Annotated in this window: 89 protein-coding genes, 1 tRNA gene and 1 pseudogene (1 of these 91 only partly in view); 53 read left to right on the forward strand and 38 right to left on the reverse strand. The window is 65.7% G+C overall.

Going from position 1 to position 115,343, the window contains the following annotated elements; translation table 11 throughout:
- The first annotated feature begins 190 nt into the window (after positions 1 to 190).
- Positions 191 to 949 (forward strand): nucleotide-binding protein, encoded by a 759-nt coding sequence (locus tag IFT63_RS01995; protein WP_192083101.1) that lies wholly within the window; start codon positions 191 to 193, stop codon positions 947 to 949.
- Positions 950 to 1,015: 66 nt separating this feature from the next.
- Positions 1,016 to 1,576: a hypothetical protein gene (locus IFT63_RS02000; RefSeq protein ID WP_192083102.1), complete on the forward strand. Its 561-nt coding sequence runs from the start codon at positions 1,016 to 1,018 to the stop codon at positions 1,574 to 1,576.
- Between the two features lie 553 nt (positions 1,577 to 2,129).
- Here the strand turns inward: IFT63_RS02000 and IFT63_RS02005 are convergent.
- Positions 2,130 to 3,293 (reverse strand): annotated as a pseudogene (locus IFT63_RS02005) (IS3 family transposase).
- 192 nt (positions 3,294 to 3,485) lie between these two features.
- Here IFT63_RS02005 and IFT63_RS02010 point away from each other — a divergent pair.
- The 5 genes from IFT63_RS02010 (at position 3,486) to IFT63_RS02030 (ending at position 11,939) form a co-directional block, all read left to right on the forward strand.
- Positions 3,486 to 7,310, forward strand: a complete 3,825-nt coding sequence (locus IFT63_RS02010; protein WP_192083103.1) for an RNA-directed DNA polymerase — start codon at positions 3,486 to 3,488, stop codon at positions 7,308 to 7,310.
- A 740-nt stretch (positions 7,311 to 8,050) separates the two neighbouring features.
- Positions 8,051 to 8,890 (forward strand): TIM barrel protein, encoded by an 840-nt coding sequence (locus IFT63_RS02015; protein WP_249404380.1) that lies wholly within the window; start codon positions 8,051 to 8,053, stop codon positions 8,888 to 8,890.
- Positions 8,891 to 8,920: 30 nt separating this feature from the next.
- Positions 8,921 to 10,609 carry a GMC family oxidoreductase gene (locus IFT63_RS02020; RefSeq protein WP_192083105.1) on the forward strand — a complete coding sequence of 563 codons (1,689 nt, stop codon included), beginning with the start codon at positions 8,921 to 8,923 and terminating at the stop codon, positions 10,607 to 10,609.
- Positions 10,609 to 11,184: a gluconate 2-dehydrogenase subunit 3 family protein gene (locus IFT63_RS02025; protein WP_192083106.1), complete on the forward strand. Its 576-nt coding sequence runs from the start codon at positions 10,609 to 10,611 to the stop codon at positions 11,182 to 11,184. The genes IFT63_RS02020 and IFT63_RS02025 overlap by 1 nt, the downstream gene beginning before the upstream one ends.
- Before the next feature lie 11 nt (positions 11,185 to 11,195).
- Positions 11,196 to 11,939 (forward strand): DUF1080 domain-containing protein, encoded by a 744-nt coding sequence (locus tag IFT63_RS02030; protein WP_192083107.1) that lies wholly within the window; start codon positions 11,196 to 11,198, stop codon positions 11,937 to 11,939.
- Positions 11,940 to 11,968: 29 nt separating this feature from the next.
- On the opposite strand, the gene IFT63_RS02035 is transcribed toward IFT63_RS02030, so the two are convergent.
- From IFT63_RS02035 to IFT63_RS02055, 5 genes are read right to left on the reverse strand one after another with little or no spacing between them, the layout of a single operon-like run.
- A complete protein-coding gene (locus IFT63_RS02035) occupies positions 11,969 to 12,265 on the reverse strand; it encodes a cytochrome c (RefSeq protein WP_042612413.1) in 297 nt (98 codons plus the stop codon).
- Between the two features lie 18 nt (positions 12,266 to 12,283).
- Positions 12,284 to 13,147: a sugar phosphate isomerase/epimerase gene (locus tag IFT63_RS02040; protein ID WP_042612414.1), complete on the reverse strand. Its 864-nt coding sequence runs from the start codon at positions 13,145 to 13,147 to the stop codon at positions 12,284 to 12,286.
- 19 nt (positions 13,148 to 13,166) lie between these two features.
- Positions 13,167 to 14,291: a Gfo/Idh/MocA family oxidoreductase gene (locus tag IFT63_RS02045; protein WP_042612415.1), complete on the reverse strand. Its 1,125-nt coding sequence runs from the start codon at positions 14,289 to 14,291 to the stop codon at positions 13,167 to 13,169.
- A 9-nt stretch (positions 14,292 to 14,300) separates the two neighbouring features.
- Entirely contained in the window at positions 14,301 to 15,518 is a 1,218-nt protein-coding gene (locus IFT63_RS02050) for a nucleoside permease (RefSeq protein WP_042612416.1), read from the reverse strand.
- A 27-nt stretch (positions 15,519 to 15,545) separates the two neighbouring features.
- Complete coding sequence (locus tag IFT63_RS02055; RefSeq protein WP_192083108.1) at positions 15,546 to 16,598, reverse strand: sugar phosphate isomerase/epimerase family protein; 1,053 nt, start codon at positions 16,596 to 16,598, stop codon at positions 15,546 to 15,548.
- Positions 16,599 to 16,694: 96 nt separating this feature from the next.
- Between IFT63_RS02055 and IFT63_RS02060 the strand changes: the two genes are divergently transcribed.
- Entirely contained in the window at positions 16,695 to 17,699 is a 1,005-nt protein-coding gene (locus IFT63_RS02060; RefSeq protein ID WP_192083109.1) for a LacI family DNA-binding transcriptional regulator, read from the forward strand.
- Positions 17,700 to 17,771: 72 nt separating this feature from the next.
- On the opposite strand, the gene IFT63_RS02065 is transcribed toward IFT63_RS02060, so the two are convergent.
- Complete coding sequence (locus tag IFT63_RS02065) at positions 17,772 to 19,310, reverse strand: M4 family metallopeptidase (protein WP_192083110.1); 1,539 nt, start codon at positions 19,308 to 19,310, stop codon at positions 17,772 to 17,774.
- 432 nt (positions 19,311 to 19,742) lie between these two features.
- On the opposite strand from IFT63_RS02065, the gene IFT63_RS02070 reads away from it, so the two are divergent.
- The 10 genes from IFT63_RS02070 to IFT63_RS02115 all read left to right on the forward strand — a co-directional run bounded on the left by IFT63_RS02070 (position 19,743) and on the right by IFT63_RS02115 (position 30,113).
- The gene (locus IFT63_RS02070; RefSeq protein ID WP_192083111.1) at positions 19,743 to 20,792 is read left to right on the forward strand and encodes an aldose epimerase family protein; all 1,050 of its coding nucleotides are present in this window, start codon (positions 19,743 to 19,745) and stop codon (positions 20,790 to 20,792) included.
- A complete protein-coding gene (locus tag IFT63_RS02075) occupies positions 20,789 to 21,556 on the forward strand; it encodes an SDR family oxidoreductase (RefSeq protein ID WP_192083112.1) in 768 nt (255 codons plus the stop codon). The genes IFT63_RS02070 and IFT63_RS02075 overlap by 4 nt, the downstream gene beginning before the upstream one ends.
- Before the next feature lie 7 nt (positions 21,557 to 21,563).
- Positions 21,564 to 22,178 (forward strand): 2-dehydro-3-deoxy-6-phosphogalactonate aldolase, encoded by a 615-nt coding sequence (locus IFT63_RS02080; protein ID WP_042612422.1) that lies wholly within the window; start codon positions 21,564 to 21,566, stop codon positions 22,176 to 22,178.
- A complete protein-coding gene (dgoD, locus tag IFT63_RS02085; RefSeq protein WP_042612423.1) occupies positions 22,175 to 23,323 on the forward strand; it encodes a galactonate dehydratase in 1,149 nt (382 codons plus the stop codon). Before IFT63_RS02080 ends, dgoD begins: the two co-directional genes overlap by 4 nt.
- Positions 23,324 to 23,325: 2 nt before the next feature.
- A complete protein-coding gene (locus tag IFT63_RS02090; RefSeq protein WP_052811783.1) occupies positions 23,326 to 24,243 on the forward strand; it encodes an SMP-30/gluconolactonase/LRE family protein in 918 nt (305 codons plus the stop codon).
- Positions 24,240 to 25,118 (forward strand): 2-dehydro-3-deoxygalactonokinase, encoded by an 879-nt coding sequence (locus tag IFT63_RS02095; protein ID WP_042612425.1) that lies wholly within the window; start codon positions 24,240 to 24,242, stop codon positions 25,116 to 25,118. Before IFT63_RS02090 ends, IFT63_RS02095 begins: the two co-directional genes overlap by 4 nt.
- 82 nt (positions 25,119 to 25,200) lie before the next feature.
- A complete protein-coding gene (locus IFT63_RS02100) occupies positions 25,201 to 26,763 on the forward strand; it encodes a sodium/sugar symporter (protein WP_042612426.1) in 1,563 nt (520 codons plus the stop codon).
- A gap of 11 nt (positions 26,764 to 26,774) precedes the next feature.
- Entirely contained in the window at positions 26,775 to 28,622 is a 1,848-nt protein-coding gene (locus IFT63_RS02105) for an NPCBM/NEW2 domain-containing protein (protein ID WP_042612427.1), read from the forward strand.
- An 82-nt stretch (positions 28,623 to 28,704) separates the two neighbouring features.
- Positions 28,705 to 29,412, forward strand: coding sequence for a FadR/GntR family transcriptional regulator (locus IFT63_RS02110; RefSeq protein WP_042612428.1), 708 nt, complete (start codon positions 28,705 to 28,707; stop codon positions 29,410 to 29,412).
- Complete coding sequence (locus IFT63_RS02115; RefSeq protein ID WP_192083113.1) at positions 29,409 to 30,113, forward strand: MOSC domain-containing protein; 705 nt, start codon at positions 29,409 to 29,411, stop codon at positions 30,111 to 30,113. Before IFT63_RS02110 ends, IFT63_RS02115 begins: the two co-directional genes overlap by 4 nt.
- Before the next feature lie 26 nt (positions 30,114 to 30,139).
- Here the strand turns inward: IFT63_RS02115 and IFT63_RS02120 are convergent, their stop codons facing one another.
- Both IFT63_RS02120 and IFT63_RS02125 read right to left on the reverse strand, forming a co-directional pair.
- A complete protein-coding gene (locus IFT63_RS02120) occupies positions 30,140 to 30,982 on the reverse strand; it encodes an isocitrate lyase/phosphoenolpyruvate mutase family protein (protein ID WP_042612430.1) in 843 nt (280 codons plus the stop codon).
- A 33-nt stretch (positions 30,983 to 31,015) separates the two neighbouring features.
- The gene (locus IFT63_RS02125) at positions 31,016 to 31,678 is read right to left on the reverse strand and encodes an SDR family oxidoreductase (protein ID WP_192083114.1); all 663 of its coding nucleotides are present in this window, start codon (positions 31,676 to 31,678) and stop codon (positions 31,016 to 31,018) included.
- 374 nt (positions 31,679 to 32,052) lie between these two features.
- Here IFT63_RS02125 and IFT63_RS02130 point away from each other — a divergent pair, with 374 nt between their 5' ends.
- A complete protein-coding gene (locus tag IFT63_RS02130; protein ID WP_042614674.1) occupies positions 32,053 to 33,192 on the forward strand; it encodes a metallophosphoesterase in 1,140 nt (379 codons plus the stop codon).
- Here IFT63_RS02130 and IFT63_RS02135 read toward each other — a convergent pair.
- Positions 33,158 to 34,060 carry a TIGR03571 family LLM class oxidoreductase gene (locus tag IFT63_RS02135; protein ID WP_080335221.1) on the reverse strand — a complete coding sequence of 301 codons (903 nt, stop codon included), beginning with the start codon at positions 34,058 to 34,060 and terminating at the stop codon, positions 33,158 to 33,160. The two genes, IFT63_RS02130 and IFT63_RS02135, sit on opposite strands and share 35 nt — an antisense overlap.
- A gap of 247 nt (positions 34,061 to 34,307) precedes the next feature.
- Here IFT63_RS02135 and IFT63_RS02140 point away from each other — a divergent pair, with 247 nt between their 5' ends.
- Positions 34,308 to 35,549 (forward strand): MFS transporter, encoded by a 1,242-nt coding sequence (locus IFT63_RS02140; RefSeq protein ID WP_192083116.1) that lies wholly within the window; start codon positions 34,308 to 34,310, stop codon positions 35,547 to 35,549.
- 124 nt (positions 35,550 to 35,673) lie between these two features.
- On the opposite strand, the gene IFT63_RS02145 is transcribed toward IFT63_RS02140, so the two are convergent.
- The 4 genes from IFT63_RS02145 to IFT63_RS02160 all read right to left on the reverse strand — a co-directional run bounded on the left by IFT63_RS02145 (position 35,674) and on the right by IFT63_RS02160 (position 42,030).
- Positions 35,674 to 36,621 carry a nucleoside hydrolase gene (locus IFT63_RS02145; RefSeq protein ID WP_042614676.1) on the reverse strand — a complete coding sequence of 316 codons (948 nt, stop codon included), beginning with the start codon at positions 36,619 to 36,621 and terminating at the stop codon, positions 35,674 to 35,676.
- Between the two features lie 238 nt (positions 36,622 to 36,859).
- Positions 36,860 to 39,016: a TonB-dependent siderophore receptor gene (locus tag IFT63_RS02150; protein ID WP_192083117.1), complete on the reverse strand. Its 2,157-nt coding sequence runs from the start codon at positions 39,014 to 39,016 to the stop codon at positions 36,860 to 36,862.
- A gap of 219 nt (positions 39,017 to 39,235) precedes the next feature.
- A complete protein-coding gene (mqo, locus tag IFT63_RS02155) occupies positions 39,236 to 40,942 on the reverse strand; it encodes a malate dehydrogenase (quinone) (RefSeq protein ID WP_192083118.1) in 1,707 nt (568 codons plus the stop codon).
- A 182-nt stretch (positions 40,943 to 41,124) separates the two neighbouring features.
- Entirely contained in the window at positions 41,125 to 42,030 is a 906-nt protein-coding gene (locus tag IFT63_RS02160) for a LysR family transcriptional regulator ArgP (RefSeq protein ID WP_042614669.1), read from the reverse strand.
- A gap of 132 nt (positions 42,031 to 42,162) precedes the next feature.
- Here IFT63_RS02160 and IFT63_RS02165 point away from each other — a divergent pair, with 132 nt between their 5' ends.
- Both IFT63_RS02165 and IFT63_RS02170 read left to right on the forward strand, forming a co-directional pair.
- Positions 42,163 to 42,798, forward strand: a complete 636-nt coding sequence (locus tag IFT63_RS02165; RefSeq protein ID WP_042614668.1) for a LysE family transporter — start codon at positions 42,163 to 42,165, stop codon at positions 42,796 to 42,798.
- A gap of 144 nt (positions 42,799 to 42,942) precedes the next feature.
- Positions 42,943 to 44,922, forward strand: a complete 1,980-nt coding sequence (locus tag IFT63_RS02170; RefSeq protein WP_192083119.1) for a S9 family peptidase — start codon at positions 42,943 to 42,945, stop codon at positions 44,920 to 44,922.
- A 53-nt stretch (positions 44,923 to 44,975) separates the two neighbouring features.
- On the opposite strand, the gene IFT63_RS02175 is transcribed toward IFT63_RS02170, so the two are convergent.
- Positions 44,976 to 46,727 carry an oligopeptide:H+ symporter gene (locus IFT63_RS02175; RefSeq protein WP_192083120.1) on the reverse strand — a complete coding sequence of 584 codons (1,752 nt, stop codon included), beginning with the start codon at positions 46,725 to 46,727 and terminating at the stop codon, positions 44,976 to 44,978.
- 76 nt (positions 46,728 to 46,803) lie between these two features.
- Positions 46,804 to 47,955 carry a heparan-alpha-glucosaminide N-acetyltransferase domain-containing protein gene (locus IFT63_RS02180; protein WP_192083121.1) on the reverse strand — a complete coding sequence of 384 codons (1,152 nt, stop codon included), beginning with the start codon at positions 47,953 to 47,955 and terminating at the stop codon, positions 46,804 to 46,806.
- A 141-nt stretch (positions 47,956 to 48,096) separates the two neighbouring features.
- Here IFT63_RS02180 and IFT63_RS02185 point away from each other — a divergent pair, with 141 nt between their 5' ends.
- The 3 genes from IFT63_RS02185 (at position 48,097) to IFT63_RS02195 (ending at position 53,639) form a co-directional block, all read left to right on the forward strand.
- The gene (locus IFT63_RS02185; RefSeq protein ID WP_192083122.1) at positions 48,097 to 50,064 is read left to right on the forward strand and encodes an oligopeptide transporter, OPT family; all 1,968 of its coding nucleotides are present in this window, start codon (positions 48,097 to 48,099) and stop codon (positions 50,062 to 50,064) included.
- Between the two features lie 132 nt (positions 50,065 to 50,196).
- Complete coding sequence (locus IFT63_RS02190; protein ID WP_192083123.1) at positions 50,197 to 52,275, forward strand: S9 family peptidase; 2,079 nt, start codon at positions 50,197 to 50,199, stop codon at positions 52,273 to 52,275.
- 122 nt (positions 52,276 to 52,397) lie between these two features.
- Positions 52,398 to 53,639 (forward strand): DUF819 family protein, encoded by a 1,242-nt coding sequence (locus tag IFT63_RS02195; protein WP_192083124.1) that lies wholly within the window; start codon positions 52,398 to 52,400, stop codon positions 53,637 to 53,639.
- 428 nt (positions 53,640 to 54,067) lie between these two features.
- On the opposite strand, the gene IFT63_RS02200 is transcribed toward IFT63_RS02195, so the two are convergent.
- From IFT63_RS02200 to IFT63_RS02220, 5 genes are read right to left on the reverse strand one after another with little or no spacing between them, the layout of a single operon-like run.
- The gene (locus IFT63_RS02200) at positions 54,068 to 54,547 is read right to left on the reverse strand and encodes a hypothetical protein (RefSeq protein WP_192083125.1); all 480 of its coding nucleotides are present in this window, start codon (positions 54,545 to 54,547) and stop codon (positions 54,068 to 54,070) included.
- Positions 54,548 to 54,596: 49 nt separating this feature from the next.
- Positions 54,597 to 54,857 (reverse strand): cell division topological specificity factor MinE, encoded by a 261-nt coding sequence (minE, locus tag IFT63_RS02205; protein ID WP_042615170.1) that lies wholly within the window; start codon positions 54,855 to 54,857, stop codon positions 54,597 to 54,599.
- A gap of 2 nt (positions 54,858 to 54,859) precedes the next feature.
- A complete protein-coding gene (gene minD / locus IFT63_RS02210; RefSeq protein ID WP_042615169.1) occupies positions 54,860 to 55,669 on the reverse strand; it encodes a septum site-determining protein MinD in 810 nt (269 codons plus the stop codon).
- 42 nt (positions 55,670 to 55,711) lie between these two features.
- A complete protein-coding gene (gene minC, locus IFT63_RS02215) occupies positions 55,712 to 56,491 on the reverse strand; it encodes a septum site-determining protein MinC (RefSeq protein ID WP_042615174.1) in 780 nt (259 codons plus the stop codon).
- A gap of 13 nt (positions 56,492 to 56,504) precedes the next feature.
- Positions 56,505 to 57,101: a GNAT family N-acetyltransferase gene (locus IFT63_RS02220; RefSeq protein WP_042615168.1), complete on the reverse strand. Its 597-nt coding sequence runs from the start codon at positions 57,099 to 57,101 to the stop codon at positions 56,505 to 56,507.
- A 140-nt stretch (positions 57,102 to 57,241) separates the two neighbouring features.
- Here IFT63_RS02220 and IFT63_RS02225 point away from each other — a divergent pair, with 140 nt between their 5' ends.
- From IFT63_RS02225 to IFT63_RS02245, 5 genes are all read left to right on the forward strand, one after another.
- Entirely contained in the window at positions 57,242 to 58,432 is a 1,191-nt protein-coding gene (locus tag IFT63_RS02225; RefSeq protein WP_042615167.1) for a sensor histidine kinase, read from the forward strand.
- Positions 58,432 to 59,073: a response regulator transcription factor gene (locus IFT63_RS02230; RefSeq protein WP_042615166.1), complete on the forward strand. Its 642-nt coding sequence runs from the start codon at positions 58,432 to 58,434 to the stop codon at positions 59,071 to 59,073. The genes IFT63_RS02225 and IFT63_RS02230 overlap by 1 nt, the downstream gene beginning before the upstream one ends.
- Before the next feature lie 228 nt (positions 59,074 to 59,301).
- Complete coding sequence (locus IFT63_RS02235; protein ID WP_192083126.1) at positions 59,302 to 60,375, forward strand: SRPBCC family protein; 1,074 nt, start codon at positions 59,302 to 59,304, stop codon at positions 60,373 to 60,375.
- Between the two features lie 88 nt (positions 60,376 to 60,463).
- Positions 60,464 to 60,835 (forward strand): DUF423 domain-containing protein, encoded by a 372-nt coding sequence (locus IFT63_RS02240; protein ID WP_192083127.1) that lies wholly within the window; start codon positions 60,464 to 60,466, stop codon positions 60,833 to 60,835.
- A gap of 3 nt (positions 60,836 to 60,838) precedes the next feature.
- Complete coding sequence (locus IFT63_RS02245; RefSeq protein WP_192083128.1) at positions 60,839 to 61,513, forward strand: DNA-3-methyladenine glycosylase 2 family protein; 675 nt, start codon at positions 60,839 to 60,841, stop codon at positions 61,511 to 61,513.
- 123 nt (positions 61,514 to 61,636) lie between these two features.
- Here IFT63_RS02245 and IFT63_RS02250 read toward each other — a convergent pair whose 3' ends face one another.
- The 5 genes from IFT63_RS02250 to IFT63_RS02270 form a co-directional block, all read right to left on the reverse strand.
- Positions 61,637 to 62,440, reverse strand: a complete 804-nt coding sequence (locus IFT63_RS02250) for a M15 family metallopeptidase (protein ID WP_192083129.1) — start codon at positions 62,438 to 62,440, stop codon at positions 61,637 to 61,639.
- A gap of 9 nt (positions 62,441 to 62,449) precedes the next feature.
- Positions 62,450 to 63,049, reverse strand: coding sequence for a hypothetical protein (locus IFT63_RS02255; protein WP_192083130.1), 600 nt, complete (start codon positions 63,047 to 63,049; stop codon positions 62,450 to 62,452).
- Positions 63,046 to 64,350, reverse strand: coding sequence for an alpha/beta fold hydrolase (locus IFT63_RS02260; RefSeq protein WP_249404316.1), 1,305 nt, complete (start codon positions 64,348 to 64,350; stop codon positions 63,046 to 63,048). The genes IFT63_RS02255 and IFT63_RS02260 overlap by 4 nt, the downstream gene beginning before the upstream one ends.
- Positions 64,347 to 64,526 carry a hypothetical protein gene (locus IFT63_RS02265; protein ID WP_042615160.1) on the reverse strand — a complete coding sequence of 60 codons (180 nt, stop codon included), beginning with the start codon at positions 64,524 to 64,526 and terminating at the stop codon, positions 64,347 to 64,349. Before IFT63_RS02265 ends, IFT63_RS02260 begins: the two co-directional genes overlap by 4 nt.
- 61 nt (positions 64,527 to 64,587) lie before the next feature.
- Positions 64,588 to 65,466 carry an SPFH domain-containing protein gene (locus IFT63_RS02270; RefSeq protein ID WP_042615159.1) on the reverse strand — a complete coding sequence of 293 codons (879 nt, stop codon included), beginning with the start codon at positions 65,464 to 65,466 and terminating at the stop codon, positions 64,588 to 64,590.
- 132 nt (positions 65,467 to 65,598) lie between these two features.
- Between IFT63_RS02270 and purT the strand changes: the two genes are divergently transcribed.
- Positions 65,599 to 66,786, forward strand: coding sequence for a formate-dependent phosphoribosylglycinamide formyltransferase (gene purT / locus IFT63_RS02275; protein WP_192083131.1), 1,188 nt, complete (start codon positions 65,599 to 65,601; stop codon positions 66,784 to 66,786).
- A gap of 1 nt (position 66,787) precedes the next feature.
- On the opposite strand, the gene IFT63_RS02280 is transcribed toward purT, so the two are convergent.
- Both IFT63_RS02280 and IFT63_RS02285 read right to left on the reverse strand, forming a co-directional pair.
- Positions 66,788 to 68,005, reverse strand: coding sequence for an endonuclease/exonuclease/phosphatase family protein (locus tag IFT63_RS02280; protein WP_192083132.1), 1,218 nt, complete (start codon positions 68,003 to 68,005; stop codon positions 66,788 to 66,790).
- A gap of 38 nt (positions 68,006 to 68,043) precedes the next feature.
- The gene (locus IFT63_RS02285; protein ID WP_192083133.1) at positions 68,044 to 68,799 is read right to left on the reverse strand and encodes an arginyltransferase; all 756 of its coding nucleotides are present in this window, start codon (positions 68,797 to 68,799) and stop codon (positions 68,044 to 68,046) included.
- 152 nt (positions 68,800 to 68,951) lie between these two features.
- Here IFT63_RS02285 and IFT63_RS02290 point away from each other — a divergent pair, with 152 nt between their 5' ends.
- Complete coding sequence (locus IFT63_RS02290) at positions 68,952 to 69,515, forward strand: EF-hand domain-containing protein (RefSeq protein WP_042615155.1); 564 nt, start codon at positions 68,952 to 68,954, stop codon at positions 69,513 to 69,515.
- Between the two features lie 71 nt (positions 69,516 to 69,586).
- Here IFT63_RS02290 and IFT63_RS02295 read toward each other — a convergent pair whose 3' ends face one another.
- The 4 genes from IFT63_RS02295 to IFT63_RS02310 all read right to left on the reverse strand — a co-directional run bounded on the left by IFT63_RS02295 (position 69,587) and on the right by IFT63_RS02310 (position 73,238).
- Positions 69,587 to 70,813 carry a sigma-70 family RNA polymerase sigma factor gene (locus IFT63_RS02295; protein WP_192083134.1) on the reverse strand — a complete coding sequence of 409 codons (1,227 nt, stop codon included), beginning with the start codon at positions 70,811 to 70,813 and terminating at the stop codon, positions 69,587 to 69,589.
- A 119-nt stretch (positions 70,814 to 70,932) separates the two neighbouring features.
- Complete coding sequence (locus IFT63_RS02300) at positions 70,933 to 71,448, reverse strand: pathogenicity-like protein (protein ID WP_192083135.1); 516 nt, start codon at positions 71,446 to 71,448, stop codon at positions 70,933 to 70,935.
- 10 nt (positions 71,449 to 71,458) lie between these two features.
- Positions 71,459 to 72,367, reverse strand: coding sequence for an acyl-CoA thioesterase II (gene tesB, locus IFT63_RS02305; RefSeq protein ID WP_192083136.1), 909 nt, complete (start codon positions 72,365 to 72,367; stop codon positions 71,459 to 71,461).
- Positions 72,368 to 72,458: 91 nt separating this feature from the next.
- Positions 72,459 to 73,238 (reverse strand): enoyl-CoA hydratase/isomerase family protein, encoded by a 780-nt coding sequence (locus IFT63_RS02310; RefSeq protein ID WP_192083137.1) that lies wholly within the window; start codon positions 73,236 to 73,238, stop codon positions 72,459 to 72,461.
- Positions 73,239 to 73,272: 34 nt separating this feature from the next.
- On the opposite strand from IFT63_RS02310, the gene IFT63_RS02315 reads away from it, so the two are divergent.
- Complete coding sequence (locus IFT63_RS02315) at positions 73,273 to 73,725, forward strand: copper chaperone PCu(A)C (RefSeq protein ID WP_042615150.1); 453 nt, start codon at positions 73,273 to 73,275, stop codon at positions 73,723 to 73,725.
- A gap of 105 nt (positions 73,726 to 73,830) precedes the next feature.
- Here the strand turns inward: IFT63_RS02315 and IFT63_RS02320 are convergent, their stop codons facing one another.
- Together IFT63_RS02320 and uvrA are read right to left on the reverse strand one after the other, a co-directional pair.
- Entirely contained in the window at positions 73,831 to 74,238 is a 408-nt protein-coding gene (locus tag IFT63_RS02320; RefSeq protein WP_042615149.1) for a thioesterase family protein, read from the reverse strand.
- Entirely contained in the window at positions 74,238 to 77,240 is a 3,003-nt protein-coding gene (uvrA, locus tag IFT63_RS02325) for an excinuclease ABC subunit UvrA (RefSeq protein ID WP_192083138.1), read from the reverse strand. Before uvrA ends, IFT63_RS02320 begins: the two co-directional genes overlap by 1 nt.
- 292 nt (positions 77,241 to 77,532) lie before the next feature.
- Here uvrA and rplU point away from each other — a divergent pair, with 292 nt between their 5' ends.
- The 3 genes from rplU (at position 77,533) to cgtA (ending at position 79,379) form a co-directional block, all read left to right on the forward strand.
- Complete coding sequence (rplU, locus tag IFT63_RS02330; protein WP_042615146.1) at positions 77,533 to 77,850, forward strand: 50S ribosomal protein L21; 318 nt, start codon at positions 77,533 to 77,535, stop codon at positions 77,848 to 77,850.
- Between the two features lie 11 nt (positions 77,851 to 77,861).
- Entirely contained in the window at positions 77,862 to 78,125 is a 264-nt protein-coding gene (gene rpmA, locus IFT63_RS02335) for a 50S ribosomal protein L27 (protein WP_042615145.1), read from the forward strand.
- A gap of 198 nt (positions 78,126 to 78,323) precedes the next feature.
- Positions 78,324 to 79,379, forward strand: a complete 1,056-nt coding sequence (gene cgtA / locus IFT63_RS02340) for an Obg family GTPase CgtA (RefSeq protein ID WP_101100211.1) — start codon at positions 78,324 to 78,326, stop codon at positions 79,377 to 79,379.
- A 661-nt stretch (positions 79,380 to 80,040) separates the two neighbouring features.
- On the opposite strand, the gene rpsT is transcribed toward cgtA, so the two are convergent.
- Entirely contained in the window at positions 80,041 to 80,310 is a 270-nt protein-coding gene (gene rpsT / locus IFT63_RS02345) for a 30S ribosomal protein S20 (RefSeq protein WP_042614258.1), read from the reverse strand.
- A gap of 116 nt (positions 80,311 to 80,426) precedes the next feature.
- Between rpsT and murJ the strand changes: the two genes are divergently transcribed.
- From murJ to IFT63_RS02375, 6 genes are all read left to right on the forward strand, one after another.
- The gene (gene murJ / locus IFT63_RS02350; RefSeq protein ID WP_192084107.1) at positions 80,427 to 82,019 is read left to right on the forward strand and encodes a murein biosynthesis integral membrane protein MurJ; all 1,593 of its coding nucleotides are present in this window, start codon (positions 80,427 to 80,429) and stop codon (positions 82,017 to 82,019) included.
- Between the two features lie 75 nt (positions 82,020 to 82,094).
- Positions 82,095 to 83,042: a bifunctional riboflavin kinase/FAD synthetase gene (locus IFT63_RS02355; RefSeq protein ID WP_192083139.1), complete on the forward strand. Its 948-nt coding sequence runs from the start codon at positions 82,095 to 82,097 to the stop codon at positions 83,040 to 83,042.
- Positions 83,039 to 85,870, forward strand: coding sequence for an isoleucine--tRNA ligase (gene ileS, locus IFT63_RS02360; RefSeq protein ID WP_192083140.1), 2,832 nt, complete (start codon positions 83,039 to 83,041; stop codon positions 85,868 to 85,870). Before IFT63_RS02355 ends, ileS begins: the two co-directional genes overlap by 4 nt.
- Positions 85,870 to 86,388, forward strand: coding sequence for a signal peptidase II (lspA, locus tag IFT63_RS02365; protein WP_057509280.1), 519 nt, complete (start codon positions 85,870 to 85,872; stop codon positions 86,386 to 86,388). The genes ileS and lspA overlap by 1 nt, the downstream gene beginning before the upstream one ends.
- A gap of 36 nt (positions 86,389 to 86,424) precedes the next feature.
- The gene (ispH, locus tag IFT63_RS02370; RefSeq protein ID WP_042615501.1) at positions 86,425 to 87,375 is read left to right on the forward strand and encodes a 4-hydroxy-3-methylbut-2-enyl diphosphate reductase; all 951 of its coding nucleotides are present in this window, start codon (positions 86,425 to 86,427) and stop codon (positions 87,373 to 87,375) included.
- Positions 87,376 to 87,629: 254 nt separating this feature from the next.
- Positions 87,630 to 89,513: a tetratricopeptide repeat protein gene (locus tag IFT63_RS02375; RefSeq protein ID WP_192083141.1), complete on the forward strand. Its 1,884-nt coding sequence runs from the start codon at positions 87,630 to 87,632 to the stop codon at positions 89,511 to 89,513.
- A gap of 111 nt (positions 89,514 to 89,624) precedes the next feature.
- Here the strand turns inward: IFT63_RS02375 and IFT63_RS02380 are convergent, their stop codons facing one another.
- On the reverse strand, positions 89,625 to 90,557 hold the full coding sequence (locus tag IFT63_RS02380; RefSeq protein WP_249404317.1) for a hypothetical protein: 933 nt from the start codon (positions 90,555 to 90,557) through the stop codon (positions 89,625 to 89,627).
- A gap of 402 nt (positions 90,558 to 90,959) precedes the next feature.
- Between IFT63_RS02380 and IFT63_RS02385 the strand changes: the two genes are divergently transcribed.
- The 4 genes from IFT63_RS02385 (at position 90,960) to IFT63_RS02400 (ending at position 93,356) form a co-directional block, all read left to right on the forward strand.
- Entirely contained in the window at positions 90,960 to 91,682 is a 723-nt protein-coding gene (locus IFT63_RS02385) for a hypothetical protein (RefSeq protein WP_042613080.1), read from the forward strand.
- A 35-nt stretch (positions 91,683 to 91,717) separates the two neighbouring features.
- Positions 91,718 to 91,793, forward strand: a tRNA-Thr gene (locus IFT63_RS02390).
- A gap of 389 nt (positions 91,794 to 92,182) precedes the next feature.
- Complete coding sequence (locus IFT63_RS17640) at positions 92,183 to 92,974, forward strand: RHS repeat-associated core domain-containing protein (protein WP_342450416.1); 792 nt, start codon at positions 92,183 to 92,185, stop codon at positions 92,972 to 92,974.
- 19 nt (positions 92,975 to 92,993) lie between these two features.
- Entirely contained in the window at positions 92,994 to 93,356 is a 363-nt protein-coding gene (locus IFT63_RS02400) for a hypothetical protein (RefSeq protein WP_042613149.1), read from the forward strand.
- 193 nt (positions 93,357 to 93,549) lie between these two features.
- Here the strand turns inward: IFT63_RS02400 and IFT63_RS02405 are convergent, their stop codons facing one another.
- Positions 93,550 to 94,686: a sensor domain-containing diguanylate cyclase gene (locus IFT63_RS02405; RefSeq protein ID WP_192083142.1), complete on the reverse strand. Its 1,137-nt coding sequence runs from the start codon at positions 94,684 to 94,686 to the stop codon at positions 93,550 to 93,552.
- 195 nt (positions 94,687 to 94,881) lie between these two features.
- On the opposite strand from IFT63_RS02405, the gene IFT63_RS02410 reads away from it, so the two are divergent.
- The 7 genes from IFT63_RS02410 (at position 94,882) to IFT63_RS02440 (ending at position 114,918) form a co-directional block, all read left to right on the forward strand.
- Entirely contained in the window at positions 94,882 to 95,598 is a 717-nt protein-coding gene (locus IFT63_RS02410) for a response regulator transcription factor (RefSeq protein WP_192083143.1), read from the forward strand.
- 231 nt (positions 95,599 to 95,829) lie between these two features.
- Complete coding sequence (locus tag IFT63_RS02415; RefSeq protein WP_192083144.1) at positions 95,830 to 104,457, forward strand: Ig-like domain-containing protein; 8,628 nt, start codon at positions 95,830 to 95,832, stop codon at positions 104,455 to 104,457.
- Positions 104,458 to 104,476: 19 nt separating this feature from the next.
- A complete protein-coding gene (locus tag IFT63_RS02420) occupies positions 104,477 to 108,133 on the forward strand; it encodes a hypothetical protein (protein ID WP_197974206.1) in 3,657 nt (1,218 codons plus the stop codon).
- 5 nt (positions 108,134 to 108,138) lie between these two features.
- Complete coding sequence (locus tag IFT63_RS02425; RefSeq protein WP_192083145.1) at positions 108,139 to 109,557, forward strand: ATP-binding protein; 1,419 nt, start codon at positions 108,139 to 108,141, stop codon at positions 109,555 to 109,557.
- Positions 109,558 to 109,672: 115 nt separating this feature from the next.
- Positions 109,673 to 110,875 (forward strand): OsmC family protein, encoded by a 1,203-nt coding sequence (locus IFT63_RS02430; protein ID WP_192083146.1) that lies wholly within the window; start codon positions 109,673 to 109,675, stop codon positions 110,873 to 110,875.
- Positions 110,876 to 110,929: 54 nt separating this feature from the next.
- The gene (locus IFT63_RS02435) at positions 110,930 to 113,944 is read left to right on the forward strand and encodes a TonB-dependent receptor (protein ID WP_192083147.1); all 3,015 of its coding nucleotides are present in this window, start codon (positions 110,930 to 110,932) and stop codon (positions 113,942 to 113,944) included.
- A 5-nt stretch (positions 113,945 to 113,949) separates the two neighbouring features.
- Positions 113,950 to 114,918 carry a DUF1684 domain-containing protein gene (locus IFT63_RS02440; protein ID WP_192083148.1) on the forward strand — a complete coding sequence of 323 codons (969 nt, stop codon included), beginning with the start codon at positions 113,950 to 113,952 and terminating at the stop codon, positions 114,916 to 114,918.
- A gap of 39 nt (positions 114,919 to 114,957) precedes the next feature.
- Here IFT63_RS02440 and IFT63_RS02445 read toward each other — a convergent pair whose 3' ends face one another.
- Positions 114,958 to 115,343, reverse strand: the 3' portion of a protein-coding gene (locus IFT63_RS02445; RefSeq protein ID WP_249404318.1) for a sensor domain-containing diguanylate cyclase. 919 nt of this gene lie beyond the right edge of the window; the window shows 386 of its 1,305 coding nt (coding positions 920-1,305); its start codon lies off the right edge, out of view; it ends in the stop codon at positions 114,958 to 114,960.

The raw sequence follows: 115,343 nt of genomic DNA on the forward strand, positions 1-115,343 counted from the left end.
TGAAAGCGATAAGGCCGAGTCAGTTCTAGCCCAAGATCCCGAGCACCGGGCTTTCCAAGAAGCACTGATGCTTGCTCAGACAGCAGAAAACTTGTTGCATGAAGCTGCGGCCTAACAACTTCTCCAAGCCGACGCCGCTTCGCGGAGCGGGTTAAGTTAGGTGTTGCATTCCTCTGGAGAAATTCTCGGTATGAAGCACACGGGCTCGCTAGAAGACTTGCTCACAACAATCAAAGGATGCGGATTCTCGGTTGATCAGGTCCTAGATCAAGAGCACGGGCATCAAGTTCGCACCTCCGAGGGCGCCATCGTCAACTGGTACCCATCAAAGGGCACACTTGTTTTCCAGGGGATTCGTGAACAGCGGGAGAAGATACAGAGTGCGTGGGCGTCCTATACCGGAGCACCAGCAAGTCCAACGGTTCCTGAGCATGTTGGTGAACCAGAGGCGCCTGCCAATCCCGCAACTGCTAACAAGAAAGTGTTCCTGGTTCACGGCCATGACGTTGCGGCGCGTGAGCAATTGGAGCTGGTCTTGCACAAGCTCGGACTTGATCCATTTGTCCTAGCCAACACCGGCGGCGGTGGCCTCACAATTATTGAAGCACTGGAAGCCGAGATCGGTCCAAGAAACAATCAAGCGCGCTTTGGCATTGTCCTGATGACGCCAGACGACATGGGGTATTCAAAAGCAGATGGCTCGGAGGCTGTGCAACCTAGGGCGCGACAAAATGTCGTTCTTGAGACAGGCATGCTCATCTCAGCGGTTGGTCGCCCCAACGTGGCCATTCTCAAGCGCGGCCATCTTGAGGTCCCATCGGATGCGCAGGGAATCCTCTACATTCCCTTCAATGATCACGTAAAAGAGGTCGTTCCCAAACTTGCTGATCGTCTACGTGCGGCAGGGTTCGTGCTCAGTCCTGATGCAATAACCCGCGCCTCAAGCTGAGGGGTATAACAATTTTTTCAAGCCGATGCCGCTCTGCGGCAGGGCTAACTCAGGTGTTAGGCACTCATGACACATAGCTTCGACTTCGCAGGCGCAAGCGAGAAACTATTTGTCCTCCAGCAACTACAGGCAGCTAGCCGCGAATACTGCCGTAACGTTGGTCTTTGTCAGGGCTCGTATCCATATGGACACGACGACTGGAAAGACTATGCGCACCAGATAAAGCCAATCGTGAGCGGCTACATGATCGAGATTGCGGCCAAAGTAAGAATCCTCCAAGACTCTATGTCGGGTCATATTCGTCCGTCAGTCTTCGAAAGAGCGGACAAGTATGCGCTAGAGGATATCCCGCTGGGCAAAGTGCACTTGGGAGAATTCAAACTAAGTGTGAGAGAGTCTTGCAACAAGATAATTCACGCGACGCGGGTGGAGCTTGGCTGGGTGACCCGTAATCGTAAAACCAACAGCGCCTATACACATTGGTCGGGAGCGGTAAATCTCTTCGGCGAGAAGGCGAGCAAACCTTGGCATCTTGAGCTTGATGCTACCGCATGGTGCGTCTCAATTGACATCTATCTGGATCATGTTCTAAGTACTGCCTCAACTGACGGCATTCACGTCGCGTGAGTGCCTAGCAATTAAAACAAGCCGAACCCGCTTCGCGGATCGGCTTAATTCAAGCGTTAGGCCGCAGAAGGAAGTTCATGGGCTACATTCCAAAACATGCTGAGTTGCAGTCGCTATCGGAAGACGAGTTGATCGCTCGTTACGACGCCGCTGCGCACAACACTGTCGTAGGAACAGGCTTCTACCGTGACGAGATCGTCCGGAGGCAAATGACTAGGGAAAGCGCTCGCATGCTAGAGCTAACCCGCACAATGCGTGCCCTCACTTGGGTCATCCTCGCAGTCACCGCGGTTAACGCTGTTCTAGTGGGGTGGCAGATATGGGGCCCAAGGTGATTAGCTTGCGGTCTAACAATTAATTCGAGTCATTTCCGCTTCGCATCACGGCTTAATTCAAGCGTTTAATGTCCGCTTTTGGCGGAAGCGGACGTCCACTTGAGAACCTGCTACACGCCTCTGAGGCGATCCGTCGATAGGTTTGCTATCTGCCAAAAGATCAACGCATTTCCAGTTGCCCGGGCCGAGATCTGGACCGGCCAGACTTCCGTAGACATTCATGAGCCACTTTGCGCGTAGCGCCGCTCAAACTCTACAGGGGCTAGATTGCCAGCGAAACCATGCCGGCGAACTGGGTTGTAGAACATCTCGATGTAATTGAATACATCCGAGCGTGCCTCGTCCCGGGTCGGGTAGATCCGCCGCTTGATCCGCTCCTTCTTCAGTGCGCTGAAAAAGCTCTCAGCCACCGCATTGTCATGGCAGTTTCCGCGTCGGCTCATGCTTGGAAGCATGCCATGCTGCTTCAGCAACGATAGCCAGTCGCTGCTCGTGAACTGGCTGCCTTGGTCAGAGTGGATGATCTAGCCAGCAGCAGGCTTTCGCTTCCACACCGCCGATACCAGTGCCTGTAGCACAAGGTCGGTGGTCATCTGGGACTGCATCGCCCAGCCAACCACTTGCCGTGAGTAAAGGTCGACGATCACTGCCAGGAAAATCCAGCCTTCGTAGGTTCGGATGTACGTGATGTCGGTGACCCATACCTTGTTTGGTGCAGCGGGCGAGAAGTCGCGATTGACGACGTTCTCAACCATCCCACGCGGACCGCCTCGGTGGCGTGGCTTGGTGCCGTAGCCAATTTCTGCCCTTATGCCCTCTGCCTTCATCAGACGTCCAACACGATGGCGGCTGCAACGTTCACCGGCCTCACGAAGTTCCCGGGTGATCTTGCGGTAGCCGTATACCGTTCCGCTTGCCAGCCAGGCGTGCTTGATAAGGCCGCGCAAACGATCATCCTCACGACGACGCGGCCTGCCCGAATTGCCCGCCCATGCGTAGTAGCCACTGCGGTTAACCCCAAGCACTCGACACATGGCCGTCAGCCTGAACTCGCCCAAGTGCTCACGCATGAAAGCGTACTTCGCCGTCACCCCTTGGCGAAGTACGCCGCGGCTTTTTTTAGGATGTCGCGCTCTTCAGTCAGACGTTTCACCTCGGCCTTCAACCGACGCACCTCGGCTGAGTCCTTGGGCGTGGGCAACATTGAACCTGCCCCCTGAAATCGGACGCCAAGGCCTCGCTCTGGCCTTGCGGAGCCATTGGTAAAGGCTGTGGGATGGGACCCCCAGCCACTTGGCAACCTCGGCTACAGCAAAGCCCCTTTGGGTAACCTGCTTGACCGCTTCGGCCTTGGACTCATCCGTGTACTGCTTGCTCGCCATAGACACCTCTCTCGCTTCCATTGATTATGGCTCTGAGATGTCTACGAAATCCTGGCCGGTCCAGATAGTGCTTCATGCTCATGGCGGCGGCGGGCCCGGTGAGGGCAGCAGAATGATATGCAGGTTCGCTAGGATGGTAATCTGGTGGCGAGGTGTACAGATCCGTACGTCAGCCATTTACAAGGGTTACATATGAGCATTGTTGATTCGCGGTACGAAAAGCTGTGTCCGCGAGCAACGATTGTTCAAGATGAGGTCGTTCTTGCCCAGGCATGGAAAAAGACTCATACATTCGTTCGGCGGTACAACTGGTACGCCGATGTACTAGAGCTTGACGTCTCCGGAGTCTGCCTGCCAGAGAATCTAGCTGTTTGGTCCGCAGACATCCGAAGCGGAGATTACGCGACAGCTCCGGCATGGCTAGTTCCGGCGCCAAAGAATGGCCTGTGGTGTTTCTCTTCTGAATCGGAGGGTGGTTGGCAGCCGCGGCGCTTTGAAGCGGAGCAGGCTCCGGTACTGCGCCCCCTTGCTCACGTTGGGGTGCGAGAACAAACGATTGCGACTGCCGTCATGCTTTGTTTGGCTGATTGTATTGAATCAGCACAGGGCGACACTTCGCTCTCTGCGGATAGAGCAGCGGAAATGGGTGTTTTTAGCTACGGGAACAGGCTCTTCTGCAATTGGTCGAAGGATCGGGCTGTTGCATCGTTCGCATGGGGAAATTCGAACACGTACAGTAGGTACTTTCAGGACTACCAGAAGTACGTTGAGCGGCCCTTGGCAATCGCAAAGAACATTGAAGTTGGCGCAGATGCCAAGGTGTTCATTGTCAGCTTGGACCTGAGCGCGTTTTTCGACAACATAGACATCGCCCTACTCATAGGAAAGTTGAAGGCTGCGTACCAGAAATTCTTCGATAGCTCTGAGGGTGACCTACAGCCTGCGGACGATTCGTTCTGGGAGATTGCGCTACGGGCTTTGAGTTTCAAGTGGCGCGATGAGGACTTGGCTCTGAGTCCTTTGTTTCGAGATGGCGTATTGCCACTCGGGCTTCCCCAAGGACTGGTTGCGAGTGGATTCTTTGCAAATGCCTATCTTCTGGATTTTGACCGTGGAATTGGTTCCTTCATAGACCGTAAGCCTCGAGCGAGGAGCTTCCGAATTCACGATTACTGCCGCTATGTCGATGACCTGAAGCTGGTCATTTCAGTCGAGGCCGATGAGGAGGCTCCTCATGACCTCGCCGAACTGGGGAGCGAGATCACTGATTGGGTTCAGGGGCTCCTAAAAAGGCACACTACGCCATTTGGGGCCGAAGGTACGTATCTGAGGCTTAACGCGAAGAAGACCCAGCTGGAAGCGCTTGTCGAGATAGGAACTGAATCCGGCACCGGAGCGCGCATGAAGACAATTCAGCAGCAACTGAGTGGTCCTTTTGATCTCGACTCTTTGCGTCACGCTGAAGCCGGGCTCAACGGCCTTCTCTCTCTAGCAGAGCTTGGGCTCGTAGAGGACACAAGACCTGCGCACGGCGTTCTTAGTCTCGCGAGCGTAGCATCGCTAAAGCATGAGGTGAGGGATGACACGCTCACGCGCTTTTCTGCCTACCGACTTGTGCGTTCGTTACGCGAACGCCGGAGGATTACAGACCTGACGGAGTCCAGCGGCGGGGAGAAGGCCGTTGATGCGTTACGGCATGACTATCAGGCAGCCGCACGACGCTTAGTCTCTGCGTGGGCACTCAACCCTTCCCTTGTCCAGGTGCTTCGATATGCGCTTGACCTATGGCCCAGTGTCGAGCTGCTAGAGCCCATAGAGCAGGCGCTGCTGAGCAAGTTGTGCGACACGCGCCATGACTCGGAATTCGGGCGGAGGGTTGCTTTCTATGTTCTCGCGGACCTCTTCAAAGCTGGGGCAACCGAGACTGGCAGGGAGGCTATGCAGGACTCTAACTTTGAAGTTTCTGACGTGAGAGCTTACCGCGCTGCGCTCGCAGAACTCGCATCGCGAATGCTGGACGAGTGGGAGGCCCCTTGGTACGTCCAACAACAGGCAAGTCTCCTTCTAGCATCAGTCGGGCAGGCAGCAACAGTTCCACAGAATGCGCCTGAACTAAGACTCCATAGAGCCCTTCACCTCTTCTCTCGAGCAAGGTCACCTGCCATGGATCTTTCTTCCGAAGAGGAGGTAGTGGTATCGCTCGTTGGTCACCAGCTTCTCATGGATAACGCGCACTACACGCGATGGTTCATCAACTTTGGCGATGCGAGAAACAGGAGGCAGGTGTCAAAGGCTTGGGGAATTGTGGCTCAGGCATCTCCAGCATTGTTTAGGCACCTTCTTAGTTCCAAGCGAAATGGCATGCAGCAATTGATTGCTTGGGCGCCCGGGCACCTGATGCGGTTTGCTGAAACGCGATGGTCAGCCGGCAGTGCGCCTTTGGCCCTAAAGAGGTGGTTACCGCTACTGACTGTCATCACTCACCCGCATCAGTTCTTCAACCAAGAGAATGCTCTACTAAAGCTTGCGGAAGCACTAGGTAGGTCAAAAACAGTGCGAACGTTTGACCCTGAACTCCTTACGCCGCTGAACGTGGAGGTTCGGTCCGATGACTGGGAGCAATTGCGAAATCCAAGCTTCGCGACACTTGAGGCACGAGCGGTAGTTTCACTCAAAAGAACGGACGGCACCTATGACACGCCTTCCTGGTGTCGGCGCGAAGATGCCTGGATGTATGCCTTTGGGCGGTTGCTGCGCGCTGCGGCTACAGGAGAGCCGGACTTCACCGCACGTCACTGGCTCTCCAGCGAAGACACGGGTTGGTACAGCGGCCTAAAGAGTACGTGGCACAAGCGTCGTTTGGGCATGCTCCATTCCGCCGAAGGGCTGAGGGGCACTACATCTGCAATCACACCTTGGTTCTCGGACTTGCTGATGCACTTGTTGAGATGGCCGGGTGTGGCCGAACGGAAGAGCCTAGGGGCAGCCACGATCACGACAAGGCGAGATTTCGAGCGCGCTATTAGGGAGCGTCTTGAGTTTCAAAAGAAGCTCTATGGAGTCAGCAGCAGGGTGCCCATTTACCGCTATCCAGTCGAATGGTCCTTGAATCAACAACGTGGGCTGCGCGTGGCTATGGTTCAAGGTCTTATGCCGCTCCATGAACACTTCAAGGATGGACTAGCCGGCCTCGAAGATCCTGGTTACCGGGAGAAGCATCGCAACCACACTGCGGCGCTGCTGCACCTCACGCATAAGCACCTATCTGCGCGCGAGTACGTACTGGGAGCCTCGGAGAAACCGCATATCGACGTCGTCGTATTCCCTGAGCTCAGCATCCACGTAGACGACCAGGATCTCATGCGAGCGTTCTCGGACTCCACTGGCGCGATGTTGTTCTACGGCCTCTTGGGTGCAAAAGAACCGACCAGTGACGAGCCTATCAATGCGGCTCGATGGCTTGTCCCGCAGAGACATGCGGGCCGCCGCTCTTGGGTCGAGGTAGACCAAGGCAAATTCAATCTTACTCCCGAGGAGCGTCGCCTAGGAATAAAGCCGTGGCGACCATATCAAGTGGTCATCGAACTTCTCGATTCCACCAGTACGACAGAGAAGTCCTACCGACTAACAGGCTCAGTTTGCTTCGATGCAACGGACCTTTCTCTAGCCTCAGACCTGCGAAATGAAAGTCACATGTACGTGATTTCGGCGATGAACAAGGACATAAAGACGTTCGACGGGATGGTTGCCGCGCTTCGTTACCACATGTACCAGCACATCTTAATTGCGAACATTGGCGAGTTCGGCGGATCCACTGCTCAAGCACCTTACGACAAAGAGCATCAGAGGCTCATTTCTCATTCTCATGGCGGCAATCAACTGGCTATTTCGGTTATCGATGTGCGTTTGGAGGATTTCGGCCCCGAACTTGAGGCAGCGCTACCGGCAGTGACGAAGATGAAGGAGGTAAAAGAGCGCATCGGTAAAGCGCCGCCTGCCGGACTAGATCGCGCTTAAGCAGCTTGGCTGTCCCTCGACGCTGTGGCGTCTCGGGTCCGCCGCAGCCGATGGTAGTCTCCGGCCTCACCGACGTGCTGGGCCGGCTGTCGAAGTTAAGCTTCGCCTGACGGAGAGGAGTTGCTCGGCTGAGACAATGTCCACCTAGTGCGGCCTCGCGCCAGGTGGCGGTATGACCCCATCCGATTTGTTTTTTTTTTGGGGGGGGGATGAAAGGCGGGTCTATGTGTAGGTCGAGGGCTGCCAGGCTGGTAGGCAGAAGAAGGGGCAGGGTTGATAGGTGAGGTTCTCAAAGGCCTGCGGAGCCATAAGGGGCGTGAGATCTACAGATTCAGCTAAGTTTGGTGAGAAAAAGTTGTCGAAGTTTTCTGCAGGTGCATGATTTAAGACTGTTTTGCGCCCAGCGAGGTTTGGAGGTAAGGCCCTCATGTGTGCAAAACGGTCTGACGGATGGTCTGCTGCTAGCGTCCAGAATGTTGCAAAATCCCCGTTTCTGCGGGGCTTTTTTTGCGGTCGGCCTGTCCCTCACCAGCGGCCGGCGCGGTTGGCATTGTGCCCCGCATCATCCGTTTTCGTGCACTGCGTCTTGCAAAAAAACGAAGGTCTGCCCTATGGTGCAATCGATTGCATTTCGATGAATCGTTGCGTTTGATACCGGTTGGGAGGCCGGAAAGCAGATGCCCAGCCATCCGACTGGATCGATCCAAGGCCGAGTGCTGACGCGACGGGATGCGCTGCGCATGGCCATTGCCGGCAGCGTCGGCTTGGGCGCTGCCGCCGTTCTGCCCGCGCGCGCCGCAGACACCGCCACCTCACTCAAAGGCAACCTCAAGCACTCCGTCGCCCGCTGGACCTTCCCACAACAGTCGGTCGCCCAGCTCTGCCAGACGGTCAAGGACCTCGGCTTTTCCGCCATCGACCTGGTCGGCCCGAACGACTGGCCCACGCTGAAGGCCCATGGCGTGGACAGCTCCATGTGCAACGGCGCGGAGATCAGCCTGGAAAAGGGCTTCGCCGACCGCCGGTTCCACGATGAACTGGTGGCGCGCTACATGCGGCACATCGACCTGGTGGCCGATGCCGGTTATCGCAACCTGATCTGTTTTTCCGGCAACCGCAACGGCATGGACCCCCAGCAGGGCATGGCGCATGCCGAGGCTGGCCTCAAGCGCATCCTTGGGCATGCCGAGAAGCGCGGCGTAGTGCTGGTGATGGAGCTGCTGAACTCCAGGGTCGATCATCCGGATTATCTGTGCGACCACTCCGCCTGGGGCGTGGATCTGTGCCAGCGGATCGGTTCGGCGCATTTCGGCCTGCTCTACGACATTTACCACATGCAGATCATGGAGGGCGACATCATCGCCACCATCGGCAGGCATCACGCGTGTTTCAAGCATTACCACACCGCAGGCGTGCCTGGCCGGCACGAGATTGGAGACCAGCAGGAACTGCAGTATCCCGCCATCTGTCGCGCGATCCGCGACACCGGCTTCGATGGGTATCTGGCGCAGGAATTCATGCCTGCAGCGCCCGATCCCGTCGGTTCGCTGCGCGAGGCGATACGCCTCTGCGACGTCTGAAACGATATCCACCAAGGTGAAGTAGAACCCATGGCAGACAATCATTACGACGCAATCGTCGTCGGCTCCGGAATCAGTGGCGGTTGGGCGGCAAAGGAACTGACCGAAAAAGGCCTCAAGGTGCTGATGCTCGAGCGCGGACGCAACATCGAGCACGTCAAAGGCTATGTCAACGCGATGAAGGAGGCATGGGATTTCCCGCATCGCAACCGGCCCACCCAGGCGATGAAGGCGGACTTCCCGGTGCTGATGCGTGATTACGGCCTTGCCGAGAATCTCGAGGGCATGTGGGCCAACGAGAAAGACTCGCCTTACATCGAGACCAAACGGTTCGACTGGTTCCGCGGGTATCACGTCGGTGGTCGCTCGCTGATGTGGGGCCGGCAGAGTTATCGCCTTTCGGACCTGGATTTCGAGGCGAACCTGAAGGATGGCATCGCCACCGACTGGCCGATCCGTTACGCCGACATTGCGCCCTGGTATGACCACGTGGAGAAGTTCGCCGGGATCGCCGGTACGCGCGAGGGGCTGGACGTATTGCCGGACGGTGAGTTCCTGCCGCCGATCCCGTTGAACATCGTCGAGAAGGACGTGGCCGCGCGGATCAAGCAGGCCTTCGGCGGCACGCGCCACATGATCCACTCGCGCACCGCGAACATTACCCAGCCCAAGGTCGAACAGGGCCGCGTCAATTGCCAGTACCGCAACAAGTGCATCCTGGGCTGTCCGTTCGGCGCGTATTTCTCGACCCAGTCGGCGACGCTGCCGGCGGCGATGAAGACCGGCAACCTGACCTTGCGGCCGTTCTCGATCGTCAAGGAAGTGCTGTACGACAAGGACCGCAAGCGGGCGCGCGGCGTGGAGATAATAGATGCGGAAAACGGACAGACCTACCAGTTCACCGCCAACGTCATCTTCCTCAATGCCTCCTCGTTCAACTCGACCTGGCTGCTGATGAACTCGGCCACTGATGTCTGGGAAGGCGGGCTGGGGTCTTCGTCCGGCGAGCTTGGGCACAACGTGATGGACCACCATTTCGGCGCGGGGGCCTCCGGCCGGGTCGAAGGCTACGATGACAAGTACTATTTCGGACGTCGTCCCTGTGGCTTCTACGTTCCGCGTTTCCGCAACGTCAGCACCGATGACAAGCGTGGCTATTCCCGCGGTTTCGGTTACCAGGGGGGTGCAAGCCGCAACGGCTGGTCGCGCGAGATCGCCGAAATGAACATCGGCGCCGATCTGAAGGACGCGCTGACCGTGCCGGGCGACTGGCGCATCGGCATGACCGGATTCGGCGAGATGCTGCCGCACCATGACAATACGATCCGCCTGGACAGCGACAAGAAAGACAAATGGGGGCTGCCGGTGCTGGCGATGGACGTGTCACTGCGCGCGAATGAAACGGCGATGCGCAGGGACATGGCCGCAGACGCCGCCGAGATGCTGGAGGCGGCAGGTGTCAAGGACGTGAAGATGCACGACAACGACTACGCCCCGGGCAAGGGCATCCACGAAATGGGCACCGCGCGCATGGGCCGAGACCGCAGGAATTCGGTGCTGAACCAGCACAACCAGGTCTGGGACGCGCCCAATGTCTATGTCACCGACGGCGCCTGCATGACCTCCAGCGCCTGCGTGAATCCTTCGCTGACCTACATGGCCCTGACCGCGCGTGCTGCCGACCACGCGGTGCGTGAACTGAAAGCGGGGAACCTCTGATGGACCGCCGCGAACTGCTGAAGATGATCGTTGCCGCCACCGGTGCGGCGATGGTCGGCCTGCCTGCGCTGGCCAACGGACAGGTGCCTGCCGCGGGGTCGAAGAGCGCCTTCTCCGCCGTCGATGTCGCCACGCTGGACGAGATCGCTGAGACCATCCTGCCGCGCACTGGCACGCCGGGGGCAAAGGACGCCGGCGCGGGTGCGTTCATGGCGACGTTCGTCAGCGACTGCTACACCGCCGAGCAGCAGGCGGCGTTCCGCGCCGGCCTGGTGGATATCGACAAACGCGCCGGTGGCCGCTTCGTGGCGCTCACCGCGCAGGACCGCACCGAACTGCTGCGCACGCTGGATGCGGAAGCCGGGAAACGCATTGTCGAGGTGGACGACACGGGCACCGCAGAAGCCGCCGCCGCAGTGCCGCACTACTTCACGATGTTCAAGCAATTGACCATCTTCGGCTTCTTCACCTCGAAGGTCGGCGCGACCGAAGTCTTGAAGTACGTCGCTGTACCAGGCCGCTATGAGGGCGACGTCGCCTATGTTCCCGGCACGCCCGCGTGGGGGACCAGCTGATGAAGAACACGATGACCAGCCCCCTGCTGGCTGCCGCCTGCCTGCTGGCGACCGCGCCTGTGTTCGCGCAGGCCAGCGGCGACCCCGCGCGCGATCCGACCAGGACCGAGGTGTGGAAACCGGTGCCTGCGAGCGTGGCCACCCCCATCGGCGGCGCGCCCTCCGATGCCATCGTGCTGTTCGACGGCAGGGATGTTTCCGCGTGGGAATCCGAGCAGGGTGGACGCGTGCCGTGGCGCGTCGACGATGGCGCCATGACGGTGGTGCCGGGCAGCAAAGGCATCCGCACCCGGCAGCGGTTCTGCGATATGCAGTTGCACGTTGAATGGCGCTCGCCCAGCGCAACGGCCGGTTTCGAGGGCCAGGACCGCGGCAACAGCGGCATCTTCCTGCAGGAGTTGTACGAACTGCAGGTGCTGGACAGTTACAACAACCCGACCTACGCCAACGGCCAGGCCGGCTCGATCTACAAGCAGGCGATGCCGCTGGTGAATGCCTCGCGGCCGCCGGGCCAGTGGCAGGTCTACGACATCATCTGGAAGGCGCCGCGCTTCTCGCAGGGCGGCGGGCTGACCTCGCCCGCGCGCATCACCGTGCTGCACAACGGCGTGTTGGTGCAGGACGATACCGTGCTGGCGGGCAGGACCGAGTACATCGGTGCCCCCTCGTATGCGCCGCATGACTGCGCGCCGATCTCACTGCAGGAGCACGATTCCGCAGTCAGCTACCGCAACATCTGGGTGCGCGAACTGTAACCGCACGGCGCCATCCCGGCGCCGCGATCCTACTTCGCAAGGAAGCTCGTGATGTCGTCGATCTCCTGTTGGGAGAGCTGCGAAAAGGGTGGCATCAGGCCGCCGCCCTTGCTGATCTTTTCCTTGATCTGCGCCGGCTGCAGGCGCTTTCCGACGTCGGTGAGCGCAGGGAACGCGCCCGGCATGCCCGCGCGATCGGCGCCGTGGCAGGCCGTGCAGTGAGTTGCATAGAGCTGCGCGCCGGCGGCGGGGTCGTCCTTGGACCACGCCGCGTTCGCAAAGGTCGCCGCCGATAGAACCACGGCGGTTGTCAGGATCTTGTTCAAGTGGGTTTCCTTGGCGTGCTAGCGCGGTGCGCTGGCTGGCAGGGTGGCGGTCAGGTGGTTGCGCAGATAGTCCGCGCCGGTCTGGATGATGGCGGCCGGATCGCGCGGATGGTCGTGCTCGACGATGTACCACTGCACGCCGGCGGCTGCCGCAGCGGGCAGGATCGTGTTCCAGTCCAGCACGCCCTGGCCGACCGCCGCGAAACCGCCTTCGTCCTCGGCCTGGCCCTTGGGCGCATTGTCCTTGGCGTGCACCGCGAACACCCGGCCGCGGAATTTCCCGAGCATGAGCGCCGGGTCATGGCCGGCACGCGCTACCCAGGCCAGGTCCAGCTCGGTCTGCAGATCGGGCCCGGCCGCGGCGAACAGCAGCTCCAGGCCGGTGGTGCCGTCGAAATCGACCAGTTCGAAATCGTGGTTGTGGTAAGCCATGCGCATTCCCTGGGACCGCGCCCGCTTGGCGAGGCGGCCCAGTTCCTGGCCGAGCGCGGTCCAGCCGACGGCGTCCGTCGGGCGGTCCTTCTCGTCCAGGTACGGGACCACCAGCGTCGTGTTGCCGATCGAGCGGTTGAAGGCGATCACGCTGTCCAGGTCGTTGCGCAGCTCTGCCAGCTGCACGTGCGAGGACACCGCCTTGATCGCATACCGGTCCAGCAGCTGCTTGAGTTCGGCTGCGGTTACGTTCTGCGTGCCGACGGTCTCCACCGCATGCACCCCGGCGTCGTGGACGATCTTCAACTGCTGGTCCAGCGTGCCGGCGTCGCGCAGCGTATACATCTGCACCGCGATGGGCTTCTGCGGGGCGGTGGCTTCGCCGGCGAAGGCGGGCAGGACAGCGCACAACAGCAGAACGAGAGGGGCGGTGCGTGCAGCGATGTTCATCAACAGATCCTCCGGGGATTCAACCGATGGGGGTCCAGGCGCGCGTCCTGGCCGATGCGATGACGCGGTCGACGATCAACGCCGAGCGCAGGCCGTCTTCGAAGGTGGGCAGGCCCTGCGGTTGCTCGCCTTCGATGGCCCGATAGGTGTCGGCGACAAAGGCTTCGAAACAGGTGCCATAGCCCTGCGCGTGGCCGGCCGGCAAGGCCGACAGCCGGCGTTGTTCGGCAGTGCCGGCACCCGGCCCACGCACGAAGATTTCTTCGCGCTGGTCGGGCAGGCCGATCCACAGCCGCTCGGCATCTTCCTGGTTGAATGCCACGCTCGCCTTGGCGCCATCGATCTCGAACCAGAGGCGATTGTGGCGGCCCGCCGAGACCTGGCTGACCGTCAGCGAGGCGAGGGCGCCGGCGCTGGTCCTGAACATCGCCGCAGCCACGTCTTCGCTCGCGACCGGCTGCATCGCGCCGCCCGCCGCCGGTGTGCTGAAGCTCTGCCCGGTGAGGGTGCCGCGCTCGCCTATCACGGTGGCGAACGCCGCGCTTACGTCGACGAACCGCTCGCCGCCGACCCACTCCACCAGGTCGCACCAGTGCGAGCCGATGTCGGCGAACACGCGTGACGCCCCGCCCAGTGCCGGGTCCACGCGCCAGTTGTTGCTGGCCGGATCCAGCAGCCAGTCCTGCAGGTAGCTGCCGTGGATCAGGTGCAGCGGGCCCAGTTCGCCCTGGGCGATGCGCGCGCGGGCCTCGCGCACCACCGGGTGGTAGCGGTAGACGAAGGGCACCGTGGCGACCAGCCCGGTCGAGGCGGCCAGTGCTGCCAAGGCCTGTGCGTCTTCCAGCGTGGTCGCCAGCGGTTTCTCGCAGATCACGTGCTTGCCCGCTTCCAGTGCCGCCTGCGCCATGCCGCGGTGCAGATGGTTGGGCGTGCAGACGTGCACCACCTGGACCTGCGGATCAGCGAGGACTTCGTCGATATCGCGGTAGGCGCGCGGGACATTCCACGACTGCGCCACCTCGCGTGCGCGCTGCGGCGATGAGGCGGCCACGCCGCGTACCGTGGCGCCGGCGAGGAGGGCCGCGCGACGGTGCACTGCGCCGATCATGCCGGTGCCGACAATGGCGATTCCAAGCGTGCGCATCTGTGGTCCTCAGGGTGTGGAAGGGGCGGCGGCGACCACCGGCCGGTCGCGGAACAGCAGCAGGAAGGCGACCAGCACGACCAGCGCCACGCCTGCGGGGAACAGCCAGATCTTCTGCCAGTCCGGGCCGGCCGCAGTGGTGTAGTGCTCCACCACCGCGCCGGACAGGAACGTGCCGATCAACATGCCCACGCCGTAGGTGGCCAGGGTGATGAAGCCCTGTGCGCTGCTGCGCGCGGCGGGGCCGGCATGCGCATCGGTGTAGATCTGGCCGGTGACGAAGAAGAAGTCGTAGCAGATGCCATGCAGCACGATGCCGATCACCAGCAGGGAGAAGCCGCCGCCTGCATCGCCGAAGGCGAACATGACGTAGCGCAGCACCCACGCGGCCATGCCCACGGCCAGCATCGCCTTGACGCCCAGCCGCACGAACAGGAACGGCATCGCCAGCATCAGCAACACTTCGGATACCTGGCCCAGCGATTGCAGGCCCGCCGCGCCGCGCACGCCCAGGTCGTTGAGGTAGGGGTTGGTGAAGTTGTAGTAGAACGCCAGCGGGATGCAGATGGCGATGGAAGCCAGGAAGAACACCAGGTAGGAGCGCGACTTCAGCAGCCGCAGCGAATCCAGCCCCAGGATCTGCCCCAGCCCGGCGTCGCGTTGCCGGGCCAGCGGTGGTGTGTGCGGCAGGGTGAAGGCATACAGGCCCAGTGCCACCGAGGCGATCGCCGCCATCTGGAAGGTCAGCTCGAGACGATGCGCCTGCTCCCAGCCCAGCCAGCCGATCAGCACGCCCGCCACGATCCAGCCGACGCTGCCGGCGACACGCACGAGCGGAAACTGCTTTTCAGGCGATTGCATGTGCCGCATCGCCACGCTGTTGGCCAGCGCCAGGGTCGGCATGAACAGCAGCATGTAGCCCATGACGCAGGCGGAGAACGTGCCGAAGTCGGTCGCCGTGGAGGCCATCCACATCAGCACCGCGCCGGCAAGGTGCAGCACCGCGAGGATGCGCTGCGCAGCGAAGTAGCGGTCGGCGACCAGGCCGACCAGGAAGGGCGCCACGATGGCGCCGATCGACTGGCTGAGGAAGGCCGTCGCCACCTGGCTGGCGCTGGCCTGCAGCGGGCCCTGCACCAGGTACGTGCCCAGGGTCACGAACCATGCGCCCCAGATGAAGAACTGCAGGAACATCATCGCGCCCAAGCGCGACATGGCGTACGTCATGGCTACCCCTCCCAGGGCGGTGATGGCTCAGATCCCCAGCATGCGATGCAGTGACTGCGTATCCACGCCGCTGTCGGCGAAGTCGTCGAAGGCACGCTCGGTCACGCGGATGATGTGGTCGCCGATGAAGGCAGCGCCCTCCCGTGCGCCGTCTTCCGGGTGCTTCAGGCAGCACTCCCACTCCAGCACCGCCCAGCCCGGGAAATCGTACTGGGCGAACTTCGAGAAAATCGCCTTGAAGTCGATCTGGCCGTCGCCGAGCGAGCGGAACCGCCCGGGACGATCGATCCAGTCCTGGTAGCCGCCATACACGCCACTGCGCGCGCTGGGGCGAAACTCCGCGTCCTTGACATGGAAGATGCCGATGCGCGCGTGATAGCGGTCGATGAACCCGAGGTAGTCGATCTGCTGCAGCAGCAGGTGACTGGGGTCGTACAGGATTTTCGCGCGCGGATGGTGGTCCACCACGTCGAGGAAGCGCTCGAAGGTCGCGCCGTCGTGCAGGTCCTCGCCCGGGTGGATTTCGAAGCACAGGTCCACCCCGCAGGCATCGAAGGCATCCAGGATGGGACGCCAGCGGCGGCCGAGTTCGGCGAAGGCTTCTTCCACCAGCCCGGGCGGGCGTTGCGGCCAGGGATAGAAGTAGGGCCAGGCCAGCGCGCCGGAGAACGTGGCATGCGCCGTCAGTCCCAGGCGCTGGCTGGCCTTGGCGGCCAGCATCAGCTGCTCCACCGCCCAGACCTGGCGGGCGGCCGGGTCACCGCGCTTTTCTGGCGGTGCGAAGCCGTCGAACAGGCTGTCGTAGGCGGGATGGACGGCGACCAGTTGCCCTTGCAGGTGGGTGGACAGCTCGGTGATCTCTACGCCCTGCGCGGCCAGTGTGCCGGCGATGTCATCGCAGTACGCCTGGCTGCGCGCAGCCTCGGCCAGATCGAACAGGCGGGGATCGCTGGTGGGTACCTGCAGGCCACGATAGCCCAGCCCTGCCGCCCATCCGGCCGTGGTGTCCAGCCGGTTGAAGGGCGGTGTGTCGCCGATGAACTGCGCCAGGAACAGCGCGGGACCTTTGACCGTCTTCAAGGTGATTCGCCCTCGATGCAATCGATTGCATTATCCTAGCAGGGCCTCCTGGAAGAGCTGTTGTGCAGTGCACAGCGCAACCGAAGACCAAAAACCATGGCCACTATCTACGACATCGCAAAACACGTCGGCGTCTCCGCTGGAACGGTTTCGCGCGCGCTGTCCCGTCCGGACAAGGTCCTGCCGACCACGCGCAGCCGCATCGAACAGGCGGCCGCCGCACTGGGCTACGTGCCCAACACGGTGGCCAGGACGTTGAAAACCCAGCGCAGCGGCAAGATCCTGGTCACTGTTCCGGACATCGCCAATCCGTTCTTCGCGCAGATCCTGCAGGGCGCGGAGGACGCCGCGCAGGCGGTCGGCTACGCCGTACTGCTGGGCGACACGCAGCATCAGCCCGATCGCGAGGAGCGCTATGCGCAGATGCTCCGCCGCAACGAGGCCGACGGCCTGATCGTGCTGGGCCATCGCCTGCCGCCGACGGCGCGCGCGATCGTGCAGCAGCGGGGCGCCGCCGCGCCGGTGGTGAATGGCTGCGAGTTCGATCCCGCGTTGGGCATCCCCAGCGTCCACATCGATAACGCGGCCGCTGCACGGGCGGTGATGGAACACCTGTATGCACTGGGCCACGAGCGGATCGCCGTCATCGGCGGGCCGCCCGATAATCCGCTGCACCAGCAACGGCTGGAAGGCGTGCGGGCGGCCGGCAAGGCGCGCGGCCGTCTGCGCCAACTTGTCGTCGAGTCTGGCGACTTTTCGGTGGAATCCGGCCATGCCGCGGCGCTGGCGCTGTTGGCCCGAACGCCCGCTCCCACGGCGATCTTCTGCGTCAGCGACCAGATGGCGCTGGGCGCGCTGGCGGCTTGCCGGGACCTGGGCGTCCGCGTGCCGGATGACCTGTCCATCGTGGGCTTCGACGACCTTGCCTCGTCCCGCTACCTGACGCCGGCGTTGACGACTGTCAGGCAACCGATGCGGGAAATCGGCGCCTGCGCGGTCAATCTGTTGCTGGCCATCATCGAAGGTCGGGATGTGTCGCTTCAGCAGACGCTGGGTTTCAGCCTGATGGTGCGCGGCTCGACGGGTGGGCCAAGGAAGTGATGACGGCGCGGCGATGGCCCGGCAGGCGCAATGCCTGCCGGATCCCGTTGTCGGCATCACGCCACGGCGCGCTCACGCATCGCAGCGCACGCCGACTTCATCGAATGCGATCACCACGTCTTCTACCGGGTAATCCAGGTCCCGTGCGGCGGCAATGACGCCACAGGCGCCGCTTTCGAACGTGCTGCTCGGTGTCCAGTAGTTCTGGTTGGCCGTCGCCATCGCAATGAACGCCTTTCGGGTATCCCAGCCCTCGCGGTGCGAAAGCAGGTAAAAGGCCCTGTTGTAGACGCCGGACGAGTAATGATTGTTCGTGCCCGGACGGAAATCGCGCGCATGCCTGATCGACCTGCCGTCACGCGTCGGGTCTTCGAAGTAGCGAAGCGCCGCGTCACGCTTGATGATCCCGGCACCCACCAGGAAGTCGTTGCTGCCTTTCAGGTAGTACTCGGCGGCTTCGCCTGCGATATCCGAGAACGCCTCGTTCATGCCGCCGGAGTGCAGTGCGTTGTAGATCAACCCGGAGTTCTGTTCGGTGAAACCATGGGAGACCTCATGGGCGACCACATCCAGAGAGACCAGTGGATAGAACATGCTCTGCCCATCGCCGAAGGACATGACGCGGCCGTTCCATGTCGCGTTCTCGTAATTGCGCGAGTAGTGGACCTGAAGCTTCAGCTGGAACCGCAGCGGTGCGGTGTCCAGCCAATCGCGGTACATGTCGAACACGGTGCCGCCGGCTGCGTGCGCGTCGTTCAATGGGGAGTAGGCGCCATTGATGGCTTTGACTGTGTTCTGCGGGCAGCTGAAGCTGTGTGCTGCCGTGACCGCGCCTGATCCGCCGTGGTTGAGGTTGATGGTCCTTACGTTTTCGTTCTCCAGCTTGCACGTCGTGCCGTCAGTGGTGACGTCAAGGTGGGGCGCATTCGCGCCATAGGCGATCTGTCCGGTCTTCTCGTTGCCACCCGGGCCGATACCGATCTTCGCCGTGGCCAGGCCCTCCCATTGCTCCAGCACGTTGCCGTCCATCGCATCGACGATGGTGAAAGGGCGGGTGGCTGGCTGGTCCTCGCCCTCGGCCAGGAAATCCACCACCCATGCCAGCCGTGCCACCGCGTGTGCATCGAGATGGATAATCAGTCGCTGGTTCTGGTTCTGTATCCGCGTGCCGCCGGCGCGCATCCCGGGGGCACTGGCTTTGGCGATGTCCGCAGCACGCGCGCCTTCGATGCGGGGTGCCACATCGGGAACCTCGGCCTGCAGCGAGGCGACCGCCATGCCGAACAGGCTCCGCACCTGGCCCGTGGCAGCGGTGGCGACCACCACATGTTCACCGAATACCGGTACGCCGTGATGCAACTGTTCGAAGCGCTGATGCTGCACGCCGTTGCGGTCGACGTGGCTGGACATCAGTCGCAGGCTGGAACCGGCATCGAGCCCGAGCACCGAAGGAAGTCCAGAGGTGCCGGGGTTGCCGCGGGCCAACGCCGGGGTCGCCGCGAGATCGAGCCGATGCAGGGCAATGCGCTCGGCGGCCGCCGCAGGCACGGCCAGCAAAGCGGCGGAACACAGGGTAAGGGACAGCAGGCTGCGGGATGGCAGGTGGATCATGGGTGGCACTCCTCGCTGGATGGATGCCGGAGCGGTAGCCCTGCAGGAAGATCGGGCTTTCACGGGAGTTACCGCCGACGAGGGCACCGTGGTGCGGGGCGAGCGCCGCAGCAACGGCGGCGGATGCGACGACGGGGCCTGCGCGGCCCCGTGCCAGGTGGGATCGGCCTCCACGCCTGGCGTGATTCTCGTTTCTCCTTACCCTCGTGTACTTGAGTGCCTGACCCTTGTGGCAATAAATCCGTAGGTGCTGCTGGGTATGGGGGAGGGCAGGAAAGGCAAGCACGCAGGACGCAGACCATGCTGCGGTGCAACTTTTCATTTGTAGTATTATTTGATTAATTGCAATCCAGGCCGTTGGCCGTGCCGCACCGCCTCCGAACTATGGAATCGTGGTGCCCTTGGAGTTCCTTGCCGTGGAGCGTGGATTGCATGGTGATGCTGGAAAACGCCCATGGGCTACGGGCAGAGATCGCACAGCGCGGCGCCGCCCTGGCGGCCATGTGGGTGCCGGACCGTGACGGGCAGTTCGCAGACGTGGTGCTGGGCCATGCCGAGCAGCGCCAGCGGACGTCGGATCGGTCCTTCTTTGGTGCCAGCATCGGCCGGGTGGCGGGACGCATCAGCACGGCCGGCTTCCTGCTCGAGGGCCAGCATCATCGGCTCGATTCAGTCGATGGCGTCACCACCCACCATGGCGGACCCGACGGATTCGATGCCCGTGACTGGCAATGGCTGGGCGTGCGCCGTGACCGGGCGCGGCTGCAACTGGTCAGCCCGCATGGCGACCAGGGCTTCCCGGGCGCGCTGACGGTCACCGTGGACTATCGGCTGGATGACACCGACACCCTGCACGTGGACTACGCCGCCACCTGCGACCGCCCCACGGTGGTCAACCTGACCCATCATCCGTTCTGGAACCTCGCCGGCGAAGGGGCGGGCGCGGTGGACGCACATCTTCTGACACTGCCTGCATCGCGCATGGTGGCGCTGAGCGCAGCGCTCACGCCCACCGGACAACGGCCAGAGGTGGCGGGCAGCGCGTTCGACTTCCGCCGCGCGCGGTTGATCGGCGAGGCGCTGTCCGTCACTGGCGATCCGCAGTTGCAGGTCGCCGAGGGCCTGGATCATTACTGGATTCTCGATGCCCCGGCAGACGCCGGCGTGCGCCCGGCAGACGCCGGCGTGCGCCCGGCAGACGCCGGCGTGCGCCCGGCGGCGCGCCTGCATGACCCGCATTCCGGCCGCGTGCTGGACGTGCTGAGCGACCAGGCAGGCGTGCAGGTGTATTCGGGAAACTTCCTGGATGGCAGCCTGCAGGGGGCATCGGGCAGGCCATATCACGCACACGCGGCCATCTGCATTGAACCGCAGGCCTATCCCGATGCGATGAACCAGCCCGCCTTGCCGGACATCACGTTGCAGCCCGGTGCGGTCTACCGCAACCGCATCCGTTATCGCTTCAGCAAGGACACCCCATGAATGCAGTGACTGACCCCGCACAGCGGCTGGCCGGCAAGGTGGCGATCGTCACCGGTGCCGCCAACGGCATCGGCCGTGCCATCGGCGGACTGTTCCAGGCGCACGGTGCCATCGTGGCCGGCTACGACCAGTCCGCGCCCTGCGCCGAGGACGCGGTGTGTGCGCTCTTCCAGCAGGGCGATGTCAGTGATGCCGATGCGGTGGCGGCCTTCGTGGAACGTGTGGTGTCCGCCCACGGCCGCGTGGATGTGCTGGTCAGCAATGCCGGCATGGATGTGTTTTCCGCGCCGCTGGAGCTGTCTTCGCAGACCTGGCAACGCAACCTGGACGTCAACCTCGGCGGCCACTGGAACTTCGCCCGCGCCGTGCTGCCCTGCATGCTGGCGCAGGGCCGCGGATCGGTGGTCAACATCGCCTCGGTGCACGGCCATCGCATCATCCAGGGCGCCTTCCCGTACAACGTGGCCAAGCACGCCTTGATCGGCCTGACCAAGGCGCTCGGGTTGGAGTACGCCGACAAGGGCATCCGGTTCAACTCCATATCGCCCGGGCTGATCCTGGTGGACCGCATCGAACGCTGGTTCGAATCACAGCCCGATCCTGCCCAGGCACGCCTGGAACAGGAAGCACTGCTGCCACCCAAACGTATCGGCGAAGCGTCGGAAGTCGCGCAGACCGCGTTGTTCCTGGCCAGTGACGAAGCCCGTTTCATCAATGCCGCCGACATCCTGATCGATGGCGGCCGCAGCCAACTCTATTACTGAGCCCGCCATGACCCATTCCCCGCTTCCGCTGATCGCCATCCTGCGCGGCATCACCCCGGCCGAGGTGCGCGCGCACGTGCGCGTGTTGATCGATGCCGGCATCACCCAGATCGAAATACCCACCAACTCGCCGGACTGGCTGGGCAGCGTGCAGCTGGCCCTGCAGGAAGCCGACGGCCACGCCGAGGTGGGCGCCGGCACGGTGCTGGACATCGCCGATGTGGACCGCCTGGCGGACAGCGGCGCGCGGCTGATGGTGACGCCGAACACCGACCCGGTGGTGATCGCGCATGCACGTTCGCGTGGACTGGATATCGCCGCCGGGTTTGCCACCGCCAGCGAGGCCTTCGCGGCCTTGGCCGCCGGTGCGCAGCGTTTGAAGCTTTTCCCCGCGGCACATTTTGGCCCTGCCTATGTGCGTGCGCTGAAGGCCGTACTGCCGGTAGACGTGCCACTGTATGCGGTAGGGGGCATCGGGACGGACAACCTGGCCGCGTTCCTGCAGGCCGGCTGCGCCGGCGCCGGGCTGGGCGGTGAGCTGTATCGCCCGGGCCAGGATGCAGCCACCACGGCGGGCCATGCGGACGCCTTCGTTGCTGCCCTGCGGAGTGCGAACGCATGAAGATCACCCGCCTGAGCACCTACCGCGTGGCGCCACGCTGGATGTTCCTGAAGATCGAGACCGATGAAGGCGTGATTGGATGGGGAGAGCCGGTCATCGAAGGCCGTGCGCGCACGGTCGAAGCCGCCGTGCACGAGTTGGGCGAGCAGTTGATCGGCAAGGATCCGGCGCGTATCAACGACCATTGGCAGGTGATGTATCGCGGCGGTTTCTACCGCGGCGGTGCGGTGTTCATGAGCGCGCTGGCCGGCATCGACCAGGCGCTGTGGGACATCAAGGGCAAGACGCTCGGCGTGCCGGTGTACCAGCTGCTGGGTGGGCTGGTGCGTGACCGCATGAAGACCTATTGCTGGGTGGGCGGTGACCGGCCGGCCGATATCATCGAACAGATCCGGGCACGCGTGGCGCTGGGCTATGACACCTTCAAGCTCAACGCCTGCGAAGAGATGCCCTTGCTGGCGCCCAGCCGCACCATCGATGCGGCGGTGGCCAAGGTGGCCGAGATACGCGAGGCGTTCGGGCAGAGCATCGAATTCGGGCTGGATTTCCACGGTCGCGTCGGCTGGCCGATGGCCAAGACGCTGATCCGCGAACTGGAGCCGTACCGCCCGTTGTTCATCGAAGAACCGGTGCTGGCCGAACAGGCCGAATACTACCCGCGGCTGGCCGAACACACCGCCATTCCGCTGGCAGCCGGCGAACGGATGTTCTCGCGTACCGAGTTCAAGAGCGTGTTCGCCGGCGGCGGCCTGTCGATCGTGCAGCCGGACCTGTCGCATGCCGGCGGCATCACCGAATGCATGAAGATCGGCGCGATGGCCGAAGCCCATGACGTGGCATTGGCGCCGCATTGCCCGCTCGGGCCGGTGGCACTCGCGGCCTGCCTGCACGTGGATTTCGCCAGCTGGAATGCAGTGCTGCAGGAACAGAGCATCGGCATCCATTACAACGCCGATGGCGAGCTGCTGGACTACGTCAGGAACAAGGACGCCTTCACCATGCACGGCGGTTCGATCCTGCCCTTTACCCTGCCGGGGCTGGGCGTGGAGATCGACGAAGCGGTGGTGATCGAACGCGCGCGCCGCGCCGGTGAGTGGCGCAATCCACTGTGGCGGCACGAAGACGGGAGCGTGGCCGAATGGTAAGCATGGGCGAGGGCCGGACCCTGCCGACCGCCGCGCTGGCGTTCGACAGCCATTGCACGCTGGGCGAAAGCATTGTCTGGTGCGCGCGCGAACGGGTGCTGTGGTGGACCGACATCAAGGGCCGGCGCATCTGGCGCGGCAGCCCGGACGCGGGCAGTACCCAGTGGTGGAGCACGCCGGGGCGGGTAGGTTCGCTGGCGCTGTGTGAGTCAGGCCGGTTGCTGCTGGGGATGGAAGACGCACTGTACCTCGGTGATCCCACCCGCCACGCTGCCGGTACCGGTCTGTCCTGTGACCACCTGGTCGACGTGCCGATGGAGGGGGCGGCCATGCGCATCAACGATGGCCGCCTGGACCGGAGCGGCAACTTTGTCTTCGGCTGCATCAACGAAGATCCCGCGCATGCGCGGACGGCGCGCTTCCACCAGTACTCGCTCAGGCAGGGCCTGCGTGCGCTGGCCCTGGAGCCGGTGGCCATCGCCAACGGGATCTGTTTCGATCCCGATGGGCGGGGCATGTATTACTGCGACTCGCTGCAGGGACGGATCATGCACGTCGGCTACGACGCAGCCACGGCCACGGTCAGCGAGCCACGCGTGTTCGCGGTCATCGAAGGCGGGGCCGAGCCGGACGGTGCCGTCGTGGATGCCGATGGACGGGTGTGGGGTGCGCAATGGGCCGCGGGGCAGGTGGTGCGTTACGCCGCCGCCGGTGAGGTCGAACTGCGCGTGCCGGTGCCTGCATCGCAACCGACCTGCGTGGCGTTTGCCGGCGAGGATCTGGGCACGTTGTATGTCACCTCCGCACGGGATGGGCTGGATGCTGCCGCACTGCACGCGCTGCCGACCAGCGGAGGTGTGTTCACGGCCGTGCTGGATGGCGTGCGTGGCCTGCCTGACGTCCGGTTCGCAGACGCATGATCGCCATCGACTGGGGTAGCTCCAGCCTGCGCGCGTTCCGCCTGGACCGCGACGGGCAGACGGTGGACAGCCGTCGCTCCGACCAGGGGCTGTTGAACGCCAATGGACGATTTGCCGAGGTGCTGGAGGCACTGATCCACGGCTGGGACGATGCGCTGGTGGTGATGGCGGGGATGGTGGGCAGCCGCCAGGGCTGGAGGGAGGTGCCTTATGTGCAGGCCCCGGCGGGGCTGCATGAGATCGCGGCGGGAATGCAGCGATTGAACGACGCTGCCATCGAGCGCGAACTGTGGCTGGTGCCGGGCCTCAGCTGCGTGGACGTGCACGGCGTACCGGACGTCATGCGCGGCGAAGAGACCCAGCTGTGCGCGTTGCTGCCGGTGCTGGGGCCGGGCACGCATCCTGTCGTGCTGCCGGGTACCCACAGCAAGCACGCGCAGGTGGTGGACGGGCGCATCCAACAGTTCAGCACCTACATGACCGGTGAGCTGTTCGCGGTACTGCGCCAGCACAGCCTGCTCGGCCGGATGATGGTGGACGCGCCGCATGATGCGGCCGCCTTTGCCGAGGGCGTGGCGATGGCCGCGCGCGATGGCAGCTTGTTGCACCAGCTGTTCAGCGTGCGCACCCGGGCGCTGTTCGACCAGTTGCAGCCTGCGCAGCTGGCCAGCTATCTGTCCGGCCTGTTGATCGGCAGTGAACTGCAGGCCATCGATGCCGAGGGTGGGCCGCTGCACGTGATGGCCTCCGATGGCCTGGCCGATGCCTATGTTTGCGCACTGGCGCTGCAGGGACGGGCGGCAACGCGGCATGCCGAAGACAGCGTGGCGCAGGGTCTGTACCTGCTTGCCCGTGCACGTGAGCTGCCGATGTAAGCGCAAGCCAGGCGCAACGGTTACTTCTTTCCACTCCGAACGCCGGTGACAGATCCCGGCACCCGCCTCAAGGAAGCAGGACATGCAACTTTCGGTGCTCGATACCTCCATCGTACTGGTCTACCTGGCTGCTGTATTCGTGCTGGCGCAGTGGGTTTCGCGGGAAAAGGCCGGCCACACCAAGAATGCCAAGGACTATTTCCTGGCCAGCAAGTCGCTGCCGTGGTGGGCGGTGGGCGCTTCGCTGATCGCTGCCAACATCTCCGCCGAGCAGATCATCGGCATGTCCGGTTCCGGCTATGCCATCGGCCTGGCCATTGCCTCCTACGAGTGGATGGCCGCCTTGACCCTGCTGATCGTCGGCAAGTGGTTCCTGCCGATCTTCCTGCGCAATGGCATCTACACCATGCCGCAGTTCCTGGAGCAACGTTACGGCACCCGCATCCGCACGCTGATGGCGGTGTTCTGGCTGGGGCTGTATGTGTTCGTCAACGTCACCTCCATCCTGTGGCTGGGGGCGATCGCGGTCAGCCAGGTCACTGGCATGGACCAGATGCTGGCGGTGGTGTTGATCGGCGTGTTCGCGCTGCTGTACCAGCTCTACGGCGGCCTGAAGGCGGTGGCGCTGACCGACATCGTGCAGGTGTCGCTGCTGGTGCTGGGCGGGCTGCTGGTGACCGGGCTGACCTTGAGCCAGCTGGGCGAGGGCGCCGGCATCGTGGCCGGCTTCCAGCGCCTGTGGGATGCCCATCCGGGCCACTTCGAGATGATCCTCAGCAAGGACAACCCGTTCTACAAGGACCTGCCAGGCATCAGCGTGCTGGTGGGTGGGCTGTGGATCATGAACATCAGCTACTGGGGCTTCAACCAGTACATCATCCAGCGCGCATTGGCCGCCAAGGACATCGGCGAGGCGCAGAAGGGCGTACTGTTCGCTGCTTTCCTGAAGCTGCTGATGCCGGTCATCGTGGTGGTGCCGGGCATCGCCGCGGTGATGCTGGCGCCGGGCCTGGACGCGCCGGACCAGGCCTATCCGACCATGATGCGGTTGCTGCCTACCGGCATCCTCGGGCTGGTGTTCGCTGCACTGGTGGCGGCGATCGTGGCCTCGCTCGCGTCCAAGATCAATTCGGTGGCGACCATCTTCACCCTGGATTTCTACGCCCAGCGCAAGGGCCCGCATGAGCAGGCCACGCTGGTACGCGTGGGCCGCCTCGCCGCCGTGGTCACGGTGGTGCTGGGCATCCTGGCAGCCAAGCCGTTGCTGGGCAGCTTCGACCAGGCCTTCCAGTACATCCAGGAATACACCGGCTTCTTCACCCCGGGCATCGTGGTGATCTTCCTGCTGGGCCTGTTCTGGAAGCGGGCCAACGAAGCCGGTGCGCTGGCGGCGGCGGTGGGCTCGTTCGTGCTGTCGATCGTACTGAAGCTGGCGTGGCCTTCCTTGCCGTTCATTGATCGTGTCGGCCTGGTGTTCCTGCTGGCACTGCTGCTGGCGGTAGGCGTATCGCTGGCCACGCCTGCCGCGCCGGCCAAGGACGTGGTGCGCACCGACGACGTGGTGTACGCAACACGCACGTCCTTCAACGTGGGGGCCATGGCGGTCGTCGCGATCCTGGTTGCCCTGTACACCCTGTTCTGGTGAGGAGAGAGAGCATGACCTGCAAGACCCTGCTTGCCGTCGCCCTGGCGTTGGCTCCGTTGTCCGGCATCGCCGGCGAGCCCCGCGAAGACCTGCAACCCAGCGGACGCTTCAGCGTGTATGGACATGGCGCCGCTGCGACGCCGCCGATGGGCTGGAACCCGTGGAATGCATTCCGTACCGAAGTCACCCAGGACAAGATCCTGTCGGTGGCAGAGACCATCAAGCGCAATGGCATGCAGCAGGCCGGCTACCGCTACATCAACATCGACGACGGCTGGTGGCTGCAGCGCCGCGCCGACGGCGGCATCCAGATCCGCACCAGCATGTTCCCGATGGCGGCCAGCCGCAGCGGCGTGCCCAGCCTGCGGCCGTGGACCGACCACCTGCATGCGATGGGCTTCAAGGCCGGCCTGTATACCGATGTGGGGCGCAATGCATGCTCGCAGGCACATGATGCGCACAGCCCGAATCTTCCGGTCGGCACGACAGCGCAGCGCGAGATCGGCCTGGAGGGCTTCGAGGCCAGCGACCTGGCCACGATGTTCGGGGAATGGGGGTTCGACTACATCAAGGTCGACGCTTGTGGATTGGCTGATTTCGGCCAGGGCAGCAAGGCGTTGGCGAGCGCGACCTACCGCGAAGGGCGTCCGTTGATCGTGCGTGCCGATGCCCAGGCCACCGATGCGGACAAGGTCGAAGGCGCGTATGCGCGGGTCGGCAGGCTGCTGGCACAGGTCAACCCGGACAACGATTTCGTGCTGTCGATCTGCCCATGGGGAGAAGCCGGCGTGGGCAACTGGGGCGGCCGCCACGGCAACCTGTGGCGCACCAGCCCGGACATCGAAATGACCTGGGAAAGCATGCTGCACAACTTCGATACTGCATCGCGCCGGGAACTGTATGCCGGTCCGGGGCGCTGGAATGATCCGGACATGCTGGCGGTGGGACTGGGCGAATTCGGTGCCGACCACATGACCGAAGCGCGCACGCATTTTTCGATATGGGCCATCCTGGCGGCGCCGCTGCTGGTGGGCTTCGACCTGAACCATGCCACCCCGGCGCAGGTGGCGTTGCTGTCCAATCCGGAGGTGATCGCACTGAACCAGGATCCGGCCGGCAACCAGGGCCGGATCGTCGCCAGCGAGGGACCGCTGCAGGTGCTGGTCAAGCCGTTGTCCGCCCGCGGCGAACGCGGCGTGCTGTTGTTCAACCGGGGCGGAGCAACGGTGGAGGCACGGGTCACCGCCGCGCAGATGCTGCTCAGCGACGCCGCCCCGATCCGGGCGCGTGATCTGTGGGAACAACGCGACGTCACAGCCACCGACGGCGGGATGGCATTCACCCTGCCAGCCCACGGCGCGGTGCTGTTGAAGGTCAGCGGCACGCCCGATACGAGCGAGGGCACATCATTGGGGGAGATCACCGGCCGCATCCATGTGGCGGTGGACGGCCTGCCCGGTTACAGCGCCCGGCCGGCCGAGGTATCGGGTACCCCGCGGGTGGACCGCACACCGCAGGGCGGGCCGCTGCGCATCGCCGGCACGTCCTACGCGCGGGGTATCGGCATCCACGCCAATTCGCGCTTGGAGGTGCTTGCGTCAAGCCATTACAAGCGCTTCACCGCGCTGGCGGGCGTGGATGACAGTGCGGCGGCTGCGTCCGGCACCGTGGTGTTCAAGGTCTACGGGGACGGCAAGCCGTTGTTCACCAGCGCGCCGGTGCGACGCGGGCAGGCGCCGGCTCGGATCGAGGTAGCCGTGCAGGGCGTGCAGGTGCTGGAGCTGGTGGCCGAAGCGGCGACCGTGGGAGAAGGCGCCCGCACGCCGGTGGTGGCCTGGGCCGGCGCGACGCTGCAGTGATGGCAGGCCTGCAGGGGGCGCGTAGGGGGCCGGTCTATACTTGCCCCATGCAACCCCCACGCGCCCCCGACCAGGTCTGGCCATGATGGCGACATCCAGTCGTAGCCTGCATGGGCAGATCGTGCACGAGCTCGGCAAGCTGATCGTGGCCGGCCAGTACAAGCCCGGGGAAATACTGCCGCGCGAAGAACTGCTGTCCGCGCAACTGCAGGTCAGCCGCACCGCGCTGCGCGAATCGCTGCGTGTACTGGGTTCCAAGGGGCTGATCGAAACCCGCCAGAAGATCGGCACGCGGGTACGCGAGGCCGAACACTGGAACCTGCTGGATCCGGACGTGCTGTCCTGGCACGGTGCGGCGTTGCCCACGCTGGAGTTCGTCGAACAACTGGCCGAGATGCGTGAACTGATCGAGCCGCCAGCGGCCGCCTTGGCCGCGCAGCGGCGTACCGATGCGCAGTTGGCGCGTATCGGCCAAGCGTATGAGGCGATGGCGGCGGCAGAGGACATGGAGGCCTGGGCAGCGGCAGATCTGCGCTTCCACCACGCCGTGCTGGACGCGACCGGCAATGCGCTGCTGCGACCGTTGTTCAGCGTGATCGAAACCGCACTGGGCAGTTACCTGTTGCTGTCCGCGCGCAAGGCCGATGCAGACTTCAAGTATTCGCTGCCGCGACATGCGCGCGTGCATGAGGCCATCGCGGCGCAGCAGCCCGAGCAGGCCCGGCAGGCGATGCTGGAAATGATTGCCGATTCCCGCAGCAACCTGCGCAGGCAGGCGCCGTCTCCATGAACTGCACGATTCCGCCCGCGGTGGCACTGGATGCGATCCATACCGGACGCGCGGTCCCCTATACGCGTCCGGGAAGCTGCAGCGCGATCGCCAAAGTACCGGTCAGCGGGCCGGTGCGCATCCATGCCGAAGGCATCGAAGGTGATGAACAGGGCGATCGCCGGGTGCATGGCGGTCCGGAAAAAGCGATCCATCATTATCCGTTCGATCACTACGCGTTCTGGCGCGGGGCGCACCGGCATCCATTGCTGGACGGGAGCGGCGCCTTCGGCGAGAACTTCTCCAGCACGGGCTGGACCGAAGACACGATCCACCTGGCCGATGTGATCCGGGTCGGCACGGCCACGCTGCAGGTGTCGCAGGGGAGGCAGCCGTGCTGGAAGCTCAACGACCGCTTCGGCCTGCCGGACGTGGCGCGCAGCATGCAGTCCAGCGGCCGCACCGGGTGGTATTACCGGGTGCTGGAGGGTGGCCAGGTGGCACCGGGTGATGCGATGACCGTGGTGGAGCGGCTGTGCCCGGACTGGTCGTTGCGCCGGCTCGGCCATGTGCTGTTCGACCGTACCCTGGAGCGCAGCGTGCTGGAGGAAGCCAGCCAACTGCCGCTGACGGCATCATGGAAGAAGCTGCTGTCCAACCGGCTGCAGCGCAACGAAGTGGAATCCTGGCAATCACGGTTGCAGGGACCGGAAACCCGGTAGCGCCAAGCCGTGCTCGGCGGCCTGCATCAGGCATCGCGGTGCAGAGGTCGCTCGAACAATGCATTCAACGTAGCCCCCGACGCCGCACTTTCCAGTCCGGCGAAGCTCCCCTGTTCCTGCAGCAACTGCGCGGCCTGCATGAAACCGCCCCAGGCCGCCCGTGCCAGCGCGCCGCCCAGGCTGACCCGCCGCACGCCCATCGCGGCGATGTCCTGCAGGGTGAACGCACTGGGGCCGCCGACCAGCAGATTCACTGGTTTCGGTGCCACCGCGGCCACCACCGCCTCGATGTGCGCGCGCTGCACGATGCCCGGCGCATACAGGCAGTCCGCGCCCGCATCAGCGTAGGCGCGCAGGCGCAGCAGGGTGTCGTCGATGTCGGGTTGGCCGACGAAGAAATTCTCGGCACGGCCGATCAACATCACGTCCGCACCCGAACGGTCGATCGCCGCGCGCGCGGCACGCAACCGGGCCAGTGCTTCATCCAGAGGCCGCAGCGGCTGGAAGGCATCCGGGCTGGCATCTTCGATGGACAGGCCTGCCACGCCGGTGTCGATCGCGCGCAGGACGGCGCGTTCGACATCGGCCGGCGTCGCGCCGAAGCCATCGCCGAAGTCCGCGTTCAACGGCAGCGACGTGGCAGCGGCCATGTCGCGCAGATGCGCCAGCACCTGCTCCAGGTCCTCAGCCCCATCGGCCTTGCCCTGGCTCCAGGCATGGCCGGAACTGGTCGAGGCCAGTGCCTTGAAGCCGGCGCTCTGCAGGTAGCGCGCGCTGCCGGCATCCCATGGATTGGGAAGTACGAAGCAACCGTGCTGGTGCAGCGCGCGGAACTGTCGTCGGCGTTCGCTGGTATCGGGTGTGGTCATCGATGGAGGCCTGGTGGGCGGTGGAGGGCGGTGTCAGGACTGCGCAGCAAGATAGTGCAGCGCATCGCCTACCGGCGTGGTGCCCGCGGTCAGCTCGATGATCGCCCGCGTGATGCCGGGGCGCTCGACCAATGCCACCAGGGTAGCGGCCACGTCGGCACGCGGCACCTCGCCGTAGGCGATGGCCGGGCCGGCCGTTACCAGCCCGCTGCCTTCGGCATCGGACAAGGTGCCCGGCCGCAGGATCACCCACTCCAGCCCGGAGGCGGCCAGGTACACGTCGGCCTGCTTCTTGACCTGCATGTAGACCTCGAAGGTGTCCGACATCGGTTCGCCCCGGCCGGCCTCGGGAAACGCAGAGACCAGCAGGAAGCGCTGCACGCCGGCACGCCGCGCTGCATCCACCGTGACCTGCAGCGCGTGGCCATCGATGGCACGCGTGGCCTCCGCGCCGCCCTTGCCGCCGGCGCCGGCAGAGAACACCACCACGTCACTACCGGCCAGCATTTCCGCCAACCCCACCGCATCCAACTGCTGCAGGTCCCCGCACACCGGCACCGCGCCATCGGCCCGCAGCGCATCGGCCTGTTCGGCCCTGCGATGCAGCGCCCGCACCCGATGCCCCCGCTCCGCCAACTGCCGCACCAGGTGCCGCCCGACCTTGCCAGCCGCACCCACAACAAAGACCTGGCTCATACCGGCCACTCCACGGAGGAAAGGAACCCCTACCATGCCCCACCCAACGTTGCCTCCCTGTAGCGGCCGGCATGGTGCTCTCTTCTTTTTTCCTCCCATACGCGGCCTGCGCAGTGAACCTGTCATGGGCCGGGCGGGTGGGGTTGGCAGGACGCTGAGCCGCATGGATGCGGCGACGCAGCCTACAAGGATGTACTTGCGGCGTGTCCTGCCAACCCCACCCGCCCGGCCCACCCCAGACCCAGCGTCAAACGCCGCCCGCGAGAGGCCCAGCCGTTCGCCACAGAAAACTGCTTTCCGCACTGGAACCCCGGAGACGAAATCAGTCACGATGCACGGCTATCGTCCCCACTGCTCCCCCTGGAACCCCCACCGTGCTGAGTGTCATCGCTTCCGTTCTCGCGCTGTACATCGTGCTGCGCCTGGTCTGGCCCCTGCGCCTGCCACTGGCCGCGCGCCTTCTCCTTGCCGTGCTGGTGTTCGGCATGGCCCTGCACCATCGCATCGTCGCCCAGTTCGCCGGCACGATGGCTTCGCCGGAAATTCCGAAGATGGTCATCGCCGTGCTCGCCACCGGCTTCACCGCCCTGCTGCTGGGGGCGCTGTTCCTGCTGCTGCTGGATGCCGCGCTGCTGCTTGCGCGCTTGCTGCGCTCGGCCAGGGCCACCGCTGCATTGCGCGCGCGCTGGCTGCGGCCGGTTGCCGGCCTCACCGCGCTGGCGCTGGGCATTTTCGGTGTCAGCCAGGGCATGGCGGTGCCCAAGCCGCGCAGCATCGAGGTGGAGATCGCCGGACTGCCAGCCGCCTTCGATGGCTATCGCGTGCTGCAGCTGACCGACATCCATGCCAGCCGCCTGCTGACCGGCGACTGGGTGCGCAGGGTCGTGGCTGAAAGCAACGCGCTGAAGCCGGACCTGGTGGTCATCACCGGTGACCTGATCGATGGCACGGTCACCGCCCGTGCAGGTGATTTCCAGCCGCTGGGTGGCCTGCAGGCGCCGGACGGCGTCATCGCCATCACCGGCAACCATGAGTATTACGCGCAGTACACCGAATGGATGCAGGCCTTCCGCGGACTGGGCATGCAGGTGCTGGAAAACACCCATACCGAAGTGCGTCGTGGCGATGCGGGGCTGACCATCGCCGGTGTCACCGATCCGGTGGCAGAGCGCTACGACCTGCCGCAGCCGGACCTGGCAGCCGCGCTGCACGGCGCTGATCCGCAGGCGCCGGTGATCCTGCTCGACCATCGCCCGCGCGAGGCGCAGGCCAACGCGGCGCGCGGAGTGAAGCTGCAGTTGTCCGGCCACACCCACGGCGGCCACATCATCGGCATGGACCAGCTGGTGAAGCGGGCCAACGGCGGCTATGTATCCGGCCGCTACCAGGTGGGCGACATGACCCTGTACGTGAGCAACGGCGCGGGTCTGTGGCCGGGCTTTGCCGCGCGCATCGGCGTGCCTTCGGAGATCACCCTGATCACCCTGAAGGCTGCGCCGAAAGCGCGGGAATGATCTCCGCGCCGATCTGTTCGATGACCTCGGCGGCGGGTCGCCCGCCACTGAGGTTGAACATCACGTGGTCCACGCCGAGTGCGTGCATGCGCTGCAGGTAGTCCCGGACGGCAGCGCTGCCACCACGCAGGCCCAGCTCCAGCGGCGTAGCCGGCGCTGCAGGATCTTCCAGCAGCTGCAGCTGGGCGGACTGCACGAAGGGCTTGCGTGCACTGCCGAGCTTCTGCCGCAGGGCGTGCTGCCACAGTCCGATCCGGCCTTCCTGCGTGCTTTCTTCCCGATGGTAGGTGGCCCAGCCGTCGGCATGTTCGGCAATCCACTGCAGGGACTGCCGCGCCGATCCCACCACCAGCATGGGAATGCGTGCGGCAGGCGCGGGCAGTACCGGATAGCCCACCTGCTGCAGCATCAGCGCACGCTCCTGCACGTCCGGCGACAGTGCCGCGCGCAGCAGCGGCCAGCGTTCGCGGAACACCTGCGCGCGCTGCTCCAGAACGGCGCCGAAGGCGGCGAACTCTTCGGGCCGGTCGCCCGAGCCCAGGCCCAGCACGAAGCGCCCGTTCGACACACGCTCCAGGCTCAGGGCGGCCTTGGCGATGTGCAGCGGATGGCGCAGCGGCAGCACCGCCGCGGCCAGTCCGATGGCGATGCGCGAGGTGGCGGCGGCGAGCAGGGTGAGCCAGACGAAGGGGTCATCGACGGCACTGGCCTGTGGCGCAGCGGTGTCCCCAGGCGACCGCTGCGGCACCATCAACGGGACATCGCGCGCCCACAGCGCAGCGAAGCCCTGTGCTTCGGCCAGGCGCGCCAGCGCCTGTGCCTGGACAGGATCCGGCTGCGCACCGGCATCGCTGCCCAAGGGCGTCATCAATCCCAGTGTGAGATGGCCCGGAGCGAAGAGTGTGTCGTAAACGGCATTATGTCCCGGCACGGGCGGTGTCCCTTTCTTCGAGGACTGCAGCCTACCTGCAACGCCGTGCAGCGGGCGCCACCTGCAGTGGAATGCTGCAGGCCACTGTCGTGTGGGGTCTCCTTCACCCGTGCTGCGCTAGGGTGGCCGCTTCTGGAATGGAGGCTGTCGGATGCAGCATCGGGGAGCAGGCGCGAGCGGTGCGATGCATCGCCGCTCAATGTGGGTAGCGGCGCTCTCCACCGTCGTGGAGTGGTACGACTTCACCCTGTACCTGTACTTCGCCACCGTGCTCTCGCGGGTGTTCTTCGGCGGCGGCGAGACCGCGCTGTTGGCCACGCTTGCCGGCTTTGCGGTGTCCTACCTGATGCGCCCGCTGGGTGCGCTGTGTTTCGGCCATCTTGGCGACCGCCTGGGACGGCGCTGGATGCTGCTCGCTTCGATGGCATTGATGGCTGCGGCGATGCTGGCCACGGCCTTGTTGCCCACTCATGCGCAGATCGGTGCCAGTGCCGGGGTGCTGCTGTTGGCGTTGCGCTGCGTGATGGCGTTTTCAGTGGGCGGCGAATACACCGGCGTGGTCGCCTACCTGCTGGAAAGCGCGCCGCCGCGGCGACGCGGCCTGGTGACCTCGCTGGCGTCCGCGGCAAGCGAGGTCGGGGCGCTGCTGGCGGTTGCGTTGTCGGCGCTGACCGTGGCGCTGCTGCCGCCGGCGGACCTGGATACCTGGGGCTGGCGTATCCCGTTCTTCGTCGGCGCCGCACTGGCGCTGCTGATCCTGCTGGCGCGTTCGGGCATGCACGAATCGCCTGAGTTCGAACGCCAGCAACGCGAAGGCAGCGTGCCCAGTGCGCCGATACGGCAGATCCTGCGCACTCATCCGGGGGCAGTGGCGCGCACCTTCGCGATCTCTGCGCTGGGCTCGATCACGTACTACGTGGGCATCACCTATGTGCCGGCATTCCTGCACGCCAATGGGCGAGGGGAGGGCGAGGCGTTGTGGCTGTCGACCATCGCCGCGGTGGCGGTGATCCTCGCCACGCCGCTGTTCGGGCTGCTGTCGGACCGATTCGGACGACGGCCGCTGCTGCTGGGGCTGACCCTGCTGTCGGCGCTGTTGCCGCTGTCGATGTTCGCGTGGATGGCGCAGGCATCGACGCTGGGAGTAGTCGGTGCAGCGGTCGTCCTGGCCTGCGTGGCCGGTGGCATCAGTGCAGTGGCGGCCTCGGCCACGGTCGAACAGTTCCCCGGCGAAGGTCGGCTGAGCGGGCTGGCGCTCGGCGTGACCATGGCCACGGCGGTATTCGGTGGTGCGACACCGTGGCTGGCACAGTGGTGGGTCGAACGCAGCGGGTGGAACGCTGCGCCCGGGGCGATGATCGCCATCGTCGCGTTGCTGGTGCTGCCGGTGCTGTGGCGCCTGCCGGAGACCCGCCCGCTGCGGTAGCGCCGAAGGCAGCGGACGGCAAAAGCAGGACGGCCAGCGGCCCTCCCTACCGTGGTAGCGCCGAGCCATGCTCGGCGAGCGCAGCGGCAGGCAAAAGCAGGACGGCCATCGGCCCTCCCTACCGTTACAGCGACAGGGTTCTTTCGATGTCCGCCAACACGGCGCTGGCATCCACGCCGATCGCGATCGACTGCATCGCCTGGCCATCCCACACGCTGGGACCAAAGGCCATGCCGGCCGGCTTGGGGATGGTCATTCCGCGTGCCACGCCATCGGTGGCCACGCGTACGCTGGCATGTTCGAAGTCGAACAGTTCCGGACGGGTCAGCGCGATGCAGGCACAGCAGTCGTGCACCACCATGCCCTTGTGGCCGGCCTGCAGGTAGAAGTCCACATAGTCCTGTGACAGCGCACGCACCAGGTCCGCATCGGCGCCACCGGCGTGGGCCAGTGCATCCAGTCCGTGGCGGTCCATCTCCACCTGGGTGGTGACGTCCAGGCCGATGGCGGTCACCGGCCAGCTGGCGGTGAACACGATGTCGGCGGCTTCAGCGTCGCCCCAGATGTTGGCCTCGGCGGCCGGGGTGATATTGCCGTTGACATGGAAGGCGCCTCCCATGATCACCACGCCGCGCACCAGCGAGGCGATATCCGGCGCTTCGCGCAGGGCCAGCGCCAGGTTGGTCATGCGGCCCACGGCGACCAGGGTGACCTGGCCCGGCTGCGCACGGACCAGGTCGATGATCAGCTGGTGCGCGCTGCGCGGATCGGCGGCCACGTCCAGCTGCGCCGGCACCGGGTGGTTGCCCAGGCCGTTGTCACCGTGGATGTGCACTGGCCAGGCTTCGGGCTGGGCATCGGGCTGCAGCGGGCCGGCGGCGCCGCGCGCCACGGGGGCATCCAGGCCCCAGGCCTGCTTCAGGAACAGCGCGTTGTGGGTGGTCGATTCGACGGCGGCATTGCCGAACACCGTGGTGACGGCCAGCAGGTTCACCTGCGGGTGCTTGTGCAGGTACAGCAGCGCCAGGGCGTCGTCGACGCCCGGGTCGGTATCAAAAATAACGTTGTGCATCATGTTGTTGTTCTTCTTCCGTCCGGGGTGGTGCGGGGCGCGCCCAGCGGCGCTGCCCGTAGCGTAGTGTCTCAAGTGTCCGGACATGATGACAGGCGGGCTCGGCGGGCGGGGGCTGACGACCAGCGGTCGTCACCCACCAGCGGCAGGATCAGCGGGCGGTAGCGCCGAGCCATGCTCGGCGAGCGCAGCGGGATGGGAATGACGACCAGCGACTCGTCACCCACCGAGGGCGGTATCAGTACTTCCAGCGCAGGCTGAAGGCCACGAAGCGCGGTTCGCCGTAGTTGTTGTAGTCCAGGTTGGCCCAGTAGGTCTTGTCGAGCGCGTTGCGCACGCTCAGCGTTGCCGTCCAGCTGTCGCTGATGCGGTAGTTGGCGTTGAACTGCACAAGCGCATACGCCGGCTGGTTGACCGTCACCGTGCCGCCCGGGGGGTAGGGCACGTTGAAGCCCTGCACCTTGCTCTGCCACTGCACGCCACCGCCCAGGGTCAGGCGCTCCCAGGCACCGCGCAGGCGCACGCTGGTGTTGAGCTGCAGGAAGTCTTCGGGCAGGTTCGCGTACAGCAGGTCGGTCGCTGCCCGGGTCACCTTGACGTGGGTGAAGCCGGCATTGACCGTCCAGCCCGGCAGGATCTCGCCGTTGAGGTCCATTTCCCAGCCGCGCGCCTTGGTGCCGTTGATGCCGATGTAGGCCGAGCTGCCATCGCTGAGCGAACCGTCCGGCACGCTGGCATCGCGCACGGCGTAGTTGTCCTGCTTCGCTTCGAACACCGCGGCATTGGCGGTGAAGCGGCCGTCCAGCCATTGCGACTTGATGCCTGCCTCGACATTGGACCCTTCCACCGGGGCCAGCAGGTTCTCGTTGCGGTCCTTGTAGTTCTGCGGATTGAAGATCTCGGTGTAGCTGGCATACCCGGAAACATTCGGGGTGATGTCATACACCAGGCCCACGTACGGGGTGACTTCGTCATCCACCTTGTAGGCGCCGCTGGTGGCGGTGTAGGTGTTGGCGATGTTGTACGCGCGGGTGCGGGTTTCCCACGAACTCAGGCGCGCGCCGGCGATCAGCGAAAGTGGCTCGGCAAGGCGCAGGCGGGTGGATGCGTACACGCCGCGCTGCGTGGTGCGCGCATCGCGGTGCGCGCCGGTGCGGTTGACCACCAGCTCCGGCGCATTGCCATCCCAGGCGTGGATGTCGGGGATGTCGTAGCGCCAGCCGCCGGTGGGGGTCATGGTCCAGGCGGTGGACTGCAGGTCGGAGAAGCTGCCACCGAACACCACGTCGTGTTCGCGGCCGAACAGACCGAAGGTGCCTGACAGATAGACGTCCACGCCCTTGCGCGTGTCATCGGTCTCGCCCGCTGCACCCAGCAGATAGATGCCTGCGCCGGTGGTCGCATCCGGATACCCGCTGCCGTACACGCGCACGTTCTGCACGTTGCCGCGGGTGTAGGCGGTATTGACCCTCAGCAGCCAGTTTTCGCCGAAACGCTGTTCCAGGTTGGCGAACGCGGTGCTGGTCTGGCGCTGCCACCTGGCCCAGTCCGGGGCCAGGTTGGTGCTGCGCGGCAGGTGCGCGAAGCTGCCGTCGCTGTTGAAGAACGGCACCGTGCCCCAGGTGGTGGCGGTGGGATTGTTGTCCTGGGTCTGGAAGCCGACGGTGACGGTGGTGGAGTCGGTCAGGTCGCCTTCCAGTACCGCCATGCCGGACATCTTGTCCTCGCTGTAGCGGTCGTAGTAGTAGTCCTTGTCCTGCCAGGCGGCGACCACGCGGCTGCGGAAGCGGCCATCGGCGGTCAGCGGCGCGTTGACGTCGGCCTGCATGCGGCGGAAGTCCCAGCTGCCGGCACTGATAGCGAAGGAGGCATCGAAGTCCTTGCCCGGGCGCTTGCGCAGCAGGTTGACCGTGGCCGAGGGCACGCCGGCGCCGCTGAGCAGGCCGTTGGCGCCGCGGATCACTTCGATGCGGTCGTAGAAGGCGGTGTCGTATTCCTGGTTGGTCGAGCCGCTGTAGGTCGGCAGGCCGTCCACCTGGAAATCGGTGATGGCGAACCCGCGCGCGTAGTACAGCGGGCGCTGGGTGTCGTAGAAGGAGACGTTGACGCCGGTGACGTTGCGCATCACATCGTTGACGCTGAACAGCGATTCGTCCTGCAGGCGCTCCAGGCCGATCACGGTGCTGGACTGCGGCGTTTCCTGCAGGGTGATGGGCAGGCGCGTGGTGCTGGATGCAACGGCGCGGCTGCCGCGCACGCTGACTTCGTCGAGGGTCTTGGCATCCGGGGCGGCGCTGGCATCGGCAACGGTATCGGCCAAGGCAGGCGCGGTGGACAGCGCAGCCAGCAGGGCAACGGTCAACGGTGCGTGGCGGAACGAGAGAATGGCAGTCATGGCGGCTTTGAGGGAAGACGGGAAGGCGGGCAGGGCACGGCCGGCGGAAGGCGCCAACAGCCGGTCGATAGGCGCGCAAATGTAAATGATTATCGACAACTTTACAATTCTCATCTTCTGGCGGGGGTGTGACAACCAAGGTCGTCCGCTACAGAAGCGGAAACAAAAGCGGCCACCCGAAGGTGGCCGTTGGCGTGTTCCCGGAAGCGGGGCGCAGGCTTACAGCGCCTGCATTTCCTCGTTCCTGTTGCGCTTTTCCTGCGGCGGCAGCGGCGTTTCAGCCGGGCGCGCCACGGTCGCTGGAATGGCGGGCGGCTGGGCCACGTCAGCCGGTACGTCCAGGAACGGCAGCTTCAGCGTCTGGCTGGTCAGCGTGCGGATCTCGTTGGTCAGGGCAGGGCTCTCGTTGAGCTTGCGGCCGTAGGACGGCACGATCTCGCGCAGGCGGGCTTCCCAGCCGGCCTTCATCTCGTCCGGGAAGGCCCTGGCCATCAGGTCGAGCATGATCGGCGGCGAGGTCGAGGCACCCGGCGACGCCCCCAGCAGGGCGGCCAGGGTGTGGTCCTTGTCGGTCACGATCTCGGTGCCGAACTGCAGCAGCGGGCCCTTTTCCGGGTCGTTCTTGATGATCTGCACGCGCTGTCCGGCGGTGACCAGGGTCCAGTCCTCGCGCTTGGCGTTGGGGTAGTACTTGACCAGCTCGGCCTGGCGGTCATCGTCGTTCAACTGCGCCTGGCTCATCAGGTACTTCACCAGGTCCAGGTTGTCCGCGCCCACGTTCAGCATCGGCGCCACGTTGCTGTGGGTGACCGACGAATACAGGTCGAACCACGAGCCGTGCTTGAGGAACTTGGTGCTGTACAACGCGAACGGTCCGAACAGAACCACCGGCTTGCCATCAAGCTTTCGCGAATCCAGGTGCGGCACCGACATCGGCGGCGAACCGGTTTCGGCCATGCCGTAGGCCTTGACCCCGTGGCGCGAGGCGATCGCCGGGTTTTTGAAGGCAAGGAACTGGCCGCCCACGGGGAAACCGCCGTAGTTCTTCGACTCCGGGATGCCCGACAGTTGCAACAGCTTCAGCGCGGCGCCACCGGCACCAATGAAGACGAAGCGAGCGTGGGTGGTGCTCTCGTTGCCGGACTTGAGGTCCTTGACGGTCACGTTCCAGGTCTTGTCGTCGTTCTGGCGCAGCGCACTCACTTCATGACCCAGGTGCAGGCCGAAGTTCGGACTGCGCTTGAGTCCGTCGGTGAGCTGGCGGGTGATCACGCCGAAGTTGACGTCGGTGCCCAGCGGCATCCAGGTCGCGGCAACCTTCTGGTTCGGATCGCGGCCTTCCATCAGCAGCGGGGCCCACGCCTTGATCTGCGCGGGATCTTCGGAGTACTGCATGCCGTAGAACAGCGGGTTCTTCACCATTGCCTGCTGGCGCTTGCGCAGGAAGTTGATGTTGTCATCGCCCCACACGAAGCTCATGTGCGGGGTGGCGTTGATGAAATCGCTCGGCTGGCTCAGGCGGCCCTGGCGCACCTGGTGCGACCAGAACTGGCGCGATATCTCGAACTGTTCGGCGATGCCGACCGCGCGCTTGGTCTCGATGCTGCCATCGGGCAGCTCAGGCGTGTAGTTCAACTCGGCGAATGCCGAGTGCCCGGTGCCGGCATTGTTCCAGCCATCCGAGCTCTCCTGGGCCACGCCGTCGAGCCGCTCGTAGATCTGGATGTTCCAGTCCGGCTGCAGTTCCTGCAGGTAGGTGGCCAGGGTGACGCTCATGATGCCAGCGCCCACCAGGACCACATCGACGGGTTTTTCGTTGCTTGCCGCCGGCACCGAGCGCGTGGTGAGCGGCCAGTACAGGAACAGTACCGACGCCACCAACAGCAGCACGAGCAGGGCGACTAAAGCCTTGCCAAATTTCTTCATGGGAACGATTCGTTTGGGGAGGGAATCAGGATGCGTGCCGGACAGGTACGGCGCGTGAAAACGCGTCAGGATAGAGCCGCCCACGGCAACCAGTGTCGGATTTTACCCCTTTACGGTACGGATTTGGTGCGACGCAGCATCCTGCGGGAGGTAGCGGGCGGCCGGCCCGACCCGGCAAAGCCTCAGCGCTTGCGGCGGATCAGCGCGGTCGAGGCTCCCAGCACCGCCCGCGTCAGCAGGGCCATCGTCTGCACATCGCCCTTCCAGTGCTGCCAGTACAGCGGCACGTCTTCCCAGGCGCGCTGGCGCACGTAGACCAGCCGTCCGGCATCCAGGTGGCGCTTGACCAGCGGCAGCGGGTTCATGGTCCAGCCCAGCCCGCCCAGGTTGGCCTGCACGAAGGCGCGGGTGGAGGGAATCCACCAGGTCGGCGCCGTGTTGGGTACTTCCACCCCGGCCATGCGGCGGGCAAAGCGCGCCTGCATGTCGTCCTTGCGGTTGAACACCAGCACCGGCGCCTGGGCCAGCGCTTGGGCACTGACGCCCTTGCCGAAATGGCGGTCGCGGAACTCCGGGGTACAGGTGGCGGCGTAGCGGATGCTGCCGAGGGCATGGATCTGGCAGCCCTGCACCGGCTCGTCCAACGTGGTCACCGCGCCCAACACCGTGCCCTGGCGCAGCAGTTCAACGGTGTGGTCCTGGTCTTCCACGCGTAGGTCCAGGGTGGTGCCGGTGACCTGGGCGAACTGCTGGGCGGCCTGCGGGAACCAGGTTTCCAGGCTGTCATGGTTGACCGCCACCGGAATGCTGGCCTGCGGCAGGTCCTCGTCGGCCAGCCCCATGCGGTGCAGTGCATCGTGTTCCAGCAGGGCGGTCTGTTCGGCCAACTGCACAAGCACCTGGCCTTCGGCGGTCGCGGTAGCTGGTGCGCCCCGCTTCACCAGCAGCCGGCCGACGCGGTCTTCCAGTGCTTTCACCCGCTGGGACACGGCCGATGCGGTGACGTTGAGCGCCTGCGCGGCGCGGTCGAAGCTGCCTTCGCGGATGACCGCAGCGAGGGCGCGGAGCTGGGCATGGTCGACGCGCATGGCGATTAAGTTCCGCTAAAGAGGCTTAAGGAAGTTTAGCTTTTCTTGAGATTGGTGCAACGCGACAATACACCCGTACCCGGTGCTGTCCGCCTTCGCGAGGCACCGCCCCCTGCTCCACGAGGTCTTCCCATGTTCTCGATCATTTCCGCCAGCACCGGCCTTGCGGCCTGGTTCAGTGGCGCCGCCACCGGCATCGGCCTGTTCGCCGTGGTCGGCGCGCAGAGCGCCTTCATCCTGCGCCAGGGGATCCTGCGCAAGCACATCGTGCCGGTCGTGGCGACCTGCGCGGCGATCGATGCGGTGTTCATCTTCGCCAGCGTGGCCGGACTGCGCACCCTCATCCAGGCCGCGCCGTGGCTGACCAGCGCCGTGCTGTGGACCGGCGTGGCGTTCCTGGCGTGGTACGCGCTGAAGTCGGCGCGGCGTGCGATCGCCGGCGGCGGTGGCATGGGCGAGGCCGAAAGCGATGACGGCAGCCGCCGTGCCGTGCTGATGGCCGCGGTCGGCTTTTCGCTGATCAACCCGCACTTCTGGCTGGACATGATGGTGATCGGCTCCATCGCTGAAAACTTCGGCAACGACCGCATGGCCTACGCGGCCGGCGTGGTCACCGCCAGCTGCCTGTGGCTGACCGCGCAGGGCCTGGGCGCCCGCCTGCTGGCGCCGCTGTTCAACAAGCCAGGCACCTGGCGGGTGCTGGACGGCACCATCGCGGTGATCCTGAGCATCCTCGCGCTGACCCTGGCGGTCCGTGGCGTGAACTGATTCCACTCTCCAAGGTGGGGTGTGCAGGGCGGCATCGGAAACGGTGCCGCCCTTTTTTTCAGGTTTTCCTGATTCCCAATTCGTTCACCTCCTGTTTACAATCGCCCGGTCGCGGACATGGTGTCCGCAGGGGGCGGGATAAGGATGCGCAAGACGATACTGGCGGCGATGATCGCCGCGATGGCCCTGCCGATGATGGCAACGGCAGCGGACGTAGACCTGGACACGTTCCTCAAGCGCGACAGCTTCACCGATCTCAAGCTGTCGCCGAACGGCGACTACTACGCGGCAACCATTCCGCTTGAGAAGTCGACCGCCGTGGCCATCCTGCGCGTGGCCGACAGCCAGATCGTAGGGCGCTTCGTGCCGCCGGAGAACAACCATGCCGCGCGTTTCGACTGGGTCAGCGACGACCGGGTTCTGATCGAACTGGGCCAGAAGTTCGGTTCGCTCGACGAGCCGCAGCGCACCGGTGAGCTGTATTCCCTGCGTGCCAACACCACCAGCGGTGAGCTGCTGGTCGGTTACCGGGTGACCGGCGGCAACACCGGCACGCGCATTTCCGGCAAGAAGGCCGAGGCCGTCGCGGCGTTCCTCAGCGATGACCTGCCGAGCGATGACAAGCACGTGCTGATCGCGGTGACGTCGTTCAACGGTGACCCGTACACGCGCCTGGAGCGGATGGACGTGACCAGTGGGCGCCGCATCCCGGTGACCCGTTCGCCGGTGCAGCGTGCCGACTTCACCACCGATGCCGAAGGCAATGCGCGCTTCGCGCTGGGTGCCGGTTCGGACAACGTCAACAAGCTGTTCTACCGCGACCGCAACAATGAAAACTGGAAGCTGGTCAACGACGAGGCGGTGTCCAAGCGGATCGAGCGCGCGATCGGGTTCTCCGCCGACGGTGCGTTGGCCTACCTCAACGTGGAACAGCCTGCGGGACCGGACAAGATCGTCAGCTGGAACCCGGCCAGTGGCGAGCGCAAGGACCTGCTGCGCGACCCGATGGTAGACCCGGCGCGGCTGATCTACCGGCCGGGCACCGCGGTGCCGGTGGGCGCGCTGTTCCTCGGCGATACACCGCGCACCCGCTTCTTCGACGAGACCTCTGCCGACGCCAAGCTGTATCGCAGCCTGGAATCGGCCTTCGGCGGGGACGCGGTCTTCATCACGTCCAGCACGCGCGACAGCAACAAGGTCCTGGTGGAGACGTTCTCCGGCCGTAATCCCGGTGATTTCTTCATCTACGACCAGAAGGCGAAGGCGGCCCAGCACGTGGTCAGCCGCAGTACCTGGATCGACCCGGCCCAGACCGCGCCGGTCCGCGCGATCACCGTCAAGGCACGTGACGGTTTGCCGCTGCATGGCTTCCTGACCACCCCGCACGGGCGTGAGGCGAAGAACCTGCCGATGGTGGTGCTGCCTCACGGCGGGCCGTTCGGCATCTTCGAAGATGGGACCTACGACAGCCAGGCGCAGATGCTGGCCAGTGCCGGGTATGCCGTGCTGCAGATGAACTTCCGCGGTTCCGGCAATTACGGCCGTGCGTTCGAACAGGCCGGTGCCCAGCAGTGGGGCATGGCGATGCAGGACGACCTGACCGATGCAACCCGCTGGGCGATCAGCGAAGGCGTCGCCAACAAGGCGAAGATCTGCGTCTACGGCGCCAGTTACGGCGCCTATGCGGCGCTGATGGGCGCGGCGAAGGAACCTGGCCTGTACCGCTGTGCCGCCGGTTACGTGGGGGTCTATGACCTGCCGATGATGCACAGCCGCGGCGACATCCAGCAGCGGATGTCCGGGGAGACCTACCTGCGCGAATGGATCGGCCCGGCCGACAAGGTACGCGACGTATCGCCGGTCAACCTGGCATCGCAGATCAAGGTGCCGGTGTTCCTGGCGGCCGGTCGCGAAGACCAGCGTGCCCCGGTGCAGCACACCGAACGCATGGAAGCGGCATTGAAGAAGGCCGGCGTACCGGTGGAGAGCCTGTACTACCCGCGCGAAGGGCACGGCTTCTACGTCGATGCCAACCGTCGCGAGTACTACGGCAAGCTGCTGGCGTTCCTGTCGCAGAACCTCGGCGGTGACAAAGCGGCCGCGCCGAAGCCGGCCGCACCGTGAAAAAGGGGACGGAGGGAATTAATCTCGATTAATTCCCTCCGTCCCCCTTTTTCTTACTTCACTCCGTGCATCATGCGGCGAAGCAGGGGGGCGGTGGCGAAGGCGAGCACGGCGCAGCCCAGGCCGATCCACATCAGCAGCCAGAACAGGTGGGCGTAGCTGGCCGAGGCGCTCACCACGTCCAGCGTTTCGCCTTCGGGTACTTCGATGGCGGCCAGTTTGCCGAACAGCGCGGCCAGCGTTTCAGAGAACGCCGTGGCCAGGAACCAGGTGCCCATCATCAGGCTGACCACCCGCGGCACCGCCAACTGGGTGACCGCCGACAGGCCCACCGGGGACAGGCACATTTCACCACTGGCCAGCAGGAAGTAGGCCAGCACCAGCCACCACACACTGGCCATCTGGCCGGTGGCGCCGACCTGCTGCGCGGCCAGCGCCAGCGGCACGAACGACAATGCGCCCAGCACCAGGCCGATGGACGATTTCATCGCCTTGCCCGGTTCGGCACGGCGGCGGTCCAGCCACGCCCACAGCAGCGCGAACAACGGCGCCAGCACCACCAGGAACAACCCGCCCAGGTAGGTGAGCGAGCCGGCGGTCTGCGGGATGACCAGGCAATCACGGACCAGCAGCACCAGCATCACCAGCACGATGGCGATGAACATGCGGCGTGGCCACGCGGAGCCGGGCGAGCGGTCGGACAGCCGCGCGCTGACCACGAAGCCCAGCGGCGCCAGCAGCAGCGACAGGATCGACCACGGCAACGGGGTGCCCTCGCGGATCACCAACGCGGGCACGATGTCCTTGGTCAGCAGGCGATCGGTGAAGGTGACCCATGAGCCGTAGCTCTGCTCGTACAGGGTGAAGAACACCAGTGCCATCAGGATCAGCGCCATCAGCGCGATCATCTGCTGGCGCTGCACCGGCGTGCAGCGGGTGCCGGTGAACCAGGCAAACCACAGCAGCACGCCCCCCAGCACCACCAGCATCAGCATCAGCGCCAGGCTGATTTCACCGCCGAGTGCGAAGGCGCCGTTGCCGGCGGCCCACATCAGCCAGGCCACCGGCAGCACCGCCAGCACCGCGCCGGCGTAGATCAGCCATTCTCGCGGCAGGCCCAGCACGCGTTCGCGCAGTGAAGCCGGATCACGCGGTTCGGCGTGGCCGTGCAGGTACTTCTGCCCCCACAGGAACATGCCCAGGCCGACCAGCATGCCGATGCCGGCCGCGCCGAAGCCGTACTTCCAGCCGTAGGCTTCACCCAGGAAGCCGCACACCAGCGAAGCGAACAGGGCGCCCAGGTTGATGCCGGCGTAGAACAGCGAGAAGCCGGAATCGCGGCGCGGATCGTCTTCGGCGTACAGCTTGCCGACGATGGTGGAGATGTTCGGCTTGAGGAAGCCCACCCCCATGATGATCAGCGCCAGCGACAGGTACGTGATGGTCAATGCACCGGTATCGCGCACCACCTGGCCGTTTTCCAGGTAGGCCGCGTGCCCTTCGAAGGCCATGCCCAGGTGGCCGAGCACCAGCAGTACGCCGCCGAACAGCACCGCCCGGCGCATGCCCAGCCAGCGGTCGGCCAGCATCCCGCCGAACACCGGGATGCAGTACACCAGCCCGCCGTAGGCACCGAGCAGGTCCAGCCCGGCCTTGTCGCCGAACAGGTGGTACTTGGTGAGGTACAGCAGCAGCAGCGCCTTCATCCCGTAGAAGGAGAAGCGCTCCCACATTTCGGTGAAGAAGCAGACGTAGACGCCCTTGGGGTGGCCCAGGAAGTCGTCATTGGCAGCGATGGCGGTCATCGGTTCGGGGGCAAGCAATGAAGCCGGCGATTATGCGGTCAGAACTCCGTGGATGCGCGGAAAGTGCCAGCCATCCTCACAGATAGCGCAGCCAGGCGATATCCCGACGGCGTGCCTTGAGCGCGGCAAACGACCGGGTCGGCAGGTACAGCAGCAGCGCCAGCGCGATGCTGATCAACAGCAGCGCGGCCACAGATTCCACCGCGAACAGCGCGCCGTTGGTGGGTCCCCACAGCGCCAGCGCGGCCAGGTACATCAGCTTCAACACATACAGGTGCAGCAGGTAGAAGAACATCGGCGCCGCACCGATCCGGGCCAGCGGCTGCAGCGCGGCGGCCACGGCCGGCACTTCGTACAGGCGCAGCAACAGCAGGCCCACGCCGAGGGTGGCCAGCAGGAACAGCAGCGAAGGCGGGTACTTGGTGATGTTGAAAATGCCCATCAGCGTCTGCAGTGTGGTGGGCTGCAACTGCCACGGCGCATCGCCGTAGACATTGAGCGCGCGCAGCAGCATGAAGGCCGCCAGTGCGCCCCAGCCGGCCCACAGCAGCCAGCGCTGGCGCTGTGCCGGCGGGCGCGTGGCGGCGAACCACGGGCCCATCAGGTAGCCCAGCACGATCACTCCGATCCACGGCAGCAACGGATAAGAGGTACGCAGGCGCAGCGCATCGCCGAGCACGATCCAGTCGCGCTGGTGCAGCACCTTCCACAGCGTGGCCAGCACGCCGTCGCCTTGCACGTGCACGCCATCGAGCAGGTTGTGCCCGGCCACCAGCAGCAGCGCCAGTGGCAGCAGCACGCTGCGCGGCAGCCAGACAAGCCCGGCCAGCGCGATCATGCTCAGGCCGATCACCCAGATCACCTGCAGGTAGATCGTGTCCGGCGGGAACTGGAAGGTCCAGGCGAAGTTGACCAGGGTCAGCTCCAGCACCACCAGGAACAGGCCGCGCTTGAACAGGAAGCCGGCGATGGCGCGGCGTGGGTCGGCCTGGCGCTGGCCGTACAACCAGGCCGACAGGCCGGTCAGCAGCACGAACACCGGTGCACACAGGTGGGCCAGCAGCCGGCAGGCGAACAGGGCAGGGGACACCGTGGTCACGTCCATCGGATCGCTGACCTGGTGCTGCAGGAAGAAGGTTTCGCGGACGTGGTCGAGCAGCATCAGCAGCATCACGGTGCCGCGCAGCTGGTCGATGGAGGCCAGCCGGGTGGAGACGGAAGGGGGCATGCGGGCGCGCTGGAAGGGGTCTGGAAAGGATATAACATATCATTTAGGCCCCGACCCGTGCGAGGGCCGGGTACCGGCGTGCTGGACTTGCCGCAGGCCGGACGCTAGCGTTGCAGGGATTTTTTCGTATCAGGGGCTTCAATGAACAACGTCGCTGCGCCCAAGCAGCTCACGTTCCGCGCGGTGGTGCTTGCCATCGTGTTGGCCGTGGTGCTGTCGGCCGCCAACGCCTACCTGGGCCTGTTCGCAGGCCTGACCATCGCCACCGCGATTCCCGCGGCGGTCATCTCCATGGGCGTGCTGCGCCTGCTCGGCGGTGGCACCATCCTGGAAAACAACATCGTCCAGACCGGCGCGTCGGCCGGCTCGTCGATCGCCGCCGGTGTGATCTTCACCATTCCCGCGCTGGTGATCATGGGCTACTGGCCGGACTTCAAGTACTGGTGGGTGCTGGGCATCGCCGGCCTCGGTGGCCTGCTCGGCGTGCTGTTCTCGGTACCGCTGCGGCGCTCGATGATCGTCGAAGATCCGCTTCCCTTCCCGGAAGGCAAAGCGGCGGCCGAAGTGCTCAAGGCCGGTGAGAACCCCGGTCCGGGCCTGAAGATCCTCGGCCTGTCGGCGGTGATCGGTGCGGTGGTCAAGGTCGCCGCGGCCAGCGGCATGCGCTTGATCCCGGATGCCTGGGCCACCTCGGCCTACCTGGGCAGTTCGAAGATCACCGCCTTCATCGGCACCAACCTGTCGCCGGCGCTGCTCGGCGTGGGCTACATCGTCGGCCTGAATGTCGGCATCGTGGTGGTGTCCGGCTCGATCCTCACCTGGCACATCGCCATCCCGGTCTACCAGGCATTCTTCCTGCAGACCGACCCGGCGCTGGCCGCGTCCATCGCCACCGCTTCGTCCACCGATGCAGCGTTCGCCATCTGGGGCGCGAAGATGCGCTACCTGGGCGTGGGCGCGATGCTGATCGGCGGTATCTGGACCCTGTTCTCGCTGCGCAAGTCGCTGCTGAGCGGGGTCAAGAGTGGCTTCGCCGCCGCCCGCAAGAGTACCGGCCCGGCGCTGGCCGAAACCGAGCGCGACCTGCCGATGAAGTGGATGCTGGTGGCCCTGGTGGCCTTCACCCTGCCGCTGCTGGCGCTGTACCAGGCCATCGTCGGCCAGTGGCACGTGTCGATCCCGATGACCATCATCATGATCGTCGCCGGCTTCCTGTTCGTTTCCGTGTCGGCCTACCTGGCCGGCCTGATCGGCTCGTCCAACAACCCGGTTTCGGGCATCACCATCTCCACCATCCTCTTCGCTTCGGCGGTGCTGGTGCTGCTGCTGGGCAAGGATGGCCTGACCCCGGTCGGCGCCTTCGGTGCACCGCTGGGCGCGGTGGCGGCGATCATGATCGGTGCGGTGGTGTGCTGCGCGGCGGCGGTCGGCGGTGACAACCTGCAGGACCTGAAAGCCGGTTACATCGTCGGCGCCACGCCGTGGAAGCAGCAGCTGATGCTGGGCATCGGTGCGTTCTCCTGCGCGCTGATCATGGCCCCGGTGCTGAACCTGCTGGCCACCGCCTACGGCATCGGCGCCCCGACCCCGGAGCATCCGAACGCGCTGGCGGCCCCGCAGGCGAACCTGATGGCGTCGGTCGCGCGCGGCCTGTTCGGCGGCGAACTGCCGTGGAACTTCATCATGATGGGCGCCGTCGTCGGTGCCGCCATCATCGCCCTGGATGAGTGGCTGAAGAAGACCGGCAAGCGCTTCCGCGTGCCGGTGCTGGCCGCCGCGATCGGCATCTACCTGCCGCTGGAACTGATGGTGCCGATCTTCCTCGGTGGCCTGATTTCCTACCTGGTGGAGCGCTTCCACAAGGTGCGTGCCGATGACGAAGAAGGCCGCGACCGCGTGCACAAGCCGGGCGTGCTGTTCGCCGCCGGCCTGATCACCGGCGAAGCCCTGATGGGTATCGCCATCGCAGTGCCGATCGTGGTCAGTGGCCGCGCCGACGTGCTGGCGGTGCCGTTCGCGCTGCCGGCCGCGCAGTGGATCGGCCTGGCCGTGCTGTTCCTGGTCGGCTGGCTGATCTACCGCACCGGCAAGAAAGCCAACGCCGGCTGATCGGCGCAAGGGGAAGCGGGGAAGCGCCGGGCCGTGCCCGGCGTTTTCCTGTCGGGGGGCATGACCGATGGCCTTGGCACGCTGCCGTGCCGGGGCCTACCATCGACGTTTTGCCGTCCCGCGGAGTACCCGATGAAACTGCGTCATGCCTTGTTGCCGTTGAGCCTGCTCGCGGCGCTGCCGACCGTGGCTGCTGCCCGCGGCCTTGATGTCCGCGACCTGATCGCGTTGGACCGCGTTTCCTCGCCAGTGCTGACGGCCGATGGCGGCAGCGTGGTGTTCGCCAAGCGCAGCGTGGACAACGAACAGAAGGCCAGCAATGCGCTGTTCGTGCGCAACCTGCGGACCCGCGATGCCGCACCGCCCAAGCAGCTGACCCCGAGCGGCTGGAACGTCAGCTCCGCTTCGTTGTCGGCCGATGGCCGCACCGTGTACTTCCTCAGCGCCAAGAACGGCAGCCAGCAGCTGTACGCGCAGGGACTGGACGGCACCACGCCGCGCCAGCTGACCGATTTCCCGGTGGACGTGGACAGCTACCACGTGTCTCCGCAGGACGACCGCGTGCTGTTCAGCGCCGGCGTCTTCCAGGACTGCGGTTCGGACCTGGCCTGCACCGAAAAGAAGCTGGCCGCGATCAAGGGCACCAAGGCCAGCGGCCAGGTGTTCGATTCGATGTTCGTGCGCCACTGGGACACCTGGAACGATGGCCGCCGCAACACCCTGTTCGTCGCGCCGCTGCCGACCGGCAAGGCTGCCGGGGTGAAGGGCGCCTCCGCGCTCAGCGCCACCCTGGCCGGCGACGCGCCGTCCAAGCCGTTCGGTGGCAATGATGATTTCGCCTGGTCGCCGGATGGCACCAGCATCGTCGCCAGCATCCGCGTGGCCGGCCGCGAAGAACCGTGGTCCACCAACTTTGATCTGTACCGCTTCGACGCGGCCGGCAAGCAGGCACCCGTCAACCTGACTGCCGCCAACCCGGCCTGGGATGCCGGCCCGGTGTTCAGCGCCGATGGCAAGACCCTGTTCTACCGCGCGATGAAGCGCCCGGGCTTCGAAGCGGACCGCTTCGGTTTGATGGCGATGGACCTGGCCAGTGGCAAGACCCGCGAGATCGCTGCGGAGTGGGATCGTTCGGCCGGTGGCATCGTGCTGTCCGCCGATGGCAGCACGATCTACACCACCGCCGATGAGCTGGGCGAGCACCCGCTGTTCGCGGTGGACGTGGCCAGCGGCCAGGTCGACAAGCTGATCGGCGATGGCAGCGTGACCGCCGTTGACGTGGCCGGCAACAGCGTGGCCATCACCCGCAACAGCCTGAAGAGCAACGACCAGGTACTTGTCGGCCTGCTGCCGCCCGCTGGCCAGCCGATCGGCGAGCTGCGCGCGCTGACCCCCGCAGCCGGTGACGTGCTGAAGGATGTGTCCTTCGGTGACTACGAACAGTTCGAGTTCAAGGGCTGGAACAACGACACCGTGCACGGCTACGTGGTCAAGCCGCACGATTACCAGGAAGGCAAGCAGTACCCGGTGGCGTTCCTGATCCACGGCGGCCCGCAGGGCAGCTTCGGCAATGGCTGGAGCTACCGCTGGAATCCGCAGACTTATACCGGCCAGGGCTACGCAGTGGTGATGATCGATTTCCACGGTTCCACCGGCTACGGCCAGGCCTTCACCGATGCGATCAGCCAGCACTGGGGCGACCGTCCGCTGGAAGACCTGCAGAAGGGCTGGGACGCGGCGCTGAAGCAGTATTCCTTCCTGGACGGCGACAAGGCCTGCGCGCTGGGCGCCAGCTACGGTGGCTTCATGGTCAACTGGATCGCCGGCAACTGGAACAGCCCGTTCAAGTGCCTGGTCAACCATGATGGTGTGTTCGACCAGCGCATGATGGGCTATGCCACCGAAGAGCTGTGGTTCACCGAGTGGGAGCAGGGCGGTACGCCGTTCGCCAAGCCGGCCAACTACGAGAAGTTCAATCCGGTCAACCATGTCGCGGACTGGAAGAAGCCGATCCTGATCATCCACGGCCAGCTGGATTACCGCATCCCGGTCGAGCAGGGACTGGCGGCGTTCACCGCCGCGCAGCGCCAGGGCATCGATTCGAAGTTCCTGTACTTCCCGGACGAGAACCACTGGGTGCTGAAGCCGGCCAACAGCGTGTTGTGGCATGACACGGTGAACGCCTGGTTGAAGCAGCACATCGGCCAGTAAGCCGCGTTGAAGCGCCGCCCCTGGGGCGGCGCTTTTTTGTTTCGTAGCGCCGAGCCATGCTCGGCGGCTTCTGTCCACCGCTGCGCTCGCCGAGCATGGCTCGGCGCTACCCCTGGATTGGCATGGTCTCGACTCCCTTGATCCAGAACGACATCGTCGTCTTCGGCCTGATCGCCGCCACCCTCGGCGCGGTGTTCTGGACCGCCTCGCGCCAGCAGGGAATGTGGAAGCGCTTCTACACCTTCGTGCCGGCGCTGCTGCTGTGCTACCTGTTGCCCGGCATCTACAACACCGTGGGCCTGATCGACGGCCAGAACACCCAGCTGTACAACCCGATCGCGCGTGACGTGCTGCTGCCGGCGGCACTGGTACTGCTGACCCTTGCGGTGGACATCAAGGCGATCCTGCGGCTGGGCCCGAAGCTGGTGCTGATGTACCTGGGTGCTTCGGCCAGCATCATGCTCGGTGCGGTGGTGGCGTTCCTGCTGATGCGCGCGCTGCATCCGGAAACCGTGGCCGGCGACACCTGGGCCGGCATGGCCGCACTGGCCGGCAGCTGGATCGGCGGCGGTGCCAACATGCTGGCGATGCGCGAAGTATTCGACGTCGATGCGACCACCTTCGGCCAGTTCGCGGTGGTGGACGTGGGCGTGGGCTATGTGTGGATGGCGGTACTGATTTTCCTGGCCGGGCGCTCGGCGAAGATTGATGCACGCAGTGGCGCCGATACCTCCGCGATCGATGCGTTGAAGGAACGGATCGCGCGGTTCCAGGCCGAGCACGAGCGCATTCCCACCCTGACCGACCTGATGTCGATCGTGGCGGTGGCGTTCGGCGGTGTCGGCCTGGCCCACGCCATCGGCGCCCCGCTGGCGGCCTGGTTCAAGCTGCATGTCAGCTGGGCGTCGCAGTTCAGCTTGGACGCGCCGTTCGTCTGGGTGGTGGTGTTGTCGACCACGCTGGGCCTGGGCCTGAGTTTCACCCGTGCGCGCACGCTGGAAGGCGTGGGCGCCTCGCGGGTGGGCTCGCTGCTGCTGTACTTCCTGATCGCCTGCATCGGCATGCAGATGGACCTGGTGGCGCTGCTGGACCGTCCGTGGTTGTTCGCGCTGGGGTTGATCTGGATTGCGGTGCACATCGTGCTGCTGTGGCTGCTGGCCAAGCTGCTGCACGTGCCGTTCTTCTACTTCGCCATCGGTTCGCAGAGCAATATCGGTGGGCCGGCATCGGCGCCGGTGGTGGCTGCGGCGTTCCATCCTGCGCTGGCGCCGGTGGGCGTGCTGCTGGGCACGATGGGGTATGCGACCGGCACGTACCTGGCGTACGTGGTGGGGATCACGTTGCGGGCGTTGGCGGGGCAGTAGTTTTTTGTCTGTTTGCATGGGGCGCCGGGGGAGGCGGGGATCAGCGGGACACGCCGCAAGTACGTCCATGTAGGCTACGTCGCCGCATCCCTGCGGCTCAGTGTCCCGCCGACCCCCGCCTCCCCCGGCGAGCCAGCATTGCGCCGGCGGAGGGAAAAAAAGAAAAAAGCAGGTAGCGCCGAGCCGTGCTCGGCGGAGTTCCTCCGTGGCCGTCAACAAAGAGCCGCCGAGCATGGCTCGGCGCTACCGCTCTTGCTTTTTTTCCTCCCCACCGGTCGCGCTGAGCTGGCAGGCGCGGGTGGGGCAGGTTGCACGGGACACTGAGCCGCAGGGATGCGGCGACGTAGCCTACATGGACGTACTTGCGGCGTGTCCCGTGCAGCCTGGCCCGCCCGCGCCCTCGCAGTCCACGTAACTCGAAGCACGACTCAGCCGACCAACAACCCCCGTTCGACCAACCAAGCGCGCGCATCCTCGGCATCACCCTCGAACCACGCCCGCGTGGACCCCAGCCGGTACGTGTACCCCCACGCATCCATGTCCGCCATCAGCTGCGCGCTGCCCACTCCCGGCAGCCCCGCCGCCAGCACGATCTGCAGGTAACAGGTCGCATCTTCTTCGGGCACCGAATCGGTGGCGTCGGTATGCACCAGCGCACGCCGCTCCGGCGGCAGCACGATCAGGTGGCAGGCTTCGTGCAGCATCGAATGCACCGGCGTGTCATCGCGCACGTAGACATCGCTGGCGATGATGCCGGCCTCGGGCTCGCCCCAGTAACTGCCGGGGATCGGCTCACCGGCGGCCACGTGGTGCAGGTGCAGGCCATGCCCGGACAGCAGGCGCGCGGCATCGTCGAAGGCGATGTCGCCGACGCGGGTGACCGACGGTTCGGGGGCGGGTTCGTTCATGGCATCGAGCAGAAACCCCGCCCGCGGCTGGCGCGGGCAGGGCAGGGGATCAGGGCTTTTCGGGCCCTTCCGGCAAGGCGACGGAGATATCCAGCACGTCGTGCTGCCCGTCCTTGACCAGGTCGACCTTTACCGCATCGACATCGATGTTGACGTACTTGCGGATCACTTCCAGCAGCTCGCGCTGCATCAGCGGCAGGTAATCGGGACCGCCGCGGTGGCTGCGTTCCTGCGCGATGATGATCTGCAGGCGGTTCTTCGCTGTCTCGGCGGTGGTCTTCTTGGCTTTCAGGAAATCGAACAGGCCCATGCTTACCCTCCGAACAGCTTGCTGAAGAAGCCCTTCTTCTCCACGGCGGTGAAGCGCATCGGGCGGTCTTCGCCCATGATGCGCGCGACGGCATCGTCATAGGCCTGGCCGGCGGGTGACTCGCCGTCCAGGATGACCGGTTCGCCCTTGTTGGAGGCATTGAGCACATCGCCGGATTCGGGGATCACGCCGATGGCCTTCAGGCCCAGCACTTCTTCCACGTCGGTGATGCTCAGCATCTCGCCGGCTTCCACGCGCACCGGGGTGTAGCGGGTCAGCAGCAGGAAGGCCGGCACGTCATGGCCGTTTTCTGCCTTGTGGGTCTTCGAATCCAGCAGGCCGATGATGCGGTCGGAGTCGCGCACCGAAGACACTTCCGGGTTCACCACCACCACGGCGCGGTCGGCGAAATACATGGCCAGGAACGCGCCCTTTTCAATGCCGGCCGGCGAATCGCAGATGACATATTCAAAGCCATCGGCGGCCAGGTCCTTCAGGACCTTGCCCACGCCTTCCTGTGTCAGCGCATCCTTGTCGCGGGTCTGCGAGGCAGCCAGCACGTAAAGGTTGTCAAAGCGCTTGTCCTTGATCAGGGCCTGCTTGAGGGTGGCTTCGCCGTGCACGACGTTGACGAAGTCGTACACCACGCGGCGCTCGCAGCCCATGATGAGGTCGAGGTTGCGCAGGCCGACGTCGAAGTCGATCACCGCCACCTTCTTGCCACGACGTGCCAGGCCGCAGGCAAGGCTTGCGCTGGTGGTGGTCTTGCCGACGCCGCCCTTGCCGGAGGTGACTACGATGATTTCAGCCAAAGGACTTCTCCTGCTCTTGTTCTGGTTGGGGCTGCGACAAAGTCAATCCAGCGCAGCGATCTTGATCTGGTCCTGTTCCAGCCAGACCTGCACGGCCTTGCCGCGCAGGTTGTCCGGTACATCGTCCAATACCTTGTAGTGGCCGGCAATGGCCACCAGTTCGGCATGGAAATCGCGGCAGAAAATACGCGCCGCGGTATTGCCCTGGGCACCGGCCAGCGCGCGTCCGCGCAGGGTGCCGTAAATATGGATGCTGCCATCGGCGATCACTTCGGCGCCCGCGCCGACCGTGCCCATCACCGTGAGGTCGCAGTTTTCAGCGTACAGCTGCTGGCCCGAACGCACGTTGGCCAGCTGCATGCGGCCCGGCTTGGGGGTCTCACCCGGCACTGGCGCGGCGGCCAATGCGGCGACCGCGGGCGCGGCGCGGCGCGGTTCGCGCGCGGGAGCCGCCGGGGGGGCTGCACGGGGCGGGGCCGGCTCGGCGTCGGCACGTTCGTACTGTGCGCGGAACTTGGCCAGCAGCGGCAGGCCCAGCTGTTGGGACAGCAGTTCGATCTCCGAGGTGCCGTAGGCCAGTGCCACCGGCAGCACGCCGGCGCCACGCAGCCCGTCCAGCAGCGCCTTGGCGCTGGCCACGTCCGGGGTGCGGCTCAGGCCGCCGAAATCAAGGATCACCGCGGCGCGTCCGAACAGCTTGGGCGCGCGGTTGACCCGCTCGTTCATCTCCTGCACCAGACGCTCCACATCCATCGTGCGAATGCGCAGGTTGGCGATACCTACCTGGCCGATCTTCAGTTCACCGGCCTGTTCGTAATCCATGTTCACCGCCACCTCAAGTACCCGTCGACTGCTGGGCGGGGGCGGGCCGTTGCCGGCCACGCGCCCATGCCACGTCCGGCAGCTTGCCGCCGTAGGTATCACTCACCCAGGCATAGCTGCACAGTTCCTTGGCCAGCATGCTGGCGCGGACATCCACGTGCGGCATGGTGTTCTGGCCCAGTTCGCGGAAGCCGAAGCTGCCGTGGAAAAGCAGCGCCGCATCAGCGCCATGGTCCTGGAAGACCTCGCAGGTCATCTGCGGATAGCGCAGTTCGGCATAGCTCTGCGCATCGGCGTAGAACGCCCGGCCCACGCCACCACCGCGGCGGCGGCTGGCCACCACGATGCGGTCGATATAGAAGAAGCTGCTGGGCAGCTGCTGCTTGAACCAGGCGAAGTTGCTGCTGTCGTGCTGGCTCTCGCTGCCGAAGCCGATCAGGAACCCGGCCAGGTTGCCGTCGCGCTCGGCGACGCGGAAATACTCAGCGGTTTCATAGAACAGGTGCAGCCGGTGCGCGTCCAACGGCAGGATCGCCAGACCGGCGTTGTTGTTCAAGGCCAGGACGGAATCGAGCTCATGCTCGCGCACGTCGCGGATGACAATCGACATTGAGACTCCGTGGGGTGGTGCATGTTGCCCGTTGCTGGGCCCTTCCCACTGATTATTGCATGGGGGGGGCGCTGCCGGGGGAAACCGGGGCATGACTTCCGTGGGAGTGACGCAGGCCAGGTTCAGCCTAAGATGCAGGGATGTTGGGAGCCCTCAGTCATACCCGTGTCCTCCGCCTGGCTGGCCTGTTCACCTGGGTCATGGTCGGTCTTCCCCTGGTTTACTCGCAGATCGAGAACCTGCGTCGGCCGGCCAGCGACAACGGCGGGGCGGTGCTGTTGTTCGCCGCCTACCTGGTATTCGGCGGGGCCTACTTCCGGCTGACCCGCGACCTGCGCAGCGGCGGCCATGCCAGCTGGCTTGATCGCGGCATGCTGGTGCTGCTGACCATTTCCGCGCTGGGGGTGAGCTTCCTCAGCGGTTCCGGGCTGGGCAGCATCCTGATGATGGTGGCGGCCGGGGTCATCCCGTGGATGCTGCCGGCGCGCTATGGCGTGCTGTGGCTGCTGGTCAGCCAGCTGGCGGTGGCCCCCGTCTACTACGTGCTGCTGAGGTTCCCGCTGTTCGAAGCGGTCATGCAGTCGCTGCTGTATGGCGGCTTCTCCATGTTCATCTTCGTGACCAGCCTGGTCGCACGGCAGCAGACCGACGCCCGCGAGGAGCAGCGCCAGCTCAATACCGAACTGCGCGCCACCCGCGTACTGCTGGCTGAAAGCGCGCGGGTCAACGAGCGCACGCGCATCTCCCGCGAACTGCATGACCTGCTGGGCCATCACCTGACCGCGCTCAGCCTGAACCTGGAAGTGGCCGGCCACATCACCGAGGGCCGCGCACAGGAGCACGTGCACCAGGCGCATACCCTGGCCAAGCTGCTGCTTACCGACGTGCGCGAGGCGGTCAGCCAGCTGCGCGACAGCGGGGCGATCGACCTGGCTGCGGCGCTGCGCCCGTTGACCCAGCGCGTGCCCTCGCTGGACGTCCACCTGGACGTGCCCAGTCCGCTGAACGTGGAAGACCCCGAGCGGGCCCACGTGCTGTTGCGGTGCACCCAGGAAATCATCACCAATGCGGTGCGCCACGCCGGTGCGCGCAACCTGTGGATCACCGTCCGCCGCGAAGCCGGCGGGGTCAGCCTGGAGGCGCGTGACGATGGGAACGGCGCTGATGGCATCATGGTGGGCAATGGCCTGCGCGGAATGCGCGAGCGCCTGCAACAATGTGGTGGAGAGCTGCAGATTGAAACCCACCGGGGACAGGGCTTCCGCCTGCGTGCCTCGGTTCCTGGTGTCCCAGCGTTGGCGCTGAGCACCGCACCTGAAGGAGTTCGTTGATGATTCGCGTCTGCCTGGTCGACGACCAAACCCTGGTGCGGCAGGGGATCCGCTCACTGCTGGCGCTGGACGATGGCATCGAGGTGATCGCCGAGGCGGCGGATGGGCGCCAGGCCGTGGAGATCATTCCGCAGGTCAAGCCGGACGTGGTGCTGATGGATATGCGCATGCCCGCCATGTCCGGGCTGGAGGCATTGCAGATGCTGTCCAAGCTGGAGCAGCTGCCGCCGACCATCATCCTGACCACCTTCGACGACGACCAGCTGGTGCTGGCCGGGCTGAAGGCCGGTGCCAAGGGCTACCTGCTCAAGGACGTGACCCTGGACCAGCTGGTGGGAGCGATCCGCACCGTGTCCGAAGGCGGGTCGCTGGTGCAGCCGGCGGTGACCCAGCGGCTGCTCTCCGGGCTGGAGCACATGCGCAACGAGTTCGTCAGCCTGGACCGCCCGGATCCGCTGACCGATCGCGAAACCGAGATCCTGCGGCTGATGGCCAGCGGTTTCTCCAACAAGGAAATCGCCAATTCGCTGGGCGTGGCCGAGGGCACGATCAAGAACCACGTGTCCAATATCCTGTCCAAACTGGGCGTGCGCGACCGGACCCGTGCCGTGCTCAAGGCATTCGAGCTTCAATTGGTCTGAAAACCGTTCAACGGCGGGGGTTTACCGATAATATGGACCGGTAACCTCCGTCTGCCCCCTACTGGTGGGTGGCCCATGTGCGCTACCCTTCGGCCCCTTGTCTGTACAAATCGGTTGTCGACACGGAAACCGGTGGTCCAAACCAGATCAACAAAGCCAACGAAGCTGCTAGGATTGGCGCTTCGCTTCACTCAACCCGGCCGTGGGATCGGCCCCGGAGACTTCTGAATGACCCGTATTATCGAGTTCCTGATCGCCTTGGGGATCGTGGCTGGCCTGTTCGTCATCATTGGCGTGGTCCTCCCGGGCGAGCGCCATATTTCGGAAAGCATCGAGACCAACCGCAAGATGACGATCGTGTACGACACGGTCAACAGCCTGCGTCGCTTCAAGGATTGGAACCCCCTCCTGCTGCGTGATCCCGCTACCGACCTGAAGTTCTCCGGCCCGGCTGCCGGCGTCGGCGCCACCCTGGACTACGCGTCCAAGGACCTGGGCAACGGCACCTGGAAGATCACCGAGAGCGAGCAGAACAAGCGCGTCGCCATCGCCATCGAAGACGCCACCAAGGGTCACGACAAGACGACCGCCTTCATCCTGGAGCCGACCGGCAAGGATGGCCGCAACGTCAAGATCACCCAGGAATACAACGTCAAGTATGGCTTCGACCTGTTTGGTCGTTACGCCGGCCTGTACGTCAGCCGCCACATCGGTGACGACCTGAAGATGGGTCTGTCGCGCATGGCGAACATGCTGGCCACCGTGCCGAACGTGGACTACCGCACCGCCGAAGCACCGCTGAACGACCTGGCCATCGTCGATGTCCCCGCCGAAGACCTGCTGGTGGTCACCGCGGGCAACGTGGATCGTGGCGAAGCCACCATCACCAAGTCCATCGCTGACAACCAGGAATGGATCAAGCGCGTGATGGAGGCCAACGACCTCGAAGCCGTCGGCCCGTTCCGCATCATCACCACCGATTTCGGTGCCGAGAAGTACGCCTTCGACGTCGCCCAGCCGGTGAAGAAGAAGGGTACCGAAGGCGTGCCGGCCGAAGAGCTGGCGGTCAAGATCGATGGTGGCGCCCCGGTGAAGTACGTCCGCGTTGCTCCGCACCGTTCGGCCCATGCGACCTACACCGGTCACGTGGCTGGCCTGGACGTTGCCCGCAATGCACTGCGCGCCTGGTCGGTGACCGGCGGCAACGAAGTGATCGACCGTCCGTACGAGACCTGGAATGGTGGCGTGCAGAAGTCCTTCACTCCGGAAGGTACGTACGACATCTACTGGGCCGTCAAGTAAATCTGGACGCCTGATGTAACGTAGAAAACAAAAACGCGCCGCATCTTGCGGCGCGTTTTTTTTTGGCATTGCTGGAAAAGGAGTGGACATGTTTGCGATTGATCGACGCGCGCGCAGGCCCTCGTTGCTGGCCTGCCTCGGTGCGCTGCTGGCAGCGGCTTCCATCGGCCTGTCCGCCTATGCCTCGCACGGCGTCAGCGAGCCCCTGGCGCAACAGCACCTCAACATGGCCGCGTTGTATGCCTTTGCCCACGGTGCGGTGCTGGCGGCGCTGGGGCCGCGTGCCACGGCCACGTTCGGTCGGCTGGCGCTGTACGTGATCCTGCTCGGCACGCTGCTGTTCGCCGGCAGCCTGGCCGGCAATGCGCTGTGGCAGTGGTCCACGCGGCTGGCGCCGGTGGGTGGCATGGCGCTGATGCTGGGTTGGGCGCTGGTGGCCATCGATGCGCTGAGGCGCTGAGCCATGCCCCGCTTCGCGCGCGGCTTCGACGTGGAGCAGGCGCACGCCTGGCTTGCCCGGAGTGACCGCCGGCTGGCGGCGTGGATGCGCCGACTGGGTCCGCTGCCGGCGCCGGAGGGCTGGCGGAAATCATTCGATCCGGTCGATGCACTGGCCAGGGCGATCCTGTTCCAGCAGCTCAGCGGCAAGGCCGCCTCGACGATCGTGGGGCGGGTGGAGGCGGCCATCGGCAGTGCCCGCCTGCATGCCGATACGCTGGGCCGCATCGACGATGTGGCGCTGCGCGCGTGCGGGGTGTCGGGCAACAAGGCACTGGCGCTGCGTGACCTGGCCCTGCGCGAGTCCGCCGGCGAGATTCCCAGCCTGCGGCGGATGGCGGTGATGGAACACGAGGCGATCATCCAGGCGCTGGTGCCGGTGCGTGGCATCGGCCGCTGGACGGTGGAGATGATGCTCATGTTCCGGCTGGGCCGCCCGGACATCCTGCCGTTGGATGACCTGGGCATCCGCAAGGGCGCCCAGCGCGTGGACAAGGCCGAGCTGATGCCCACGCCGAAGGCGCTCGCCCTGCGCGGTGAAAAGTGGGGGCCTTACCGCACCTACGCCAGCCTGTACCTGTGGCGCATCGCCGATTTCAGCGAAGGCCCGGCCATCAAGACCAACCGCTCCCAGGACTGACCAACCCGGTAGTGACGACCGTTGGTCGTCAGCGCGCTGCCGCTGCGCTCGCCGAGCATGGCTCGGCGCTACCGGTTGCCGATCCTGCCTTGGGTGGGTGACGACCGCTGGTCGTCACGCTCTTCAGCTGCCGCACCAGCGCCAATGCCACGGCTCATGCACGATCCCATGCGGATTCCCGCGCGGATAACTCATCCGGAACCCATGCTCCGCCGCGTGTTCCTGCAGCCACGCGTACGCCGCCGTCTCTTCAAACGACGCCTCGGCCGGCGGATCCCCCGGCATCCCGATATCCAGCGCCATTCCGCTGTGGTGCTCGCTGAATCCGGGCGCGGCATTGACCTTCAGGATCTCCGCCACCTGCTGGCCGCGCGCCAGTTTGCGTTCGAAAATACCCAGCTGGTAATCGTGGCTGCGGTAACCCGAAATCGCGTCCAGCGTGATGCCTTCACGTGCCGCCTGCAGGCGCATGCGTCGCCACGCCTGCGCTGCTGCACGGCGCAGCCACAGCGGCCGGCCGAAGCGGTCGCGCCCGGCCAAGTGCAGCAGCACCGGCTCGGCTTCCAGTGCCAGGCCGGTGTCGGCGGCATACGCATCGGCGTCCAGTCCCAGCTGCTCCAGGCGTTCGTGCAGGCCCTGGGGTGAGAGCAGCCGCTGCTCCAGCGGCCCGCTGCCGCGTTGCGGGTTCAGCCAGGACAGCGCGTCCAGTGCCTCGGCGGCACCGGGTTCCTGCGGCAGGTGTGGAATCAGCGAGTGCACGCCGTGATCGAAGATGGCGGCCAGGTAGCGGCCATCACGTTTGCGCCGCAGCACCCAACGGGCACGCGCCAGCAGGCGTGCATCGGCGTTGCCATGGGCGCGCAGCAGCGCGGACGGCCACGCTTCGATGGCATCGGTATTGAGCAGCAGGGGCAGGGATCTGGACATGCGCCCAGCTTAGCGCGGACGGCCGGGAGGCGTGGCGGCCCGGCGCAGCGCGTCCAGCAGCGATTGCGGTTCGGCCAGGCTCAGCAACAGGGTCGGTCCATCGCGCACCGGAATCACCAGCACGCGGTGCACATCGGTCACCAATGCAAAGCCCTTGCCACCGCCGTGCAGGCGATAGTGTCCGGAGTGGAAGCCCGGCATGCTGTAGGCGTTGATCTTGTGCCGCAGGCCATGCCGCTGGTCCTGTTTAAGGTCTACCACGGCGGCGTTCGGCAGGTCCATGTGCTCCACCGGGGTGCGCTTTCGGTAGAACGTGGAATGGACGCTCAGCACGCTGCCATCCAGCTCCACCCGGCGCCGGAAGAACAGCCAGCACAGCAGCACGGTCAGCAGCGCGGCGATGGCCAGGCTCCACGCTGCGCTGCCGTGCAGGGTGAAGTAGGGCGGGGTGAGCGTGACCGCGAACGGCATCGCGCCGGCTTCGACAGGCTGCCGCAGGGGATACAAGGTGAGGCCGACGAACAGCAGCAACGGCGCGATGATCCACAGCAGCCGCAGTGGCGAGCCATCACTGACCGCGAAGCGGCGGGGATCACTGCCGCCGCTCATCGCTGCGCCTCGATCCAGCGTGCGGCGTCGTCGATCAGCTGCGGATCGACATGGCCGGGCTGGGTGTATTCCTTCAGCGAACCGGGGCCGCTGCCGGCGATGCCGATATGGTTCAACGACGGGTAGCGTTTCCACTGCACATCGCTGCGCCCCTGCAGTGCCGCCTGCCAGAGCGTCCAATCGGTGTCGGGCACCTGGAAATCGCGGCCGCCGTGCAGCATCAGCAGCGGCTTGCGCAGGGCCCTGGCGTCGGCGCGTGCGTCCACCGCTTCGATGCTCTTCCAGAAGTCCTGCGGCACGCCCAACGGCAGCGCACTGGCAGCAGCAGGTGTGGCGCTGCGCGCCGCGGCGATCTGCGTATCGAGTGTGTCCAGGAACGCCTGTTCCGCCGCGCTGATGCTGCCGTCCAGATTCAACAGGTAGCGGTTCTGTTCGGGCAGCAGGTCCAGCAGGGTGCGCGCGGGTGCGGCCCACAGGATCGCCCCGCGTGCCTGCGGCCAGCGCGTGGCAATGCGGGGAGCGAGCATGCCGCCCTGGCTGTGGCCGAGCACGAACACCCGCTGGCCATCGATGCGCGGATCCGCCGCGAGTGCAGTCAACGCAGCGATCGCATCGTCGGTGGTTTCGTCGTCGACATCGAACGGCTGCTGGAAATCCTGCGGCCGCGCCTTGCTGCGCTTGTCATAGCGCAGCACGGCGATGCCGTGTGCGGCCAGTCCCCGCGCGATGTCCATGAAGGGCCGGTTCGCGCCGATGGTTTCATCGCGATCCTGCGGGCCGGATCCGTGCACCAGCACCACGGCCGGGAACGGGCCCTTGCCGTGGGGCAGGGCCAGCGTGCCCGGCAACGCACCGCGTGCCTGCGGCACGTTGAAATCCAGCTCGCGGTAGTTCGCATCGGCCGGTGGCGGAGCCGCCTTTTCGGCCGCTGCCGGGCGCAGCAGCAGGCCGGCGACCTGGTCCTGTGCATCCACCGCGACCTGCGCGTTGACCGCCGCGCCGGCAAAGCGCAACGGCACCTCCACCAGGTGCATGCCCTGCTGCTTGCTCACCGTCGGCTGGCCGCGCTGCTGCAGTTCGCCCAGTGAATTCCACAGCGCCTGCAGGCGATCAGCCGGCGCGGCCGAGGCCATCGCCGGGGTCAGCATGGCGGCGGTGTCCTGCACGCGGCCGGCCTGCAGGTTATCCAGCAATTGCGTGGCCACCTGCGCCGGTTCGGCGGCGGTGGCGATCCCGGCCAGCAGCGAAAGCGTGGTGGCGACCAACATGCGCGGCGCGCGCCTGCCCAGGTTCCTGCTCATTGCTTGCTCTCCTGCGAGGGGGTGGGTTTCGGCAGCCGTCCGGCCTTGCGCAAGGCATCGCGCAGCATGTATTCGATCTGGGCGTTGAGGCTGCGCAGCTCGTCGTCGGCCCAACGCTGCGTCGCGGCCAGGACATCGGCGTTGATGCGCAGTGGATAGGCTTTCTTCTCGCTCATGGATACTCCTGGCTCAACGGCGGGTTCCGGCCAGCGGCCGGCAGGACACCGTCATACCGGCTCAGTACAAGGAGCCGGCGTTGACCACCGGCTGGGTGCCGCGGTCGGAACACAACACCGTAAGCAGGTTGCTCACCATGTGCGCCTTGCGCTCTTCGTCCAACTGCACCACGCCGTTCTTCTGCAGTTCGGCCAGTGCCATTTCCACCATGCCCACCGCACCGGCGACGATCCGCGTGCGGGCGGCGATCACCGCATTGGCCTGCTGGCGCTGCAGCATGGCCTGGGCGATTTCCGCAGCGTAGGCGAGGTGGCTGATGCGCGCGTCGATGATCTGCACACCGGCATCGGCCAGACGTTCGGCCAGTTCATTCTTCAGGTGCAGCGAAATCTCGCTGGCATGGCTGCGCAGGGCCAGCTGGCCTTCTTCGTGCTGGTCATAGGGATAACTGGTGGCCATCGCACGCAGCGCGGACTCGGACTGGATATGCACGAAGCTTTCGTAGTCGTCCACGTTGTACACCGCCTCGGAGGCATCCACCACCTGCCATACGATCACCGCGGCGATCTCGATCGGGCTGCCGTCCAGCTCGTTGACCTTCAGCTTGCCGCTTTCGAAGTTGCGCACGCGCTGGCTTACCCGGCGCTTGGAAAAGAACGGGTTGTTCCAGCGCAGGCCGTTGTCCTTGACCGTGCCGACGTACTTGCCGAACAGGCTCAGCACCGCGGCCTGGTTGGGTTGCACGGTGTACAGGCCAGCCAAGGACAGCAGGGCCAGGAGCATCACCAGCACGCAGCCCAGCAGCAGCATCGGGGCGGGGCGCATCCCGTTCGCGCCCGTGGCGCCGAGCAGGAACACCAGGCCGGCAAGGCCGGCGATGAGCACAACGGCGGCCAGTACGGCCAGACCGTTGAGGGAGCGGATCGGCTTCTCTTTCATGACGGAACATCCTTGAGGGTCTGGATTGGAAGATATCAAATTGATATCACTCCACAAGTGCCGTTCGTCGGCATCAAAGGGGCGACCGGCTAGAATGCCCGTCCGCCTTCACCTCCACGCTGGAACGCCACCATGTCCGCATTTGGAACTCCGTTGTCCCCCTCCGCCACCCGCGTGTTGCTGCTGGGATCGGGCGAACTTGGCAAGGAAGTGGCCATCGAGCTGCAGCGCCTGGGCGTGGAAGTGATCGCCGCCGACCGTTACGCCGACGCGCCGGCGATGCAGGTCGCGCACCGCGCGCACGTGATCGACATGCTGGACGCGATGGCCCTGCGCGAGCTGATCGCGCTGGAAAAACCGCATCTGGTGGTGCCGGAAATCGAGGCCATCCACACCGAGACGCTGGTGCAGCTGGAGCAGGAACAGGGGCTGCGCGTGGTGCCCACCGCGCGCGCAGCGCGGCTGACCATGGACCGCGAAGGCATCCGCCGGCTGGCGGCGGAAACGCTGGGCCTGCCGACCTCGCCGTACCGTTTCGTGGACACCGAAGCGGAGTACACCGCCGCCGTGCAGGCGATCGGACTGCCGTGCGTGGTCAAGCCGGTGATGTCTTCATCGGGCAAGGGCCAGAGCACGCTGCGCAACGAAGCCGACATCGCCCCGGCCTGGGCCTATGCGCAGACCGGTGGACGCGCTGGTGCCGGACGCTGCATCGTCGAGGGCTTCATCGATTTCGATTACGAGATCACCCTGCTGACCGTGCGGCATGCGGGTGGTACGTCGTTCTGCGCGCCGATCGGCCACCTGCAGAAGGACGGCGATTACCGCGAAAGCTGGCAGCCGCAGGCGATGTCCGCCGCGGCGCTGGCGCGCGCCGAGGAGATCTCCCAGGCCATCACCGATGACCTCGGCGGCTGGGGACTGTTCGGGGTGGAGCTGTTCGTGAAGGGCGACGAGGTGTGGTTCAGCGAAGTGTCGCCGCGCCCGCATGACACCGGCCTGGTCACCCTGGTGTCGCAGGAACTGAGCGAGTTCGCACTGCACGCGCGCGCGATCCTTGGCCTGCCGATCCCGGTCATCCGCCAGAGCGGCGCCAGTGCGTCCTGCGCGCTGCTGGCCCACGGCGAGGGCGTTCCGTACTTCACCGATGTCGCCGCCGCGCTGCAGGTGCCGGACACCGCCGTGCGCCTGTTCGGCAAGCCCAGCGTGCACGGCCACCGTCGCGTTGGCGTCACCTTGGCGCGGGCCGACAGCACCGACCAGGCCCGCGCGATCGCCGGCGATGCCGCCGCCGCCATCGGCGTTACCCTGAAGCCCTGACTTACTTCACGTCGGCCCAGACGAGGTGGTGGTCGCTGCCGTCAGCGATCTTCGCTTCGTCCGTGCCTTCGGCCGGCCAGAAAACGCCGCCGCCGACGTAGGCGAAGCCGACCGAGGGCAGCACGTAGTCCAGCCGCATCGTGCCGGACTTCGGGCCGAAATCGCCGGTGGCGTGCTGCGGGGCGCCGCGACGGGCGATGCCCTTGGCGGCGTAGGCCAGGCTGGTCTGCTCGCCGCCGATGCTGGACGGGGTGGCATGGCGCAGCACGCGCGGGTTTTCGATCAGTTCCAGGATACCTTCGTGCCGGCCATCGCCGTCCACCGGGTCATTGTTGAGGTCGCCCAGGATCACGAAGCGCGCGTCCTGCGCCAGCCCGCCACAGCGCTGCTGGTCGTCGCACAGCCACGGCTTGTCACCGGCCGACAGATACTCCTGCCACAGCTTCAGTTCGTCGTGGTTGCGCGCGGCGTTGCGCTTTTCCGGGCCGTCGAACACCGGCGGGGTAGGGTGGGATACCAGCGCGTGCACCACGCCCGACGGCGTGCGCACCGGCACGTCCCAGTGCGATTTGGACGACAGCCGCAGCTGCGACCACACCGCATCGGAATAGAAGCTCTTTCCGGTGCGCGGGTCGATCGGGCGGATCGCGCCGGGCAGGGTGTTCCACTTCAGCAGCTGGAAGCTGCGCACCTGGGTTTCGTCGATCGGATAGCGCGACAGCACCAGCATGCCGTACTGGCCCGGGTGCAGGCCGTAGCCCCACGCGTCGTTGCCGCGGGCGCGGCCTTCGCCGCCCACTTCGCCATTGTTGTCCAGGTCCAGCCCGCTCTGCACGCCGGTGTTGACCGGGGCGAGATAGCGGTAGGCAAAGTTCAGCGGCTCACCACCACCGGGCTGGGCCACGGCCAGGTAACGCTGCTGGAACAGATCGGCGGCGCGGTGCGCGTCGTCGTAGTCGAATTCGTTGAGCAGCACCAGGTCCGGGCGCACCTGCTGCAGCACTGCGGCGATCTTGCGCGCGTGCGCGCTGTCGCCTTCCAGTTCGGCGATCAGCCCGCCGGTCTGGTCGGAGTACAGGGAGGTGTTGTAGGTGGCCAGGCGCAGGGCGGTGGAGGCATCAGGCATCGCGGCGGCACGCTCGGGGGTCTGGGCGCAGGCGCTGCACAGCAGGGCCACGGCGACGGTCAGGGCGGAGAGGCTGAAGGCAGGAATTTTCATGGCCGGTATTGTGCACCGGCGCCTGTGTCAGCGGCTTGTCAGCGTCCGGCCAGTTCGCCGTCGAATTCGTTCCAGCGCCGGCCGTCGTAGGCTTCCAGCGGGCGGAACCGGCGCTTGTAATCCATCTTCAGGTGGTCGCGGATCCAATAGCCCAGATACAGGTGGGGCAGCGATTCGCGCTGCGCCCAGGCCACCTGCTGCAGGATCGCGAAGGTGCCCAGCCCGCGCTGTGCGTGGTCCGGGTCGAAGAAGGTATAGACCGCCGACAGGCCTTGATCGGTGACGTCGGTGACGGCCACGCCGATCAGCTCGCCCGGTCCGCCCTGCGGTGGCGGCAGGCGGATTTCCAGGAAGCGCGTCCGCGACCAGCTGCCGATCAGGAACTGCTCGAACTCGTGCGGGCCATGGGTGTCCATGCCGCCGTTGGCATGCCGATGGGCCAGGTAGCGGTGGTACAGCGTGAACAGTTCCTCGCGGGGGGCAGCGGCGGTGATGCGCACTTCCAGGTCGGCATTGCGCGCCACGCAGCGGCGCTGGCTGCGGTCCGGGGCGAAGCGCTGCACGGGAATGCGCACCGCCACGCAGGCATGGCACTGGGCGCAGTGCGGGCGATAGACCAGGTCGCCACTGCGACGGAAGCCCCAGCTCAGCGCCATCGGGTACAGGCCGCCCAGGCGGCGGTCATGCGGGTCCAGCACCAGGTCGCGCGCGGTCCGCTCCGGCCAGTAGCCGCAGGGGTGCTCGCCGGTCTGGAAGAGCCTCAGTTCGTCGTCGCGGTCGCCTTGTATCGCCATGCCCACAGCATAACGTCCGGCTGTCGCAGTGGCCGCGACTGTCTGCCAAGTGAACGCGCCCGGGGCCGACGTCAACCGTGGCCGCGTCCACGCGTTGTTGTCTTTCGAGGGTGATTGAAAAACACCCCGTCCCCTTCTACTGGAGTGACCCCATGACCCTGCGTACCCCCCTGCTGCTGGCCCTGCTGCTGAGCACCTCCGCCACCGGCATCGCCCTGGCTGCCGATGCGCCGCCGGCGCCGCAGCGCCCGGTCAAGCTGGACACCAACAACGACGGTTTCATCGATCGCACCGAAGCCGCCGCCGCTCCGCGCCTGGCCGCACGTTTCGACCAGCTGGACACCAACAAGGACGGCAAGCTGTCCCGCGAAGAACGGCCGCGCGGCAAGCACGGGCATCGTGGCCCGGGGCGCGGCCATGCCGAGCAGCTGGCCCGTCTGGATACCAACAAGGACGGTCGCATCAGCCGCCAGGAGGCCGCTGCCGATCCGCGCCTGGCCGGGCGCTTCGACCAGATGGACCTCAACAAGGATGGCTACCTGGACAAGGCCGACCGCGAGCTGCGCATGAAGCAGCACCGTGATGCCTGGTTCACCGCGGCCGACACCAACAAGGATGGCCAGCTGAGCAAGGCCGAGTTCGATGCGGCCAAGGGCCCGATGCGTGGCCCGCGCCACGAGGGTCATGGGCCGAAGGGTCCGGTACGGCCGTTGTAAGACTGACGGCCAGCGGCCGTCACTACCGGGTTTCGAGTGCGGTGACGGCCTCTGGTCGCCACCGCTTCGGATTACAGCGCGCCGTTTTTCCACAACAGCCAGCACACCATGAGCAAGGCCGCCAAGGCCGCCCCGATCATGCCGTGCTTGCCGTACAGCGCTTCGTATTTCCAGTTGCGCTGACCCTGCAGCCCGCGCCGCTCTGCATCGCGGTCGATCAGCGGCTGCATGATCCGCCGCAGCGGCACGAGGCACTGCCAGCACACCAGCGACAGGCCCGCGAACAGGGCGAACAGGCCCACCCACGCCGGCAGCGCCAGCAGTGACAGCACCAGTACCGTTACGCAGACCACCAGCGCGGTGAAGGTGTTGAGGTGCACGAAGCGCCGGATCCGCGAGCGTTCCTGCGGTGACTCCGCGAAGGACATCAGGTAGCGGCCGCCCAGATAGCTGAAAACCGTCCCGCCGACCACCGCGCCGATCATCGCGCCCACGTTGACGTGGTCGACGAAGCCCGGAAACTGGCCCGCCGCCGCGGTAAGCGACCCCATCGCCGTTCCCGCCGAGGCGCTGGCACCGCCCAGGCCGAGCTTGCTGCCGCCCACGCCCACGCCGGTACCCAGGGCCACGATCGCTGCGCTGGCCGTTCCCGGAGCGGCCACCATCAGCATCGACACCACCGTGGTGGCGAACGCTGCACCGGGCGCGCTGCTGCGCGCGAACTCGCCGAAACGCTGCAGCAGGCCTTCGCGCACCCTGCCGCGGGCGCGGGAAAGCCGCTTGCGCACGGCCGCATCGCTGAGCCCGAGCAGGCTGGCGACGTGCTGGGAACGCTGGCCTTCGCGGTAGTACAGCAGCAGCACTTCGCGGCTCTCCTCGGGCAGCGCGGAGATGATGTCCTCGGCGGCGACTTCTTCTTCGATGCGCAGCAGGCGATCGGCCGCGCCGGGGGCGGGATCGGCAGCCATGTTGATCGCCAGCTCTGCTGCTTCGCCCGAAAGCGGACGGCCGCGCTGGCTGCGCAGCCAGTCGCGGGCCAGGTTGCGGGTGATCTGGCGCAGCCACGGCATGAAGCTGGAGGGATTGCGCAGCTGGCGCAGCTGCTGCCAGGCGCGCACGAACGCTTCCTGGGCGATGTCTTCGCTGGCGTGGCGGTCGCGGGTGATGGCCAGGGCGATGGCGGTCACCGTGTTCTGGCAGGCCACCACGATGCGCCCGTACGCATGCTGGCAGCCATGGGCCGCGGCGGGCAGCTCGCGGTGCAGGGTGTCGTCGAGGCTGGCGGCTACTGCGGTCATGGGCGGCGCTCCTGCGGGGATTGTGTCCCAAGACGGAGCGCGGCGCAGGATGTGACCGGTGGTCGTCACCCACCAGGGCAGGCGCAGGCATCGGACGGCCAGCGGCCGTCACTACCGGCTCAGGGTTGCGGCGCGGAGGGCTGGATGCGCACGCGGACTTCTTCTTCCTCAACCGGCGCGGCCGGTGCGGCGGGCTGCTGTTGCGGAGCAGGTGCAGGAGCGGGCGCCGGGACGGCCGGCTGCTTTGCGCCGCGATGGCCCATCCCGATGAACAACGCCACGCCGGCAATCACCACCAACAGCGCGATACGGATGCGCCAGGCCCAGCCGCGGCCGTTGGGCGGCGCTTCGGTTTCGCGGAAGGCGAACTCGGCGGTCGGGTGGTCGCGTCGGGTGGTGTCGAGCAGCCGCGCATCACGCAGGATCTCGCGCGCACGCGGCTGGTCGTCCGCGCGCACCACCCATACCGTGGGGTGGCGGATGTTCTTGCTCTGGTCGAGGTAGCTGAACTGCCCGCGGCGCTTGGTGTGGTACGTGCGCCCATCGGTCACGCGCACTTCGATGTCGTGGCTGCGCAGCAGTTCGGCCACGCCTTCCACGGTTTCCACGCGCTGGCTGCTGAAAATCTGTCTCATGGCGCGTTCCTCAGTCCTTGGCCGGGACGGCAGCAGCGGCGGCGCTGTCAGGCACCACGCGGATCAAGCCTTCCTGCGCGGTACTTGCCACGAGGCGACCGTGGCGGTCGAAGAACTGGCCACGTGCCAGCCCACGCGAATCCTGCGCGCTCGGGCTGTCCAGCGCATACAGCAGCCAGTCGTCGGCGCGGAACGGACGGTGGAACCAGATCGCGTGGTCCAACGATGCCATCTGCACGTGCGGCTGGTAGTAGCTGATGCCGTGCGGGAAGGTCGCCGTGCCCAGCAGATGGAAATCCGAGGCGTAGGCCAACAGCGCCTGGTGCAGTTCCGGTGCATCGCCGACCGGTTCGGTCAGGCGGAACCAGACCTGGTGGTAGGGCGGGCGCTTGGGCGGGTTGAGTTCATCGCGCGGATAGACGTGGCGGAACTCGAACGGGCCACCCCGCGACAGCCAGCGCTGCACCTTGATCGGCAGCCGGTCCAGCACGTCCTGCGGCAGCGGACGGTTGGGTTCCAGGTCTTCCGGCTGCGGGACTTCGGGCATCTTGTGCTGGTGCTCGGCGCCGCTTTCTTCCTGCTGGAAGGAAGCCGCGCAGAAGAAGACCACCTTGCCATGCTGGATCGCGGTCACCCGGCGTACCGAGAAACTGCCGCCATCGCGGGTGCGGTCCACGTCGTAGACGATGGGATGGTCGATATTGCCCGCACGCAGGAAATACGCGTGCAGCGAATGCACGTGGCGCCCGTTTTCCACCGTGGCCTGGGCGGCGGCCAGCGCCTGGCCCAGCACCTGCCCGCCGAACACGTACTTGGTGCCGATGTCGCGGCTCTGGCCACGGAACAGGTTGTCTTCCAACCGCTCCAGGGTGAGCAGGTCGATCAATTCGGAGACGACGGGTTCGTGCGTGTCGTTCAAGGGGGACGGCCGGTGTCGGAACAGGCGGTGATTATAGCCGGGCGGCCGTTCAGCAGCCCCCGGCAGGTGCTGCCGGCGGTTGCCCGGTGGCTCAGCCCTTGCCGAGCCGGGCCACCAGCGCCTGCAGTGCCTGCTGCGCATCCGGCGCATACCAGGCTTCGACGAAGCGATCCAGGCGGATCAGGTCCGGGTGCAGGGCTTCATGCAGGTCCTGGCGGGCGATCGCGCGGGTCAACAGCATCGGCTGGCGTGGCATCTTCAGCAGCCGCTGCAGCCAGGCCACTGCGCGCGCTACGACCAGATCGCCGTCTGCCAGCTCATCGACCAGGCCGATCTGCAGGGCCTGCTCGGCCGGCACCATGGCGGCGGTGGTCAGCAGGATCCCGGCGCGGTGCATGCCCACGGCGCGGCGCAGCAGGCGCTGGATGCCCTCCGGTGCCACCAGGCCCACCTGCACTTCATTCAGGCCGATGGCGAACGGCTGCGCCGGATCGGTACTGCGCGCCATCACCCGGTAGTCGCAGCACAGGGCCAGCACGCAGCCGCCGGCCGGGGCGTGCCCGGTCAGTGCGGCAACCACCGGGATGCGGCTTTCGGCCAGCGTGCGTACCGCGCCGAAGAAGGCGTTCCAGCTGTCCAGCAGGGCGTGCTGATCGTCCCCATGCGACAGCAGGTGGGGCACGTCCATGCCGCCGGTGAATACCCGTTCGTTGCCCGACACCACCAGTCCGTGCACGTCTTCGGCCATGGCCTGTTCGACGGCGTGGATCAACTGCCGGCAGAGGTCGGTGTCCAGCGCATTGACCGGCGGCCGCGCCAGGCGCAGTTCGCGGATCGGTCCATGGTTGTACACCTCGATGAGCGTGGTCATGCTGCGATCTCTTGCCGGGAGGGAACGTGGTCCGATGATAACCAAACCATGCGTTGGCGTACTGTTCGCGTTGTGTGCAGTGGCAGCATCGGGAGTGGCGCTGGCCGCGCCGGTGGAGTGCCTGCAGTTGAAAGACGGATGGGCGCGGTTGCCGCCTAGCGCGGCGATGAAGATGACCGCCGGCTACGGCACGATCCACAACACCTGCGCCACTGCCGTGACGATCATCGGCGCGCGCAGCGTGGCCTTCGGGGAAGTGTCATTGCATGAAACCACGCTGCAGGGCGACGTCAGCCGCATGCAGCACCTGCACCATCTGGCGTTGCCGGCCGGTGCGACGGTGGAGCTCAAGCCCGGTGGCAAGCACCTGATGCTGATGCAGGGCAAGGCCGCGCTGAAGGACGGGCAGGCAGTGCCGCTGGTGCTGCAGCTGGAAGGCGGCGGTGAAGCGGCCGCGACGCTGCAGGTGCGCGCCACCGGACGCTGATGACGGCCAGCGGCCGTCTCTACCCGTCGGGACCGGTAGCGCCGAGCCATGCTCGGCGAGCGCAGCGGCAGTGCAGGCGCATGACGGCCAGCGGCCGTCACTACCTCAGGTGGAGGCGTTGCGTACGGCGTCGGGAAGCGGGGCGCTCTTGCCGGTCTGGGTGTCCATCCACACCACCACTACGTTGCCGTCCGAATACAGGCGTGATTCGTCCTGCTGGTCAACGATGCGGTGGCCGATGGTGACGCTGCTGTTGCCCAGCCGTTCCACGAACAGTTCCACCAGGATGTCGTTGGGCCACACGATCGGCAGCCGGTAATTGACGTTGGTGGCGGCCACCACCGGGGCAATGCGGTCGGTCATCGCCACGCCTTCCACGCCCAGCATCCAGCGCACGCGCGCTTCTTCCAGATAGGAAATGTACTTGGCGTTGTTGACGTGGCCCATGCTGTCCATGTCGCGCCAGCGCACGCTGATCGGGATGCGGGCGAGGATCTTGTGCTCGGTGCTCATCAGGCGTCCTTCTTCTTGCGCGTAGCGGTGGTCTTGGTCGTGGTGGATTTGCTGGGAGCGCCGGTGCTCTTGGCCGCGGCGGCCTTCTTCTTCGGCTCCGGCTTCACCTTGCGCGGCGGACGCGCATCAGGCTTGTTGGCCACCGCTGCCGGCTTGTCCGGGCGCGCGCTGACCGAGGGCAGCATCTTGGCCAGGAACTGGCCGGTGTAGGAGGTCGGGCAGGCCGCCACGTCTTCCGGGGTGCCGGTGACCAGGATGGTGCCACCGCGATGGCCACCTTCCGGACCGAGGTCGACGATCCAGTCGGCGGTCTTGATGACGTCCAGGTTGTGCTCGATCACCACCACCGTGTTGCCTTCGTCGCGCAGCTTGTGCAGTACGCCCAGCAGCGCTTCGATGTCATGGAAATGCAGGCCGGTGGTCGGCTCGTCCAGGATGTACAGCGTGCGCCCGGTATCGCGGCGCGACAGCTCCTTGGACAGCTTCACGCGCTGCGCTTCACCGCCGGACAGCGTGGTCGCGCTCTGGCCCAGCTTGATGTAGCTCAGGCCCACGTCGACCAGCGTTTCCAGCTTGCGCGCGATGCTCGGCACCGGCTCGAACAGCTTCAGTGCATCTTCGACGGTCATCTGCAGCACGTCGTTGATGTTGTAGCCCTTGTACAGGATCTCCAGCGTCTCACGGTTGTAGCGCTTGCCATGGCAGACATCGCAGGGCACGTACACGTCCGGCAGGAAGTGCATCTCCACCTTGATCAGGCCATCGCCCTGGCAGGCTTCGCAGCGGCCGCCGCGCACGTTGAAGCTGAAGCGGCCCGGCGAATAGCCGCGCGCACGTGCTTCGGGCACCTGGGCGTACAGTTCGCGCAGGGGGGTGAACAGGCCTGTGTAGGTGGCCGGGTTCGAACGCGGGGTGCGACCGATCGGCGACTGGTCGATGTCCACCACCTTGTCGAACAGGTCCAGCCCGTCGATTTCCTTGTACGGGGCGATATCGTGCGATGCGCCGTTGATCTCGTTGGCGGCCAGCGAGAACAGCGTGTCGTTGATCAGCGTCGATTTGCCCGAACCGGACACGCCGGTGATGCAGGTCATCAGGCCCGCTGGAATGGCCAGGTCGACGTTCTTCAGGTTGTTGCCGCTGGCCCCGCGCAGGTGCAGGGTCATCTTCGGGTTCGGCTTGTGCCGGCGTGCCGGGATCTCGATCGCACGCTTGCCCGACAGGTACTGGCCGGTCAGCGAGCGCGGCGCGTCCAGGATGTCCTGCAGGCTGCCCTGGCCGACGATCTCACCGCCATGCACGCCTGCACCCGGACCAATATCGAGCACGTAGTCGGCCAGGCGGATCGCATCTTCATCATGCTCCACCACGATCACCGTGTTGCCGAGGTCGCGCAGGCGGGTGAGGGTGCCGAGCAGACGCTCGTTGTCGCGCTGGTGCAGGCCGATGGACGGCTCATCCAGCACGTACATCACGCCGACCAGACCGGCGCCGATCTGCGAGGCCAGGCGGATGCGCTGGGCTTCGCCGCCGGACAGCGTATCGGCCTTGCGCTCCAGGCTGAGGTAATCCAGGCCCACGTCGACCAGGAAGCCCAGTCGTTCGCCGATCTCCTTGACGATCTTGCTGGCGATCTCGCCACGCCAGCCGGGCAGGCTCAGCGTGCTGAAGAATTTCAGTGCTTCGTCGATCGGCATCACCACCAGGTCCGGCAGCGGGCGGTCGGCCACGAACACGTTGCGCGCGGCGCGGTTCAGGCGCGCGCCCTTGCACTCCGGGCAGCTCTGTTCGCTGATGTACTTGCCCAGCTCTTCCTGCACCGCCGCCGATTCGGTTTCCTTGTAGCGGCGTTCCAGGTTGGGAATGATGCCTTCGAAGCGGTGCTTGCGCTGGGTGCGCCCACCGGCTTCGGTGAAGTAGGTGAAGCTGATGGTTTCATCGCCGCTGCCGTACAGCACGGCCTTCTGTACGCTGGCCGGCAGGGTGTTCCAGGCCGCGTCCACGTCGAACTTGTAGTGCTTGGCCAGCGAGGCGATCAGCTGGAAATAATAGGCATTGCGACGGTCCCAGCCGCGCACCGCACCGGCCGACAACGGCAGCTCGGGATGCACGACCACGCGCGAGGGATCGAAGAACTCGGCCATGCCCAGGCCATCGCAGCCGGGGCAGGCGCCCATCGGCGCATTGAACGAGAACAGGCGCGGTTCCAGCTCCGGCAGCGAGTAATCGCAGACCGGGCAGGAGTACTTGGAGGAAAACAGCGCCGGCGCGGTCTCAGGGTTGTCCAGCGACTGCACCGACACCATGCCGTCGCCCAGCTTCAGTGCGGTTTCGAAACTCTCGGCCAGGCGCTGCTTGATGTCCTCGCGCGGGCGGAAGCGGTCGATGACTGCTTCGATGGTGTGCTTCTGGCGCAGCGCCAGCGGCGGCACCTCATCGATTTCATACAGCACGCCATCCACGCGCACGCGCACATAGCCCTGCGCGCGCATCTGGTCGAACACCTGGGCATGTTCGCCCTTGCGGTCGCGGATCACCGGTGCCAGCAGCATGTAGCGCTGTTCCGGGTCCAGGGTCAGCACGTGGTCGACCATCTGGCTGACGGTCTGCGCCTCCAGCGGATAGCCGTGGTCGGGGCAGCGCGGGGTGCCCACGCGTGCATACAGCAGGCGCAGGTAGTCGTAGATTTCAGTGATGGTGCCGACGGTCGACCGCGGGTTGTGCGAGGTCGATTTCTGCTCGATCGAGATGGCCGGGGACAGGCCTTCGATGTGGTCCAGGTCCGGCTTTTCCATCACGCTGAGGAACTGGCGGGCATAGGCCGACAGCGATTCCACGTAACGGCGTTGGCCCTCGGCGTAGATGGTGTCGAAGGCCAGCGAGGACTTGCCCGAGCCGGACAGGCCGGTAATCACGATCAGCTTGTCACGCGGCAGATCGAGATCGATGTTCTTGAGGTTGTGCGTCCGCGCGCCGCGGATGCGGATGAAATCCATCGCCATGGGGGATCCGGTGTTGGGGGCTTGGGCTGGGGCCCGGCCAGCAGGAAGGGCGTCGGGGAGGGCAATCAAGCAGCCTACCGAGCAGACCAGATGGGGGCAATGGGCGACAATGCCAGCCGCCTGTCGCAGCACATGAGACTGACGTACAGGGTGATGAAGGCCTTGTCGCGCCTGGGTTTGCGGGGTGTGGGGGAGGGTTGACCGGGGCCGGGTGTGCCGGTACAATTCCGCTCCTGTCTGCCCTCGATGGCAGCAGTCAATAGACCACAATAACTACAAAGGAAGTCTGGTCATGTACGCAGTACTGGTCACCGGCGGTAAGCAATACCGCGTCGCGCAGGGCGAAAAGCTCCGCGTGGAAAAGCTCGAAGTCGAAGTCGGCAGCGAGATCAAGTTCGACAACATCCTGCTGCTCGGCGACAGCGATGGCATCAAGATCGGCGACGCCCTGAGCGGCGCTGCGGTCACTGCCACCGTCCTGTCCCAGGGTCGTGCCGACAAGGTCCGGATCATCAAGTTCCGTCGCCGCAAGCACCACATGAAGCGCCAGGGTCACCGTCAGTACTACACCGAAATCGAGATCACCGGCATTGCCGGTGGCAGCAAGTAAGGAGATAGGTCATGGCACATAAAAAAGGCGTAGGCTCTTCGCGCAACGGTCGCGACTCCAACCCGAAATACCTCGGCGTGAAGATCTTCGGTGGCCAGGCCATCGACGCCGGCAACATCATCGTGCGTCAGCGCGGCACCCAGTTCCACCCGGGTACCGGCGTTGGCCTCGGCCGTGACCACACCCTGTTCGCCCTCGTGGACGGCAAGGTGGAGTTCTCGGTGAAGGGTGCGAAGAAGCGTCGCACCGTCAGCGTGGTTTCGGCCGAAGCCTGATCCAGGCGCGGCTGGCGCCCATGCCAGTCATGGGTGCGCTGCAGAAGAGCCCCGCTTCGGCGGGGTTTTTCGTTGGATGCAGCAGGTAGTTTCGACGTACATCCGGTCCACCGCGCAGGTGGCCGAGCCTTGGCGACGCCGGGGCAGTAGAATCCCAAGGCGACGGCAGGCTGCCGCGCCCATCGCAGGCATCGAAAAATGAAACTGGTAGACGAAGCAGAAATTGAAGTGTTCGCCGGCAACGGCGGCAATGGCTGTATCGGCTTCCGTCGCGAGAAGTTCATCCCGCTCGGTGGCCCCGATGGTGGCGATGGCGGCGGCGGTGGCAGCGTGTGGATCCGCGCCGACGAGAACCTCAACACCCTGGTCGATTTCCGCCATGACCGCATCTTCAAGGCGCAGCGCGGCGAGAACGGCATGGGCCGCCAGGCCTATGGCAAGGGCGGCGAAGACCTGGTCATCACCGTGCCGGTTGGCACCACGGTGACCAACGTGGCCACCGATGAAGTGATCGGTGACCTGACCCAGCACGGCGATCGCCTGCTGGTGGCCAAGGGCGGCCGCGGCGGCCTGGGCAACATGCATTTCAAGAGCTCGACCAACCGCTCGCCGCGCCAGGCGCTGCCGGGCGAGCCGGGTGAAGAGCGCTCGCTGAAGCTGGAGCTGAAGCTGCTGGCCGACGTCGGCCTGCTGGGCTTCCCGAACGCCGGCAAGAGCACGCTGATCCGTGCGGTGTCGGCGGCGACGCCGAAGGTGGCCGATTACCCGTTCACCACGCTGTACCCGAACCTGGGTGTGGTGAAGGTGGAGAACTACCGCAGCTTCGTGATCGCCGATATTCCGGGGCTGATCGAAGGTGCCGCCGATGGCGCCGGCCTGGGTGCGCAGTTCCTGCGCCACCTGCAGCGCACCCGTCTGCTGCTGCATCTGGTGGACATCTCGCCGATGGAAGGCGGGGTGGAAATCTCGCCGGTGGAGCAGGTGCGTGCGATCGAGCGTGAGCTGGAGCGGCATGATCCGGAGCTGCTCGACAAGCCGCGCTGGCTGGTGCTGAACAAGGCCGACCTGATGTTCGAGGACGAGGCCAAGGCAGCGGCCGAGCAGATCATTGCGGACCTGGGTTGGAAGGAGCCGTGGTTCCTGGTGTCGGCGCTGGGTCGTGAGGGGACGTTCCCGGTGATGAGCAAGATCATGGCGTTCTTTGATCGCCAGAAGGAAGACGAACTGCAGGCGCGTCACGCGGCTGGCGAGTAATCGGCTTCGTTTGGCATCGCGCGAAAAGCCCGGCTTCGGCCGGGTTTTTTTGTGGCTGTTGGTTGGCGGCGAGTTGGCGGCGAACGGCGGAGCCCCTCGTGGTGGGTCGCTGGGTGCCGGGGTTCTGGGTTGGGCCGCGCGGGAGGGGTTGGTGGGGGACGCCGTGAATCCGTCCGTGGAGGCTCGGCGCCGCATCCATGCGGCTTTAACGCCCCCACCAACCCCTCCCGCCCGGCCCTGACAGTCTGCGCGCGTGGCCCGCCACGTAATGAAAAATGAAAAGCGGTGGCGCCGACCCATGGTCGGCGAGCGCAGCGGGCCGTTGGCGGAAGCATTCCGCCGACCATGGGTCGGCGCTACCGACCTGCTTTTCTTTTTCTTTTCCGTGGTGGGCCGCCGCAGAATTCCGGCAGGGCCGGGCGGTGGGGCTGGGCGGGGGCGTTGAGCGGCAGGGACGCCGCGAAACGAGGCCCGCATGGATGCAGTTTTTGCCGTCCCCCGACCAGCCCCACCGTCCTGCCCAACCCAATGAGCCGCTTCCAGCGACCACCACGAGGGGCTTCGCCGTTCGCCGGCCCAAATCGCAGGCAACAAAAAACCCGGCCGGAGCCGGGTTTCAAGTAGCAGCCAACGCCCTGGGGGCGCGGGCGACTTCGCCTGATCAGGCGGCCTTGAGGGCCTTGATGCGGGCGGTCAGGCGGCTCTTGTGGCGAGCAGCCTTGTTCTTGTGGATCAGACCACGCGCGCTGAAACGATCGAGGATCGGCTGGGCAACGGTGAAAGCGGCTTCGGCGCCGGCTGCATCGTTGTTATCCAGAGCCTTGATCACTTTCTTGACAGCGGTGCGCAGCATCGAGCGCTGAGCCACGTTGCGCGCGTTGCGCACGACGGTCTGCTTGGCGCGCTTCTTGGCGGACTTGATATTGGCCACGGTGGTGGTTTCCTGAAAAATCGGTGTTATGGGAACAGCAAGCTAGCTAGTATGATGACTCGAGAAATGTACGTCAAGTCGATTGTCAAGAGGATGTTTGAGTGAGTTCACCCAAGATGCTGCGGGGCCTGCTGTCGTTCAGCAGCATGACAATGGTTTCGCGGGTGTTGGGGCTCGTACGGGACACCGTCATCACCACGACTTTTGGTACGAACGCCACGACGGACGCGTTCTGGGTCGCCTTCAGGGTACCTAATTTCCTGCGCCGGTTGTTCGCCGAGGGCTCTTTTGCCACCGCCTTCGTGCCGGTGTTCACCGAAGTGAAGGAGACCCGCAGCCACGAGGAGCTGCGCGACCTGATGGCGCGGGTGGCCGGGACGCTCGCCGGCGTATTGATGGTGGTGACGGCGCTGGCGCTGATCTTCGCGCCGCAGCTGGCCAATCTGTTCGCCAGCGGCGCCACCACCGATCCGGCCAAGCAGGGCCTGCTGGTCGACCTGTTCCGGCTGACCTTCCCGTTCCTGTTCTTCGTCTCGCTGACCGCGCTGGCGGGCGGGGCGCTGAACAGCTTCCAGAAGTTCGCGATGCCGGCGCTGACCCCGGTCATCCTCAACCTGTGCATGATCGGTGGCGCCCTGTGGCTGGCCCCGCGCATGGACGTGCCGATCCTGGCGCTGGGCTGGTCGGTGCTGGTGGCCGGCATGCTGCAGCTGCTGTTCCAGTTGCCCTCGCTGAAGGGCATCAACCTGCTGACCCTGCCGCGCTGGGGCTGGAACCACCCGGGCGTGCGCAAGGTGATGACGCTGATGATCCCGACCCTGTTCGGCTCGTCGGTGGCGCAGATCAACCTGCTGCTCGATACCGTCATCGCCGCCAAGCTGACCGATGGTTCGCAGTCCTGGTTGTCCCTGGCTGACCGCTTCCTGGAGCTGCCGCTGGGCGTGTTCGGGGTGGCGCTGGGCACGGTGATCCTGCCGGCGCTGGCCCGCCACCACGTCGGCACCGACCGCGCGGGCTTCTCCAATGCGCTGGACTGGGGCCTACGGATGACCCTGCTGATCTCCATCCCGGCCATGCTGGGGCTGCTGCTGCTGGCCGAACCGTTGATCGCCACGATCTTCCAGCACGGCCAGTTCAGCGCGTTCGATACCCGCATGACCGCGCTGGCCGTGTATGGACTGAGCTTCGGGCTCCCGGCCTTCGCCCTCCTGAAGATCGTGCTGCCGGCCTTCTACGCCCGCCAGGACACCCGCACCCCGGTGCGCGCCGGCATCGCCGCGCTGGTGGCCAACATGGTGTTCAACTTCGCCCTGCTGGCCGTGCTGTATCAGGTGATGGTGCCGGCGGAGCTGCGCGCGCAGGGTGTCATGCAGGCGCTGGGGCAGCAGCCGGGCCTGCACCTGGCGCTCGGCATCGCCAGTGCGCTGTCCAGCTACCTGAACCTCGGGCTGCTCTGGTACTGGCTTGGCAAGACCGACGTGTATGAGCGCCGCCCCGGTTGGTCGCGTTTCCTGGTCCGCCTGGCGGTGTCGTGCGTGGCGATGGTGGGCGTGCTGCTGGCCCTGCTGTACTGGCTGCCGGCGTTCTCGCCGATGGGCCTGTGGCAGCGGATCGGCGCGCTGTCGCTGCTGGTCGGGGCGGGCGGGGCGACCTACCTGCTGGTGCAGGTGGCGTTGGGCCTGCGTCCGCGCGACCTGCGTGGGCATTGATCCATGGCCACCACGGCTATACTTCATGGTTACCACAGTTGATCCAGCGGCCCGTGCCGGCCGCGAGCGGAGTTGATGAGCAGGTTGTTTCGAAGCGTTGAGGGCGGGGCGTTGTTCCCGCACGGAAGCGTGGTCTGCATTGGTGCCTTCGACGGCCTGCACCTGGGCCACCGGGCGCTGGTGCGCCACGCCGTCGCCCGTGCCCGCGCGCTGGGCGTGTCGGCCGTGGCCGTGGCCTTCGAGCCGTTGCCACGCGAATTCTTCGCCCAGGGCACGCCGCCACCGCGGCTGACGCTGGCGCGCGGCAAGGTGGAGATGCTGCGCGAACTCGGCGTGGATGCCATCGGCCTGCTGCGTTTCGATGCGCGCATGGCCGCCATGCAGGCCGAAGATTTCGTACGGCGCCTGCTGGTGCAGCGGCTGAGCGCGCGTGAAGTGTGGATCGGTCCGGAATTCCAGTTCGGCAACCGTCGGCGCGGCAACCTGGCGTTGCTGCAACAGATGGGCGCCGAGTTCGGGTTCCAGGCCAATGAGATCGAGCCGGTCCATCTGCGTGGCGAGCGCATCTCCAGCACCCGCATCCGCCAGCTGCTGCTGGCCGGTGATTTCGACCACGCCAGCGACCTGCTGGGGCGTCCCTACGCGATCAGCGGACGGGTGGTGCGCGGGCGCCAGCTGGGCCGTACGCTGGGCTATCCCACCGCCAACCTGCGTTTCCCGAAGACGCCGGCGCTGTCGGGCATCTATGCCACCTTGGTGCACGGCGTTTTCGAGCAGCCGTGGCCGTCGGTATCCAGCTTCGGCACCCGTCCCACCGTAGACGGCGTGGAGCCGCTGCTGGAAGCCCACCTTTTCGATTTCCAGGGCGACCTGTACGGTCGACACATCGACGTCGAGTTCGTGGCAAAGCTGCGCGACGAAGAAAAGTTCAATGATCTGGCGGCGCTGACCGACCAGATGCACCGCGATGCCGAACAGGCGCGCGCCATCCTTTCCGAACATAGATTGCGAGCCACTGCGTGAGCCAGGACTACAAAGCCACCCTCCATCTGCCGGCCACCGAATTCCCGATGCGCGGCGACCTGCCCAAGCGCGAGCCGGGCATCCTGGCGCGCTGGGAAGAGCAGGGGCTCTACGCGCAGCTGCGCGAGAACGCCGCCGGCCGCCCGCTGTTCGTACTGCATGACGGCCCGCCCTACGCCAACGGCCGCATCCACCTGGGCCATGCGGTCAACAAGATCCTCAAGGACATCATCGTCAAGTCGCGCTACCTGGCCGGCTTCGATGCGCCCTACGTGCCGGGCTGGGACTGCCACGGCCTGCCGATCGAGATCGCGGTCGAAAAGAAGTGGGGCAAGGTCGGGGTGAAGCTCGATGCGGTCGAATTCCGGCAGAAGTGCCGTGAGTTCGCCGAGGAGCAGATCGAGATCCAACGCGCCGACTTCAAGCGCCTGGGCGTGACCGGCGACTGGGACAACCCGTACAAGACGCTGAGCTTCGAATTCGAAGCCAACGAGATCCGCGCGCTCTCCAAGATCGTGGCCAATGGCCACGTGATCCGCGGTGCCAAGCCGGTGCACTGGTGCTTCGACTGTGGTTCGGCGTTGGCCGAAGCGGAAATCGAATACCAGGACAAGGTCTCCCCGACGGTGGACGTGGCCTATACGGCGCGTGATTCCAAGGCGCTGGCCGCGGCCTTCGGCGTGGACCTGCCCGAAGGCGTGGAAGTGGCGGTGCCGATCTGGACCACCACCCCGTGGACCCTGCCGGCATCGCTGGCGGTGTCGCTGGGTGCGGCCATCGAATACTCGCTGGTGGAAGGCCCGGCGCACAACGGCGGCCGTCGCTGGCTGGTGCTGGCCACCGCGCTGGCCGGTCGTTCGCTGGCACGTTACGGCGTGCAGGACGTGGTCAGCCACGGCCATGCCAACGGCGCGGCGCTGGAAAACCTGCTGCTGGCCCACCCGTTCTATCCGCAGCGCGATATCCCGCTGCTCAACGGCGCCCACGTGTCCGACGAAGACGGTACCGGTGCGGTGCATACCGCGCCCGGCCACGGCCAGGAAGATTACGCGGTCAGCCAGCAGTACGGCCTGCTGGAGCGCTACCACGCCGGCGAAATCAATCCGATCGACGGTGCGGGCGTGTACCTGCCGTCGACACCGCCGGCCGGCGATGTCGTGCTCGCCGGGGTGCACCTGTGGAAGGCGCAGCCGCTGATCGTGGAGGTGCTGCGCGCGTCCGGCGCACTGCTGGCCTTCGCCGAGATCACCCACAGCTACCCGCATTGCTGGCGCCACAAGAAGCCGGTGGTGTTCCGTGCCACCCCGCAGTGGTTCATCTCCATGGAGAAGGCGAAGCTGCGCGAAGACGCGCTGAACGCCATCGACAACGTGGGCTGGTTCCCGGCGTGGGGCAAGGCGCGCATCCAGAGCATGGTCGATGGCCGGCCGGACTGGTGCATCAGCCGCCAGCGCACCTGGGGCGTGCCGATCGCACTGTTCACCCACCGCATCACCGGTGAAATGCACCCGCGCAGCGTGGAGCTGATGCAGGCCGTGGCCGATCGCGTGCAGGTGGACGGCATCGACGTCTGGTACTCGCTGGACGCCGCCGAACTGCTGGGCGCCGAAGCGGCCGATTATGAAAAAGTCACCGATATCCTGGATGTCTGGTTCGATTCCGGCGTCACCCACGAAGGCGTGCTGCTGGCGCGTGGCTTCGGCAAGCCAGCCGACCTGTACCTGGAAGGTTCCGACCAGCACCGCGGCTGGTTCCAGTCCTCGCTGCTGACCGGCGTGGCGATCGACCGCCATGCGCCGTACAAGCAGTGCCTCACCCACGGTTTCACCGTGGACGAGCACGGCCGCAAGATGTCCAAGTCGCTGGGCAACGGCATCGAACCGCAGGACATCATGAAGACCCTCGGCGCGGACATCCTGCGCCTGTGGATTGCTTCGGCCGACTACAGCAATGAAATGTCGCTGTCGCAGGAGATCCTCAAGCGCAACGCCGATGCCTACCGCCGGCTGCGCAACACCGCACGCTTCCTGCTGGCCAACCTGGACGGTTTCGATCCGGCCGTGCACCTGCGCCCGCTCAACGACATGGTCGCGCTGGACCGCTGGATCGTGCACCGCGCATTCGAGCTGCAGGAAAAGATCAAGGCGGCGTACGAAAGCTACGACATGGCCGAGATCGTGCAGTTGCTGCTGAATTTCTGCAGCGTGGACCTGGGCTCGCTGTACCTGGACGTGACCAAGGACCGCCTGTACACCATGGGCGAGGACTCGCGCGGGCGGCGTTCGGCGCAGAGCGCGATGTACCACATCGCCGAAGCGTTCACCCGCTGGATCGCCCCGATCCTGACCTTCACCTCCGACGAGCTGTGGGGCTACCTGCCGGGCGAGCGCAGCGCACACGTGCTGTTCGATACCTGGTATGACGGCCTGGCGCCGTTGCCGGCCGATGCAGAGCTTTCCGCCGCCGATTTCGACCAGCTGCTGGCCCTGCGCGAACAGGTGTCCAAGGTGCTGGAGCCGATGCGCGCCAACGGTGCCATCGGTGCCGCGCTGGAAGCGGAGATCACCGTCGCCGCCAGCGATGAGCAGGCCGCACGCTGGCAGCCGCTGGCCGAGGAACTGCGCTTCCTGCTGATCAGCGGTGACGTGCAGGTGCGCCCGGCGACCACCGACGAAGTGTTCGTCAGTGCCCAGCCGACCAGCAAGACCAAGTGCGTGCGCTGCTGGCACTTCCGTGCCGACGTGGGCAGCGTGGCCGAGCATCCTGAGATCTGCGGCCGCTGCGCCGACAACATCGACGGTGCCGGCGAAGATCGGCGGTGGTTCTGATGACCGCCGTCCGTCCGCGTCCGAACGCGCTGATCTGGCTGGTCCTGTCGGTGGTGGTCATCATCCTGGACCAGTGGAGCAAGGCCTGGGTGCTGTCCAGCCTGCCCGAATACGAGCCGGTGCCGGTCATCGAGGGCTTCTGGAACTGGTTCCGCACCTACAACACCGGGGCGGCGTTCAGCTTCCTCAGTGATGCCGGTGGCTGGCAGAAGTACTTCTTCACCGTGCTGGCGATCGGCATCAGTGGCCTGATGGCGTGGTGGCTGTATGGCACCGCCCGCAGCAACTGGCGCAGCGCGCTGCCGTTCGCGCTGGTGATCGGCGGGGCCATCGGCAACGTGATCGACCGCCAGGTGCACGGCCATGTGGTGGATTTCATCCAGTGGTACGTGGGTGACCACTACTGGCCCTCGTTCAACATCGCCGATGCGGCGATCGTGGTGGGCGCCGTCGGTATCGCGGTGTTCGGCCTGTTCGAGGGCAAGTCGTCCAAAAAAGCGGATAATACGACCCCGTAACCCCCCCAAGCCGGCCGACGCCGGGAGACGTTGAAGATGGATGTCCTGCTCGCCAATCCGCGTGGTTTCTGTGCCGGTGTCGATCGTGCGATCGAGATCGTGAAGCGCGCGATCGAAACGCTCGGCGCCCCCATCTACGTGCGCCATGAAGTGGTGCACAACCGTTTCGTGGTCGACGACCTGAAGCAGCGTGGCGCCATCTTCGTCGAGGAACTGGACGAAGTACCGGACAACAACACGGTCATCTTCAGTGCGCACGGCGTATCCCAGGCAGTGCGCCAGGAAGCCGATCGCCGTGGCCTGAAAGTGTTCGACGCCACCTGTCCGCTGGTGACGAAGGTGCATTTCGAAGTGGCGCGCCACTGCCGCGCCGGCCGCGACGTGGTGTTGATCGGCCATGCCGGCCACCCCGAAGTGGAAGGCACCATGGGCCAGTGGAACCAGGAAGCCGGCACCGGAAAGATCTACCTGGTGGAAGACGTGGAGCAGGTGGCCTCGCTGGTGCTCGACCAGCCGGAAAACTTCGCCTACACCACCCAGACCACGCTGTCGGTGGATGACACGCGCGGCATCATCGATGCGCTGCGTGCCAAGTTCCCCGCCATGCAGGGGCCAAAGAACGACGACATCTGCTACGCCACGCAGAACCGCCAGGACGCCGTGCGCGACCTGGCCAAGCGCTGCGACCTGGTGCTGGTGGTGGGCTCGCCGAACAGCTCCAATTCCAACCGGCTGAGCGAACTGGCTCGCCGTGAAGGCGTGGAGTCGTACCTGATCGACGGCGCGCACGAGATCGACCCCGCGTGGGTGATCGGCAAGCAGCACATCGGCGTCACCGCTGGTGCATCCGCGCCGCAGGTGCTGGTGGACGGCGTGCTGGCCCGCCTGCGCGAACTCGGTGCCGACGGCATCGGCGAGCTGGAAGGCGAACCCGAATCGATGGTCTTCGCCCTGCCGAAGGAACTGCGGCTGCGGCTGGTCGACTGACCACCGCGTTTTGAAGGCGCCGCGCTGCGCGCTCGCCGAGCACGGCTCGGCGCTACCGGGGCGTCTGACCGGCAGGGTGTGGTAGCGCCGACCCATGGTCGGCGAGCGAAGCGGCCGCCTTTGCGTTTGACGTTCCGGGCGGCGCACACCCGACTTTGCCCAATCCGGCCACCGGCCGATCCGTGACCTTTGGCCATGGGGCAGGGCGTTGCCGTGGGCCTAGGATCAAGGTTCCCCTTCTGCTGGAACTGCCGATGAAAACCCGTGCCCTGGCGCTGTCCGTCCTGCTCTCGTTGACGACAACGCCGGCACTCGCGCAGACACCGCCACCGGTCGGCAGTGCCTGGCCCGGCACGCTGCGCATCAACGTCGACGCACGTGACCTGGACCGGCGCATCTTCAAGGTCACCGCCACGGTGCCGGCCACGCCGGGCCCGCTGACCCTGCTGTACCCGCAGTGGTTGCCGGGCAACCATTCGCCCAGTGGCCCGATCGACAAACTGGCCGGCCTGCAGGTCACCGCCAATGGCACGCCGCTGAAGTGGGAGCGTGACCAGTTCAACGTGTATGCCTTCAAGGTGGACGTGCCGCAGGGCGCCACCGAAGTGGTGGCGCGCTTCAATTACCTGTCTTCGCAGGGCGGGAGCCAGGGCCGCGTGGTGATGACCCCGGAAATGCTCAACCTGCAGTGGAACGCCAGTTCGCTGTATCCCAGCGGCGTGGATGCCGGAGGGCTGCAGGCGCAGGCCAGCGTGACCCTGCCGGCCGGCTGGTCCTATGCGACCGCGCTGGAAACCGAGCGCCGCGACGGCGACACCGTGGTATTCAAGCCGATCAGCTATGAGCACCTGGTGGATTCGCCGTTGTTTGCCGGCGAGCACTTCCAGCGCTTCGATCTGGATCCCGGCGCGAAGCAGCCGGTGCACCTGAACGTGTTCGCCGACGATGCCAAATCGCTGAAGGCCAGCGCGGAGCAACTGAAGGCGCACCGCGCGCTGGTGCAGCAGATGGACAAGCTGTACGGCGCACGCCATTTCGATCATTACGACTTCCTGCTGGCCCTGACCGACAAGCTGGGCGGCATCGGGCTGGAGCACCACCGTTCCAGCGAAAACAGCGGCGATGTGGGCTATTTCACCGAGTGGGACAAGAACTGGTGGGCGCGCGATCTGCTGCCGCACGAGTACAACCATTCCTGGAACGGCAAGTACCGCCGCGGCGCCGACCTGGCAACCGCCAACTTCAACGTGCCGATGGGCGACAGCCTGCTGTGGGTGTACGAAGGGCAGACCCAGTTCTGGGGCCAGGTGCTGGCCGCGCGCTCCGGATTGTGGAGCACCGACCAGGCGCGTGACATGCTCGCCAACGTGGCGGCGACGTTCGATCGCGGGCGTCCCGGACTGGCCTGGCGGCCGCTGCAGGACACCACCAACGACCCGACCATCGCCCAGCGCCGTGGTCTGGCGTACCGCAACTACCAGATGAGCGAAGACTACTATTCCGGCGGGCAGATGCTGTGGCTGGAAGTGGAGGGCAAGCTGCGCGCGCTGAGCGGTGGCAAGCGTGGCCTGGATGACTTCGCCAAGGTCTTCTTCGGCATGGACAACGGCGCGTGGGACGTCAATCCGTACACCTTCGATGACGTGGTGGCCACGTTGAACACCATCGCCCCGGCGGACTGGGCCGGCTTCCTGCGCGAGCGCCTGGATGGCCATGGATCGCTGATCGGCGGGCTGGAAATGGCAGGCTGGAAGCTGGCCTACCGCGATACCCCGAACGAGGCCTTCAAGGCGCAGGAAACCCGCGCCAAGGCCGCGCTGCTGACCTATTCCATCGGGGCCACCGTGACCGATGCCGGCGTGGTGGGTGACGTGGTGTGGGACAGCCCGGCCTTCAACGCCGGTCTTGCACCGGGCATGTCCGTGATCGCCGTGGACGGACGCGAGTACAAGAGCGAGCGGCTGAAGGAGGTCGTGGCCGGCTCCAGGGACAGCAAAGCGCCGATCACCCTGCTGGTGAAGCACTTCGACCGGGTAATGCCGATCAGCATCGATTACCACGGCGGCGCGCAGTACCCCGCGCTGGAACGGATTGCCGGCACGCGCGATGGGTTGTCCGCGCTGTGGAAGGCGCGCTGACCTCAGCGTTGAGGCTCAGCCTGCCCCGGTAGCGCCGAAGGCAGCGGCAGGAGCCGCTGCCAACGTCGCCTGCGACGGCCCGGAGGGGGCCGGCCAGGACGGCCGGCATCGCTATGCTCGGCGAGCAGCATCCTGATCCATCTGCACACGCGACGGATTCCCGGGATCGTAAATAATCTGCATCGTCTCCCGCGGAATCGTCGCCAGATCAAGCAACGGCACGTAGCGCCGGATCACCGCGCGCTGCGGCTGTCCGGCCACATCGGTAAACCGCAGCTGGAACTCCACCTGCGGCTGTTCGTTGAAGAACGCACCGGTCTGGCGCACGTCGTCGATGATGGCGACGGTGCCCACGCCCCGATACTTCAGCGCGTTGCCCGCTGCATCCGCCTGCAGCCGGCGCATCAACAGTCGTATGCCAACCACGAACACCCACAGCACCAGCGGACAGATCAGCAGCGGATGCCCGAGGCTGAGAAACGTCCAGCCCAGTCCGTCGTTCTGCAGCTGCCACGCCACGCCGTACGCACTCGCGACCACTGCCACGAACAACACGCCGATCGAAACGCGCAGCCATAACGTGTTGTGGTTGATCTCCGGCGTGCCGCCTTCCAGGGACATGTTGGGATAGGGGCCGGGCGAGCGGCTCAAGCGGGCGGGCAGCGTGCGGCCGACCTCGTAGCGCCGCTGCATCGGCTTGCTGTCCACCAGCACGAGTTCATCGGTGATGGGCGTGCCGGATAGATTGTCGAAGGCCAGGCGCAGCCGCAACTGCGGGAAACCGTCGACGCTGCCCGGCAGGCTGACCACCTGTTCGATAAGTGCGTTGCGCGGCTCACCGCGGGTCAGGATGTCGTGCATCCGGCGCACCGAGCGGACTCCGGCAAGCACGAGGGTGTCCACGTAGACGTAAAGCAGGCCCAGCCACAGGCCCATGGAGACGGCCAGCATCGTCAGCGCCCACCCCGGCGCGACGCGGGCGTCCAGCGGCACGGGGTAACTGACCTGGCCGTACATCATCACGGGCAAGCCGACGGCGAACATCAGCGCGAAGAACAGCAGGAATGCGCCCCAGAACCAGAGTGGATTTTTCACGGCCATGTGAGGGGAGTACAGGGGAGGGCAGCGTACTACAGGGGTGTCAGGGCCTTGTCGGGAGTGGCGTTGGGGGCACGCGCAGCCGGTGACGTTTGAGGGCACTATAAGGACGACACAGCAGGAGCACGGGACCCGATGAGAAGGACAGCGGTAATCGCAGGATGCGTAGTAGTTGTAGTGGCAATCGGCGGTGCGCTCTTGTTCTGGCGTGGCGATGCGCAGCCCGGGACGGTGTCGGCTGTTGAAGCGGAGCTTGTCGGCGGTGTTGCAGGCAGCGCAATGCCCGTCGCACGGCTCACGCCCCGGCAGCCTTCAGGCCGCCCCGGATCCTCCGCCTACGATCCAGCCATGCTGCAGCAGGTGGGTGCGAAGGCCTACAGCATCCACCGCCCCCCGGCATGGCGGGCGGCCGGGGACGCGAAGCAACAGGTGCTCGCGCTGAAGCCCCGCTCGGACGCGGGTGACGGTCTCGCCACGTATGAAATCGAGCTCGCGGTGCGTGACTGCAGGAATCTGATCTCCGGGGAACCCGAAGCGAGCTGGCAGGCCATGCGGCGCGCTGGCATGCGACCCGATCCGGACTTCCTGAGCAAGCTGGAGGTGCGCCTGGGCGAGTGCGTCGCCCTGAGCCAGGACCCCGCGCTCTACCGGGCGCCATGGCTGGCGCGCGCGGCCGAGCAGGGCTCGGTGGAGGCGCAGCTGCTCTACGCGATCGACGTGCGGACGGCGGTGGGCGCGTCGTCGGCAGCGGAACTGGCTGAGCGCGAGGAGGACGTGCTGGCCTGGCGTGAGACCTCCCTGCGCTACCTGCATGCGCTGGCGGACGGTGGCAACGTGGAGGCGCTGTCAGGCCTGCAGAGCGTTCATGAAAGTGGTTACCGGACCGTCAAGGATCCGGTCGCGGCTTACGCCTATGGGCAGGTACTGCAACGGCTGAGCCCCACTTTCTGGTCCGATGCGCTGCTGGCCCAGTCCCGCCAGGCCCTCTCCCTGGACCAGCAGCGGATGGCCGCCGAGCAGGCGGAAGCGATCTATCGCCGCTGCTGCATGCTGCCCCGGTCCGGTGATTGACCGGCTGTTCCCCAGCCCCTAGAATTGCCTGCTCAGCCGGAATAGCTCAGTTGGTAGAGCGGCGCATTCGTAATGCGTAGGTCGTAGGTTCGATTCCTATTTCCGGCACCAGTTGTACGAAAAGCTCTGGCCTTGGTCGGGGCTTTTTGTTTGTTTGCGGTGGCGCCGACCTATGGTCGGCGGCAGTCAGTTGCCGACCTCTCCAACGTAAGTCGGCTTCCCGGACGCTCACCGGCATCCTCCCTTCCGGAGCACATGCGACGTGTGCTATGAAGGCAAAGCCTTGCTTCAAGGTTCTTTCATGGATGGGAAAGATGACTGCGTTCGGGAGACGCGTCGCCGGTGCGTTCGCGCACATTGCGGCGGCTGCAACCAGTAGGCTCGGGGTCAGTTCGGTAGCGCTCTGGAGCTGCGCGTTGGTGGCTGGACTGTCCTGGCTTGCGCCAGCTTCGGCGCAGACAACGGTCCGCTACCTGCATACCGATGCACTGGGGTCGGTCGTGGCCAAGACGGATGCCAATGGCATCGTCATTGAGCGGATGACGTACGAGCCTTACGGCGATGTTGTGGGGGAGGATCTGACTGACGGTCCTGGCTATACCGGACATGTGAGCGATGCCGCTACCGGTCTGAGTTACATGCAGCAACGGTACATGGATCCGCAGTTGGGGATGTTCCTATCTGTGGACCCGGTGACGGCGTTTGAACAGCCTGTGGGGCAGTTCAATCGGTATCGGTACGCGAGCGGGAATCCATATCGCTTTACTGACCCAGATGGGCGTCAAGCGCTGGGAGCGCCGAAGGACTTCTACAATCCTGTAACAGCTGAGCAAGCCCGGCAGATCCTCCCTGCAGTTGCCGACTTCACTCCTGTCTTGGGTGACGTCAAAGGTATTGTTGAGGCAATCCAAGCTCCAACACCTGCGAATATTGCTGGGGCGGCAATTGGTCTGGTCCCACTTGCAGGTGATGCCGGGAAGGCAGTCCTGAAGCATGGTGACGAAGTCGCGAAAATAGGACGGAAACTCGCCAGCGAGCAGAAAGGTGCTGGAACGATTTATGTCGATTCCAAGGGAAACGCGATCCCGACACCTCCAGGTGGGAAAATTGAAGGATCTCCGGATGGCCGTTTCGTTCAGGCGAAAGGGCCTGATGGGCAGCCTACTGGGGTGCGTATGGATGGAGGACATAAACCATCAACCCATCCCGATCCGCGAGCGCAGCAGCCGCATGGTCATGTTCCAGGGGTAACCAATGCCGACGGGACCCCTTGGCTTCCAATAAAACAATAATAGAGGGGCTGCGTGGAACATGGATAATGATGCAGGGCTCATCAAGATGACGATGCTTGTTAGAGATTTTGCACTCGGCACTGTCAACGCCCAGAGCTTCATCGACGAGTACTCCAACTTCTACTATTACGAGGCGTTGGACGGGCACGAGGCTTCAAGCGCGATGCATTATGGAGATATGGTGCGGCCAGGTCCGGCTGTTGAGTTGCACCGCCGCATTCAAGAGGAAGTTGTGAACAAGATTTCGCTTGATCCGGAGTTTTCAGCCGAAGCATTGAAGATGGCAGGGCGACTGACGGCCAGTGAAGCCCGAGAGCGTGCGCTTCGGATCTGTACAGACGTCGGAATTGACGCTGTACTGTCGGCGGTAGGCCCCGCTTGAGTAGATGGTTCTGGGATATCCAACGGATGCCATGCGGATCGTACTGGTCGGAGAGCTTCTCAATGCCCCAGTGGGTTGCCTGGTAATGCGTAGGTCATAGGTTCGATTCCTGTTTCCGGCACCAGTTGTACGAAAAGCCCCGGCCTTGGTCGGGGCTTTTTGTTTGTTTGCGGTGGCAACGCCCTCCGGGCGCTCAGCCCACTACCCGGTTGCGCCCGCTCTGTTTGGCGGCATACAGGTGGTCGTCCGCAACGGCGAGCAGCGCGTCGAAGTCCGGATTTCCACTGGTGCCCGCTGCAACCCCTGCGCTCAACGTGGCGTTGACGGGCTCGTCCCCGACGGTTCGTGCTGCCTGTTCGAACGCCGCTCGAAGCCTTTCTGCTGCCTCTACCGCTCCGGCATGGTCCACGTCCGGGAGCACGCACAGGAACTCCTCCCCGCCGAGCCGGAATACCCAGTCCTTCTTACGCAGGGAATCCTCCGCGACGCGGGCGGCCAGCACGATGACCTGGTCGCCGATGGCGTGCCCGAGACGATCATTGATGCGCTTGAAGTGGTCGATATCAAAATAGACCAATGCGCGGGAGCGTCCAGTGGACCTGTCGCCCCGTTGCCACGCCGCCTTGCGATCTTCCAGGAAGCGGCGGTTGTACAGGCTCGACAGAGGATCGCGGATGGAGGCCTCGTAGAGCTGCAGGGCAGCCCGTTCCTTGCTCATCGTCACCATCAGCGCGCTGGCGAGCAGCACTTCGATGAGGATCTGCGCGTTGAAGAACACGACGGCCCACGTTTCAGCCGGCGCAGCGCCGAGGGGTTGCGGCAGCCATACGGTGAAGGGCAGCGCCAGCACGGCCAGCGCGCTCGCCACCAGGAAGACCATCCCGAGCGACCGCCGCGATGGCAGGCCCGGATCCTGTTCCCGCAGCAGCTGGTAGGCAGGCAGCCCGGTATACAGCGCAACCAGGCCGATGCGCAGGGTGGCGTTCAGCGCTTCCATCCCCAGCCGGTCGAACCACACGAACGCGGCAGCAAGCCAGGCCAGCGATGGCAGCAGCAACCAGCCCCATCGTGCTTTGTGCCCGAAGAACGCGCGTACTGCCTGCCATCCAAACGCGAACGCCAGCGAGATGAAGAAGGCCCCCAGATGCAGCCCCGTCTTGCCTGGAAACGCGCTGGGATGGACCAGGAAAGCGCAGCCGATCGCCCCTGCGGCGAAGGGAGCCGCGAACCAGGCAATGCGTCGGCCGGTCGGCCGGACAGCCCCCAGGAGCACCGCTATGAGCAGGAGGACGACCGCGCTGTAACCGAGGAGGGTGGGGATGTCGACCATCAGTTGGCTTGATAGGGGGCGCGGTGCTGCGCGGTTGCGGCCCGGGTGCTGGCAGCCGGAGTCGGAAGTCCTGCTGGACGGGCAACGATCGCCGCGTTGGATTCAATGGGTAGAATACGTCGGCCCGATGGAGCGTCGGCTGAAGCCAGCGGGCGCAGCGGGCGATGTGCTCACAAGACGAGACGGGGACCTTCAATGCAGTCTGGCTCATCGGAGCAACACACGAAGATCCTCGTGGTGGAGGACGACCACGAGTTACGCGACCAGATCCTGGTGCCGGACCTGATTGACTTGGGTTTCGATGTCCAAGCGGCCGGCAGCGCGCTTGAAATGTATAGGCAGCTGATGCGGGGGCGCGTGGACGCCGTCGTGCTCGACGTTGGGCTGCCTGATGAAGACGGCTTCAGTGCATTGGCGCATCTACGGCAAAGCGATGACGTTGCCGTCGTGCTGCTCACTGGGCGCTCGGGAAGTGCGGACCAGATCCGCGGATTGGACGGCGGTGCCGATGCCTATCTGGTCAAGCCGGTGGAAAGCGAAGTCCTTGCCGCTACCCTGCGCAGCGTGTTGCGTCGCCGTGGGCGGGAAACAGCGGGGCCCGCAACCGCCACGGTGCTGAAAGCCTCCGGCTGGAGCCTGGCGCTGGAAGGCTGGCGTCTGACCTCGCCGGCAGGAAAGCAGGTCCAGCTTTCGCACGCCGAGCTTCTGCTGTTGGCGGCGTTGATGCGTACACCGGGGGCGGCCATGTCACGTGATGACCTGACAAAGAACATCGTCGCCCAGCTTCCCGAATTCGACCCCTATCGGCTTGAGATGGTCGTCCACCGGCTGCGACGCAAGGTCGAGGAAGGCGCCGCGCAGCCGCTGCCGGTGCGTTCCATACGTTCAATCGGCTACGCCTGGGCCTCGTAGCCGGCTGTCTTCACCGTTTATTTCTTTTTATTTCACGCGATGAAAACATCCGTGATTGAGTGGTAAACAGTCGCTGCTTATAGTGCGCGCCTCGCAATGGGGCGCTCGGCAACTCGCCGCAGCATCGTGCTTTCTCCCGCTCCGACCGCTGACGCCAGCGGTGCGCTTTCGTGCGCGTGCGTGATCTTCGCAATTGGCTTGTGCCGCCGCACCAACAGGGGTTCCAAGGATATGGCTCGTCAGCTCGCACGCTCTCCGCAAGGGCGCTTCCGTCGTTGCTTTGGTTTCGGGTTCTGGTTGATGGTGCTGGTGGCCCTGGCGCCGCTGACCGCATTCGCCCAGCTCGCCCCGCGCCACAGCTTCAACGTCCGCGGCGATGTGGCCATGGTCGGCAACGCCCTGTTGACCTGCGCCACGTCCGGCACGGGCTCGGCGAACTGCGCCAGCCAGCGCATGAGCAACAGTACCGGCGGCAACGGCAACCGCGTGATGGAGTTCATCAACGTGGATGCGGACGGGCTCCCGTCCACCGTGCCGGCGAACTCCTCCGCGGCCACCTTGAGCGTGCCGGCAGGCGCGCGGATCCGCTCGGCTGGCCTGTACTGGGGCGCGCGAGCGGGCAACACCGATGCCGCGCGGCGGACGATCCAGCTGCGGGTGCCTGGTGGCACCTACCGCTCGGTGACCGCCAGCGCTGCCGACCTGAACACCTTCAATGATCAAGGCGATACGAACGCCAACCGGCCCTACACCGCTTACGCGGACGTGACCGCGCTGGTCGCCGCGTCGGGCAACGGAACCTATTTCGCCGGTGGGCTGACCGCCGTCACCGGGAATGGCGGTGGGCTCGGTAACTACGGCGGCTGGGCGTTGATCGTCCTGTACGAAGACGACAGCAAGCCATTCCGCCGCTTGATGGTGTTCGACGGCAACGCCGGTTACGTCAGTGGCGGCAATGCACAGTCGGCCTCCGTGTCGGGTCTGCTGACGCCGGCAAGCGGTCCGTTCAATGCCTTCATGGGTGCCCTGGTGTGGGAAGGCGACGGCGACATCACCGGTGACGCATTCCAGCTGAGCGGCAACGGAAACGTGCTCAACGCAGGCGCTGTCAGCGATGCGCTGAGCCCGGCCAACAACTTCTGGAACAGCGGCATCACCCGTCTCGGTGAGCGCTTCACCAACAAGACACCCGACTACGCCAACCAGTTCGCTGTCGATCTGAAGCTGGTCGACATTTCAAACAATGCGGCGAACGCGGCGTCTGCCCGCCCGCGGCTGGCCAACAGCGCCACCGGCGCCACCCTGACGTTCACCAGTACCGGCGATGCCTACTTCCCGCATGCGCTGGTGTTCGTGACGGACCTGTTCGTGCCCGATCTGGTCAGCTCGCTGGACAAGACGGTACGCAACCTGACCCACCCGACCGGTCCGTTGCGGCGCGGCGACATTCTTGAGTACACCATCTCCTTCCAGAACAGTGGCCAGGATGGTGCGACGCGCACCACCGTCCGCGATCCGATCCCGACCCACACGGCGTTCGTACCGGGCAGCCTGCGCGTCGTCGCGGATGAGGGGCGGGGCATCAGCACCGGTGAGAACCCGGCCGAGACCGATTCGGCGGGCGACGACGTCGCGGAATTCGACGCTGCCGGCAACCGTGTTGTGTTCCGCGTGGGTGCAGGCGCCGATGCGACCAATGGCGGCCTGTTGACGCCGGGGCAGGGCGCAACGCTGCGCTTCCAGGTCAAGGTCAGTGACACGGCGCCGGATACGGCGCAGATCATCAACAACGCCGAGGTCACCCACAACGGCCAGACCGTGGAGGTGCCCGATGACTACGAGGGACGCGCCTCGGCCACCATCGGCCCGGTCGAAGTGCCCGCCATTGCCGCAGTGGATTTCTGTCCTGCCGACGGTGGCATTTTCGGCGTGGTGAACGGAGCGGGCTTCCGACGTTACGTTCCGGGCGCCAGCACCGACGAAGCCGTGGGTGACCTGGCCATCAGCCTGCCCGGCAACCTCAACGGATTGATGGTGGATGCCGCGCGCAACCGCCTGTTGTTCCACACCCGGGCAAACGGCTCCGGCGGTGAAGTGTGGGCGTATGACGCCAACAATGGCGGCTGGTACCAGACCGGTGCGGTGATCGCCGCGGACCTGCCGCGCGCTGGCATGACACGCGAAGGTATTGGTTACATGGTCACCGCCGTCAGCGGCAGGACCGCCCGCATGTATCGGCTGGACCCGGCGGGGACGTTTGGTTACACCCCCGGTGCCCCCACCACGTTGACCTACGACGTGGCCCCGTCGGATACCGGCTCGGGCGACATCGCCTTCGACCAGGATGGCATCGGCTGGCTTGTCGCCGGTTCGGATCTCTACCGGGTTGATGTGGATGCCGGCACGGCCACCCTGCAGCAGCGCTTCACGGGAGCGCCGAACGGTGCCTTCTATGCCGGCGCGGCGTTCGGCGCGGATGGCCGGCTGTACGTCGTGGTCAACGCGACGGGCAACTACTACGCGATGGACCTGGCTACCGGCACCATGACGCTGGCGGGCAATTCGTCCCTGGCCAGCGGCGGCGACCGCGGCCGCGACCTGGCCTCGTGCAGTTTCCCGGCGATCGCTCCGCCCCAGCTCCAGGTCGACAAGGTGCTTGGCGCCGTGAACGGCGGCGCGCCGGGCACCAGTGTGGCGCCGGGCGACGTGCTGGAGTATGAGATCCGCATCCGCCACGTCGCCGGTTCCCAGGCCGCCACCCTGTTTGCAGGCGATGTGGTCGAGGGCGTCCCCGCGAACACGACGTTCCTTCCGGCCGGCAGCGACTTCACGTGCAGCGCCGCCGTGTGTTCGAACACCAACGCGGTCAACATCACGGCCGGAGGCTCGGTCACGCTGCGCTTCCGGGTGCAGGTGGCGGCCACGGTGCCAAGCACGGCAACGGCGATCCGCAATGAAGTGGCCGTGCAGGGCAACACGCCCGTGGACTGTGCCGCGACCGGCAACGACTGCGAGGAGACCACGCCGCTCACGCTGACGCCTGGCCTGGCCTCGACCAAGGCGCTGAGCCTGGTCAACGGCGCCGCGCCCAGCGGAACCGTCGCTGTCGGTGATGTGCTGACCTATACGGTCACCGCGACGAACAGGGGCAACATGGTGCTGCCTTCGGTTGTCGTGGCCGATGCACGCATCGTGCCGGCCAGCATCACCTGCACGGATCTGGCGCCCGCCGCCGCGTGCGTTCTGTCCGGCGTCTATACCGTCAGCCAGACCGACGTTGACACCGGACTGGTCCGCAACACGGCCACGATCACCACGCCGGGCACCGACGGGGTCTGCCCCGTCGGCAACAGCAACGCCTCGTGCAGTCCCACCCTGGAAATCCCGGCTGAACCGGCGCTGCCTGCATTGACGATCGTCAAGACGGGCAGCGCCCCGGCTACGTCCGCCGTCGGTGACACGATCACCTACAGCTTCCTGCTGACCAACACGGGCAACGTGACGTTGAACGCGCTGGCGGTCGTCGATGACAAACTGGCCACGCCCCCGGTGTGCCCGGTGACCACGCTCGCTCCGGGAGCGAGCACCACCTGCACGGGCACCTACACTCTGGTCCAGGCTGATCTGGATGCAGGCCGCGTCGTGAACACGGCCCATGCGGAAGGCACGCCGCCGGCGACGCCCGGCAATCCGAACCCGCCGCGCGTGCCGAGCCCGGAAGACGAGGAAACCACGGACCTCACGTCGGCCCCGGCGCTCACCATCGTCAAGACCGCGGGTCAGCCCAGCGGCACGGCTGTCGGCAGCACCATCGCCTATTCCTTCCTGGTGACCAACACCGGCAATGTCACGTTGACCGGCATTGCCGTGGTCGACGACAAACTGTCCTCCGCGCCGGTGTGCCCGGTGACCACGCTTGCTCCGGGAGCGACCACCACCTGCACGGGCACCTACACTCTGGTCCAGGCTGATCTGGATGCAGGCCGCGTGGTGAACACGGCCCATGCGGAAGGCACCCCGCCGGCGACCCCGGGCAATCCGAACCCGCCGCGCGTGCCCAGCCCGGAGGATGAAGAGACCTCCGTGTTGCCGGCGATGCCGTCGTTGACGCTGGTCAAAACGGCCGGATCGCCGAGCGGCAACGCCGTAGGCTCGACGATCCCCTACAGCTTCCTGGTGACCAATACCGGCAACATCACCCTGACCGGCGTTGCCGTGGTCGATTCGAAACTGACCACGGCGCCGACCTGTCCCATCTCCACGCTCGCACCGGGCGCGACGACCACCTGCACCGGCTCCTACGCGCTGACCCAATCGGACCTCGACACCGGGCGCGTGCTCAACACGGCTTACGCGGAAGGCACGCCGCCGGCCACCCCGGGCAATCCGACCCCGCCGCGGGTGCCGAGCCCGGAAGACGATGAAACCACCGAGCTTGCCCAGACCCCGGCACTGACGTCGGTGAAGCAACTGGCAGGCAATGCGGACGAGGACGCCTCGAGCACGGTGACCCTGGGCGACACGCTGACCTACGCGGTCACGGTGACCAACACGGGCAATACGACGCTCGCCAACGTCACGGTGTCCGATGCCCGCATCGTCCCCTCGACCACCACGTGTTCCAACCTGGCACCCACGCTCAACTGCGTGCTGACCGGCACCTACCGTGTCAGCCAGAACGACATGGACAGCGGCCTGGTCCGCAACACTGCCGTGGTGTCCACCCCGGGCAACCCGTCCTTGTGCCTGGCGGGCAACACCAGTGCGCTCTGCAATCCGACGCTGGACATCCCTGTGGACGCGCCGGCGCCCGCGCTGAGTATCGTCAAGTCCGCGGCCACCCCGACCGGCAACGTCGTCGGCAGCACCATCGCCTACACCTTCGTGGTCACCAACACCGGCAACGTCACCCTGAGCGGCATTGCCGTGGTGGATGCCAAGCTGTCCGTTGCCCCCGTCTGCCCGGTCACCACGCTGGCACCGGGTGCGGCCACGACGTGCACGGGCAGTTACACGCTGGCCCAGGCCGATCTCGATGCAGGCCGGGTGGTCAATGCGGCCCATGCCGAAGGAACGCCGCCGGCGACGCCTTCCAACCCCAATCCGCCTCGCGTGCCGAGCCCCGAGGATGAAGAAATCACGCCGTTGCAGGCGACGCCAGCACTGACGATCGTCAAGACGGCGGGCACGCCCAGTGGCAACACCGTGGGCAGCACCATTGCGTACTCCTTCCTGGTCACCAACACCGGCAACGTCACGGTCACCGGCGTTGCGGTCGTTGATGACAAGCTGGCGCAGGCAGCGCTTTGCCCCACCACCACCCTGGCCCCGGGCGGAACCACCACTTGCACCGGGACTTACACATTGGTCCAGGCCGACCTGGATGCGGGCCGGGTGGTGAACGTGGCGCATGCCGAAGGCACGCCCCCGGCGACGCCGTCGAACTCCAACCCGCCACGCGTGCCCAGCCCGGAAGACGAGGAAACGACCGACCTGCCGTCAGCCCCGTCGCTCTCGATCGTGAAGACCGCTGGGCCGCCGTCGGGCGCCACGGTCGGCAGCACCATCGCCTACACCTTCCTGGTGACCAACGCCGGCAATGTCACCCTCAACGACATCCGCATCGTGGACGCGCAGCTGGCAGCGGCTCCGGTCTGCCCGACCACCACGCTGGCCCCGGGTGCCGCCGTTTCGTGCACGGGCAGCTACACCTTGAGTCAGCTCGATCTCGATGCGGGCCGGGTAGTGAACCGTGCGCATGCAGAAGGCGTGCCGCCGGCGACCCCGGGTAATCCCAACCCGCCGCGCGTGCCCAGCCCGGAAGACGAGGTGATCGTGGACCTGCCGGCGGCGCCGTCGCTGAGCATTGAAAAGACGGCAGCTCCGGCCAGCGGCAACGCAGTGGGCAGCACCATCGCCTACACCTTCCTGGTCACCAATACGGGCAACCTGACGTTGACCGCGGTCAACGTGGTGGACAGCAGGTTGGCCACTGCACCGAGCTGCCCGGTTACCGTGCTGGCGCCCGGTGCGAGCACGGTCTGCACGGGCAGCTACACCCTGGTCCAGGCCGACCTGGATGCGGGGGAGGTGGTCAACACCGCCCATGCCGAAGGCACGCCGCCGTCAACGCCGGGCAATCCTGGCTCCGGCCGCGTCACCAGTCCGGAAGACACGGTGCGCACTCCGGTAGCGCAGCTGCCGGCACTGGAATCGACCAAGCTGCTTTCCCGCAATGCCGATGAAGACGGGTCGGGCACGGTGAGCCTCAACGACACGTTGACCTACACCATCACCGCCACCAATGCCGGCAATACCACGCTCAAGGACGTGGTCGTGACAGACAGCAGGATCACGCCCGCAAGCGTCGCCTGCGCGGCCCTTGCGCCCGCAGCGAGCTGCGTACTGACCGGCACCTACCAGGTCAGCCAGGCGGATGTGGTCGCAGGCAACGTGCGCAACGTGGCTGCCATCGTCACGGCAACGCCCGGCCTGTGCGAAGCCGGCAATGATGATCCGATCTGTTCGCCGAGCCTGGACGTCCCGGTGCTGGCCTGGGACATCGACGCCGTCGATGACCGTGACCGCACGCCGCAGAACACCCCGGTGACCACGCCGGTCCTGCAGAACGATCTGCTCGACGGCAGGGCGGTCGACCCTGCGACGGTGCAGGTGAGTGAACTGGTCCCGCCGACCAACGGTTCCATCGTGGTCAACGACGACGGCACCATCACGTATATGCCCAACCCCGGTTTCTGGGGCGAGGACAGCTACGAGTACCAGATCTGCGAGCGCGCCAACCCGACCAACTGCACCACCGCCCGCGTGGTCATCGCCATCGATCCCAACCGGGTTGAAGCGATCGACGATGCAGGCCGCACCGAGCCGGGTGTTCCCCTGCAACTGGTCGTGGTCGGCAACGACCGCAGCCACGGCGCGCCGCTGGATCCGGACTCCGTGTTGCTGATGACGCCGCCGGCGAACGGCAGTGTCACGTGCGCGGCAGGCAGCTGCAGCTACACGCCGGCGCCCGGTTTTGCCGGCACCGACACCTATGTCTACCGGGTGTGCGATACCTCGTACCCCACGGCACTGTGTGCTGACGCAACCGTTACGGTGGACATCGAAGGCACGGCCTCGCTCCGGCTGACGAAGTCGACCACCTCGCGCGACATCAAGACGGGCGACCTGGTCCGTTACAGCGTCACGATCGAGAACGTCGGCACGGTGGATCTGTCCGGCGGCAGTGTGCTGGACACCCCACCGGCTGGTTTCACCTACGTCGAAGGCTCGCTGGCTGCCAGCGACGCGCGATCGACCGTCGTTGCCAGTGGCTTCAACCCGGTCCGCTTCGGCGGGATCGATCTGAAGGTCGGCGACCAGATGACCCTGGTCTACCTGATGCGGGTGGGCGCAGGGGTACAGCGGGGCGTGCAGGTCAACCGTGCGCAGGCGCTCGATGGAACCGGACAGCCGGCGTCCAACGTGGCCACGGCGGAAGTGGTGCTCGATGCCGATCCGCTGCTGGATGAAAGCCTGGTGTTTGGCACCGTGTTCGACGACCGCGACGGCGATGGCTGGCAGGACAGCGCGGCATTGACGGGTTTGAAGGTGCAGGGTGGTTTCGCAGCAGGCGACTACATCCGGGGATCGACCCTTGTCGACAATGGCGATGGCACCGGCTTGTTGCCGGTCGCTGATGCGAGCGCCCCGTTGTTGCGCGGCCTGTCGCTGGGCCGCCTGAGCGGACGTCAATCGGTGGCTGACCCGGCGGAGCGCCACGTGCTGGTGATTCGCCAGCGGCTGCGCACCGCTGCCTTCACCGACGACTTCATCCTCGAAAGCGACCAGGGCATCCGCGTCCGCATGGCCGCCGATGGCAGTACGCGCATCGAGATGCGGGGCGATGCAGCGAAGGGGCTGACGGCCGCAGCGCCAGTGGTCGAGCGTCGCTCCGTCGTCGAGGGCAACGAGGTCGTCGTGGATTACATCATCCGCAACGAAGGCATCGATGAGCGCGGCATTCCGGGCGTCCGCCTGGCATCGGTGGAAGGGCTGCTGATCGAGACCGACCAGTTCGGCCGCTATCACCTCACCGGAGTCGATGGTGGAGCATGGGCCCACGGGCGCAACTTCATCCTGAAGGTGGATCCTTCCACCCTGCCGGCCGGTGCGGGATTCACCACGGCCAATCCGCTGCTGCGGCGGGTTACGCCGGGCGTGCCGGTGCGCTTCGATTTCGGCGTGCGCATGCCCGAACCGATCCGCGCCGACGCGCAGGCGGTGGAGCTGGAACTGGGCGAGGTGCTGTTTGCCCCGGACAGCGCAGTCGTGCGGCCCCGCTATGGCGCGGTCCTCGACAAGATGGCCGCGCGGGTCGAAACCCACCACGGCGGCGACGTGCTGATCCGGGGCGACGGCAACCAGGCGCTGGGCTACCAGCGCGCCGTTGCGGTGCGGGATGCGCTGGTTGCACGGCTCCCGCCTGACGTGGCTCAACGCACCTCCATCAGCGTGCGCGGTGACCTTGGCGATCCGGCCAGTCGCTCACTCACGCTGCAGGGCGCGGACACCCTTCTTGGGACCGTGCTTTTCGATACCGACAAGGCCGAGATCAAGCCGGAGTTCGGCCCGCTGATGGAGCAGGTAGCGGCGGCCGTCGTGCAGGCGAAGGGACGCGTGATTGTCACCGGCCATACCGATGTGCGCGGTTCGCACGCCTACAACAGGCAACTCGGGCTGCGCCGTGCCCAGGCTGTGCAGCGCGCCATTGCGGCGAAGCTGCCGCCCGGGACGGTCCAGGCAGTGAACGTGGAATACAACGATGACCCGGCAGCCCCTGCCGAGCACGGTCGCTGAGAAGGAACAGGGGACAGCCATGAATATTCAAATGAAGCTGCTGGATTGCGCGCTCATCAGCCTGCTTGCCGGCGGAATGGGGCTGGGAACGGCCTACGCCCAGGAACCGGCCGCCGACTGCACGGACAGCGGTTGCCGCTCCGAAGACGGAGTGCTCTTCCAGCTCCGCACCCGAAGCTACGACGAGCCCGTGACGCGCGGAACGGCGCCGGACTCGGGGTCTCGGGCGCTGGCGCCTGATCGCCGGGTGCAGGTGGCGTTGGCGCAGCCGGGTCGCGCCGTCGCCAGTGGAAAGTTTTCCATCGATCTGCCGAACGGTGGCGCGGTCTGGGCCACCGAAGACCCCACGCTGGGTCAGCCGACGCTGTCCATCTCGGCGCCGTCGATCGTGGCCTTCGACGGGACCCGCGTGACCAAGCCGGTCCAGTTCTACGTCCGCAGCAACTACCCGCGTTTCATCGACCGATACGAGTTGAGCATCCATCGGGCAGAAGATGTGGACCTGATCGAGCCGCTGGCCCGCGTGCCGCTCGCGGTTGCTGCCGTGTCGAGCGGCGAATGGAACGGAGAGCTGCCGGGCCGCTACCGTTACCGGGCAGGGGACGAACTGGTCTACGTGCTGCGCGCCTACGATGCAGAGGGGCGCTTTGACGAAACGCAACCGCGTCAGCTGCAGCTGGTGCGCCCTGAAGAGGCCGAGCGCGGTGCGGTCGCGCTGCGCCAGAGCGTGGAAAAGAGCATGGGGACCGCGCTCACCACCGAGCAGGCGCAGCAGCAGAGCCTGCTTGACGAGGTCTTCGCGGTCGATGGCCTCCGTCAGCAGAACATCCCGATCCACGGCTCCCGCATCCGGATCAATGGACGCAACCTGCCCGAAGGCCTGGGCCTGAAGATCAACGGCGACACCTACCCGGTGGACATGGAGCGCAAGTTCGTTGCCGAGTACCTGTCCCCGATCGGCTTGAGCTCGTTCCTGATTGAGCTGGAAGGCAAGGGCGAGCCGATCCGCAGCACGCTGGATATCGATGTCACCGGGCGCTACCTGTTCGGCGTGGGCCTGGCGGACGTGACGGTGTATCAGAACAAGGTGGGAGGCTCCGTCGACGCAACGGCGTTGAACGAACGGTTCGCCGATGATGTGATCAGCGATGGTCGCCTCGCGTTCTATCTGAAAGCCAAGACTCAGGGGCGTTACCTCATCACCGCACAGGCCGATACGACCGAGCGTGACCTGGAAGCACTCTTCACTGGATTCACCAAGGCAGAGCCCACGGACATTTTCCGCCGCCTTGATCCGGACCTGTACTACCCGGTGTATGGCGATGATTCCAACGTCCACCGGGACGTGGATACCATGGGCCGGTTCTACGTGCGGATGGACTGGGACAAGAACCAGGCCCTGTGGGGCAACTTCGCCACCGGCATCACCGGCACAGAGTACGCGCAGTACGTGCGTTCACTGTACGGCGCAGCCCTGGACTGGCGTTCGCGTGCAAGCAACGCGTGGGGCGATCCCGCGACCCTGCTGCGAGCGTTTGCATCCGAAGCGCAGACCGCACCGGGACACAGCGAGTTCCTGGGCACTGGTGGCAGCCTGTACTACCTGCGCCATGCGGACGTCCTGCCGGGCTCGGAGCGCGTCGTGCTGGAGATCCGCGACCTGACCACGGGCCGGGTGGAAAGCACGGTATCGTTGCAGCGCGGCGCGGATTACGAGATCGATGAACTGCAGGGCCGCATCCTGTTGACGCGTCCGCTCGCGCAGGTCACCCGCGAGAACCTGCCCTCGATAACGCGCGATACGCCGCTGGACGGCTATCAACAGCGCCTGGTCGTGGATTACGAATGGGTGCCCTCCGAGTTCGATGCCGAGGACATGACGGCGGGCCTGCGGGCCAAGCACTGGTTCGGCAACCACGTGGGCGTGGGCGTCACCCAGGTCAACGAGAACCGTTCGGGCGAAGACTATTCGCTTTCCGGTGCGGACCTGACGCTGCAGGCCGGCAAGGGCACCTTCCTGAAGATCGAGCACAGCCGCACCGAGTCGAGCAGCGCACCGCTGTTCTTCTCCGACAATGGTGGCTTCACCTTCCAGCGCATCGACGGCGCCGGACCGCAGAGCGGTGAAGCCACGGCGGTCGAGGGCCGCGTGAACCTCAAGGAGCTGGGCTGGACCGCCCAGGATTGGAGCGCGGCCGCGTGGTGGCGCGAAGTGGGGGCGGGCTACTCGATCAGCCGCTACGACACGGCAGCCGATGTCACCGAGTACGGCGCCGAAGTGCTGGGCCAGGTCCATCGGGACCTGTCGCTCTACAGCCGTGTGAGCCGCGCCGAGCGGGGCAGCGAAGCACTGGAGCAGGCGCAGGTGACCGCGCAATGGCGGATCGGCGATTTCGATGCACTGACGGCCGAGCTGCGACGAACCGATGAAGAGCGCGCCAGCGGCAATGCTGCTGGAACCCTTGGCGCACTCAAGTACACCCGCCGCCTTGGTACGGCATTGGACGTGTACGGTGTGGCGCAGGTGACGCTCGACGATGACCATGGCAAGTACGCCGACAACGATGCGTACACGCTGGGTAGCAAGTATCTTTTCGGCGACAGCTCGACCGTCGGCCTGGAGACCACCCGGGGTGACAGGGGAGATTCCACCCAGGTCGATGCCGAATACCGCGTCAACGCGCAGCAGAGCCTGTATGGCAGCTACACAGTTTCCACCGACAGCACGGGCTACGACTCGTTGTTCAACCCGCAGCGCCAGTCCGGCTGGACGGCTGGCCAGCGGTGGCGCCTGTCCAACCAGGTGAACGTGTTCAACGAGAGCCAGTACCTGAAGAATCCGGACGAATCCGGCCTGGCGCACACCTTCGGCATGGATTTCTATCCGGCACAGGGCTGGAACCTCGGCTTCACGCTGCAGGACGGCGAGCTGGTGAACAACGATGGGGGACAGGTCGATCGGCGCGCGGTGAGCGTGTCGGGCGGACGCACCTCGGTGGAGACCGATTGGCAGAGCAAGCTGGAATGGCGGCGCGACACCGGTGCCGAGCGCCGCGAACAATGGGTGCTCAGCAACCGGCTGACCCACCGCTTCAATGACAGCTGGCGCATGGCAGCGCGCCTGAACTGGTCGGACACCGACGACGAGCTCGATCCCACGCAGGGCGCCCGCTTCATCGAGGGCAACGTCGGCTTCGCCTGGCGCCCTTGGGAAAGCACGCGCTGGGGCGTCTTCGGCCGGTATACCTATCTGTATGACCTCTCCACACTGGGGCAGGTCAACGGCACGAACGTGGACCAGAAAACCCAGGTGGTTTCCCTCGAGGGTGTTTACCGGATCGACCAGCGGTGGGAAGTCGCGGCAAAGGTGGCCCAGCGCGAGGGCGAGGTCCGCATGGGCCGGGGCGCCGGCCCGTGGTTCGACTCATCAACGACCTTCATGGCGGGGCAGTTGAGGTATGACCTGTTGCAGTCATGGCATGGGTTGGCCGAGTACCGCACGCTGCAGGTGAAGGACGGCGGTACCCGCCAGGGCTGGCTGGTCGGCCTGGACCGGGACATCGGCAAGAACTTCCGCGTGGGGGCAGGCTACAACTTCACCGACTTCAGCGATAAGCTCACCGACTTCGACTACGACCACCGCGGCTGGTATCTCAACGTGGTGGGCACTTATTGAGATACATGCAGACCACGTCACCCGGGCACGAACCCTCCAACGAACGCGGCGATGCTGCCCGGCAATCCATCGGGCGCGGCACGCTTTCCGTGCTGGCCCAGCCCGTCCGGTGGCTGCGGAACGTGCCCGTGGCCGATCCGGTGGACCTGCGCAACGCACCGATGCTGCAGTTGGTCCTGCTCCTGCTGGGAGGGCTGCCGCCGCTTGCGTGGGCCTACCGGGCGTTTGCCATGGACGTGCCGTGGCGCGAGGGAGAAGTCGGCAGCATGGCCTTGAGCCTGCTGTTGAGCGTCGTCGCGCTGAGCGGGTTCGTCCTGGTCCGGATGGGGCACTTCCGCTGGGCGGCCTATCAGCTGCTGGCCGTTTTCGCAGTGTCGGTATGCCTGTCCTATGCCGGCAGTGGGTTCGGCGCCCAGCGCTTCGAACAGCCGGTGCTGACCGTCTGCATGGTCATTGCAGCCCTGGTCGTCGGCCGTGCTGCGTTGTGGGGCGTCACGGCGGCCATCTGGATCGCGTTCGGTCTGGGGGTCTGGTCTGAATGGTCTGCCGATGGCTCGGCAGCGCTGGTTGTCGATGGGCTCATCAGCGGGGCGATCTTCCTGCTTATCGCCGTGGTGCTTGATCGCGCCAGCTCGGCACTGCGACAGAGCCTGGCCGAAGCGAGGGCGAAGGGGCGCGAGGCGAACGAGGCCTACGTGCGGCTGCAGGGGGCGGTGGAGCAGCGGCGCAAGGTGGAGCAACAGCTGGTACATGCCCGCAAAATCGAAGCCGTGGCACGCTTGGCGGCAGGGCTGAACCATGATTTCAACCACCTGTTGTCGCTGATCCTGGGGTATGTGCAGCAGGCAAAGCGCGGCCAGACCGCGGAGAAAGTGGCGGGCTCGCTTGCAGGCGCCGAGAGCGCCGTGCGCAGGGCCGATGCTCTGAGCCGACGGCTGCTGACGTTCAGCCGGCAGAATGATCCGGTGATCGAGCGCCACGAACTGCGCGAGGTGGTGGAAGAGCTGGCGCCGCTGCTGCGACAGACGGTGTCACCGGGCGTGCGGGTACATACAGACATCCCGGCAGGGCTGTGGGTGGAGTTCGATCGGGATCAGTTGGGGCTGATCTTGCTGAATCTGTTGAGCAACGCGGACGACGCGATGCGCGGGACGGGAGACGTCCAGCTGGTGGCGCATGGCACCGCCAATGAAGTCTGGCTGGTCTGCAGCGATTCGGGCCCGGGAATCGCGGCCGAACTGCAGGATGCGATCTTCGAACCCTTCGTCACCAGCAAGCCGGCCGGGCAGGGTACCGGCCTTGGGCTGGCCATGGCGCGCGACCTCATGTCCAGCCAAGGCGGCAGCATCGCAGTTGAAAGTACGCCGGGCCGCGGCGCCACCTTCCGCCTGCGCTTCGTGCGGTCTGCAGGCTGCGCCGCGTGAGCGGATCCTGATCCCTGCGCACGAATATCGGAATTGCCAACGGTTATTTAAGCGCGGCGACGTGACGTGAAACAGTGGGCCTTCGTTCACGGTCACCCACGGAGTCCGCCCGCCCATGTCCACCGCCCGTTCCGCGTCGCCGTTCAAGGTGTTCGGCGCGACAACCTTGTCTGCCATGCTGCTGCTGGCCGCGCCGCTCGTTTCCTCAGCGGCGGAAGGGGGCTCTCCCCTGCGTAGCTATCTGGCCGCCAAGCGCGAAGCCATCCAGGCGCAGTCCGCGCAGCCTGCCGCGCCCACCGCGATCCACGCCAAGGTCACGGCCGAAAGCCGCTCCGGCGTACGTCGCCTGCGCATCGGGCCCACGGGCGAATTCCAGTACATCAGCGATAGCGGCCGCAACTACGCCGGCTACAACCTGGGCGCCGGTTCCTGGGATTCGCTGGTCGGCACGCTGGCCAGCTCGGTTGCCGATGAGTACATCGTGCAGGCGGCCGAGCAGAATGTCCCGCTGGATGCGCTGGACGTGGTGTTCACCAGCATTCCCGAACGCAAGAGCGAGAGCCTGGCGTACCCGAACAACCTCTCCTATGTGGCGTACATCGATTCGCCTGCCACCGCCGCGCAGCTGCAGGCGCTGAAGCGCGCGGTGCACGAAAAATCCTCGGCCATCGACCTGGTAACGCGGCCTCAGCAGGTCAGCCATGCCGAAGTCGAGTACATCCATAGCGATGCGGTGCGCGACCCCACGCTGCCGCCCGGTCTGCGCGATTTCATCACCGAGGAAAAGCGTCCGGCAGTGCTGGCCAGGCAGGCCAAGCCGGCCTCGGGCAAGGACAACCCGGCAGAGCCGCAAACCCTCGTGGCGCGCGCCCATGTCGAGCCACGCACCGGCCTGCGCCGGGTGTTCCTGGGCAAGGACGGTTATCACCAGCAGCTGCACGACAGCGCGCCCGGCCTGCTCGGCTATGGACTGGCCCCGACGGTGGAGGAACACCTGTTGGGCGTGACCGGTACCTGCCTGACCCACATTTTCGAGGTGCAGGCCGCCGCACGGAATGTGCTGTTGGATTCGCTGGAGCTCACGGTCGATGGTCAGCTGAGCCCGCGTTTCGCCAGCAACATCCGATCGCCGGCCCGCTACAGCGACATCCGTTACAGGGTGCGGATTGAATCGCCTGCATCGGAACAGGAGATCGACGCGCTGCGCCAGTCGGTCGAGGCGACGTGCCCGCTCTACAACCTGGTCAAGGACGAGCAGAAGCTCGAAGGCAGCATCGTCCGCGGTGCCTACGCCGAAGCGACGAACCAAGCGCGATAACGCACGCCGCGATCCATCCGGCAGTGCCCTTCAGCCATCCTCTGGGGATATTCGATGAGTCGCACCCTCCCTTCGCCGTTGACCGCGAAACGCCCATGGCATGCGCTGCATGGCCCCCGTCCTCGTCGCGGTCGGTTGGCCTTCGCGTTGTGCACCCTGCTTGCGCCGGCAGCGTACGCCGCCGAGGAAACGAACGCGGCGGCTGCGCAGTCACCGGGTTCGAATGCCCGCCTGCTGGACAAGGTGTCGGTGCTGGGCTCGCAGATCGCCGGGGGTGGCGCGCAGGCCGCGCTGCCGGTGGTCGCGGTGGATCGGGAACAGATCGACGCCACGGGGGCGACCAACGGTAACGAGTTGTTCCGCAGCCTGCCGCAGTTCGGTGATGTCGCTGTCAGCGAGAAAGGCACCACCAACGCAGGGCGAAACTCCAATGTCGCGCGCGGTGACGTGGGCTCCATCAACCTGCGCAATCTGGGCGCCAAGTACACGTTGCTGCTGGTCAACGGCCGACGCACGGTGCAGCACCCGATCAGCAACAGCGGTGACGATACGACCTACAACGCCAATGCCATTCCGACCTTCGGCCTGGAGCGGGTCAACCTGCTGCTGGATGGCGCGGCGTCCATCTACGGGTCCGATGCCGTGGCGGGCGTGGTCGACCTGGTGACGCCGAGCAACCTGCCCAGTGGCGGGGGAATCAAGCTGAACTACGGCAAGGTGGCCGATGGCCATCGCGAAGACATCTCGCTGGACGGGTATTTCGGCAGTGATTTCGCGCAGGGGCGCGGCAATATCTCGGTGCTGTATGGGGTTTCCAAGCGCACGGCGCAGCGAAATTCAGATGCGTGGTTCACCGCCACCGATGGCCGCCGTCCCCTCGGCGATGGCACCAGCGTGCCGGATCCAGACGGCACCTCGGGCTTCAGCACACGAACGCCGTGGGGTCACTTTGATACCTATGCCGGCAGCCGGCGCACAGGCAGCTGGCACGTCGATCCCGCCAGCGGCGCGCTGGTGTCCGGCGCGGTACCGACGCGCTATCACTACGATTCAGCGGCCGAGCCGGGCATCACCTCGGCACCGGCCATCAACAAGGGGAATGTTTTCGCTAGTGGACGCTTCGATGCCACCGACAACCTGCAGCTGTTCGGTGAGCTGGGGTACTACCGGGCGACCTCCGAATCCTGGGTGAGCAGCGAGTCGGGCTTCGGCGGTGACGGCTTCCTGCTGCATATCCGGCCGGACGCCTATTGGGTGCCGGATGCCTTGCGCGGCGCCGATGCGATCCGGCTGCTCAACTACCAGTTCGCTGATTCGGGTATCCGCCGGGTCAAGGTGGATAACGATCAGTCGCGCGTGCTGCTCGGCGTGCGCGGCTGGACCGACGGTGGCTGGAACTGGGAGACCGCGCTGCTGTACTCGCGTGCACGCAGTACCGACACGCAACAGGGCGGGCTGACCGATGCCTTCATTACGGCGGTGAACCGTACCGATGCCGGTGCCTACAACCCCTTCAGTGGCGGTGATCCGGCCAGCATCCGGCTGGGCGACGCCACGCCCTACGACACCTCAGCGTTCATTGGCGAAGCCACCCGCGAAGGCACCACGGGGCTGGCGCTGTGGGATTTCAAGATCAACCGGTCCGATCTGTTTACCTGGTACGCCGGTGACATCGGCCTGGCGGCGGGTGTTGAGTACCGCTACGAGAGCCGCGAGGATGACCGCGACGAGAACATCGATGGCAGTCGTCCCTATACGGACTGGTATACCGGTACGGTCGCGGCCAGCAACTTCTTCACCCATAGCCCCCGGCCCGATGTCCGCGGCAGCCGCAACGTAAAATCGGCGCTGATCGAACTCGCCGTGCCGCTGGTTTCGCCCGCGCAGGGCATACCGCTGGTGCAGTCACTGGACCTGCAGCTTGCGGGCCGCTGGGAGGACTACAGCGATGCCGGCAAGGTGGCCAAGCCGAAGCTGGCGGCGGCGTGGAAAGTAAATGACAGCCTGTTGCTGCGCGGCTCGGTCAGCGGCGGTTTCCGCGCACCGGGACTGGAACTGGTGAACTCCCCGCCAACCTACGGGTTCGGCTTCAACAACGATGCGATCCGCTGCCACGCGCTGATCATCAAAGGTGCGCAGCCCGACTACAGCGCCTGCTTGAATGCCTACAGCAGTGGTTCGTCGGTCAAGCCGTCGGTGAGCGCGGTGACCTCCTACGGCGACGACGTGAAGCCGGAGACCACCCGGCAGTCGTCATGGGGCGCGGTGTTCGAGCCGCAGATCCTGCCGGACGCCCTGGGGTCGATCAGCCTGAGCGTGGATGCCTGGCGGGTGCAGGTAGAGAATCCGATCAATACCTTGGGCGAGGAGCTGTTGTACGACGCGTATCTGCGCGTGGTGGAGGGCAGCAGCAACCCGAATGTGGTGCGTGCGGCGGTGACGGCAGAAGATACCGCGTTGTTTGCGGGCTCGGGTCTTGCGCCTGCGGGCGTGGTGACGCACGTGTACAACCGCTATCAGAATCGTCGGCCGCTCACCGCATCGGGCGTGGACTACAACTTCACCTGGCGCCTGCGCGAGACGGCGTGGGGAAATTTCGCGTTCCTGCTCAGTGTCAGCCAGCTCAAGGAATACACCCAGCAGAAGCCTGCCGAGGTGCAGCAGGTGGCCGCCGCGATTGCCAATGGCCAGTTGAACATCATCGCGCCGGACCTGGGCGCGGCCAACGAGGTCGGCATCAATGGGGCCAAGCCGGAATGGCGGGCCAGCGCGACCTTGATCTGGAACCTGCAGGACTGGACGGTCCGCCTGCGCGACGACTACATCGACAGCGTGACCGCCGGGGCCTACTCCGACCGCACGCCGTTCGTGGTCGGCTCCACCCAGCGCTGCGCGTTGTCGGTCAAGAAGGATTTCAACACAGGACGCCTGAAGGGAACGGCAGTGGAAGTGGGGGCGCGAAACCTGTTCAACGAAGAGCCGCCGCTGAACGCCACCGGCAACTACCTGAGCGCGTTGCACGAAACCTACGGACGCTACGTCCACCTCGGTATTTCCAAAAACTGGTGACCTGCATGAAGACGCACACGCTTGCCTCAGTACTTGTTGTCACCCTGCTTGCGGTTGCATGCAGCCCGCAGGATAAACCTGCGCCGGAGACTTCCGCAGCGGCGACTGCAGCGCTTGAATTCAAGAACGAACACGCCGAGTGGGTGCATGAACGTGCCGCGGACCTGGGCAAGCCCGATGGGTGGACCAGCCTGATCGGACTGCACTGGATCGAACCCGGAACGCAGAGTGTGGGCGGTGCTGAAGGCAATACCATCCGCCTGGCGATCGCACCGGACCGCCTGGCCCAGCTGGAGCAGCGCGCCGATGGCCTATACGTCAGGCCGGTCGAGGGGGCGCAGATGACCTCCGATGGCAAGCCGGTGGAGGGAGAGGTGCGGCTGGAACCAGAAGGGAAGGGCGGGGGCACCAAGCTGTCCTATGACGAGGGCAAGGGGCAGATCACCGCGATCAAGCGCGGGCAGCGGCTGGCACTGCGGGTGCGGCATGCCGATGCACCGGCGCGCCTGCATTTCGGTGGCCTGGACTTCTTCCCGGCCGAGGAAAGCTGGCGCGTGCAGGCGCGGTTCGTGCCGCACCCGGCCGGCAGGACGCTGCCGATCGTGAACGTGCTCGGCGAGGTCGCGGATACTCCGAACCCGGGCTACGTGGTGTTCGAGAAAGAAGGGCGCGAGTGGCGGTTGGAAGCCCTCGGCGACCCGACGAAAAGCTTGAACCTGATGTTCCAGGACCAGACCACCAGCCGCCAGACTTACGGGGTGGGGCGCTACCTGCGCACCGATGCGGTCGCGGCAGACGGCACGGTCACGCTGGATTTCAATCGCGCCTACAACCCGCCGTGCGCCTATACGGACTTCGCTACCTGCCCGTTGCCGCCACCGGAAAACCGCTTGGCCCAGCAGGACGCCAGCGGTGAACGCGTGCGGCTGGCGGTGCTGGCGGGCGAGAAGAAATACGCCCTGGCGCAGCACTGACCTGGTAGCGCCGACCCATGGTCGGCGGCACACGAGTGATCAACGGCTGATCCGCACCCGGTTGCGGCCGTTGGCCTTCGCCTCATAAAGCGCTTCATCTGCGCGCGCCACCAGGTCTTCCAGCAGCCTCGCATCGCTGCCCGGCAGGGCCTCGCCCATGGCGCCGCCCACGCTGGCCGTTACATCGATGCGAAGGCCGCCCACGTGCACCGGCGCGCCGGAAATCGCGTTGCGCAGGCGTTCGGCGGTGGCGGGTACTTCATCGGCAGTCGGTGCCGCCAGCAGCGCGATGAACTCCTCCCCGCCAAAGCGCGCGAACAGGTCACGCTCACGCAGCGCCTCGCGACAGCGGCGGGCGACCACCTTCAGCACTTCATCGCCGATCGGGTGGCCGTGGGTGTCGTTGATCTTCTTGAAATGATCGA

Origin of the sequence: Stenotrophomonas sp. CFBP 13724, assembly GCF_014841975.1 — a bacterium.
GTDB classification, from domain to species: domain Bacteria; phylum Pseudomonadota; class Gammaproteobacteria; order Xanthomonadales; family Xanthomonadaceae; genus Stenotrophomonas; species Stenotrophomonas lacuserhaii.

Bases quoted from the DNA above. Each gene is read 5' to 3' on its own strand.
- IFT63_RS02105 (WP_042612427.1), top strand. From the start codon at position 26,775: ATGACCTGCAAGACCCTGCTTGCCGTCGCCCTGGCGTTGGCTCCGTTG.
- IFT63_RS02165 (WP_042614668.1), top strand. From the start codon at position 42,163: ATGTTCTCGATCATTTCCGCCAGCACCGGCCTTGCGGCCTGGTTCAGT.
- IFT63_RS02410 (WP_192083143.1), top strand. From the start codon at position 94,882: ATGCAGTCTGGCTCATCGGAGCAACACACGAAGATCCTCGTGGTGGAG.
- IFT63_RS02200 (WP_192083125.1), bottom strand. From the start codon at position 54,547: ATGAACGAACCCGCCCCCGAACCGTCGGTCACCCGCGTCGGCGACATC.
- IFT63_RS02240 (WP_192083127.1), top strand. From the start codon at position 60,464: ATGTTTGCGATTGATCGACGCGCGCGCAGGCCCTCGTTGCTGGCCTGC.
- IFT63_RS02440 (WP_192083148.1), top strand. From the start codon at position 113,950: ATGAAGACGCACACGCTTGCCTCAGTACTTGTTGTCACCCTGCTTGCG.
- IFT63_RS02010 (WP_192083103.1), top strand. From the start codon at position 3,486: ATGAGCATTGTTGATTCGCGGTACGAAAAGCTGTGTCCGCGAGCAACG.
- cgtA (WP_101100211.1), top strand. From the start codon at position 78,324: ATGAAACTGGTAGACGAAGCAGAAATTGAAGTGTTCGCCGGCAACGGC.
- IFT63_RS02400 (WP_042613149.1), top strand. From the start codon at position 92,994: ATGGATAATGATGCAGGGCTCATCAAGATGACGATGCTTGTTAGAGAT.
- uvrA (WP_192083138.1), bottom strand. From the start codon at position 77,240: ATGGCGATGGATTTCATCCGCATCCGCGGCGCGCGGACGCACAACCTC.
- IFT63_RS02280 (WP_192083132.1), bottom strand. From the start codon at position 68,005: ATGAAAATTCCTGCCTTCAGCCTCTCCGCCCTGACCGTCGCCGTGGCC.
- IFT63_RS02245 (WP_192083128.1), top strand. From the start codon at position 60,839: ATGCCCCGCTTCGCGCGCGGCTTCGACGTGGAGCAGGCGCACGCCTGG.
- IFT63_RS02320 (WP_042615149.1), bottom strand. From the start codon at position 74,238: ATGAGCACCGAGCACAAGATCCTCGCCCGCATCCCGATCAGCGTGCGC.
- IFT63_RS02100 (WP_042612426.1), top strand. From the start codon at position 25,201: ATGCAACTTTCGGTGCTCGATACCTCCATCGTACTGGTCTACCTGGCT.
- IFT63_RS02375 (WP_192083141.1), top strand. From the start codon at position 87,630: ATGAAAACCCGTGCCCTGGCGCTGTCCGTCCTGCTCTCGTTGACGACA.
- IFT63_RS02125 (WP_192083114.1), bottom strand. From the start codon at position 31,678: ATGAGCCAGGTCTTTGTTGTGGGTGCGGCTGGCAAGGTCGGGCGGCAC.
- IFT63_RS02075 (WP_192083112.1), top strand. From the start codon at position 20,789: ATGAATGCAGTGACTGACCCCGCACAGCGGCTGGCCGGCAAGGTGGCG.
- IFT63_RS02135 (WP_080335221.1), bottom strand. From the start codon at position 34,060: ATGACGCCCTTGGGCAGCGATGCCGGTGCGCAGCCGGATCCTGTCCAG.
- IFT63_RS02265 (WP_042615160.1), bottom strand. From the start codon at position 64,526: ATGAGCGAGAAGAAAGCCTATCCACTGCGCATCAACGCCGATGTCCTG.
- IFT63_RS02290 (WP_042615155.1), top strand. From the start codon at position 68,952: ATGACCCTGCGTACCCCCCTGCTGCTGGCCCTGCTGCTGAGCACCTCC.
- IFT63_RS02315 (WP_042615150.1), top strand. From the start codon at position 73,273: ATGATAACCAAACCATGCGTTGGCGTACTGTTCGCGTTGTGTGCAGTG.
- minC (WP_042615174.1), bottom strand. From the start codon at position 56,491: ATGGATTACGAACAGGCCGGTGAACTGAAGATCGGCCAGGTAGGTATC.
- purT (WP_192083131.1), top strand. From the start codon at position 65,599: ATGTCCGCATTTGGAACTCCGTTGTCCCCCTCCGCCACCCGCGTGTTG.
- minE (WP_042615170.1), bottom strand. From the start codon at position 54,857: ATGGGCCTGTTCGATTTCCTGAAAGCCAAGAAGACCACCGCCGAGACA.
- IFT63_RS02190 (WP_192083123.1), top strand. From the start codon at position 50,197: ATGAAACTGCGTCATGCCTTGTTGCCGTTGAGCCTGCTCGCGGCGCTG.
- IFT63_RS02380 (WP_249404317.1), bottom strand. From the start codon at position 90,557: ATGTTCGCCGTCGGCTTGCCCGTGATGATGTACGGCCAGGTCAGTTAC.
- IFT63_RS02430 (WP_192083146.1), top strand. From the start codon at position 109,673: ATGTCCACCGCCCGTTCCGCGTCGCCGTTCAAGGTGTTCGGCGCGACA.
- IFT63_RS02080 (WP_042612422.1), top strand. From the start codon at position 21,564: ATGACCCATTCCCCGCTTCCGCTGATCGCCATCCTGCGCGGCATCACC.
- IFT63_RS02235 (WP_192083126.1), top strand. From the start codon at position 59,302: ATGACCCGTATTATCGAGTTCCTGATCGCCTTGGGGATCGTGGCTGGC.
- rplU (WP_042615146.1), top strand. From the start codon at position 77,533: ATGTACGCAGTACTGGTCACCGGCGGTAAGCAATACCGCGTCGCGCAG.
- IFT63_RS02025 (WP_192083106.1), top strand. From the start codon at position 10,609: ATGGACCGCCGCGAACTGCTGAAGATGATCGTTGCCGCCACCGGTGCG.
- IFT63_RS02385 (WP_042613080.1), top strand. From the start codon at position 90,960: ATGCTGCAGCAGGTGGGTGCGAAGGCCTACAGCATCCACCGCCCCCCG.
- dgoD (WP_042612423.1), top strand. From the start codon at position 22,175: ATGAAGATCACCCGCCTGAGCACCTACCGCGTGGCGCCACGCTGGATG.
- IFT63_RS02295 (WP_192083134.1), bottom strand. From the start codon at position 70,813: ATGACCGCAGTAGCCGCCAGCCTCGACGACACCCTGCACCGCGAGCTG.
- IFT63_RS02310 (WP_192083137.1), bottom strand. From the start codon at position 73,238: ATGACCACGCTCATCGAGGTGTACAACCATGGACCGATCCGCGAACTG.
- IFT63_RS02255 (WP_192083130.1), bottom strand. From the start codon at position 63,049: ATGAGCGGCGGCAGTGATCCCCGCCGCTTCGCGGTCAGTGATGGCTCG.
- IFT63_RS02175 (WP_192083120.1), bottom strand. From the start codon at position 46,727: ATGACCGCCATCGCTGCCAATGACGACTTCCTGGGCCACCCCAAGGGC.
- IFT63_RS02060 (WP_192083109.1), top strand. From the start codon at position 16,695: ATGGCCACTATCTACGACATCGCAAAACACGTCGGCGTCTCCGCTGGA.
- IFT63_RS02260 (WP_249404316.1), bottom strand. From the start codon at position 64,350: ATGAGCAGGAACCTGGGCAGGCGCGCGCCGCGCATGTTGGTCGCCACC.
- rpmA (WP_042615145.1), top strand. From the start codon at position 77,862: ATGGCACATAAAAAAGGCGTAGGCTCTTCGCGCAACGGTCGCGACTCC.
- IFT63_RS02110 (WP_042612428.1), top strand. From the start codon at position 28,705: ATGATGGCGACATCCAGTCGTAGCCTGCATGGGCAGATCGTGCACGAG.
- IFT63_RS02145 (WP_042614676.1), bottom strand. From the start codon at position 36,621: ATGCACAACGTTATTTTTGATACCGACCCGGGCGTCGACGACGCCCTG.
- IFT63_RS02150 (WP_192083117.1), bottom strand. From the start codon at position 39,016: ATGACTGCCATTCTCTCGTTCCGCCACGCACCGTTGACCGTTGCCCTG.
- IFT63_RS02120 (WP_042612430.1), bottom strand. From the start codon at position 30,982: ATGACCACACCCGATACCAGCGAACGCCGACGACAGTTCCGCGCGCTG.
- ispH (WP_042615501.1), top strand. From the start codon at position 86,425: ATGGATGTCCTGCTCGCCAATCCGCGTGGTTTCTGTGCCGGTGTCGAT.
- IFT63_RS02095 (WP_042612425.1), top strand. From the start codon at position 24,240: ATGATCGCCATCGACTGGGGTAGCTCCAGCCTGCGCGCGTTCCGCCTG.
- IFT63_RS02225 (WP_042615167.1), top strand. From the start codon at position 57,242: ATGTTGGGAGCCCTCAGTCATACCCGTGTCCTCCGCCTGGCTGGCCTG.
- IFT63_RS02000 (WP_192083102.1), top strand. From the start codon at position 1,016: ATGACACATAGCTTCGACTTCGCAGGCGCAAGCGAGAAACTATTTGTC.
- IFT63_RS02420 (WP_197974206.1), top strand. From the start codon at position 104,477: ATGAATATTCAAATGAAGCTGCTGGATTGCGCGCTCATCAGCCTGCTT.
- IFT63_RS02285 (WP_192083133.1), bottom strand. From the start codon at position 68,799: ATGGCGATACAAGGCGACCGCGACGACGAACTGAGGCTCTTCCAGACC.
- IFT63_RS02180 (WP_192083121.1), bottom strand. From the start codon at position 47,955: ATGCCCCCTTCCGTCTCCACCCGGCTGGCCTCCATCGACCAGCTGCGC.
- IFT63_RS02065 (WP_192083110.1), bottom strand. From the start codon at position 19,310: ATGATCCACCTGCCATCCCGCAGCCTGCTGTCCCTTACCCTGTGTTCC.
- IFT63_RS02170 (WP_192083119.1), top strand. From the start codon at position 42,943: ATGCGCAAGACGATACTGGCGGCGATGATCGCCGCGATGGCCCTGCCG.
- IFT63_RS02030 (WP_192083107.1), top strand. From the start codon at position 11,196: ATGACCAGCCCCCTGCTGGCTGCCGCCTGCCTGCTGGCGACCGCGCCT.
- IFT63_RS02140 (WP_192083116.1), top strand. From the start codon at position 34,308: ATGCATCGCCGCTCAATGTGGGTAGCGGCGCTCTCCACCGTCGTGGAG.
- IFT63_RS02070 (WP_192083111.1), top strand. From the start codon at position 19,743: ATGGTGATGCTGGAAAACGCCCATGGGCTACGGGCAGAGATCGCACAG.
- IFT63_RS02415 (WP_192083144.1), top strand. From the start codon at position 95,830: ATGGCTCGTCAGCTCGCACGCTCTCCGCAAGGGCGCTTCCGTCGTTGC.
- IFT63_RS02090 (WP_052811783.1), top strand. From the start codon at position 23,326: ATGGGCGAGGGCCGGACCCTGCCGACCGCCGCGCTGGCGTTCGACAGC.
- IFT63_RS02270 (WP_042615159.1), bottom strand. From the start codon at position 65,466: ATGAAAGAGAAGCCGATCCGCTCCCTCAACGGTCTGGCCGTACTGGCC.
- IFT63_RS02015 (WP_249404380.1), top strand. From the start codon at position 8,051: ATGGCCATTGCCGGCAGCGTCGGCTTGGGCGCTGCCGCCGTTCTGCCC.
- IFT63_RS02050 (WP_042612416.1), bottom strand. From the start codon at position 15,518: ATGACGTACGCCATGTCGCGCTTGGGCGCGATGATGTTCCTGCAGTTC.
- IFT63_RS02425 (WP_192083145.1), top strand. From the start codon at position 108,139: ATGCAGACCACGTCACCCGGGCACGAACCCTCCAACGAACGCGGCGAT.
- IFT63_RS02020 (WP_192083105.1), top strand. From the start codon at position 8,921: ATGGCAGACAATCATTACGACGCAATCGTCGTCGGCTCCGGAATCAGT.
- IFT63_RS02220 (WP_042615168.1), bottom strand. From the start codon at position 57,101: ATGTCGATTGTCATCCGCGACGTGCGCGAGCATGAGCTCGATTCCGTC.
- IFT63_RS02405 (WP_192083142.1), bottom strand. From the start codon at position 94,686: ATGGTCGACATCCCCACCCTCCTCGGTTACAGCGCGGTCGTCCTCCTG.
- IFT63_RS02300 (WP_192083135.1), bottom strand. From the start codon at position 71,448: ATGAGACAGATTTTCAGCAGCCAGCGCGTGGAAACCGTGGAAGGCGTG.
- IFT63_RS02195 (WP_192083124.1), top strand. From the start codon at position 52,398: ATGGTCTCGACTCCCTTGATCCAGAACGACATCGTCGTCTTCGGCCTG.
- IFT63_RS02355 (WP_192083139.1), top strand. From the start codon at position 82,095: ATGAGCAGGTTGTTTCGAAGCGTTGAGGGCGGGGCGTTGTTCCCGCAC.
- IFT63_RS02045 (WP_042612415.1), bottom strand. From the start codon at position 14,291: ATGCGCACGCTTGGAATCGCCATTGTCGGCACCGGCATGATCGGCGCA.
- IFT63_RS02115 (WP_192083113.1), top strand. From the start codon at position 29,409: ATGAACTGCACGATTCCGCCCGCGGTGGCACTGGATGCGATCCATACC.
- IFT63_RS02040 (WP_042612414.1), bottom strand. From the start codon at position 13,147: ATGAACATCGCTGCACGCACCGCCCCTCTCGTTCTGCTGTTGTGCGCT.
- IFT63_RS01995 (WP_192083101.1), top strand. From the start codon at position 191: ATGAAGCACACGGGCTCGCTAGAAGACTTGCTCACAACAATCAAAGGA.
- IFT63_RS02185 (WP_192083122.1), top strand. From the start codon at position 48,097: ATGAACAACGTCGCTGCGCCCAAGCAGCTCACGTTCCGCGCGGTGGTG.
- IFT63_RS02250 (WP_192083129.1), bottom strand. From the start codon at position 62,440: ATGTCCAGATCCCTGCCCCTGCTGCTCAATACCGATGCCATCGAAGCG.
- IFT63_RS02160 (WP_042614669.1), bottom strand. From the start codon at position 42,030: ATGCGCGTCGACCATGCCCAGCTCCGCGCCCTCGCTGCGGTCATCCGC.
- IFT63_RS02230 (WP_042615166.1), top strand. From the start codon at position 58,432: ATGATTCGCGTCTGCCTGGTCGACGACCAAACCCTGGTGCGGCAGGGG.
- mqo (WP_192083118.1), bottom strand. From the start codon at position 40,942: ATGAAGAAATTTGGCAAGGCTTTAGTCGCCCTGCTCGTGCTGCTGTTG.
- IFT63_RS02435 (WP_192083147.1), top strand. From the start codon at position 110,930: ATGAGTCGCACCCTCCCTTCGCCGTTGACCGCGAAACGCCCATGGCAT.
- lspA (WP_057509280.1), top strand. From the start codon at position 85,870: ATGACCGCCGTCCGTCCGCGTCCGAACGCGCTGATCTGGCTGGTCCTG.
- murJ (WP_192084107.1), top strand. From the start codon at position 80,427: ATGCTGCGGGGCCTGCTGTCGTTCAGCAGCATGACAATGGTTTCGCGG.